103 protein-coding genes, 1 tRNA gene and 13 pseudogenes (2 of these 117 only partly in view) are annotated in these 111,594 nt (G+C 63.4%); 68 read left to right on the top strand and 49 right to left on the bottom strand.

Annotated features, from left to right (window positions below; genetic code table 11):
* Positions 1 to 1,966, bottom strand: partial view of a PAS domain-containing sensor histidine kinase gene (locus ACVDG8_RS07040; RefSeq protein ID WP_447254066.1) — the 5' portion only. Its footprint begins 356 nt before the window's first position; 1,966 of the gene's 2,322 nt are visible here — the first part of the coding sequence; its start codon is at positions 1,964 to 1,966; its stop codon lies beyond the left edge, outside the window.
* Positions 1,967 to 2,316: 350 nt separating this feature from the next.
* Here ACVDG8_RS07040 and ACVDG8_RS07035 point away from each other — a divergent pair, with 350 nt between their 5' ends.
* Complete coding sequence (locus ACVDG8_RS07035; protein ID WP_447251155.1) at positions 2,317 to 3,513, top strand: IS256 family transposase; 1,197 nt, start codon at positions 2,317 to 2,319, stop codon at positions 3,511 to 3,513.
* Between the two features lie 185 nt (positions 3,514 to 3,698).
* Here the strand turns inward: ACVDG8_RS07035 and pepN are convergent, their stop codons facing one another.
* On the bottom strand, positions 3,699 to 6,344 hold the full coding sequence (pepN, locus tag ACVDG8_RS07030) for an aminopeptidase N (RefSeq protein WP_447254065.1): 2,646 nt from the start codon (positions 6,342 to 6,344) through the stop codon (positions 3,699 to 3,701).
* A 215-nt stretch (positions 6,345 to 6,559) separates the two neighbouring features.
* Here pepN and ACVDG8_RS07025 point away from each other — a divergent pair, with 215 nt between their 5' ends.
* Positions 6,560 to 7,507: a DMT family transporter gene (locus tag ACVDG8_RS07025; RefSeq protein ID WP_447254064.1), complete on the top strand. Its 948-nt coding sequence runs from the start codon at positions 6,560 to 6,562 to the stop codon at positions 7,505 to 7,507.
* A 2-nt stretch (positions 7,508 to 7,509) separates the two neighbouring features.
* On the opposite strand, the pseudogene ACVDG8_RS07020 reads toward ACVDG8_RS07025, so the two are convergent.
* The 3 genes and pseudogenes from ACVDG8_RS07020 to ACVDG8_RS07010 all read right to left on the bottom strand — a co-directional run bounded on the left by ACVDG8_RS07020 (position 7,510) and on the right by ACVDG8_RS07010 (position 10,117).
* Positions 7,510 to 8,321 (bottom strand): annotated as a pseudogene (locus ACVDG8_RS07020) (helix-turn-helix domain-containing protein).
* A gap of 241 nt (positions 8,322 to 8,562) precedes the next feature.
* Positions 8,563 to 9,480, bottom strand: coding sequence for a uracil-DNA glycosylase family protein (locus ACVDG8_RS07015; RefSeq protein WP_447254062.1), 918 nt, complete (start codon positions 9,478 to 9,480; stop codon positions 8,563 to 8,565).
* Between the two features lie 46 nt (positions 9,481 to 9,526).
* Positions 9,527 to 10,117, bottom strand: a complete 591-nt coding sequence (locus tag ACVDG8_RS07010) for a hypothetical protein (protein ID WP_447257255.1) — start codon at positions 10,115 to 10,117, stop codon at positions 9,527 to 9,529.
* Between ACVDG8_RS07010 and ACVDG8_RS07005 the strand changes: the two genes are divergently transcribed.
* The 4 genes and pseudogenes from ACVDG8_RS07005 (at position 10,032) to ACVDG8_RS06990 (ending at position 13,243) form a co-directional block, all read left to right on the top strand.
* Positions 10,032 to 10,247 (top strand): hypothetical protein, encoded by a 216-nt coding sequence (locus ACVDG8_RS07005; RefSeq protein WP_447257442.1) that lies wholly within the window; start codon positions 10,032 to 10,034, stop codon positions 10,245 to 10,247. The two genes, ACVDG8_RS07010 and ACVDG8_RS07005, sit on opposite strands and share 86 nt — an antisense overlap.
* Before the next feature lie 176 nt (positions 10,248 to 10,423).
* Positions 10,424 to 12,127 carry an electron transfer flavoprotein-ubiquinone oxidoreductase gene (locus ACVDG8_RS07000; RefSeq protein WP_447254061.1) on the top strand — a complete coding sequence of 568 codons (1,704 nt, stop codon included), beginning with the start codon at positions 10,424 to 10,426 and terminating at the stop codon, positions 12,125 to 12,127.
* Between the two features lie 145 nt (positions 12,128 to 12,272).
* Positions 12,273 to 12,755 (top strand): annotated as a pseudogene (locus ACVDG8_RS06995) (DUF922 domain-containing protein); the annotation flags it as partial.
* A 206-nt stretch (positions 12,756 to 12,961) separates the two neighbouring features.
* Positions 12,962 to 13,243, top strand: a complete 282-nt coding sequence (locus ACVDG8_RS06990) for a hypothetical protein (protein ID WP_447254060.1) — start codon at positions 12,962 to 12,964, stop codon at positions 13,241 to 13,243.
* A 135-nt stretch (positions 13,244 to 13,378) separates the two neighbouring features.
* Here ACVDG8_RS06990 and ACVDG8_RS06985 read toward each other — a convergent pair whose 3' ends face one another.
* The 5 genes and pseudogenes from ACVDG8_RS06985 to ACVDG8_RS06965 form a co-directional block, all read right to left on the bottom strand.
* A complete protein-coding gene (locus ACVDG8_RS06985; RefSeq protein WP_447257254.1) occupies positions 13,379 to 14,377 on the bottom strand; it encodes an endonuclease/exonuclease/phosphatase family protein in 999 nt (332 codons plus the stop codon).
* 232 nt (positions 14,378 to 14,609) lie between these two features.
* Positions 14,610 to 16,068: pseudogene (locus ACVDG8_RS06980) on the bottom strand (AMP nucleosidase).
* A 171-nt stretch (positions 16,069 to 16,239) separates the two neighbouring features.
* Complete coding sequence (locus tag ACVDG8_RS06975) at positions 16,240 to 16,443, bottom strand: hypothetical protein (protein WP_447254059.1); 204 nt, start codon at positions 16,441 to 16,443, stop codon at positions 16,240 to 16,242.
* Positions 16,444 to 16,490: 47 nt separating this feature from the next.
* Positions 16,491 to 16,643, bottom strand: coding sequence for a hypothetical protein (locus ACVDG8_RS06970; protein WP_447254058.1), 153 nt, complete (start codon positions 16,641 to 16,643; stop codon positions 16,491 to 16,493).
* Between the two features lie 196 nt (positions 16,644 to 16,839).
* The gene (locus tag ACVDG8_RS06965) at positions 16,840 to 17,181 is read right to left on the bottom strand and encodes a DUF2147 domain-containing protein (RefSeq protein ID WP_447254057.1); all 342 of its coding nucleotides are present in this window, start codon (positions 17,179 to 17,181) and stop codon (positions 16,840 to 16,842) included.
* On the opposite strand from ACVDG8_RS06965, the gene ACVDG8_RS06960 reads away from it, so the two are divergent.
* The 6 genes from ACVDG8_RS06960 (at position 17,180) to ACVDG8_RS06935 (ending at position 22,416) form a co-directional block, all read left to right on the top strand.
* A complete protein-coding gene (locus ACVDG8_RS06960; RefSeq protein ID WP_447254056.1) occupies positions 17,180 to 17,494 on the top strand; it encodes a hypothetical protein in 315 nt (104 codons plus the stop codon). The two genes, ACVDG8_RS06965 and ACVDG8_RS06960, sit on opposite strands and share 2 nt — an antisense overlap.
* Positions 17,495 to 17,619: 125 nt before the next feature.
* Positions 17,620 to 17,886, top strand: a complete 267-nt coding sequence (locus ACVDG8_RS06955) for a sel1 repeat family protein (RefSeq protein WP_447254055.1) — start codon at positions 17,620 to 17,622, stop codon at positions 17,884 to 17,886.
* Positions 17,868 to 18,044, top strand: coding sequence for a hypothetical protein (locus tag ACVDG8_RS06950; RefSeq protein WP_447254054.1), 177 nt, complete (start codon positions 17,868 to 17,870; stop codon positions 18,042 to 18,044). Before ACVDG8_RS06955 ends, ACVDG8_RS06950 begins: the two co-directional genes overlap by 19 nt.
* A gap of 373 nt (positions 18,045 to 18,417) precedes the next feature.
* Positions 18,418 to 19,539, top strand: a complete 1,122-nt coding sequence (locus ACVDG8_RS06945; protein ID WP_447254053.1) for an ABC transporter substrate-binding protein — start codon at positions 18,418 to 18,420, stop codon at positions 19,537 to 19,539.
* A gap of 304 nt (positions 19,540 to 19,843) precedes the next feature.
* A complete protein-coding gene (locus ACVDG8_RS06940; protein ID WP_447254052.1) occupies positions 19,844 to 21,196 on the top strand; it encodes a glycosyltransferase family 39 protein in 1,353 nt (450 codons plus the stop codon).
* Positions 21,197 to 21,246: 50 nt separating this feature from the next.
* A complete protein-coding gene (locus ACVDG8_RS06935; RefSeq protein WP_447254051.1) occupies positions 21,247 to 22,416 on the top strand; it encodes a glycosyltransferase in 1,170 nt (389 codons plus the stop codon).
* A gap of 109 nt (positions 22,417 to 22,525) precedes the next feature.
* Here ACVDG8_RS06935 and ACVDG8_RS06930 read toward each other — a convergent pair.
* From ACVDG8_RS06930 to ACVDG8_RS06905, 6 genes and pseudogenes are all read right to left on the bottom strand, one after another.
* Positions 22,526 to 24,489, bottom strand: a pseudogene (locus ACVDG8_RS06930) (acetyl/propionyl/methylcrotonyl-CoA carboxylase subunit alpha).
* A gap of 292 nt (positions 24,490 to 24,781) precedes the next feature.
* The gene (locus tag ACVDG8_RS06925) at positions 24,782 to 25,162 is read right to left on the bottom strand and encodes a hypothetical protein (protein ID WP_447254049.1); all 381 of its coding nucleotides are present in this window, start codon (positions 25,160 to 25,162) and stop codon (positions 24,782 to 24,784) included.
* Between the two features lie 21 nt (positions 25,163 to 25,183).
* Complete coding sequence (locus ACVDG8_RS06920; protein WP_447254048.1) at positions 25,184 to 25,561, bottom strand: hypothetical protein; 378 nt, start codon at positions 25,559 to 25,561, stop codon at positions 25,184 to 25,186.
* Between the two features lie 39 nt (positions 25,562 to 25,600).
* Positions 25,601 to 25,912, bottom strand: a complete 312-nt coding sequence (locus tag ACVDG8_RS06915; RefSeq protein ID WP_447254047.1) for a hypothetical protein — start codon at positions 25,910 to 25,912, stop codon at positions 25,601 to 25,603.
* A 179-nt stretch (positions 25,913 to 26,091) separates the two neighbouring features.
* On the bottom strand, positions 26,092 to 26,619 hold the full coding sequence (locus tag ACVDG8_RS06910; RefSeq protein ID WP_447254046.1) for an O-acetyl-ADP-ribose deacetylase: 528 nt from the start codon (positions 26,617 to 26,619) through the stop codon (positions 26,092 to 26,094).
* A 2-nt stretch (positions 26,620 to 26,621) separates the two neighbouring features.
* Complete coding sequence (locus tag ACVDG8_RS06905; RefSeq protein WP_447254045.1) at positions 26,622 to 28,229, bottom strand: carboxyl transferase domain-containing protein; 1,608 nt, start codon at positions 28,227 to 28,229, stop codon at positions 26,622 to 26,624.
* A gap of 113 nt (positions 28,230 to 28,342) precedes the next feature.
* On the opposite strand from ACVDG8_RS06905, the gene ACVDG8_RS06900 reads away from it, so the two are divergent.
* Positions 28,343 to 28,597 carry a type II toxin-antitoxin system HicA family toxin gene (locus ACVDG8_RS06900; RefSeq protein WP_447254044.1) on the top strand — a complete coding sequence of 85 codons (255 nt, stop codon included), beginning with the start codon at positions 28,343 to 28,345 and terminating at the stop codon, positions 28,595 to 28,597.
* Positions 28,594 to 28,962: a type II toxin-antitoxin system HicB family antitoxin gene (locus ACVDG8_RS06895; protein WP_447254043.1), complete on the top strand. Its 369-nt coding sequence runs from the start codon at positions 28,594 to 28,596 to the stop codon at positions 28,960 to 28,962. Before ACVDG8_RS06900 ends, ACVDG8_RS06895 begins: the two co-directional genes overlap by 4 nt.
* On the opposite strand, the gene ACVDG8_RS06890 is transcribed toward ACVDG8_RS06895, so the two are convergent.
* The 4 genes from ACVDG8_RS06890 to ACVDG8_RS06875 form a co-directional block, all read right to left on the bottom strand.
* The gene (locus tag ACVDG8_RS06890) at positions 28,959 to 30,122 is read right to left on the bottom strand and encodes an isovaleryl-CoA dehydrogenase (RefSeq protein ID WP_447254042.1); all 1,164 of its coding nucleotides are present in this window, start codon (positions 30,120 to 30,122) and stop codon (positions 28,959 to 28,961) included. The genes ACVDG8_RS06895 and ACVDG8_RS06890 overlap by 4 nt on opposite strands.
* Positions 30,123 to 30,190: 68 nt before the next feature.
* Entirely contained in the window at positions 30,191 to 30,841 is a 651-nt protein-coding gene (locus ACVDG8_RS06885; protein ID WP_447254041.1) for a TetR/AcrR family transcriptional regulator, read from the bottom strand.
* A 100-nt stretch (positions 30,842 to 30,941) separates the two neighbouring features.
* The gene (locus ACVDG8_RS06880; protein ID WP_447254040.1) at positions 30,942 to 31,223 is read right to left on the bottom strand and encodes an acylphosphatase; all 282 of its coding nucleotides are present in this window, start codon (positions 31,221 to 31,223) and stop codon (positions 30,942 to 30,944) included.
* 429 nt (positions 31,224 to 31,652) lie between these two features.
* Positions 31,653 to 32,765: a pyridoxal phosphate-dependent aminotransferase gene (locus ACVDG8_RS06875; RefSeq protein ID WP_447254039.1), complete on the bottom strand. Its 1,113-nt coding sequence runs from the start codon at positions 32,763 to 32,765 to the stop codon at positions 31,653 to 31,655.
* 120 nt (positions 32,766 to 32,885) lie between these two features.
* Between ACVDG8_RS06875 and ACVDG8_RS06870 the strand changes: the two genes are divergently transcribed.
* A complete protein-coding gene (locus ACVDG8_RS06870; RefSeq protein WP_447254038.1) occupies positions 32,886 to 34,553 on the top strand; it encodes a tetratricopeptide repeat-containing sulfotransferase family protein in 1,668 nt (555 codons plus the stop codon).
* Positions 34,554 to 34,716: 163 nt separating this feature from the next.
* On the opposite strand, the gene ACVDG8_RS06865 is transcribed toward ACVDG8_RS06870, so the two are convergent.
* Positions 34,717 to 35,907, bottom strand: coding sequence for a porin (locus tag ACVDG8_RS06865; RefSeq protein ID WP_447254037.1), 1,191 nt, complete (start codon positions 35,905 to 35,907; stop codon positions 34,717 to 34,719).
* A gap of 335 nt (positions 35,908 to 36,242) precedes the next feature.
* Between ACVDG8_RS06865 and ACVDG8_RS06860 the strand changes: the two genes are divergently transcribed.
* From ACVDG8_RS06860 to ACVDG8_RS06850, 3 genes and pseudogenes are all read left to right on the top strand, one after another.
* Positions 36,243 to 36,333: transfer RNA gene (locus ACVDG8_RS06860), tRNA-Ser, on the top strand.
* 390 nt (positions 36,334 to 36,723) lie between these two features.
* Positions 36,724 to 37,859 (top strand): annotated as a pseudogene (locus ACVDG8_RS06855) (porin).
* A gap of 244 nt (positions 37,860 to 38,103) precedes the next feature.
* The gene (locus tag ACVDG8_RS06850; RefSeq protein WP_455707600.1) at positions 38,104 to 39,177 is read left to right on the top strand and encodes a tyrosine-type recombinase/integrase; all 1,074 of its coding nucleotides are present in this window, start codon (positions 38,104 to 38,106) and stop codon (positions 39,175 to 39,177) included.
* A gap of 86 nt (positions 39,178 to 39,263) precedes the next feature.
* Here ACVDG8_RS06850 and ACVDG8_RS06845 read toward each other — a convergent pair whose 3' ends face one another.
* Both ACVDG8_RS06845 and ACVDG8_RS06840 read right to left on the bottom strand, forming a co-directional pair.
* Positions 39,264 to 40,151, bottom strand: a complete 888-nt coding sequence (locus ACVDG8_RS06845; RefSeq protein ID WP_447254034.1) for an alpha/beta fold hydrolase — start codon at positions 40,149 to 40,151, stop codon at positions 39,264 to 39,266.
* 112 nt (positions 40,152 to 40,263) lie between these two features.
* A pseudogene (locus tag ACVDG8_RS06840) lies at positions 40,264 to 42,304 on the bottom strand (lytic transglycosylase domain-containing protein).
* 368 nt (positions 42,305 to 42,672) lie between these two features.
* On the opposite strand from ACVDG8_RS06840, the gene dapA reads away from it, so the two are divergent.
* The 3 genes from dapA (at position 42,673) to ACVDG8_RS06825 (ending at position 44,882) form a co-directional block, all read left to right on the top strand.
* Entirely contained in the window at positions 42,673 to 43,554 is an 882-nt protein-coding gene (gene dapA / locus ACVDG8_RS06835; RefSeq protein ID WP_447254032.1) for a 4-hydroxy-tetrahydrodipicolinate synthase, read from the top strand.
* A 25-nt stretch (positions 43,555 to 43,579) separates the two neighbouring features.
* Positions 43,580 to 44,059, top strand: coding sequence for an SsrA-binding protein SmpB (gene smpB / locus ACVDG8_RS06830; RefSeq protein ID WP_447254031.1), 480 nt, complete (start codon positions 43,580 to 43,582; stop codon positions 44,057 to 44,059).
* Positions 44,060 to 44,135: 76 nt separating this feature from the next.
* Positions 44,136 to 44,882, top strand: coding sequence for a glycoside hydrolase family 25 protein (locus ACVDG8_RS06825; RefSeq protein ID WP_447254030.1), 747 nt, complete (start codon positions 44,136 to 44,138; stop codon positions 44,880 to 44,882).
* A 43-nt stretch (positions 44,883 to 44,925) separates the two neighbouring features.
* Here the strand turns inward: ACVDG8_RS06825 and ACVDG8_RS06820 are convergent, their stop codons facing one another.
* Positions 44,926 to 45,825, bottom strand: coding sequence for a DMT family transporter (locus ACVDG8_RS06820; protein ID WP_447254029.1), 900 nt, complete (start codon positions 45,823 to 45,825; stop codon positions 44,926 to 44,928).
* Between the two features lie 114 nt (positions 45,826 to 45,939).
* On the opposite strand from ACVDG8_RS06820, the gene ACVDG8_RS06815 reads away from it, so the two are divergent.
* Positions 45,940 to 46,413 (top strand): Lrp/AsnC family transcriptional regulator, encoded by a 474-nt coding sequence (locus ACVDG8_RS06815; protein WP_447254028.1) that lies wholly within the window; start codon positions 45,940 to 45,942, stop codon positions 46,411 to 46,413.
* Between the two features lie 18 nt (positions 46,414 to 46,431).
* Here ACVDG8_RS06815 and ACVDG8_RS06810 read toward each other — a convergent pair whose 3' ends face one another.
* Together ACVDG8_RS06810 and ACVDG8_RS06805 are read right to left on the bottom strand one after the other, a co-directional pair.
* A complete protein-coding gene (locus tag ACVDG8_RS06810; RefSeq protein ID WP_447254027.1) occupies positions 46,432 to 47,088 on the bottom strand; it encodes a uracil-DNA glycosylase in 657 nt (218 codons plus the stop codon).
* A gap of 12 nt (positions 47,089 to 47,100) precedes the next feature.
* On the bottom strand, positions 47,101 to 47,682 hold the full coding sequence (locus tag ACVDG8_RS06805) for a LabA-like NYN domain-containing protein (protein WP_371012605.1): 582 nt from the start codon (positions 47,680 to 47,682) through the stop codon (positions 47,101 to 47,103).
* A gap of 305 nt (positions 47,683 to 47,987) precedes the next feature.
* Here ACVDG8_RS06805 and rpoZ point away from each other — a divergent pair, with 305 nt between their 5' ends.
* The 4 genes and pseudogenes from rpoZ (at position 47,988) to ACVDG8_RS06785 (ending at position 52,021) form a co-directional block, all read left to right on the top strand.
* Entirely contained in the window at positions 47,988 to 48,389 is a 402-nt protein-coding gene (rpoZ, locus tag ACVDG8_RS06800; protein ID WP_447254026.1) for a DNA-directed RNA polymerase subunit omega, read from the top strand.
* 324 nt (positions 48,390 to 48,713) lie between these two features.
* Complete coding sequence (locus ACVDG8_RS06795) at positions 48,714 to 50,945, top strand: RelA/SpoT family protein (RefSeq protein WP_447254025.1); 2,232 nt, start codon at positions 48,714 to 48,716, stop codon at positions 50,943 to 50,945.
* A 108-nt stretch (positions 50,946 to 51,053) separates the two neighbouring features.
* A pseudogene (pyrE, locus tag ACVDG8_RS06790) lies at positions 51,054 to 51,631 on the top strand (orotate phosphoribosyltransferase).
* Positions 51,632 to 51,640: 9 nt separating this feature from the next.
* On the top strand, positions 51,641 to 52,021 hold the full coding sequence (locus ACVDG8_RS06785; protein ID WP_447254023.1) for a VOC family protein: 381 nt from the start codon (positions 51,641 to 51,643) through the stop codon (positions 52,019 to 52,021).
* Between the two features lie 12 nt (positions 52,022 to 52,033).
* Here ACVDG8_RS06785 and ACVDG8_RS06780 read toward each other — a convergent pair whose 3' ends face one another.
* Complete coding sequence (locus ACVDG8_RS06780; RefSeq protein ID WP_447254022.1) at positions 52,034 to 52,507, bottom strand: GNAT family N-acetyltransferase; 474 nt, start codon at positions 52,505 to 52,507, stop codon at positions 52,034 to 52,036.
* 257 nt (positions 52,508 to 52,764) lie between these two features.
* On the opposite strand from ACVDG8_RS06780, the gene ACVDG8_RS06775 reads away from it, so the two are divergent.
* The 6 genes and pseudogenes from ACVDG8_RS06775 to ACVDG8_RS06750 all read left to right on the top strand — a co-directional run bounded on the left by ACVDG8_RS06775 (position 52,765) and on the right by ACVDG8_RS06750 (position 57,166).
* A complete protein-coding gene (locus ACVDG8_RS06775) occupies positions 52,765 to 53,349 on the top strand; it encodes a DUF2062 domain-containing protein (RefSeq protein WP_447254021.1) in 585 nt (194 codons plus the stop codon).
* Positions 53,346 to 53,759: a holo-ACP synthase gene (acpS, locus tag ACVDG8_RS06770; protein ID WP_447254020.1), complete on the top strand. Its 414-nt coding sequence runs from the start codon at positions 53,346 to 53,348 to the stop codon at positions 53,757 to 53,759. The genes ACVDG8_RS06775 and acpS overlap by 4 nt, the downstream gene beginning before the upstream one ends.
* A 78-nt stretch (positions 53,760 to 53,837) precedes the next feature.
* Complete coding sequence (lepB, locus tag ACVDG8_RS06765) at positions 53,838 to 54,587, top strand: signal peptidase I (protein WP_447254019.1); 750 nt, start codon at positions 53,838 to 53,840, stop codon at positions 54,585 to 54,587.
* A pseudogene (gene rnc / locus ACVDG8_RS06760) lies at positions 54,574 to 55,306 on the top strand (ribonuclease III). Before lepB ends, rnc begins: the two are co-directional and overlap by 14 nt.
* Positions 55,291 to 56,231 (top strand): annotated as a pseudogene (gene era / locus ACVDG8_RS06755) (GTPase Era). The pseudogenes rnc and era overlap by 16 nt, the downstream one beginning before the upstream one ends.
* Positions 56,232 to 56,272: 41 nt before the next feature.
* Complete coding sequence (locus tag ACVDG8_RS06750; RefSeq protein ID WP_447254017.1) at positions 56,273 to 57,166, top strand: aminoglycoside phosphotransferase family protein; 894 nt, start codon at positions 56,273 to 56,275, stop codon at positions 57,164 to 57,166.
* Positions 57,167 to 57,234: 68 nt separating this feature from the next.
* On the opposite strand, the gene ACVDG8_RS06745 is transcribed toward ACVDG8_RS06750, so the two are convergent.
* Positions 57,235 to 57,561 (bottom strand): type II toxin -antitoxin system TacA 1-like antitoxin, encoded by a 327-nt coding sequence (locus ACVDG8_RS06745; RefSeq protein WP_447254016.1) that lies wholly within the window; start codon positions 57,559 to 57,561, stop codon positions 57,235 to 57,237.
* On the opposite strand from ACVDG8_RS06745, the gene recO reads away from it, so the two are divergent.
* Together recO and ACVDG8_RS06735 are read left to right on the top strand one after the other, a co-directional pair.
* Complete coding sequence (gene recO, locus ACVDG8_RS06740; RefSeq protein WP_447254015.1) at positions 57,560 to 58,333, top strand: DNA repair protein RecO; 774 nt, start codon at positions 57,560 to 57,562, stop codon at positions 58,331 to 58,333. The two genes, ACVDG8_RS06745 and recO, sit on opposite strands and share 2 nt — an antisense overlap.
* Before the next feature lie 5 nt (positions 58,334 to 58,338).
* Positions 58,339 to 58,845, top strand: coding sequence for a PaaI family thioesterase (locus ACVDG8_RS06735; RefSeq protein WP_447254014.1), 507 nt, complete (start codon positions 58,339 to 58,341; stop codon positions 58,843 to 58,845).
* Positions 58,846 to 58,858: 13 nt separating this feature from the next.
* Here the strand turns inward: ACVDG8_RS06735 and ACVDG8_RS06730 are convergent, their stop codons facing one another.
* Complete coding sequence (locus ACVDG8_RS06730; RefSeq protein ID WP_447254013.1) at positions 58,859 to 59,326, bottom strand: NUDIX domain-containing protein; 468 nt, start codon at positions 59,324 to 59,326, stop codon at positions 58,859 to 58,861.
* A gap of 258 nt (positions 59,327 to 59,584) precedes the next feature.
* Between ACVDG8_RS06730 and ACVDG8_RS06725 the strand changes: the two genes are divergently transcribed.
* The 8 genes from ACVDG8_RS06725 to ACVDG8_RS06690 all read left to right on the top strand — a co-directional run bounded on the left by ACVDG8_RS06725 (position 59,585) and on the right by ACVDG8_RS06690 (position 67,668).
* A complete protein-coding gene (locus ACVDG8_RS06725) occupies positions 59,585 to 62,308 on the top strand; it encodes a DUF2339 domain-containing protein (RefSeq protein ID WP_447254012.1) in 2,724 nt (907 codons plus the stop codon).
* 64 nt (positions 62,309 to 62,372) lie between these two features.
* Entirely contained in the window at positions 62,373 to 62,615 is a 243-nt protein-coding gene (locus ACVDG8_RS06720) for a type II toxin-antitoxin system VapB family antitoxin (RefSeq protein WP_447254011.1), read from the top strand.
* Positions 62,615 to 63,028, top strand: coding sequence for a type II toxin-antitoxin system VapC family toxin (locus ACVDG8_RS06715; RefSeq protein WP_447254010.1), 414 nt, complete (start codon positions 62,615 to 62,617; stop codon positions 63,026 to 63,028). Before ACVDG8_RS06720 ends, ACVDG8_RS06715 begins: the two co-directional genes overlap by 1 nt.
* Before the next feature lie 161 nt (positions 63,029 to 63,189).
* Positions 63,190 to 63,708, top strand: coding sequence for a sigma-70 family RNA polymerase sigma factor (locus tag ACVDG8_RS06710; protein WP_371012627.1), 519 nt, complete (start codon positions 63,190 to 63,192; stop codon positions 63,706 to 63,708).
* The gene (locus ACVDG8_RS06705) at positions 63,705 to 64,496 is read left to right on the top strand and encodes an anti-sigma factor family protein (RefSeq protein WP_447254009.1); all 792 of its coding nucleotides are present in this window, start codon (positions 63,705 to 63,707) and stop codon (positions 64,494 to 64,496) included. The genes ACVDG8_RS06710 and ACVDG8_RS06705 overlap by 4 nt, the downstream gene beginning before the upstream one ends.
* 218 nt (positions 64,497 to 64,714) lie before the next feature.
* The gene (locus ACVDG8_RS06700) at positions 64,715 to 65,812 is read left to right on the top strand and encodes a peptidase C39 family protein (protein WP_447254008.1); all 1,098 of its coding nucleotides are present in this window, start codon (positions 64,715 to 64,717) and stop codon (positions 65,810 to 65,812) included.
* A 4-nt stretch (positions 65,813 to 65,816) separates the two neighbouring features.
* Entirely contained in the window at positions 65,817 to 67,280 is a 1,464-nt protein-coding gene (locus ACVDG8_RS06695; protein WP_447254007.1) for a RimK family protein, read from the top strand.
* A gap of 103 nt (positions 67,281 to 67,383) precedes the next feature.
* A complete protein-coding gene (locus ACVDG8_RS06690) occupies positions 67,384 to 67,668 on the top strand; it encodes a DUF3303 domain-containing protein (protein ID WP_447257251.1) in 285 nt (94 codons plus the stop codon).
* An 8-nt stretch (positions 67,669 to 67,676) separates the two neighbouring features.
* Here ACVDG8_RS06690 and ACVDG8_RS06685 read toward each other — a convergent pair whose 3' ends face one another.
* Entirely contained in the window at positions 67,677 to 68,591 is a 915-nt protein-coding gene (locus ACVDG8_RS06685) for a LysR substrate-binding domain-containing protein (protein ID WP_447254006.1), read from the bottom strand.
* Between the two features lie 85 nt (positions 68,592 to 68,676).
* On the opposite strand from ACVDG8_RS06685, the gene ACVDG8_RS06680 reads away from it, so the two are divergent.
* Positions 68,677 to 69,594 carry a fatty acid desaturase family protein gene (locus ACVDG8_RS06680; RefSeq protein ID WP_447254005.1) on the top strand — a complete coding sequence of 306 codons (918 nt, stop codon included), beginning with the start codon at positions 68,677 to 68,679 and terminating at the stop codon, positions 69,592 to 69,594.
* Between the two features lie 6 nt (positions 69,595 to 69,600).
* Here ACVDG8_RS06680 and ACVDG8_RS06675 read toward each other — a convergent pair whose 3' ends face one another.
* Both ACVDG8_RS06675 and ACVDG8_RS06670 read right to left on the bottom strand, forming a co-directional pair.
* Positions 69,601 to 69,849: a hypothetical protein gene (locus tag ACVDG8_RS06675; RefSeq protein WP_447257250.1), complete on the bottom strand. Its 249-nt coding sequence runs from the start codon at positions 69,847 to 69,849 to the stop codon at positions 69,601 to 69,603.
* A 53-nt stretch (positions 69,850 to 69,902) separates the two neighbouring features.
* Positions 69,903 to 70,775 (bottom strand): annotated as a pseudogene (locus ACVDG8_RS06670) (amidohydrolase); the annotation flags it as partial.
* An 89-nt stretch (positions 70,776 to 70,864) separates the two neighbouring features.
* Between ACVDG8_RS06670 and ACVDG8_RS06665 the strand changes: the two are divergent.
* Positions 70,865 to 71,701 (top strand): AraC family transcriptional regulator, encoded by an 837-nt coding sequence (locus ACVDG8_RS06665; RefSeq protein WP_447254004.1) that lies wholly within the window; start codon positions 70,865 to 70,867, stop codon positions 71,699 to 71,701.
* On the opposite strand, the gene ACVDG8_RS06660 is transcribed toward ACVDG8_RS06665, so the two are convergent.
* The 3 genes from ACVDG8_RS06660 to ygfZ all read right to left on the bottom strand — a co-directional run bounded on the left by ACVDG8_RS06660 (position 71,654) and on the right by ygfZ (position 75,434).
* Positions 71,654 to 73,789 carry a putative bifunctional diguanylate cyclase/phosphodiesterase gene (locus tag ACVDG8_RS06660; RefSeq protein WP_447254003.1) on the bottom strand — a complete coding sequence of 712 codons (2,136 nt, stop codon included), beginning with the start codon at positions 73,787 to 73,789 and terminating at the stop codon, positions 71,654 to 71,656. The two genes, ACVDG8_RS06665 and ACVDG8_RS06660, sit on opposite strands and share 48 nt — an antisense overlap.
* A 140-nt stretch (positions 73,790 to 73,929) precedes the next feature.
* On the bottom strand, positions 73,930 to 74,571 hold the full coding sequence (locus tag ACVDG8_RS06655) for a hydrolase (protein WP_447254002.1): 642 nt from the start codon (positions 74,569 to 74,571) through the stop codon (positions 73,930 to 73,932).
* Positions 74,571 to 75,434, bottom strand: coding sequence for a CAF17-like 4Fe-4S cluster assembly/insertion protein YgfZ (ygfZ, locus tag ACVDG8_RS06650; RefSeq protein WP_447254001.1), 864 nt, complete (start codon positions 75,432 to 75,434; stop codon positions 74,571 to 74,573). Before ygfZ ends, ACVDG8_RS06655 begins: the two co-directional genes overlap by 1 nt.
* A gap of 83 nt (positions 75,435 to 75,517) precedes the next feature.
* On the opposite strand from ygfZ, the gene ACVDG8_RS06645 reads away from it, so the two are divergent.
* Positions 75,518 to 76,849: a dihydroorotase gene (locus tag ACVDG8_RS06645; protein WP_447254000.1), complete on the top strand. Its 1,332-nt coding sequence runs from the start codon at positions 75,518 to 75,520 to the stop codon at positions 76,847 to 76,849.
* Here the strand turns inward: ACVDG8_RS06645 and ACVDG8_RS06640 are convergent.
* The 4 genes from ACVDG8_RS06640 to ACVDG8_RS06625 all read right to left on the bottom strand — a co-directional run bounded on the left by ACVDG8_RS06640 (position 76,846) and on the right by ACVDG8_RS06625 (position 79,359).
* Positions 76,846 to 77,631, bottom strand: coding sequence for a hypothetical protein (locus ACVDG8_RS06640; RefSeq protein WP_447253999.1), 786 nt, complete (start codon positions 77,629 to 77,631; stop codon positions 76,846 to 76,848). The genes ACVDG8_RS06645 and ACVDG8_RS06640 overlap by 4 nt on opposite strands.
* A 277-nt stretch (positions 77,632 to 77,908) precedes the next feature.
* Positions 77,909 to 78,166: a hypothetical protein gene (locus ACVDG8_RS06635; RefSeq protein ID WP_027164925.1), complete on the bottom strand. Its 258-nt coding sequence runs from the start codon at positions 78,164 to 78,166 to the stop codon at positions 77,909 to 77,911.
* Between the two features lie 347 nt (positions 78,167 to 78,513).
* The gene (locus ACVDG8_RS06630) at positions 78,514 to 78,891 is read right to left on the bottom strand and encodes a TIGR02301 family protein (RefSeq protein ID WP_447253998.1); all 378 of its coding nucleotides are present in this window, start codon (positions 78,889 to 78,891) and stop codon (positions 78,514 to 78,516) included.
* Between the two features lie 36 nt (positions 78,892 to 78,927).
* Entirely contained in the window at positions 78,928 to 79,359 is a 432-nt protein-coding gene (locus ACVDG8_RS06625; RefSeq protein ID WP_447253997.1) for an NUDIX hydrolase, read from the bottom strand.
* Between the two features lie 122 nt (positions 79,360 to 79,481).
* On the opposite strand from ACVDG8_RS06625, the pseudogene ACVDG8_RS06620 reads away from it, so the two are divergent.
* Positions 79,482 to 79,724: pseudogene (locus tag ACVDG8_RS06620) on the top strand (SOS response-associated peptidase family protein); the annotation flags it as partial.
* A gap of 14 nt (positions 79,725 to 79,738) precedes the next feature.
* Entirely contained in the window at positions 79,739 to 80,242 is a 504-nt protein-coding gene (locus tag ACVDG8_RS06615) for an SOS response-associated peptidase (RefSeq protein ID WP_455707599.1), read from the top strand.
* Positions 80,243 to 80,406: 164 nt separating this feature from the next.
* Here ACVDG8_RS06615 and ACVDG8_RS06610 read toward each other — a convergent pair whose 3' ends face one another.
* On the bottom strand, positions 80,407 to 80,562 hold the full coding sequence (locus ACVDG8_RS06610; protein WP_447253995.1) for a hypothetical protein: 156 nt from the start codon (positions 80,560 to 80,562) through the stop codon (positions 80,407 to 80,409).
* 392 nt (positions 80,563 to 80,954) lie between these two features.
* On the opposite strand from ACVDG8_RS06610, the gene cysS reads away from it, so the two are divergent.
* The 7 genes from cysS (at position 80,955) to cimA (ending at position 87,009) form a co-directional block, all read left to right on the top strand.
* Entirely contained in the window at positions 80,955 to 82,403 is a 1,449-nt protein-coding gene (cysS, locus tag ACVDG8_RS06605; protein WP_447253994.1) for a cysteine--tRNA ligase, read from the top strand.
* Positions 82,404 to 82,656: 253 nt separating this feature from the next.
* Positions 82,657 to 83,013, top strand: a complete 357-nt coding sequence (locus ACVDG8_RS06600; RefSeq protein ID WP_447253993.1) for an endonuclease domain-containing protein — start codon at positions 82,657 to 82,659, stop codon at positions 83,011 to 83,013.
* Positions 83,010 to 83,420 carry a VOC family protein gene (locus ACVDG8_RS06595; RefSeq protein WP_455707598.1) on the top strand — a complete coding sequence of 137 codons (411 nt, stop codon included), beginning with the start codon at positions 83,010 to 83,012 and terminating at the stop codon, positions 83,418 to 83,420. Before ACVDG8_RS06600 ends, ACVDG8_RS06595 begins: the two co-directional genes overlap by 4 nt.
* A complete protein-coding gene (locus tag ACVDG8_RS06590) occupies positions 83,417 to 83,908 on the top strand; it encodes a GFA family protein (protein ID WP_447253991.1) in 492 nt (163 codons plus the stop codon). Before ACVDG8_RS06595 ends, ACVDG8_RS06590 begins: the two co-directional genes overlap by 4 nt.
* Positions 83,905 to 84,381 carry a GFA family protein gene (locus ACVDG8_RS06585; protein ID WP_447253990.1) on the top strand — a complete coding sequence of 159 codons (477 nt, stop codon included), beginning with the start codon at positions 83,905 to 83,907 and terminating at the stop codon, positions 84,379 to 84,381. The genes ACVDG8_RS06590 and ACVDG8_RS06585 overlap by 4 nt, the downstream gene beginning before the upstream one ends.
* Positions 84,378 to 85,346, top strand: a complete 969-nt coding sequence (pip, locus tag ACVDG8_RS06580) for a prolyl aminopeptidase (protein WP_447253989.1) — start codon at positions 84,378 to 84,380, stop codon at positions 85,344 to 85,346. The genes ACVDG8_RS06585 and pip overlap by 4 nt, the downstream gene beginning before the upstream one ends.
* 46 nt (positions 85,347 to 85,392) lie before the next feature.
* Positions 85,393 to 87,009 (top strand): citramalate synthase, encoded by a 1,617-nt coding sequence (gene cimA, locus ACVDG8_RS06575; protein ID WP_447253988.1) that lies wholly within the window; start codon positions 85,393 to 85,395, stop codon positions 87,007 to 87,009.
* Positions 87,010 to 87,036: 27 nt separating this feature from the next.
* On the opposite strand, the gene ACVDG8_RS06570 is transcribed toward cimA, so the two are convergent.
* On the bottom strand, positions 87,037 to 87,906 hold the full coding sequence (locus tag ACVDG8_RS06570; RefSeq protein ID WP_447253987.1) for a sulfotransferase family 2 domain-containing protein: 870 nt from the start codon (positions 87,904 to 87,906) through the stop codon (positions 87,037 to 87,039).
* A 238-nt stretch (positions 87,907 to 88,144) separates the two neighbouring features.
* On the opposite strand from ACVDG8_RS06570, the pseudogene rarD reads away from it, so the two are divergent.
* Positions 88,145 to 89,074 (top strand): annotated as a pseudogene (gene rarD, locus ACVDG8_RS06565) (EamA family transporter RarD).
* Positions 89,075 to 89,097: 23 nt separating this feature from the next.
* Positions 89,098 to 89,784 carry a glutathione S-transferase family protein gene (locus ACVDG8_RS06560; protein WP_455707597.1) on the top strand — a complete coding sequence of 229 codons (687 nt, stop codon included), beginning with the start codon at positions 89,098 to 89,100 and terminating at the stop codon, positions 89,782 to 89,784.
* An 83-nt stretch (positions 89,785 to 89,867) separates the two neighbouring features.
* Here ACVDG8_RS06560 and ACVDG8_RS06555 read toward each other — a convergent pair whose 3' ends face one another.
* Together ACVDG8_RS06555 and ACVDG8_RS06550 are read right to left on the bottom strand one after the other, a co-directional pair.
* The gene (locus ACVDG8_RS06555) at positions 89,868 to 91,727 is read right to left on the bottom strand and encodes a hypothetical protein (RefSeq protein ID WP_447253985.1); all 1,860 of its coding nucleotides are present in this window, start codon (positions 91,725 to 91,727) and stop codon (positions 89,868 to 89,870) included.
* Between the two features lie 299 nt (positions 91,728 to 92,026).
* On the bottom strand, positions 92,027 to 93,022 hold the full coding sequence (locus ACVDG8_RS06550) for a transporter (RefSeq protein ID WP_447253984.1): 996 nt from the start codon (positions 93,020 to 93,022) through the stop codon (positions 92,027 to 92,029).
* A gap of 247 nt (positions 93,023 to 93,269) precedes the next feature.
* Between ACVDG8_RS06550 and ACVDG8_RS06545 the strand changes: the two genes are divergently transcribed.
* The 4 genes from ACVDG8_RS06545 to ACVDG8_RS06530 all read left to right on the top strand — a co-directional run bounded on the left by ACVDG8_RS06545 (position 93,270) and on the right by ACVDG8_RS06530 (position 96,171).
* A complete protein-coding gene (locus ACVDG8_RS06545) occupies positions 93,270 to 93,482 on the top strand; it encodes a DUF680 domain-containing protein (RefSeq protein ID WP_447253983.1) in 213 nt (70 codons plus the stop codon).
* Positions 93,483 to 93,830: 348 nt separating this feature from the next.
* Positions 93,831 to 94,802 carry an MBL fold metallo-hydrolase gene (locus ACVDG8_RS06540; RefSeq protein WP_447253982.1) on the top strand — a complete coding sequence of 324 codons (972 nt, stop codon included), beginning with the start codon at positions 93,831 to 93,833 and terminating at the stop codon, positions 94,800 to 94,802.
* Between the two features lie 37 nt (positions 94,803 to 94,839).
* Complete coding sequence (locus tag ACVDG8_RS06535; RefSeq protein WP_447253981.1) at positions 94,840 to 95,301, top strand: tetratricopeptide repeat protein; 462 nt, start codon at positions 94,840 to 94,842, stop codon at positions 95,299 to 95,301.
* 366 nt (positions 95,302 to 95,667) lie between these two features.
* On the top strand, positions 95,668 to 96,171 hold the full coding sequence (locus ACVDG8_RS06530; protein ID WP_447253980.1) for a DoxX family protein: 504 nt from the start codon (positions 95,668 to 95,670) through the stop codon (positions 96,169 to 96,171).
* Between the two features lie 15 nt (positions 96,172 to 96,186).
* Here ACVDG8_RS06530 and ACVDG8_RS06525 read toward each other — a convergent pair whose 3' ends face one another.
* Together ACVDG8_RS06525 and ACVDG8_RS06520 are read right to left on the bottom strand one after the other, a co-directional pair.
* Positions 96,187 to 96,969: a glucose 1-dehydrogenase gene (locus tag ACVDG8_RS06525; protein WP_447253979.1), complete on the bottom strand. Its 783-nt coding sequence runs from the start codon at positions 96,967 to 96,969 to the stop codon at positions 96,187 to 96,189.
* Complete coding sequence (locus ACVDG8_RS06520) at positions 96,956 to 97,987, bottom strand: L-idonate 5-dehydrogenase (protein WP_447257249.1); 1,032 nt, start codon at positions 97,985 to 97,987, stop codon at positions 96,956 to 96,958. The genes ACVDG8_RS06525 and ACVDG8_RS06520 overlap by 14 nt, the downstream gene beginning before the upstream one ends.
* 239 nt (positions 97,988 to 98,226) lie before the next feature.
* On the opposite strand from ACVDG8_RS06520, the gene ACVDG8_RS06515 reads away from it, so the two are divergent.
* From ACVDG8_RS06515 to ACVDG8_RS06500, 4 genes are all read left to right on the top strand, one after another.
* Complete coding sequence (locus ACVDG8_RS06515; RefSeq protein WP_447253978.1) at positions 98,227 to 98,349, top strand: hypothetical protein; 123 nt, start codon at positions 98,227 to 98,229, stop codon at positions 98,347 to 98,349.
* A 250-nt stretch (positions 98,350 to 98,599) separates the two neighbouring features.
* On the top strand, positions 98,600 to 100,138 hold the full coding sequence (locus tag ACVDG8_RS06510) for an efflux RND transporter periplasmic adaptor subunit (protein WP_447253977.1): 1,539 nt from the start codon (positions 98,600 to 98,602) through the stop codon (positions 100,136 to 100,138).
* Positions 100,139 to 100,167: 29 nt separating this feature from the next.
* On the top strand, positions 100,168 to 103,269 hold the full coding sequence (locus ACVDG8_RS06505; RefSeq protein WP_447257248.1) for a multidrug efflux RND transporter permease subunit: 3,102 nt from the start codon (positions 100,168 to 100,170) through the stop codon (positions 103,267 to 103,269).
* Positions 103,266 to 106,484, top strand: coding sequence for an efflux RND transporter permease subunit (locus ACVDG8_RS06500; protein ID WP_447253976.1), 3,219 nt, complete (start codon positions 103,266 to 103,268; stop codon positions 106,482 to 106,484). Before ACVDG8_RS06505 ends, ACVDG8_RS06500 begins: the two co-directional genes overlap by 4 nt.
* Position 106,485: 1 nt before the next feature.
* Here ACVDG8_RS06500 and ACVDG8_RS06495 read toward each other — a convergent pair whose 3' ends face one another.
* Complete coding sequence (locus tag ACVDG8_RS06495; protein ID WP_447257441.1) at positions 106,486 to 106,848, bottom strand: hypothetical protein; 363 nt, start codon at positions 106,846 to 106,848, stop codon at positions 106,486 to 106,488.
* A gap of 2 nt (positions 106,849 to 106,850) precedes the next feature.
* On the opposite strand from ACVDG8_RS06495, the gene ACVDG8_RS06490 reads away from it, so the two are divergent.
* Positions 106,851 to 106,997 (top strand): hypothetical protein, encoded by a 147-nt coding sequence (locus tag ACVDG8_RS06490; protein WP_447257440.1) that lies wholly within the window; start codon positions 106,851 to 106,853, stop codon positions 106,995 to 106,997.
* A gap of 38 nt (positions 106,998 to 107,035) precedes the next feature.
* On the opposite strand, the pseudogene ACVDG8_RS06485 reads toward ACVDG8_RS06490, so the two are convergent.
* A pseudogene (locus ACVDG8_RS06485) lies at positions 107,036 to 107,257 on the bottom strand (NAD(P)-binding domain-containing protein); the annotation flags it as partial.
* 390 nt (positions 107,258 to 107,647) lie between these two features.
* Here ACVDG8_RS06485 and ACVDG8_RS06480 point away from each other — a divergent pair.
* The gene (locus ACVDG8_RS06480; protein WP_447253975.1) at positions 107,648 to 107,989 is read left to right on the top strand and encodes a hypothetical protein; all 342 of its coding nucleotides are present in this window, start codon (positions 107,648 to 107,650) and stop codon (positions 107,987 to 107,989) included.
* Between the two features lie 41 nt (positions 107,990 to 108,030).
* Here the strand turns inward: ACVDG8_RS06480 and ACVDG8_RS06475 are convergent, their stop codons facing one another.
* Positions 108,031 to 108,321, bottom strand: a complete 291-nt coding sequence (locus ACVDG8_RS06475) for a muconolactone Delta-isomerase family protein (protein ID WP_447253974.1) — start codon at positions 108,319 to 108,321, stop codon at positions 108,031 to 108,033.
* Between the two features lie 117 nt (positions 108,322 to 108,438).
* Between ACVDG8_RS06475 and ACVDG8_RS06470 the strand changes: the two genes are divergently transcribed.
* Positions 108,439 to 109,329, top strand: coding sequence for a LysR substrate-binding domain-containing protein (locus ACVDG8_RS06470; protein WP_447253973.1), 891 nt, complete (start codon positions 108,439 to 108,441; stop codon positions 109,327 to 109,329).
* A gap of 120 nt (positions 109,330 to 109,449) precedes the next feature.
* On the opposite strand, the gene ACVDG8_RS06465 is transcribed toward ACVDG8_RS06470, so the two are convergent.
* Positions 109,450 to 110,061, bottom strand: coding sequence for an LOG family protein (locus ACVDG8_RS06465; protein ID WP_447253972.1), 612 nt, complete (start codon positions 110,059 to 110,061; stop codon positions 109,450 to 109,452).
* 220 nt (positions 110,062 to 110,281) lie between these two features.
* On the opposite strand from ACVDG8_RS06465, the gene ACVDG8_RS06460 reads away from it, so the two are divergent.
* Positions 110,282 to 111,594: the 5' portion of a LysM peptidoglycan-binding domain-containing protein gene (locus ACVDG8_RS06460; protein ID WP_447253971.1), read on the top strand. The gene runs 190 nt beyond the window's last position; the window shows 1,313 of its 1,503 coding nt (coding positions 1-1,313); its start codon is at positions 110,282 to 110,284; its stop codon lies beyond the right edge, outside the window.

Genomic DNA, 111,594 nt, shown 5'->3' with positions numbered 1-111,594 from the left:
CGCGGCGATCGGCGAAAAGCCGCATCGAATCGGCGATACGTGTGTCCACCATGATCGACTTTTCGGCGGCCTGCAGCGAGATCACGCGCACCGTTTCCTTGATCAGCGGGCAGAGGTCGATCTCCTCGCGGTCGAGCGAGAACTGGCCGGCTTCGATCTTCGACATGTCGAGGATATCGTTGATGACGCCGAGCAGGTACTTGCCGCTGCCGTTGATGTCGGTTGCGTATTCCTCGTAACGCTCGGAGCCAAGCGGTCCGAACAGGCCCTGTTCCATCAGTTCGGAGAAGCCGATGATGGCGTTGAGCGGCGTGCGCAGCTCATGCGACATGTTGGCGAGGAATTCGGACTTGGCCCGGTTGGCGGCCTCAGCGCGCTCCGTTTCCTTCATGTATTTGCGGTTGAGCTCGACCAGTTCGCTGGCGCGTTCTTCCTCGGCGCGGCGCGCAAGGCTGAGGTCGTGGATCGTCGCCATCAGCCGGCGCTCGCTGTCGACCAGTTTCTCCTGATGCAGCTTGATCTGGGTAATGTCGGAGCCGACCGAGACGATGCCGCCGTCGCGGGTCGTCAATTCGTTGACCTGCAGCCAGCGGCCGTCGGCCAATTGCCGCTCGAAGCTGACGCCGCCTTGCGGCCCGTTGGCGTTGGCCAGCCTGCGCTCCGAGGCGAAGGCCAGCATGCGCTCCTCGAGGAAGTCGCGTGTGGCGCCCGGCACCACGTCGCGGTCGGAGAGCCCGTTGTCCTTCTGGAATTTGGAATTGCACATGATGAGCCGGTCGGCCGCGTCCCACAGCACGAAGGACTCGTTGATGTTCTCGATCGCCGTCCTCAGCCGCATGTCGGCCGCTTCCGAGCGCAGCGCCAGGTGTCGCTGCTCGGTGACGTCGACGGCGATGCCGATCAGCTGGATCTCCGGCGCCTCCGGATCGATCACCTGGGCGCGGGCGCGCATCCACACCCACTGCCCGTCGGCGTGGCGCATGCGGAACACCTGGTCGATATGGTCGATCTCGCGTTCGATGATGCGGTTGGCGAGCTCAAACAGGTCGTCGTCTTCGGGATGGATGATCTCGTCGACCTCGCCGAAGGAGAGCATGGCCTCGCAGGGCTCGTAGCCCAGCATGTCGTACATCGAGCGCGACCAATACATCTTGCCGCGCACCATGTCCCAGTCCCACAACCCGCAGCGGCCGCGTACCAGCGCCATGTCGATGCGCTGGTGCGCTTCCAGGTAGATGCGGTCGGCGGCCTGGGCGCGCGCCGCCTGGCCGAAATAGGCGTAGAGGATGACGATCAGCACGCCGGCCGTCAGCACGAACAGCGTGACATTGAGCGACATCGACTTGCGCCAACTGTCGAACACCGCTGCCTGGGGCACCAAAACGGCGGCGGCGTTCTTGCGGTTGCCTGAAAGGCTCACCGCCGCATACCAGTCCTGTCCGGCGATGGTGACGTCCATGACGCCGGCGCGGTCGCCGAACATGAACAGCGGCTGGCCGCCAAGCACGAGGCTGTCCAGCGTCCGGCCCTGCCAGCCCGTCGACAGCGGCGAGACGGCGACGACCTTGAAGGCGGCGTCGGTTATGGCGAGCACATGGGCGCGGCCCATGGCGCCCTGGCGGCTGGTGTTCTCCAAAAGGTCGATGGCGTTGATGCCGGCCGTGCTGGGGTCGGCGGTGATCGCCTGCGCCATCTGGCCGGCGGCGAGCGCCAGCACGGCCTTGGAATCGCGCTCGATCTCGTCATGCTCGTTCATCAGCGACAGGAAGCGCAGCGCTGCAATGACGATGAGGAAAATGATGATCAGCGCCGGGATCGACCGGCGCAGCAGCGGTTCGGCGGCTAAAAGCCGCTGATAGGCAGGTTCGGCGATCAGGCGCGTGTTGCCGGCAAGTCCATCGTTCCTTGCCTTGCGACGCGCAAAAGCCTTCCCTCCGGGCGCGCCCCACGCGTCCGCCTTGGCCATAAATGGCACTCCCCGATTTGCCGCATTTACAGAAATGATCCGGCTACGCCGCACGCCCGAATCGTCAGTAAAGAATCAAAGGTGATTCGCCTTGTCCAGAGGCGCGGCCAAAAAACATTAAAAATTGATTGAAATTCGTTGAAACAGCTGATCTCCCCCCTCGTGGGCAGGGAGTTTTTACGAAGAGGACCCCCACCTTAATCCCTCCCCACAAGGGAGGGAGACTTGGTAGGCGCCGATCTCCGCAAATCGCGGTAGTGTGCTGAGAGTTCTGCAAATTCGCTGAGAGGGGGCGGTCATGGCAGGCTGGTGATTGTTCACGTCACCGATTCCCGCGAAGGAACGCCACCATGACCAAGATTGAAAGTAAGACCGCCAGCGCTGCCGTCAAAGACATTCTGCTTTCGAACCCGGATGGACTGCACGAAGTGATCCGCGCGGTGATGCAGGAGGTGCTCGAGGCCGAGATGGACGAGGCGCTTGGTGCTTCGAAAAGCGAACGCACGCCGGAGCGGCTGGGCTACCGCTCGGGCTACTATGGCCGCACCCTTGTCACGCGTGTCGGCAAGCTTGAGCTGCGGGTTCCGCAGGACCGCTCGGGGCGCTTCTCGACCGAATTGTTCGAGCGCTACCAGCGTTCGGAGCGAGCCTTGGTGGCGACGCTGGCCGAGATGTATGTGCAGGGTGTGTCGACCAGGAAGGTGAAGGCGATCACCGAGGAGCTGTGCGGTCATGCGTTTTCGGCCTCGTCGATCTCGGCCATCAACAAGCGGCTGGACGAGAGCCTCGCTGCCTTTGCCAGGCGCCCCCTTCAAGAGCCGTTCCCTTACCTCATCCTCGACGCGCGCTATGAGAAGGTGCGTGAAGCCGGCGTCGTCATGAGCCAGGCGGTGCTGATCGCTGTCGGCATCGACTGGGACGGAAGGCGCCAGATCCTGGCTGTGGAGATGGCCAATCGCGAGAGCCGTTCGGCCTGGAAAGACTTTCTCGTCTCGCTGAAGGCGCGCGGCCTCAAGGGTGTCGAGCTGGTCGTCTCCGACGACCATGCCGGCCTCGTGGCGGCGATCGGTGAGGTGATCCCGGAAGCGGCATGGCAACGCTGCTACGTCCACTTCCTCAGGAACGCGCTCGATCACCTGCCGAGGAAGCATGGCGACGATTGTCTGCAGGAGCTCAGATGGCTCTACGACCGGCGCGATCTCGCCGAGGCAAGGGCCGATCTCGCCGCATGGCTGTCCAAATGGTCCGCCCGCTACCCGCGGCTGACCAGCTGGGCGGAAGAAGCCATAGAACAGACGCTGACCTTCTTCCGGCTGCCGCGCCAGCACCACAAGCACCTGAAGTCCACCAACATGCTCGAACGGCTCAACGAGGAGATCAGGCGCCGCACCTATGTCGTGCGCATCTTCCCCAATGCCGAAAGCTGCCTGCGCCTGGTCAGGGCATTGGCCGTCGAAACCAACGAAAACTGGATGGAGGCCAACCGCTACATCAACATGGACGACCTGCGCGAGCACAAGAAGCTCGCGCTGCGCCAAGCCGCATGACCAGCATCGTGGCCGCCCCAATTTTGCAGAACTTGACGCACACAACCCAAATCGCCTAGGTTCGACGCCAAAAAAGGGTGGCGTGCGGTAGCGTTCCCTCCCCCTTGTGGGGAGGGTTAGGGGGTGGGGGTCCTCTTCGTAAAACTCATATGCGATTGCCCTGCCCTCGTGGGGGAGATCGCCAATCACGCCAGCGTGCGTTCCACGATATCGCGCAGATCCGCCGACAGGTTCTCCGCCTTCGCCATCTGGAGCAGCGCGTCCCTGGCCTTGGCCTGACGTCCGGGTTCCAGCGAGCGCCACGACCGCAGCGCTGTCGCCAGTCTGGCCGCGACCTGCGGGTTGCGTTTCTCGACCTCCAACACCGTCACGGCGAACAGGCGGTAACCTTCGCCGTCGGCGCGGTGGAAGCCGGTCTGGTTGGCGCTGGAGAAGGTGCCGATCAATGAGCGCATGCGGTTTGGGTTGGCGATCGAGAAGGCTTCGTGCTGCATAAGCTCGCGCACCTTGTCGACGGTTTGCGCACCGGGCACGCTGGCCTGGATCTGGAACCATTTGTCGAGCACCAGGGCGTCGCCGCGATAGCGCGCCTCGAACGCGGCCAGCGCCGCCTCGGCTTGGCGCGAACCGGCATGGCGGTGCGCCAGCACGGTGAGTGCCGCGGCGCGATCGGTCATGTTGGTGGCGGTGTTGAAGTGCCGCGCGGCAAGCGCAGCACCCTCCGGCAGCAGCGAAAGATAGTCCAGCAAGGTGTTGCGCAGCGCGCGTCGCCCGGCGCTCGCCGCGTCCGGCGTGTACGGGCCGTCGTCGCCGAGGCTATCATAGAGCGCCGAGAAGCCCTCGCGGTTTGCCGCAGCGATCGCCCGCGCCAGCGCTTCGCGCGCGGTGAAGATGGCGTCGGGATCGATGCCCTTGCCGATGTCACGGGCGATATCGGCCTCGCCCGGCAGCGTCAGCGCCAGCGCCCGGTAGGCCGGCTCCAGCGTCTCATCTCCGGCGATCTTGCCGGCAAGTGCGGCGAGCTTTGCCGTAAAGGCCGGCTCCTTGCCGCCCAGCACCTGGCGGAAGGCCGCGATCAGCGCGTCGGTGAGCAGCGTGTTGAACGCTTGCCAGCGCGCGAAGGCGTCGCTGTCATGGGCGGCGAGGAAGAACTGGTCGTCGGCCTTCTGCTGCACCGAAAGCGTGATCGGCGCCGAGAAGCCGCGGTTGAGCGATACGGCGGGGCGCTCAGCTATGCCGGAGAAGCGGACCGTGTGCCGTCGCTTGCGGATGTGGATGACGCCATCCTCCACGACAGCGCCCTCGACGGCGGCCCACGTGACGGGCTTGCCGCCGGCGCCGACCAGGCCGAAGGCCAGCGGGATGTGCATCAGCCGCTTGCGGCTTTCCGACGGCGTCGGCGGCACCGACTGCTCGATCTCCAGCGTGAATTCCTTTGCCGCCGCGTTGTGCGCGGAACTGACCGTCAGGTTCGGCGTGCCGGCCTGGTGGTACCAGAGCGCGAATTGCGCCAGGTCGCGGCCGGACACATCCTCGAACACTTTGACGAAATCTTCGATCGTCGCGGCTTCGCCGTCATGCCGCTCGAAATAGAGATCCATGCCGGCCCGGAAGGTTTCGGGTCCGAGAATGGTGCGGATCATGCGCACCACTTCCGAGCCCTTTTCGTAGACGGTCGCCGTGTAGAAGTTGTTGATCTCGCGGTAGCGGCGCGGCCTGACCGGATGCGCCAGCGGGCCCTGGTCTTCCGGGAACTGGTGCGAACGCAGCGTCCGCACCTCGGCAATGCGCTTGACCGCCCGCGAACGCTGGTCGGCGGAGAATTCGTGGTCGCGATAGACCGTCAGCCCCTCCTTCAGGCAGAGCTGGAACCAGTCGCGGCAGGTGATCCTGTTGCCGGTCCAATTGTGGAAATACTCATGCGCTATGATCGCCTCGATATTGGCGAAGTCGGCATCCGTCGCGGTTTCCTCGTCGGCCAGCACATATTTGTCGTTGAAGACGTTGAGGCCCTTGTTCTCCATCGCGCCCATGTTGAAGTCGGACACGGCAACGATGTTGAAGACGTCGAGATCGTATTCGCGGCCGAAGGCTTCCTCGTCCCATTTCATCGAGCGCTTCAGCGCGTCCATCGCATAGCCGGCGAGCCGCTCCTTGCCGGGCTCGACATAGATGCCGAGCTCGACAGCGCGGCCGGACGTCGTGGTGAAGCTGTCCGCCACCTTGCCGAGCGCGCCTGCGACTAGCGCGAAAAGATAGGACGGCTTGGGGAAGGGGTCGTGCCAGACAGCGTAGTGCCAGCCACCGTCCAGCGCGCCGCTTTCGACAGGGTTGCCGTTGGAAAGCAGCAGCGGCGCCTCATTGTGCGGCGCCTCGATACGCACCGTGTAGACCGACAGGATGTCGGGCCGGTCGAGGAAATAGGTGATGCGGCGAAAGCCTTCGGCCTCGCACTGCGTGCAATAGACATTGCTGGAGCGATAGAGACCCATCAGCGCCTCGTTGCCGTCCGGCGCGATCTCGGTTTCGAGGCTGAGTTCGAAATGCTGTGCAGCCGGAGGGGTCGGGATCGTCAACTGGTCCGGCGTCGCCTGATAGTCGGCAGACGGCAGCGTCTTGCCGTCAATGGCAACGCTGAGCAGCGTCAGTCCGTCGCCGTCGAGCACCAGTGGCGCCGAGGCGGCCACACCTTCGCGCCGCGCGATGGTCAGCACGGCAGTGACGCGGGTCGCATCCGGCGACAGTCGAAAGTCGAGGCTGGTTTTCGGGATCAGATAATCGCTGGGGCGATAGTCTTCGAGCCTGAAGACATGGCCGGTATCGGTGCGCATTCCCTTGGTTTTCCTGTCGATTTCGGTCGGACAGCGAACAATGCTGATCCAAGAATTTTGAGGTGCGCGCTCTTTACACGAAACGGTCACTCGACAAAACTGCTCTATCCCTTTGTCTTTTTGCAATTCCGGACGGAAAACCGCTACACACTTTTCCTGGAATTGCTCTTGGCCTATTTCGCGGCTTCGTTTTCCGCCCATTTTCACGAGGCAAGATGACCGTCGATCACGCCGTCGGCCACAATACGCTGCGCGGCATCGCGTTGAAGATCGTCTCGGTGGCGGTCTTTGTCGGCATGCAGACCTGCATCAAGTCGGCGGGCGACGTGCCGGCCGGGCAGATCGTCTTCTTCCGCTCCTTCTTCGCCATCTTCCCGATCATCGCCTTCCTGGCCTTCAAGCGACAGCTGGGCACGGCATTCGTCACCAAGCGGCCATTCAACCACATCGCGCGCGGCGTCGTCGGCGTCGGCGCCATGGGGCTCGGCTTCTTCGCGCTGACCAGGCTGCCGCTTCCGGAGGCGATCACGCTGAACTATGCGCAGCCGCTCCTGGTGGTGGTGTTCTCTTCGGTCTTCCTCGGCGAATCGATCCGCGTCTATCGCTGGAGCGCGGTCGCGGTCGGCCTGGTCGGCGTGCTGATCATCTCCTGGCCGGAACTGACGCTCTTGAATTCCGACCAGGGGCTGGACGACCAGGAAGTGCTGGGCGTCGTGGCGGTTCTCATCGCGGCGGCGATCTCGGCGGTCGCCATGCTTCTGGTGCGCAATCTCGTACAGACCGAGAAGACGGCGACCATCGTGCTGTGGTTCTCCTCGACGGCAACGGTGCTGTCGCTCTTCACGCTGCCTTTCGGCTGGCAGGCGCTGACGCCGGCGCAGGCAGCGCTGCTTGTCGCCGCCGGCTTTTGCGGCGGGCTCGGCCAGATCCTGATGACAGCCGCATACCGCCACGCCGAGGCCTCGGTCGTGGCGCCTTTCGAATATACTTCGATGATCCTCGGCCTCGTCGTCGGCTATCTGGTCTTCGGCGACGTGACATCGCTCAACACGCTGGTCGGCGGCATGATCGTGGTCGCCGCCGGCATCTTCATCATCTGGCGCGAACGGCAGCTCGGCCTGGAGCGCACGCGCACCAGAAAGGCCGCGCCGCCGCAGGGGTGAGGCTACGACGACTGCGCCCGCTCCTTTGCCAGCCGCACCAGCACCGTCCGCGTCTGCTCGTCGGCCGGAAAGAAGGATTCGATCGCCAGTTCCGACAGCGTGACATCGAGCGGCGTGCCGAACACGGTGATCGTGCTGATGAAGGACAGCACCTGGTCGCCATGCGCCAGCCGCATCGGATGCACGATGCCGCTCGGCTCGAGCGGCGCCGGGCGGCCGCTCTTCAGGCCGGATGGATAGGCGCGCAGCTCGCGCTCCAGCTCGATCAGCACCGGATCGCCGGTCGCGTCGTTCTGGTGCTTCAGCCGTTCGAGGAGATGCGCGCGCCATTCCGCCAGGTTGACGATGCGCGGCGCGACACCGGCCGGATGCAGGCTGAGCCGCAGCACATTGACCGGCGGCTGAAGCAGGGACGGCTCGGAAATATCGGCAAGGAACGGCGCGATCGCGGCATTGGCCAGGACGAGATTCCAATGCCGGTCCACCGCCAGCGCCGGGAACGGTTCGTGACCGTTGAGCACGGTCTCGACGGCGGCCATGGCCGGGGCCAGCGTCTTATCGGTCAGCGATTTTTCGCTGAAGCTCGGCGCGAAGCCCGCGGCAAGCAACAGCTGGTTGCGCTGCCTGAGCGGGATCGACAGCTGCTCGGCCAGATGCAGCACCATGTCGCGCGACGGCCGGGCGCGGCCGCTTTCGACGAAGGAGAGTGCCGCTGCGAGATATCGGCTTCCATGGCGAGATCGAGCTGGCTCATGCGCCGCCGCGTGCGCCATTCGCGAATGAGGTTGCCGGCGGAAATATCGGATGTGATCATGGGGATAGGACTAGGCCGGGGAGGGGCGTATTTCAATTACCCGGGAGGTTATTGGTGAAGGCGCCTGTGCCGGCTGATCTCCCCCTTGTGGGGGAGATGTCCGGCAGGACAGAGGGGGGCGCGAAGGATCGCTAGCCTTTGAAATCCTGATTATTTCTCAGCTGGTGTAACATACAAGCTGACAGGTTGGCGGGACAGCGCCTCCTCTGCCTTGCCAGCCATCTCCCCCACAAGGGGGAGATTAGCTAGTCGCCAGCCCCTTCAGCTTCGCCTTCACTTCGAGGAAATCGCGCCATGCGAGCTTCTTATGCGCCGGCGTCCTCAGGAGATACGCCGGGTGCAGCGTCGGCATCGCCGGAATGGCGGTGCCCGAGGCTGTCGTGTGCACCCGCCAGTTGCCGCGCAGGCGCAGGATGCCCTCGGTCGTGTTGAGCAGCGTCTTGGCCGACGGCCCGCCGAGATTGACCAGCACTTTGGGATTGACCAGCTCGATCTGTCTTTCGATGAACGGGCGGCAGATCTCGGTCTCGTGCGGCGTCGGCGTGCGGTTGCCGGGCGGCCGCCAGGGAATGACATTGGCGATATAGGCCGCGTTGCGGTCAAGCCCGATCGCGGCGAGCATGCGGTCGAGCAGCCGGCCGGAGCGGCCGACGAAGGGCAGCCCTTCGAGGTCCTCGTCGCGGCCCGGCGCTTCGCCGACCAGCATCAGGTCGGCATTCGGGTTGCCGTCTGCGAAGACCAGGTTCTTGGCGGTGAATTTGAGGTTGCAGCCGTCGAAGCCGGCCATGTGCTGGCGCAGTTCCTCGAGCGTCGAGGCGCTTGCGGCAAGCTGGCGCGCAAGCAGCGCCTGCGCCTCATCGGGGACGGCGGCCGTGGCCATGCGGACGGGCGCGTCCGGAATGTTGCGGGCATCCAGGCCGGGTGCTGGTTGCTCCCGTGGCGGCGCTGCTTCAAAGCGGGGCTGGGCCGCCGGCTGTTCGCGGGGCCTGCTTTCAGCGATGGGCGCGGCTGGCGGGCGAAGGCGCTCTGCCGGTTTCGGCTTGGGCTCCGCGAAGCGGTTGATCGGCGCGTCTTCAAGCGCATCGTCGACGCCGGCGCTGGCGTAGAAGGCGAGCAGTTCGGCGATCTCGGCTGACGTGTTGGGGGAGGCGGCAGTCATGGCGCCACCATTGTCCGCGCGGCGCCAATTTGCAAGTTTGGTGATATCAACCGGTGGGAATGCGCGGATCCTGCACGATATAAAACGTCCAGCGCGGCGTGTAGTCGGTGACCAGGAAATCGAAAGTCGCCGTCTTCAGCGGATCGACCTTGCCGTTCTTGAACAACAGCTGGTCATAAGGTTCGAACCGGCGGTCGAAATCGGCGAAATTGCTCGACCAGATGTTGTCGGGGATCTTGTTGCGCTGGTCGAAGGACAGGCCGTCGCCGAACACGCTCGGCTGGTCGAGGATCTCCTGCAGCTCGAACTGGAACTCCACCCAGGGCAGGGCGCTGTTGTTGAGCACGTCGATGCGCATATACATCACGCCGTTGGCGACCTCGCCGGCCTTGCCGAACGGCTCGATCGGCTTGGTGGCGCGGATGGTCAGCGTCACCGGCGTCGCCGTGTTCAGCTCCTCCTTGATGACCAGCGGGTCTTCCTTGGTGCCGATGCCGGAAGCGCCGGTGATGCGGAAGCCGCCAAGCTCGTCGGAGAAAGAATAGGCGCCGGTGGTCCAGACCTTCACCGGATCGGCCAGCGCCGGCACGGATAAAACAAAAGCCGGCACGGATAAAACAAGCGCAGGAACGGTCAAAAACAAGAGCGGAAGAACCGCGCGCCAGGCGGTGCCGGGCGTTAAGAGCAAGCGCTTCAAGGGAAAGCCTGACGGCTCAAGCATGCGCATGCGCCAAGTATTGCCGATAACCAAGCCGTCGAACAATTAAAAAGATGCGGGCAGCCGGCTGGTCTTGCAACCCGGTTGGTCCTGGCCTTGGCCAAAGCTGCACCCACTTCGTAGGAAAACCGCGACTTTTTGTCGAAATCGGCGTTGTCACGTCAGCGCCGGTTTCGCGTCGCGAATTGATGCGCTATGCAGCGCATGAGCCAGCACAATGCGAGAATGCGGCAAGCCAACGAGGGGTCGATGAGCGATATCGAACGCGAAAGCATGGAATTCGACGTGGTGATCGTCGGAGCGGGTCCTGCCGGTCTTGCCGCCGCAATCCGTCTGAAGCAGCTCAATCCCGATCTTTCGGTCGTCGTCCTGGAAAAGGGCGGCGAGGTCGGCGCGCACATCCTCTCCGGCGCGGTCGTCGATCCGATCGGCATCGACCGCCTGCTGCCCGGCTGGCGCGAGGAGGAGGGTCACCCGTTCAAGACGCCGGTCACCGCCGACCATTTCCTGGTGCTCGGGCCGGCCGGCTCGTTCCGCCTGCCCAACATCCTGATGCCGCCGCTGATGAACAATCACGGCAATTACATCGTCTCGCTCGGCAATGTCTGCCGCTGGCTGGCGACCAAGGCCGAGGCGCTCGGCGTCGAAATCTATCCGGGCTTTGCCGCGGTCAGCCTCGTCTACAACGAGGCCGGCGCCGTCAGCGGCGTCATCACCGGCGACATGGGCCTCGAGAAGGACGGCACGCACGGGCCGGCTTACGCGCCCGGCATGGCGCTGATGGGCAAATACGTGCTGATCGGCGAGGGCGCGCGCGGCTCCTTGGCCAAGCAGCTGATCGTCAAATACAAGCTTTCCGACGGCCGCGAGCCAGGCAAATACGGCATCGGCCTCAAGGAGCTCTGGCAGGTCAAGCCGGAAAACCACCGGCCGGGCCTGGTGCAGCACACCTTCGGCTGGCCGCTCGACCTGAAGACCGGCGGCGGCTCGTTCCTCTATCATCTCGAGGACAACCAGGTGGCGGTCGGCTTCGTGCTCCATCTCAATTACAAAAACCCCTATCTGTCGCCCTTCGAGGAGTTCCAGCGCTTCAAGACGCATCCGGCGATCGCCGGCACCTTCGAGGGCGCCAAGCGCATCGGCTATGGCGCGCGCGCCATCACCGAGGGCGGCTGGCAGTCGGTGCCGAAACTGTCCTTCCCGGGCGGCGTGCTGATGGGTTGCTCGGCCGGCTTCGTCAACGTGCCGCGCATCAAGGGTTCGCACAATGCGGTGCTGTCCGGCATGCTGGCGGCCGAGTATGTGGCCGAGGCGATCACCGCCGGCCGCGCCAATGACGAGCTTGCTTCCTATGAGGAAGCCTGGCGCGGCAGCGACATCGGCAAGGACCTTAAGAAGGTGCGCAACGTCAAGCCGCTGTGGTCGCGCTTCGGCACCGTCGTCGGCGTCGGCCTCGGCGGCCTCGACATGTGGCTGAACACGCTGTTCGGGTTTTCGCCCTTCGGCACGCTGAAGCATGGCAAGGCCGACTATGCGACGCTCGAACCGGCGGCCAAGCATCAGAAGATCGCCTATCCGAAGCCGGATGGCGTGCTGACCTTCGACCGGCTCTCCTCGGTGTTTTTGTCGAACACCAACCATGAAGAGAACGAGCCGACCCACCTGATCGTCGGCGACATGGCGCTGCAGCAGCGCTCCGAGCACGACGTCTTCGCAGGCCCCTCGACCCGCTATTGCCCGGCCGGTGTCTATGAGTGGGTGGACAAGGACGGCAACGCCGCCGCTGACCCGTCGGCCAAGGATGTGCGCTTCGTCATCAACGCGCAGAACTGCGTGCACTGCAAGACCTGCGACATCAAGGACCCGAACCAGAACATCAACTGGGTGCCGCCACAAGGCGGCGAAGGCCCGGTTTATCAGGGCATGTGAGCTCCGCGGCCGGCCGGGCTGTCTCGACCGCCGCCCAGGAAAAAGCCGGCGAGGTGCCGGTCTACCAGGGCATGTGAGCGACCAAGGGCCGTTGAAGCCGCGCGCCGAGTGTGGTCTGCTCCGCTTCCGAACAAGGAGGCGGGACATGCGGCCGACCAAGCTGGCGATAGCGGCGATTGCCTGCCTCCTCTCTTGTGGCATCGCTTGCGCCGATACCAAAATTACCGAGCGTGTACGCATGTATGACGTCGCCGGCGCCACTGGCGCGGAGCTGATCGAGGCCATGGATGGTCTCGGCCCGAGGCATGGTCACGCCACACGCGCAATCGCCGAAACCGGCTACACCGTGCACTGGAAACTCGACGTGACGCGTGACGATGGCATCTGCCGGCTTCGTCAGGCAACCGGCACGATGGACGTAACCTACACCTTTCCACGCCGGCTCTCGCCGGCAGGCCCGGTGTTCAACAGGCGTTGGGATCGCTTCATGGCTGGCGTGCGTCAACACGAGCATACGCACGGCCGCATCGCAAAACAGATGATGCGAAAGACCGACGCCGCGCTTGGCGGACTCGAGCGGCCTGACAATTGGTTTTGCACGAACCTTCACAAGGAAGCTCGGCGCCGGATCGACACGATCTATGCCGAGTATGAAGCGAGACAGAACGCCTTCGACGCGCGCGAGCATCGCCCGGGCGGGCACGTCGACCGGCTGGTCCACCGCTTGATCGGGAAGACGAAGTTGCGCGGCCGCGACCGCGTCGGGTGGGCCTTCACCTTCGCGGCCGCCGCCTACAATCTGGTGCGGCTGCCCAAACTCAAAGCGGACTCGAGATGACGGTCAAACAAGACAAGCAATGGCGGATCGACAACGCCAACCACCTCAAAGGGCTTCGATTGCAACGTCGCCGCTACGCCCGCTGGAGCGAAAAGTGGGATCACGACCACTGCGCCGCTTGCTGGGCTAAATTCGCTGAATTCGAAGGTCCGGACATCGAGCACGAAGGCTACGCAACTGGCGACGACTACTCGAAGGGTGCCTGCTATGAATGGGTCTGCATGACATGCTTCGATGATTTGAAAAATGACATGGAGTGGTCAGCCGACAGCAAGTGATCGCTTGCAGTCCGGCCACTTCTTCAACACCCTGCTAGAGCAATTCCAGGAAAAGTGTGAGCGGTTTTCCGTCCGGAATGCTTCAAAAACAAGGAGCTAGGGCGCTTCGCCGTTTCCGTGAAACGGTGAAACGCTCTAGCCGCGCGGCTTCGGCGCATCGTTCGCCGCCAGCGCCGATTCATCCTCGGGTTGCTTGTCGCTGGACCGCAGGGTGAATTCGACCAGCACCGGCAGATGGTCGGAGCCGGTATCCTCCAGCCGGCTCGACGACAGGATCGTCACGCCGCCCTTGCTGAACACCTGGTCGATCGGCAGGCCGGCATAGCGGCGCAGGAAATCGGGCAGCGTCCGGTGGATCCAGGTCGGGCCGGCCGACGGCATCAGCGTCAGTCCGCCGAGCCGCGCCACCCGCCGCGCGGCGGCGCTCCACGGCACGGCGTTGCAGTCACCGGCCATGATCGCGGTCTCGCCGAGCGCTGCCAGCGGCTGCGCGAGCTCGCCGATCTGCCAGTTTTGCTCCTTCGGCCACGGCCAGCTCAGATGGATAGCGGCGACATCGGCCGGGATGCCGCCGAAATCGATCGTGGCGATCGCCATCGCTCCGCGCGGTTCGCAATGCGGCGCGGTGCCGGCGGCAAACGGCCGGCGCGACAAGAGCGCGACGCCGAACACGCCATTGGGGTAGTCGCACAGGATGCGGTAGGGGTAGGCGCTGGCGATATAGCCGAGCTCGGTCGCCCACATTCCCGACACTTCGTCGAGGGTGATCACGTCGGGATTGGTGCGGCCGATCAGCGACAGCACCTTCTTCGGCGTCGGATTGTTGAAGCGCAGGTTCATCTGCAGCAGGCTGTAGACCATTCGGTCCGTCGGCTTGGCCACTGCCTGGGGCGACAATCCGGGCAACGCGCCGGTCGTCGTGGCGAAGCAGGCGACGGCAAAGACAAGTGCGGCGACCGCCTGCAGCCGATAGGAGCTGGCAAGCATCGGCAACGCCAGCAGCGCCGTCAGCAGGCCCAGATGCATGCGGAAATGCGAGAAAGAATCGAAGGCCGGATGCAGCGCGCCGAAGAACCCAGCCAGCAGTGCTGCCGAGAACGCCGTCATCGCCAGGAATGTCAGCTGAGCCATCATGCTCAAGCGCGCACCGCCTGTTGTCATATCGCTCCGACCGTTGTTCCAAGGCATTTCACCGTTTCACAGAAACGGCGAAATGCCCTGTCTCTTGTTCTTACGCAATTTCGGACGGAAAACCGCATCGCACTTTTCCTGAAATTGCTCCAGGCCATCCATCCGGATCGCTTATCTGCCAAATTGCGGCTCAAGCAAGATGACCGATTGCCTCGCCACGTTCGACGATGATCGCTTATTGGAAGGCCGTTTCGGAAAAACTTCTGAGTTTGCGCGAATGCAGCCGCTCCATCGGCATTTCGGCGAGCTTCTCCATCGCCCGGATGCCGATGGTGAGGTGCTGCGCCACCTGCCGCTTGTAGAACTCGGTCGCCATGCCGGGCAGCTTCAATTCGCCATGCAGCGGCTTGTCGGAAACGCACAGCAGCGTGCCGTAGGGGACGCGGAAGCGGAAGCCGTTGGCGGCGATCGTGGCCGATTCCATGTCGAGCGCGATGGCGCGCGATTGCGACAGCCGCTGCACCGGCCCGCGCTGGTCGCGCAGCTCCCAGTTGCGGTTGTCGATGGTGGCGACGGTGCCGGTGCGCATGATGCGCTTGAGGTCGTAACCGGACAGGCCGGTTACCTCGGCCACCGCCTCCTGCAGCGCCACCTGGATTTCGGCCAGCGGCGGGATCGGCACCCAGACCGGCAGGTCGTCGTCCAGCACGTGGTCCTCGCGCACATAGGCATGCGCCAGCACATAATCGCCGAGCGCCTGCGTGTTGCGCAGGCCGGCGCAGTGGCCGAGCATCAGCCAGGCATGCGGCCTGAGCACCGCGATGTGGTCGGTGATGGTTTTGGCGTTGGACGGACCGACGCCGATATTGACCATGGTGATGCCGCCATGGCCGGGCTTCTTCAAGTGATAGGCCGGCATCTGCGGCAGGCGCGGCGGCGGCGAGCCTTCGCTCGGCGTACTGGCCCCGGCCTTTGTGACGACATTGCCCGGCTCGACGAATTCGCTGTAACCGTCGCCGCCCTTTTCCATCAGGTCGCGGGCACGCGCGACGAACTCGTCGATATAGAACTGGTAGTTGGTGAACAGCACGAAATTCTGGAAATGCTGCGGGCTGGTCGCCGTGTAATGCGTCATGCGGTGCAGCGAATAGTCGATGCGCTGCGCGGTGAACGGCGCCAGCGGCCTCGGCTCGCCGAACGCCACCTCGAAGGTGCCGTTGGCGATCTGGTCGTCGGTGCCGTCAAGGTCGGGCACGTCGAACAGGTCGCGGATCGGCCGCTTGATGCGCTCGGCGGCGGCGCCGTCGACATAGGTGCCTTCGAGGAAGGCGAAATGCAGCGGGATGGGAGTCGTCGATTCCGACACCGTCACTGACACGCCGTGATTGCGCATGATCAGCTTCAACTGCTCGTTCAGGTAATTCTCGAACAGCAGCGGCTGGGTGATCGTGGTGGAGAAATTCCCGGGCGTCGGCATATGGCCGTAGGCCTGGCGGGAGTCGACCTGGCTGAATGAGGTCGTGGTGACGGCGATCTGCGGATAGAAGGCCCGATAGCGCTTGCTTTCGTCGCCGCCGGCGGCAAGTGCTGCAAAGGTCACGCAGGAATTTGGTGTTGCGGTCGTAAAGCGCCTGTAGCGCCGCGACGGCCTTTTTGGCCTCGGTGAAGCTTCGCTTGCCGAAGGGCTCCGGCATGACGACCGATTCGATGGCTTGGGGATAGATTCGCTTTTCCATGGCTCAATATAGAGACTCAGGATGACGGTTGGGAGGGGAGACGAGGCTGAGAGAGGTCTGAAGCTGAGTTTTTTCTTGCGTTGTGCCTAAGGCGCGTCGGGATTGAAGTCGGCGGGCGTTACCTGAAGGCTATGAATTTTGCCCGCGCTGCAGGGTGACCAGCAGCACGAAGCCGACGCTCCGGTTCTTGTGCGCCGGCGCCTCGATCCTGTGACCCGTGTCTGCGCGCATCATCGGCATCGCCAGCACCGGAACGGCGAGCAGCATCAGGAAGAGCGTCGCCCGCGGCAGCAGCCGGAGGCTCTTCGTGGCAAGGGTGGTGAAGCGGTTCATGGTCGTGGTGTCCCAGTTCTCAGTCAGCTTGTTTCAGCTTGGTCGTTTCAGCGGTTGAATTGGTTCATGCAATTCGGCTGGCAGCTGCCGGCCATTTCCCAGGAGCGGGCCGGATGGCCGGCCTCGGCCACCAGAATGGCGAAGGCCATGCCGAACAGGCTCATCAGCAGGCAGACGATGGTGAAGCGACGGGCAAGCATGTCTCTCTCCTTCAATGCGGGAGAGAATGCCAAAATGCCTCTGAACCGGTTCTGAGACCGGCATTCATCTGCGGTTCAAATTGGTTGACGAGGGCTTGAGCGCCGGCGCGGGGCCGGGAGACGGCGCTCAGAAGCGCTGTCACTCAAAGAAAACGGGGCCGCTTGGCCCCGTTTCGGATGGTCCGCTGTCAGGCGGTCAGAGCTTGTGCCAGGTCTGGCTCTTGCAGATCAGGCCGCCCAGCACGCAGCCGCTCATCTTCAGCGAGGTGCCGGCAAGCGTCGCCTTGCCGGAATAGGTCTTGTCGTTCGCCGGATCGGTGATGTTGCCCGTGTACTTGTTCTCGCCGGCCGCTTTCAGCGAGCCGATGGTCTTGCCGGCATATTTGCCGGATTTCAGCGTGATGGAAAACGAACCGCCGCCGGAAATCAACGCCGTGTCGCCGGCCTGCGTCTTCCAATTGCCCTCGATCGGGTCGGCCCATGCGGCGCCCGCCATAATCAAGGTGGCCGCCAGGGCCAAGCTTACTTTTCGAAACATGTCTGTCCTCCCTGTAGGTTACCGGCGGGGCTACGATCCGCCCGTCTGCCCCTTACGCAAAGGTAAAGCTAATCCAGCTCCCGCCAAAACAAAAGCGGTGCCGCCGCGGAAGGTTGCAAGGATTTTGGCAGTCCGCATCGCCGAAAATGAACGGGTGACGAAAAAGGCTTCGGTTTCCGTGGTTAGCGAAGTCTTGATTCCGGCTCGCGGCATTTTCATCGAATTTGATGCAAAACGGCGCAATCGCTGGATTCCCATGCTTAACGAACTTCCACGTTTACCTCTTGTTTTAGCTTTGTTTTCTTCAAATTAAGCACGCCATTTAACGACGGATTCAAGGCCAGGCGTCATCCTCGAAAGCATCGAAAGAGCGGCCCACCCCAAGCGAACACCGGGGACAGAAGGAGGCAGCTCTCGGGAGCCAGACAGGGGATTGAAATGGCACGTTTTGAAATGCTTGAAGCCGGTGTCGGCGCCATGGGGGCAACTGCCCAGGCCGACATTCTTTTCGAACTGGGCATGATGTATGCGACCGGCCGCGATTGCGAGACCGACGTCGTCGCCGCCCACAAATGGTTCAACATCGCCGCCATCAAGGGCTCGACCCGCGCCGCCGAATTGCGCTCGGAGCTGTCTGCCACGATGTCGAAGACCGATATCGCCAGGGCGCTGCGCGAAGCGCGCGAATGGATGACGATGCACTGATCCGGCGAGCCGAACGCTCGAAGGTTTATGGGGACAAGGCCGCGGCAAGACGGCTGACTAAAAAGACCAAGAACGTGGCAGGTCAACAAGCCAGAAGCCGCGCCGACCATGATCCCGAAAAGTGGAATCCGGTTTTCGGATACGATCACGGTCCATAAGAAGAAACAGGGAAGCGAGCGGGTTTCAGGCGCGGGGGCGTCCAGGGAGCTCGACTGCAAAAGCCGCGACCGACCGGTATAAGGTTGGCGCGGCTTTTTGCATTACGCCGATGCATGTTGCGCAAAAGTGGCTTCGGTTTTGCGACGACGACATGCGTCAAGCAGCGACCTAAAGCGCGTCGCATGAAATCCGCTTCGACGCGACGCGCTTTAGGTAATAACGCGGATGCGTGGCCCAAGAAATCCTCTCTTGAATGAACCAAAACCTCTCGTTTTGTCCTCTCGACAGTTTCTGCGAAGGATGAAATTGTCCCGGCTCTGTGGAACAAGCGCGGCCATGCCGCCGCGCATAAGTGGAGGAGTTCTTATAGCCATGAAAAAATTGGGTATTTTGAGCGCGGCCGCATTTGGCTTGATGATGAGCGCCCCGGTTGCTTTCGCCGACGACATCACCATTTCGGTGGTCGGCCCGATGACCGGCCAGCTCGCCACCATCGGTGATCAGTTCAAGCAGGGCGCCCAGGCCGCCGCCGCCGCGATCAACGCGGCGGGCGGCGTCAACGGCTCCCAGATCAAGCTCGACATCGAGGACGACCAGTGCGATCCGAAGCAGGCGGTCTCGGTCGCCAACCGCATCGTCGCCAACGGCGTCAAGTTCGTCGACGGCCACGCCTGCTCGGGCTCGAGCATTCCGGCCTCGGCCGTCTATGCCGAAGCCGGCACGCTGATGATGAGCCCGGCCTCGTCGAACCCGGTGCTGACCGACGCCGCAGCCAAGTCCGGCTGGCCGACGATCATGCGCCTCTATACGCGTGACGACGCGCAGGGCGCCTTCATCGGCCCGTGGATCGCCAAGAAATATGCCGGCAAGAATGTCGTCGTCCTGCACGACAAGAGCGCTTACGGCCAGGGCGTCGCCGACGCCGTCAAGGCGACGATGAACGCTGGTGGCCTCAAGGAAGTCGACTATGAAGGCATCAACGCCGGTGAAAAGGACTATTCGGCCCTCGTCACCAAGCTGAAGGAACTCAAGGCCGACGTCGTCTATTTCGGCGGCTACCACCCGGAGGCCGGCCTGATCCTGCGCCAGGCTGCCGAGCAGAACGTCAAGTTCCAGCTGATCATGCCCGACTCGATCGCCTCGCCGGAATTCTGGCAGGTTGCCGGCCCGGCCGGTGAAGGCACCCTGTTCGTGTTCCCGTCCGACCCGCAGGCAAAGCCGGAAGCCAAGGACGCGGTCGCCAAGATCAAGGCCGGCGGCTTCACCCCGGAAGGCTTCACGCTGTTCTCCTACGCCGTCGTCCAGGCAGTGGCCGAAGGCGTCAAGCGTGCCGGCACCGACGATCCGGCCAAGGTCGCCGCGGCGCTGAAGGACGGCAAGCCGATCAGCACCGTCGTCGGCGACGTCATCTTCGACGAGAAGGGCGACCTCAAGAACGCCAGCTACGACATCAACCAGTGGCATGACGGCAAATACGCGCCGATCAAGCCGTAATTTCTGACACGCCTTCGGCGATCAGAAAGCAAGAAATGGCCGGATTCATCCCGGCCATTTCTTTTTTGAAACATTGTATTTTACGTCTCTGTATTTCGCCTTCGGAGGAAATAACGTGCCGCTGAGTAATTTCATTGCAAGCGAGAGACTTTTAAAGTAACGAAATGAACATTATGGTTCTATTGCCTCTTTCCTTCCCTAGCTTTAACACATGCCGACCTGTTCGCCAGGCGTGATGGTGGCGGAGGATGCATTACCCCATTCGCAAAATCAGATTCGAACCTGGTGCTAAATGACTTCAACCATGAACCAGGCCAGCGGGAATTTCTTGAGCCGCCGCGTGTCGATCATGATTGGCTGTCTCTCCCTGCTAACCGCCTTGGCGGCCTCGTGGCCGGTCTATCGGGCATTTCTAAATATCGAGATCGATACCAATGAGGGATGGAACGCCTATTATGCCGACGCGGCGATGGGGCGGATGCCGCTCTATCCCGCTGCCCATCAGTTGATCGCCAATAATTATCCCCCGCTTTCCTTTTATATCGTCGGCGGTCTGGGACGATTGATGGGTGACCCCGTTCTGGCCGGGCGATTGCTGTCGCTCGCAGCCGTGCTGGTGATCGCTTGGGGTGTTTTCCGCGCGGCCCGCCTGCTGGGTGGCGACGCGACCTCCGCAGGCATCGGCGCGCTGTTTTTTGTCGCCACCATGTGCCGCTTTTTTACCGGTTATGTCGGGATGGACGACCCTCATTTGTTGGCGCAGGCGGTCATGACAATTGGCTTTGTTGCCTTCCTGCAGGCTAGATCGCAGGATCGCGGCTATGCCTTGCCCATCCTCTTGATGGTGGGCGCTGGGTTCATCAAACACAACATCGTGGTGATGCCGCTGACGGCGATGATCTGGTTGGGCATCAACCGGCCGCGACAGATGGTTAAATCGGCCCTCCTGGCAGCGTTCGCCATCGTCCTGGGATTTATCCTTTGTTATCTCGCCTTCGGTCCCGACTTCTTCAGCAATTTGAGGTCGCCGCGCGCTTATATGTTAAAACATGCCGTCGGTGCCATCGGGCATCTACAATGGATTGCCGTTGGCCTGGCCGCCTGGATTTACGTCGGTATTACGCGCAGGGCCGATCCCAATATCCGCTTCTGCAATCTATTGAACATGCTTGGCCTCCTGATGTTCTTTGTCCAGAAAACAGGTGATGGCGTGGCCTACAACGCGCAATTCGAACTGGTCTTCGGCGTCTCTATTGCCACCGGCCTCGCTTTCGCATACGCGCCAGTTTTGCCGCTCGCCCGGCGCTGGTCGCCGGAGAAGCTGCAATTTGTTCTTCTGCTCGCCATTTGTCTCCGCCTGGTGGCATCCGCGCGCCTGGAGCCTGTCAAATTGTTGGTGGATCCCGACTTTCACACGGAAATAACCGCGCGCGAGGCCGCCATGTCCGCCACGGTCGCCCGCCTCAAAAACACTCCTGGCGATGCGACTTGTTTCTGTACGCTCGCCAGTTACCGTTCGGGAAAACCCTTCGTCGTTGATCCCTTCTACACCAACCAACAAATTCTCACCGGTCATCTTCCTCCCGACGCCATCGCCAAACTCATCGCCGCTGGAAAGTTGACGATTGTGGAAGCGGACCCGCTTCTACATTGGTAAGTTTCGTTCCATCGTAGTACGCTACGAAGCTCAAATAACCCGGGGGGACTTTGAATATCGATGTCAGAGAAGGTCAAAATGCCAAGTCGCATTTTGCCCCATTGGTTTCAGTGATCATTCCGACATTCAATGAATTTGCGAATGTTTCCAGGATCGCCGCCGCCGTTGGGGCTGTGCTCAAGGGCAGAGACCATGAGATCGTTTTTGTCGACGACGATTCCTTTGACGGAACGAGAACTGAAGTTGCAAAGTTGGCCACCATTGTTCCCGGAATTCGCCTCATTCACCGCATTGGCCGGCGTGGGCTGTCGACTGCCGTTACCGAAGGAATGCTTAGTACGACAGCCCCGTTCATAGTTGTAATCGATGCGGATCTCCAACATGACGAGAATATCATACCGGAAATGCTTTCAATTCTGGAGAATAACGCCGCTGATCTTGTGGTTGGTTCAAGGTATATCGAGGGTGGCGGGGTGGGTTCCTGGGACAAGCGCCGGGCGCAAATTAGTGCGTTTGCAACATGGCTCGCCAAGATTGTGACCAAAAGCGATCTCAGCGACCCAATGAGCGGATTTTTCGCTATTACGAGATCGGCTTTCGATAATTCGGTAAGAGATCTATCGGGTCAAGGCTATAAAATCCTATTGGATATCTGCGCCTCCTCGAAGTATCCGTTGAAAATTCGAGAGGTCGCCTACCAGTTTCGAACAAGGCAGGCCGGCGAGAGCAAATTAGATGCATTGGTTACATGGGAATATCTGATGTTGCTGGTCGACAAACTGGTCGGTCACGTCCTTCCAGCGCGCTTCATATCTTTTTCCCTGATAGGCGGCCTTGGCGTCTTCGTTCATATGGTCGTGTTGTCGGTGCTTCTCGCTACCGGCCTTGTCGATTTTATAGCCGCTCAAGGCGTCGCAACGTTCACCGCGATGGTCTTCAATTTCTTTGTGAACAACACGCTAACCTATCGCGATAGACGACTACGGGGCGTCAAGAAGGTGATTTTTGGCTTGTTCAGTTTCATGCTCGTATGCTCCGTGGGTGCCTTCGCGAATGTCGGCATTGCAAATTACCTATTCGCGAACGATCACTATAGGTGGTGGTCGGCGGGTCTGGCCGGTATCCTGCTTGGCGCGGTTTGGAATTATGCGGCCACGTCGGTCTTTACCTGGAGAGTAAGAAAACGCCCGAGCGATGCGACAAAGGCGCTCAGCGTGTAGACCAGCGATGGCTGCCGACGTCATATTCGACGAGAAGGGCGACCTCAAGAACGCCAGTTACGACATCAACCAGTGGCACGACGGCAAAAAAGGCGCCGATCCAGCCGCCTCACCCCTGGCCATCCTCCGTGAACCGCACCAGCACGGTGCCGTCGCTGACCTGCGCGCCCTCCGCCGCGATTTCGGCGATGACGCCGTCATGCGGCGCAGCGATGGTGTGTTCCATCTTCATCGCCTCGAGGATCAGCAGCGGCTGGCCTTTGCTGACGGTATCGCCCATCGCGACGCGCACCAGTTTGACCAGGCCGGGCATCGGCGCGCGCAGGCTGCCTGACGCGGCCCCTGCCTCGTCCGCCTTGGCCAGCGGATCGGGAACGGTGAAAATATGGCCGACCGCGCCCTCGAACACGGTGACGTGGCCGGGCCAGCGCACGCTGCGCGGCAGATTTCTCAGATCATGCGAATTGATCGCGTCGTGCGGCGCCTCCAGCGCCACCTGGAAGCGGCCGTCCGACCGCGCAGAGATCCGGGCCAGGATGGTTTCCTCGCCGTAGCGCAGCCGGGTGCGCCGCGAGGCGTGTGGAAATGCGCATAGCCCGCCAGTGAAGACCACGGATCGCCGGCCGCGCCCGGCGCGCCGGCATCGGTTGCCGCCAGCGCCGCCGCGGCGATCGCCTCGTCGCTCGGCGCGGGCGGGGTGGTGAGCGCCTCCTGATGCCGGCCGATCAGGCCGGTATCGACATTGCCAGCAGCGAAATCGGCGTCGGCGGCCAAGGCCGCGAGGAAGGCGGTGTTGACGGTCGAGCCGACCACCTCGGTTCGCGCCAAGGTGGAGCCTAACGCGGCAAGGGCCGCGTCTCTGTCCTTGCCGTGCACCACCAGCTTGGCGATCATCGGATCGTAGAAGGGCGAGATCGCGTCGCCGGCCCGCACACCGGTCTCGATGCGCATTTCAGCACCTTGCGGCGCTGTGTCCGGGAATTTGAGATGGTGCAGCGTTCCCGTCGCCGGCAAAAACCCTTTCGCGGCGTCCTCGGCATAGACGCGCGCCTCGAAGGCGTGGCCGGCAAGCGCTATCTCATCCTGCGCCTTCGGCAGTTTTTCGCCGCTAGCGACGCGCAACTGCCACTCGACCAGGTCGACGCCGGTGACCATCTCAGTCACCGGATGCTCGACCTGCAGCCGCGTGTTCATTTCCATGAACCAGAAACGGTCGGGTTTGAGCCCTTGCGAAGCATCGACGATGAACTCGATGGTGCCGGCGCCCGAATAGCTGATCGCCTGGGCGGCCTTCACGGCAGCCTCGGTCATCGCCTCGCGCAGCTCAGGCGTCATGCCGGGGGCGGGCGCTTCCTCGATCACCTTCTGGTGGCGGCGCTGCGCCGAGCAGTCGCGTTCGAAAAGATGCACGGCATTGCCGAAATTGTCGCCGAAAACCTGCACTTCGATATGGCGCGGCTTGTCGACATATTTCTCGACCAGCACGCGGTCGTCGCTGAAGGCGGCCTTGGCCTCGCGCCGCGCGCTGGACAGCGCTTCGGAGAAATCGTCGGGATGGTCGACGCGGCGCATGCCCTTGCCGCCGCCGCCGGCGCGCGCCTTGATCAGCACCGGGTAGCCGATCTCGCGCGCCTTGGACGCAAGCAGCACGATCTCCTGCGCCTCGCCATGGTAGCCCGGCACCACCGGCACGCCGGCCTTTTCCATCAGCCGCTTGGCGGCGTCCTTCAGCCCCATGGCGCGGATCGAGGCGGCCGACGGGCCGATGAAGACGAGCCCCGCCGCCGTAACCTGGTCGACGAAATCGGGGTTCTCCGACAGGAAGCCGTAGCCGGGATGAATGGCCTCGGCGCCGGTGGCAAGCGCTGCCGCGATGATCTTGTCGCCGCGCAGATAGCTTTCACCAACAGGCGAGGCGCCGATATGCACCGCCTCGTCCGCCATCTCGACATGCAGCGCGCGCGCATCCGCATCCGAATAGATGGCGACGGTGCGCACGCCGAGCTTACGGGCGGTGCGGATGACGCGACAGGCAATCTCGCTGCGATTGGCGATCAGGATCTTGCCGAACATGGGACCTCCGCGGTGGATGTGTGCTTGGGGAAAGGCAAGCGTTCCTTCGCGCCCCCCTCCGTCCTGCCGGACATCTCCCCCACAAGGGGAGATCAGCAGCTGCGGCGCCGCCGCGCCTGTTTTAACGGTGACAATTGGCGAAAGCCGTGACGACAGCCAATCTCCCCCAAGTGGGGGAGATGTCCGGCAGGACAGAGGGGGGCGCTGGCCTGCCAACCTATCCAAGCGAGCATACGCGTAGTGTCGACCTCTCCCTTACCAAGGGAGTGCTCTACAACTGGCGGGAAGTCGCCTATTTCGAAACGGCGATCGCGCAGCCGCCGCTTGCGGTCTTGACCTTCCAGCGGCTGAAGCCGCTCTGACAGGCCCGCAAGGCGATATCTTCTGCCGCCTTCTGCGAAGGCGCGTTCAGCTTGACGCTGCAGAAAATGTGAAGATCGACGACACGCGAATAAAATGTCGTGGCGTAGGCAGAGTGGCCGCTCGCGGCGATATAGGCGAGATAGGATTTGTAGCAGGCTTCCTTGGGATCGAGTGACAAGGTCGGAGAAAACCGCTTGTCGCCCATCTTGCCTGCAAGAGATTCCGCCGTCGCCGCGCCTACGGTTGCCACGACGAGTGCTCCGGCAAGCAGGGATGCGGCCACCAATTTCAGATTCGCGTTGCCCCACATGGAAAAATTCCGATCTGCCATCTATTTCGACGCCGCGAGGTAGCAGCCGCCGCTCGCCGTATTGAGCCGCCACTTCTTCAGGCCGCCCTGGCAGTTGCGCATCGCGGCGTTCTCGGCGGCCTGCTGGGACGGAGCGTTGAGCGCTTTGCCGCAGACGACGTAGAGGTCTCTCACGCGCGTGTACAAAGTCGTTGCGTAGGCCGAATGGCCGCCTGCGGCGACATAGGCATTGTAGGCCATTCTGCATTGGTCCTTGGGGTTCATCGCCAAAGGCGGCGGGAAGCGCTTGTCGCCCACACTGCCTGCCAGCGACGCGGCCATGCCAATCCCGGGAGCTGTAACAATCAGCAATCCCGCCAGCACCGATGCCGCCATCTGTTTGAAAACCGCGAACCTCATTCTGTCCCTCCCAGAAAGAAAAACCGTGTTGTGTGTCGTCTATTTGGACGCGGCGACGCCGCAAGCTCCGCTGGTCTGGAACTTGTATCTCTTCAAGCCGCCCTGGCAGTTGCGCAGCGCGAGATCTTCCGCGGCTTGCTGGCTCTTGGCATTCACGGATATGCCGCAGATGAAGAATTCCGTCATCCGGGCGATCGGGGTGGAAGCGTAGGCCGAATGGCCGCCCGCCGCGATATAAGCGTCGTAAGCCTTGCCGCAGTTTCCCTTCGTGCCAGGCGGGAAGTATACCGGATAGTGGACGTGACCCTTGCTGCCGGCCAGCGATCCCGCGGCCTCGGCGGCCGGAGCCATGAATATTAGAGATCCTGCAAGTATCGACACAGTCGACTTGCGGCAGTATTTCGAAATCATGTCCAGCCCGCCCAAATTCCCCAATGCAGCTTGAGCAATAGCGAATATTTTTGACCTGCGCCAGTTGGCGCCTGGAAATTCGCATCCGCCTGTATTGGGAAATCTGTCGGTCCATAAGTTTAGCCTTCCCCAAAGCCAGCAACGGCCCGCCGATAAAAGTCGGCCGTCTGGTCGTCGAAGCAGCAGAAAGTAACGACCTCCGGCACAGCGTTTTGCCGCAGGAAGTCGCTTGACGTGGCGATGGCGATGCTGGCCGCCTGGTCCTTGGGATAGCGGTAGATGCCGGTCGAGATCGCCGGAAAGGCGATCGTGCGGCAATCATGGTCGCGGGCGATTTCAAGCGAGCGCCGGTAGCAGGAGGCAAGCAGTTCGGCTTCGCCCTTGCCGCCGCCTTGCCAGACCGGCCCGACGGCGTGGATGATATAGCGCGCCGGCAGCCGATAGCCCTTGGTCAGCTTGGCGTCGCCGGTCTTGCAGCCGTTGAGCATGCGGCATTCGGACTCCAGCTCCGGGCCCGCCGCGCGATGGATGGCGCCGTCGACGCCGCCGCCGCCAAGCAGCGAGGAATTGGCCGCATTGACGATGGCGTCGACCGCCAGCCTGGTGATGTCGCCGGTGTGGATGCGGATCCTGTCGCGGACGCTCATCGTCACATCCTGAACACGCCGAACCTGGTCTCCTCGATGCCGGCATTGAGCGCCGCCGAGAGGCTGAGCGCCAGCACGTCGCGCGTCCTGGCCGGATCGATGATGCCGTCGTCCCAGAGCCGCGCCGAGGAATAGAGCGGGTGGCCCTCATGCTCGTATTTCATCAGGATCGGCTTCCTGAATTTCGCTTCCTCATCGGCGCTCCATTGCCCGCCCTTGCGTTCGATGCCTTCGCGCTTGACCATGGCAAGCACGGTCGCCGCCTGCTCGCCGCCCATGACCGAGATGCGCGCGTTCGGCCACATCCACAGGAAACGAGGTGAATAGGCGCGGCCGCACATGCCGTAATTGCCGGCGCCGAACGAGCCGCCGATGATCACCGTGACTTTTGGCACACGCGCCGTGGCGACCGCCATCACGAGCTTGGCGCCGTCCTTGGCGATGCCGCCGGCCTCGTATTTTCGTCCCACCATGAAGCCGGTGATGTTCTGCAGGAAGATCAGCGGGATGCCGCGCTGGCAGCAGAGCTCGATGAAATGCGCGCCCTTCAGTGCGCTTTCGGAAAACAACACGCCATTGTTGCTGATGATGCCGACCGGCATGCCGTGCAGATGCGCAAAGCCGGTCACCAGCGTCGTGCCGTAGTTCTGCTTGAACTCGTCGAACTCGGAACCGTCGACCAGGCGGGCGATCACTTCGCGCACGTCGTAAGGCTGGCGCAGGTCGGTCGGCACGATGCCGTAAAGTTCGCTCGGGTCATGAAGCGGTGGAGCAGGCGTGCGCAGGTCGAGGCCCACGGCCTTGTTGCGGTTGAGGTTCCTGATGATGCGCCGGCAAATCGCCAGAGCGTGCTCGTCGTCCATCGCATAATGGTCGGCGACGCCGGAAAGCCTGGTGTGCACATCGGCGCCGCCGAGCTCCTCGGCGCTGACATCCTCGCCGGTGGCGGCCTTCACCAGCGGCGGCCCGCCAAGAAAGATGGTCGCCTGGTTGCGCACCATGATCGTCTCGTCCGACATTGCCGGCACATAGGCGCCGCCCGCGGTGCAGGAACCCATGACGCAGGCGATCTGCGGAATGCCGGCCGCCGACATGTTGGCCTGGTTGTAGAAGATACGGCCGAAATGCTCGCGGTCGGGAAACACCTCGTCCTGGTTGGGCAAATTGGCGCCCCCACTGTCGACCAGATAGACGCAAGGCAAATTGTTCTGCAGCGCGATTTCTTGCGCGCGCAGGTGCTTCTTCACCGTCAGCGGATAGTAAGTGCCGCCCTTCACCGTGGCATCGTTGACGACGACCATCACCTCTCGGCCCTCGACACGGCCGATGCCGGTGATGATGCCGGCCGACGGGATGTCCTCGCCATACATCGACCAGGCCGCGAACTGGCCGATTTCGAGGAAGGGCGAACCGGTGTCGAGCAGTTGCGCCAGCCGCTCGCGCGGCAGCAATTTGCCACGTGAAACGTGCCGCTCGCGCGCTTCGTCCGAGCCGCCGCGCTCGACGCTTGCCGCTTTCTCCGCGATATCCGCGACCAGCGCGCGCATACGTTCGGCGTTGGCGCGGAAAGCGTCGGAGGAGGGGGATATCTGGGAGGCGAGGGCGGGCATTGACGAACCTCAGATGATATCATATTTTAGTATCAATACTCGTCGCGCAGGACGTGCGACCACCAACGGCGACCCCAACACTTCTTGCCGGGTCATTATCCATGGAGGTCAGCATGCGTGGCAAACATAGGCAAACACTGGAAGCCATTTTCACGAACCCAGTCAGCGGTTCGATCAAATGGCGGGAAATCGAAGCTCTTTTGATAACTCTTGGAGCGAGGCTTTCCGAAGGAAATGGTTCACGTGTGCTTGTCGAGATCGGAAGAAATCGCGCCGTCTTCCATCGACCGCATCCAAGTCCGGATACAGATAAGGGCGCGGTGAAGGCAGTCAGACGTTTTTTGACTGAAGCGGGTATCAGGCCATGAAGCCATATAAAGGATATGTCGCGGAAATTTGGTACGAGGAGGATGATGCCGCCTTCCATGGAATTGTGCATGGAATACGTGACACGGTTCATTTCGAAGCTCATTCGGCGGAAGATTTGGCCCAGGCTTTCCACGACAGCGTCGACGACTATCTGGCCTTTTGCAAGGAGCGTGGCGTGGAACCGCAGAAGCCTTATTCCGGCAAGCTCGCTCTGCGCACCACGCCGGAAATCCATGCCTTGCTGGGTAAGGCCGCCGCCAGCGATGGCAAATCGATCAATCAATGGGTGTCGGACACTCTGGCAGAGGTTGCCCGCAAGCGTATTGATGAAGGTTCGACGAAGATCAGAACTCGCACGCATTAAACCCCCTCCGCCATGATCTCGCGGCCGATCAGCCAGCGGCGGATTTCGCTGGTGCCGGCGCCGATCTCGTAGAGCTTGGCGTCGCGTAGCAGGCGGCCGGTCGGATAGTCGTTGATATAGCCGTTGCCGCCGAGCAGCTGGATGGCGTCGAGCGCCATCTGTGTCGCCTTTTCGGCGGCGAACAGCACGCAGCCGGCAGCGTCCTTGCGGGTCGTCTCGCCGCGGTCGCAGGCGGCGGCCACCGCATAGACATAGGCGCGCGCCGCATTCAGCGTCGTGTACATGTCGGCAAGCTTGCCCTGCACCAACTGGAACTCGCCGATCGGCCGGCCGAATTGCTTGCGTTCGTGCACATAGGGGATCGCCACATCGAGACACGCCGCCATCAGCCCGAGCGGCCCGCCCGAGAGCACGGTGCGCTCATAGTCGAGGCCCGACATCAGCACCTCGACGCCGCGCCCTTCCTCATGCAGCACATTGTCGTAAGGCACCTCGACATCCTCGAACACCAGCTCGCCGGTGTTGGAGCCGCGCATGCCGAGCTTGTCGAGCTTCTGCGCCACTGAAAACCCGGCAAAAGTCTTTTCGACGATGAAGGCGGTGATGCCACGCGATTTGCGTTCCGGATCGGTCTTGGCGTAGACCACCAGCGTCTCGGCGTCGGGGCCGTTGGTGATCCACATTTTTGAACCGTTGAGCACATAGCGGTCGTTGCGCTTTTCGGCGCGCAGCCTGAGCGACACCACGTCCGAGCCTGAACCCGATTCCGACATGGCGAGCGCGCCGACATGGTCGCCTGAGCAGAGCGCAGGCAGGTATTTCTCCTTCTGCGCCGGCGTTGCCCAGCGGTTGATCTGGTTGACGCACAGGTTCGAATGGGCGCCGTAGGAGAGGCCGACCGAGGCGGACGCGCGCGAAATCTCTTCCATCGCCACGACATGCGCGAGGTAGCCCATGCCGGTGCCGCCGAAATCCGGATCGGCGGTGATGCCGAGCAGGCCAAGCGCGCCCAACTCGGCCCATAGATGCGCCGGAAACTCATTCGAGCGGTCGATCTCGGCCGCGATCGGCGCGATCCTGTCCTGGGCAAAGCGCCTTACCGTGTCGCGCAGCGCCTCGATGTCGCTATCATGCCCGAAGCTCAGCGTATTGGTGTACATGGGCTTCCTCCCTTGCGCATGACCCCGAAAATCGACTTCGATTTTCGGAAAGGATCATGCGCTAAAATTCAAACTGCCACAGCGTCCTTTGTGCGTCCGAAAGGACGCGCGGCGCTGTAGGTATCGGTCTTCGCGCCGACGAGCCGCATTGTCATGGAAAGATATGTCGCGGTGACTTCGGCGACCGACAGCCGCTCGCCCGGCCGGAACCAGACGATGACGCCGGTCATCATCTGGATCAGCGCCATGGCGGTCAGGCCGACATCGTCGATCTGGAAACGACCCACTTCGGCGCCGTCGCGCAGGATCGCGCGCAGCTCCTTCTCGTAGGCGGTTCGCATCTTGAGGATCCGCGTCAGTCGCTCATGCGACAGGCTGCGCAGCTCCATGTTGGAGACATGCGTGGCGTGGCGCCGCTCGATGTGGAAGACGATGTGGTTCTCGACAAAGGCGGCAAGCCGGACAACCGCATCGTCGCCGGCCGGACGCGCCGCGTCCCAGGCTTTCAGCAAGCCTTCCATATGCTCGCGCATGAGCGTGAACAGAAGGTCTTGCTTGGTTGGAAAATAACGGTAGAGCGCGGCCGCCTGCACGCCGACTTCCGCCGCCAGCTGGCGCATCGACATCGCCTCGTAGCCGAGGCGCGCGATCAGGCTGACCGCCGCCTCGCGGACGGCCGCTTCGGTCTTTTCCCCGTCGGAGCCTGTGGTGCGCGCCATGCCTTCCTCGATGTTGCATCATTAATAAAACGAACGTTCAATTAATTCAAGCGCGCAAGGTACGTTATTCCTCTCCACTGCCGTGGGGCGAGGAATGGCGCTAAGCGATGATCCTGAAGTCCACGGGCGTGTCATCCGTCGCTTCCTCGACCTCGACCTTCGAGACCAGCGCGCCTCGCGGCCCTTGCCACAAGCGTTCGGTCATCGCGGTGACCGCGGCATCGGCGCCGGCAATCAGCGCGGTGACAGAGCCGTCGCGCTCGTTGCGCACCCAACCCGTCAGCCCGAGACGCATGGCTTCGCCGCGCGTCCAGACGCGGTAGCTCACGCCTTGCACGGTGCCGCTTATGCGCGTCCTGACGGTTCGTTTCGGGTCAGCCATCGCCTTCACCGTCCTTCAAGGCGAATCTGGCGCAGGAGCGGGCAAATGCAACATTGGCTATTGGCGAAAGCACTCGCGACGGCCAATCTCCCCCCGAGGGGCTACGGCATGCACACATTTCCAGGCGGCTGGTCTTTGGCGATAGCGTGCATGGCAGCTTGGCGCATGCTTTGTCTAATGCTGCGCTAGTCGACCCCCACTCCGTCTCGGCTTCGCCGAGCCACCTCTCCCCGATCGACGGGGTAGAGGAAAGGCGCCAAGCTTTTTTGCTGTCAACGCTCGTCCAGCAAAGCTCCCTTCCTTTCCCTCCGGAGGGGGAAGGTGGCGCTGCGAAGCAGCGACGGATTGGGGGAACCACGTGGCAATCAAGCCGCGGAGATTGGCCGCCACCTCGGCCTTCGCAAATCTCCAGGATGCCGCCGGCCCGCCCTAATTCCCCCGAGCCGCTGCCAGCGCGCCCGGCAGTTCCTCGGCGAAAATGTCGAGTTCATGGTCGAGCCCGACGCTGACCCTGATGCAGCGCTCGAGCACCGGCACCATCGGTTTGCGGATGAAGACGTCGCGCGACAGAAGGTTCTGCATCACCTTCAGCGCGAAGGCGCCGTCCCTGCCGCAATCGATGGTGACGAAGTTGGTGGCCGAAGGCAGCGGCTTCAGGCTGTTCTGCTCGGCGATTGCCGCGATGCGCCGCCGTCCCGCGGCGACACGCTCCACCACCGACTGCAGATAATCCTGGTCGGCCAGCGCCTCGAGGCCGGCGATCTGCGCCATGCGGCTGACGCCGTAGTGGTTGCGGATCTTTTCGAAGTCGCGGATCACCTCGGCTTCCGCCACCGCGTAGCCGCAGCGTATGCCGGCGAGCCCATAGGCCTTGGAGAAGGTGCGCATGCGGATGACGTTCGGCCTTGCCACATCGATCGGCGGCAGCGCCGAGGCCGGCCCCAATTCGCCATAGGCCTCGTCCAGCACCAGCATGGTGGTTTGCGGCAACGCCTCGATGAAGCGGGTGACGTCGGGCGCCTCCCACCAGCTGCCCATCGGATTGTCGGGGTTGGAGAGATAGGTGAGCGGCGCCTTTTCGCTCACGACCTTGGCCAGAAGCCCGTCCAGGTCTTCTTTGTCATTGGCATAGGGCACCGTCGCCAGGCGGCCGCCGACGCCGGCGATGTGGAAATTGAAAGTGGGATAGGCGCCGAGCGAGGTGACGACGGCGTCGCCCGGAGCGACATACATGCGCGCCACCAGGCCGAGCAGCCCGTCGATGCCCTCGCCGACGACCACGTTTTCGACGGCCACACCATGATGCGCGGCCACCGCCACCTTCAGTTCGTAATTGTCCGGGTCGCAATACATCCACTGGTCGCGCGCGACGCTCTCCATGCGGGCGATGACGCGCGGCGAGGGCCCGAAACTGCTCTCATTGGCGCCGATGCGGGCCCGGAACGGCCGCCCGCGCTCGCGCTCCTGCGCTTCAGGACCGACGAACGGCACCGTGGTGGGAAGCGCGCCGACGATCGGCGTAAGGGGAGGACGCTGGCGCATGGCAAGGGCTCGCTTGAAAGGAGGCTCCTTGCTAGCGTGAGCGGTTGAAGGGTGCAAGGCGTCGGTCGTGGATCGTGGCCCGGGCTGGATTCTGCGGGCTCTTTTTGCTAGCGAGGCGCCATGAACAATCGTTTGCCGCCAGCCTGGTCCAAGCATCTGAAAGCTTCCTCCGGACCGAAAATCCCGCAGGCGAAAACCGCACAGCCCAAGACGAAACCGCAATTGAGCGCGCACGCCGATGACGCCTTGCTCAGGCAAGCGCTTGGCCTTTATCAGGCAGGCCGCCTGCTGGAAGCCGAGGACCTGTGCCAGCGCGTCTTGGCTCACTCGCCCCGACATCCTCTTGCTCTCTATCTGCTGGGGACCTTCGCGCGCGGCGTCGACGACGAAATGGCCATCCGGTGCTTTGAGCGAGCGGTGAAGGAAGCGCCTCAAAACCCGCAATATCATTTCACCTTGGGGGAGACGTACCTGAAGGTCGGCGAGCATTACGACGCGATCAGGTATCTTGAATTGGCCAGCAAACTGAAAGCGGACTGGGTCGAGGCGCTTTGCACATTGGGTAGGGCCTACACGGAATTCGGCAAAGCCGATGTCGCGCTGCCCCTTTATGAGAAGGCACTCAAGATCGACGATCGCCATCCCGCCGTCCGGATGGGGCTCGCTAACGCGCTTGTCAGTCTGGGCCGTATGGATGAGGCGGCCCGCTACATGAAGGAAGCGATCGGCCGTCGCCAGGATATTGGCACTGCCTATAATGGCCTGGTCAGCATTCGAAAATTCTCTGAAGAGCCGGCCGAACTTCAAGCCATTCTAGCCGAAACTGCAAACCCCATGCTTGATAGGAAAAGCATCCAGCGGCTTCACTATGCTGCGGCCAAGGTGCTCAATGATCTTCGGCGTTACGAAGAAGCGATGGATCATCTGCGCGAAGCCAAGGAGCTTTTTCCGACGCGCTTCGATATCGATGAATATCGCCGCAGCATCGATTTCATGATCGACCTGTTCAGTCCGCGAATGCTGGCGGCCAGGTCGGGGTATGGCAGCGCTTCGGAGGTGCCCGTCTTTGTGCTCGGTATGCCGCGTTCGGGCACTACCTTGACCGAGCAGATCTGCGCCAGCCATCCCCAAGTTCACGGGGCCGGCGAATTGACGAAGCTCCGGCGCATCACGAACAGGCTCGCGCCCAGGACGCGCTCTCCCGAGGAATTGCGCAAATCGATCCTGGAAATGACCGCCGATCAGTCAAAGTCGCTGGCCGATGAATATCTCGGCCACATCCGGCAACACGCGCCTGATGCTCTGAGGATCGTCGACAAGCTCCCGCATAATTTCGAGCTCATCGGTCTGATCAGGCTGCTGTTTCCCAGGGCCAACATCATTCATTGCAGACGCGATGCCATCGACAATTGCATCTCGTGCTATTTTCTGAACTTCAACGACGACAACATCTACAACGCCGACCTGCGATCGCTCGGGCTGTATTATCGCGAATACGATAGGCTGATGCGTCATTGGGACAGCGTTTTCCCGGGGCAGATACTGCAAAATCGCTACGAGGATCTGGTCTCCGATCAGGAGCGCCAATCGCACCGCTTGATCGATCACCTCGGTCTGCCGTGGGACGACGCCTGCTTGCGGTTTTTTGACAAGGGCGGCTCGGTCAACACCTTCAGCCGCTGGCAGGTCCGGCAGCCGATCTACAGCTCATCGATGAACCGTTGGAAGAATTACGGAAGCACGATTCGTCCGCTGATCGAGGCCTTGGGCGATCTGGCCGGATCATAACGGCAGTCCGAAGACGACCGCGGGAGCGAGCGGGGGCCGTCGCAACATGTGCAGGCGCCTGATCGATTACATGCTCTGCGCCAGAGGCGCAGCACTTGCCTGAAACGCAATGAAAAACCCGGCGGTTGCCCGCCGGGTTTCGATTTTCGCTAAGGCGACTTTTTTAGAAGTCGCGCTGGAAGCGGAGCAGGCCGCCGACGTTGTTCTTCTTGGTCGCGGCAACCCACACCGAGTTGTGGTCGATAGCGCCCTGGCCAACACGCTGCCAGTCGGCTTCCGCCGTGATCGTGAAGCCGGGAACGATCGTGTAGGCAACGTTTGCCGCGAGACCGATGTCCTTCCAGTCGTCATAAGAGGCCTGGAGGTTGAACGAGGTCTTCTCGTTGAACTTGTAGGTGCCGCCGGCCCACAGAGCCCAGCTGCCGCCCCACACCTTGTAGAAGCCACGACCGCGAGCGTCAATGTTGTTGGTCGTATCGTCGAGGTGGTTCGTCGAACCGTAGCCAACCATGCCGAACAGCGACAGAGCGTCATTGACGGTCACGTCCAAACGGACCTTGCCGGCAACCGATTCATAGTTGCTGTCGTAAGCAACGACACCGGTGATGGCGCCCCAGCCCTGGGTCCACTTCAAGCCGCCGACGACATGCGGAACATAGCTGTCGATCGTGCCGACCGTGCCGGAGCCTTCTTCCAACGAAGCCACGGCCGAGATGCCGTTGCCTGCGTCGAAATAGTACTGGATGACGTTGGTCTGGAAGCTGCCGTAAGGCACGATCGTATCGTTGATGACGTTGCCGGCGTAGCCGATGAACGTATCGAAGGCCGATTCGTCGGCACCAACGCGCAGGCCGCCGAGCTGGATGTAGGCGAATTCGAGCGCGCTGCTCTTGTTGCCCGCGACCCAGCCGCTGCCGAAGCGATTGGGATTCGAGGTGCCGCCAGGCCCGAAGTCGGAGCCGAAGTCGCCATAGTTGTTGCCGAAGTTGATGCGGTACTCGGTGTAGGTCTTCAAGGTGCCGAGTTCGGTTTCCTGGCCGGTCCAGGTCTTCAGCGTGAAGCGGGTGTTCTTCCAGTAGGTCGAGTGGTCGCCGCCGTTCATGTGGTCCGGAACATGGTTGACGCCATCGAACGATCCGGCGTCGCCCACGCCGATGTCCTCACGGACATAGCCGCCGATGCGCAGGCAGGTCTCGGTGCCCGGGATGTAGAAGTAGCCGGCGCCGTAGACGTCGCAGATCTTGACGTATTCGGCCGGTTCCGGCTCGGCGACGGTCACCGCGTCGGCGGCGCGAGCACCGGAAACTGCGACGAGGGCCGCAGCTGAGCCGAGAAGAAGGCTCTTGATGTTCATTTTCTGACCTCCAGTCAGAATCGAACGCAAGCGATGCCGGCCCTCGACTAAAATCATAGGCAATGCCTTGTTATTGCGCTATTTTTCGTCCCGGGCAGCGGAGCGAAGGACGTATGCCGGTGGCTGCGTGTCCGGTTTCCGGTCTGCGATGGCGCTCCAATGAAGACGCCTCTGCCTGGCTCGAAACGGACCCACAAGTCAGGATTCGCCATGTCTGGTTCGATGCGATGCCGATGCCGCACCGCCTTCCGAAGCTGCCGGCCAAATGATTTTTCGGCGATTATGTCGCCGGCTTGTTGATTGTGCCCACGCTTTTCTTTATCCAGCGGCGCAACGGAGAGGTGGCCGAGTGGTCGAAGGCGCTCCCCTGCTAAGGGAGTAGAGGTCAAAAGCTTCTCGTGGGTTCGAATCCCATCCTCTCCGCCATCTTTCCCCCGCGCTGGGCGCTACAGGCCTTCCCTCGCAAGGCGATTCTGCGGCAACGGCCTGGCCGGCGACTCGCACGGGCGCCGCAATTCCGTCGGCTCATTGCCGGATTCGCCGGGATTCAACCGTTGCTCAGGCCCCAATGGTTAACGAGAGCTTTCTGAGTGAGGCCAAATCGTGTCATTTGTGCAACAACGCTCGGGGATAGCGTCCGGATGGGGCTCGCGCCGGTACGATCGTGGTTGAACGCCGCCGGCTCATGGGTAATGTCAGCTTCGAAGGAGCGGCGCGGTGCGCATCTTTTTCGGTAGTGGGGATGGGGCAGGGAACGCTGTCCTTCAGCAAAAAATACCCAGACCCGTTTTTTAACTTTTGACTGGAGGTCAGAAAATGAACATCAAGAGCCTTCTTCTCGGCTCAGCTGCGGCCCTCGTCGCAGTTTCCGGTGCTCGCGCCGCCGACGCGGTGACCGTCGCCGAGCCGGAACCGGCCGAATACGTCAAGATCTGCGACGTCTACGGCGCCGGCTACTTCTACATCCCGGGCACCGAGACCTGCCTGCGCATCGGCGGCTATCTGCGCTATGACATCGGCGTGGGCGACGCCAGCTCGTTCGACGGCGTGAACCACGTCGCGGACAAGATGGGCGACGGCACCCACTCGACCTACTACAAGCAGGCCCGTTTCTCGTTCAAGACCTGGACCGGCCAGGAAACCGAGCTCGGCACCTTGAAGACCTACACCGAGCTGCGCTTCAACTTCGGTAACAGCTACGGCGACGCTAACGGCAATCCGTTTGCCACCTTCCCTAACGCTGGTGGTCACTCGTCGGTGAACTTCGCCTGGATCCAGCTCGGCGGTCTGCGCGTCGGTAAGGACGAGATCGGCTTTCGATACGTTCATCGGCTATGCCGGCAACGTCATCAACGACACGCCTCGTTCCTTACGGTGGCTTTGATACCAACGTCGTTCAGTACTACTTCGACGCCGGCAACGGCTTCTCGGCCGTGGCTTCGTTGGAAGAAGGCTCGGGCTCCTCGACGATCGACAGCTATGTTCCGCATATCGTTGGTGGTTTGAAGTGGACTCAGGGTTGGGGTGCGGTCACCGGCGTTATCGCCTATGACAGCAACTACGAGTCCGTCTCCGGCAAGGTCCGCTTGGACGTGAACGTCAATGACGCCTTCTCGCTGTGGGCAATGGTTGGCTACGGTTCGACGAACCACCTCGATGACTTCTCGAACGGTCGCGGCTTCTACAAGCCGTGGGGCGGCAGCTGGGCAGTGTGGGGCGGTGGTACCTACAAGTTCAACGAGAAGACTTCGTTCAACCTCCAGGCTTCGTATGACGACTGGAAGAACCTCGGTATCGCGGCGAACGTTGCTTACACGGCTGTTCCTGGCTTCACGATCACGGCGGAAGTTGATTACAACCACGCTGGCGACATCAACCGCGCCTTCCCGATCAATCCGGCGCCGAAGAAGAACGCTGTCGGCGGTATCCTCCGCTTCCAGCGCGACTTCTAAGGGCTGGTTCGATAGACTTGAAATCCGGCCCGAGCGTCAACACGCTCGGGCCGTTTTTTGTTTTCGCGATTGGTCAACGCAAACGAAAGGATGGGGGTAAAACGGTAAGCTGAGGATCCCGTAGGACGGTTCGTGGGATTCGCCTCTCGGTGGATGGAATCACGACTGCGTGATCGAAAACTCTTGAAAGGACACCTCCAAAGGGTTAGGGCTGGTCCCATAACCACAGGGGGTGTGGCTAAAAATGTCGAACGAAGCGGTTCAAGAGGCCGAGGCCTCCGGTCAATTTGCGTTCTTTTCTTCTCAGAATTCGAAGTTCAACTACACGTTCAACAAGATCAGAGAAGTAAGATCATATCGGATCGGGGAGCTTTTTGCAGCTTATCGAGATATACTCTGGGATGACGGCCGGCATAAATACAATGTCAGCTCTTTCATCGGTGAAATAGACGAGCTCCTTCTGGGAGAGCGTTTCAGTACCTTTGACCAGAACACCCTTGACACTCTTATCGGTACATTGCGCCAGCGCGGCAACAGCAACGCAACCATCAATCGCAAGATGGCTGCCCTCAGTAAATTGCTGCGCAAGGCTCATAAGATGGGAGATATCCACAGCCTGCCCGAGTTCCGCCGCCAGAAGGAGCGGGCGGGACGGATCTGTTTCCTCGAAAGGGACGAAGAGGCAAGGCTGTTCGCGGCGATCAGGAGCCGTAGCGAGGACGCTTATAGGTTGTCCGTCTTCCTGGTCGACAGCGGCTGCCGCCTCGGCGAGGCGCTTGGCCTGATCTGGAACGACATCCAGGAGCACCGCGTCTCCTTCTGGATCACCAAATCCGGCCGCAGCCGCACCATTCCGATGACCGAACGCGTCAAGGAAGTCATCAAGCTGCCGCCAAACACCGAAGGACGCCGGCCGAAGGGCCCGTTCACCAAGCTCAGCCAGGCGCAGTTCCGCACGATCTGGAACGAGGCGAAGACCGAAGTCGGCCTCGGCGCCGACGAACAGGTGGTGCCGCACATCCTGCGCCACACTTGCGCCTCGCGCCTCGTCCAGGGCGGCATCGACATCCGCCGCGTGCAGATGTGGCTCGGCCATCAGACGCTGTCGATGACCATGCGTTACGCGCATCTTGCCACCAATGATCTCGATGGCTGTGTCGTCGTTCTCGAGAAGCCACGCGCTGACGCGCCGTCGCATTCGGCTGAAAGCTCCGTATTTGCGTCGCCTCTGACCACGTTGTCGCCGGCCCCGGTAGCGAAAAAGAAGCGTGGGTCGGAGCCTGCGAAAGCGCCCCGTAAGCGCTCGAAGGGCGAATAGGTCAGGCGAGGGCGCCTCGCCGACGAAGGCAAATTTATATTGCCATGATAGGCCCGGGGCTAATCTAGTCTCGGGCTTTACTTTTCTTAGACTTGTCTTTCGGCTCGATCGAGGAAGGCCGCGATCCTTTGCGGCAGATCGCCGGTCTCCAGGAAGGGCGCATGGCCCTGGCCTTCGACGATGATCGCTTGCATGGCGGGATGCCGATTCTGCATCTCGTGAAGCGTAGCTGTGGAAAACAATTTCGAGTTGGCGCCGCGGATGGCAAGCAGCGGCACGGCGGCGAGCGCCTCGAACTGCGGCCACAGATCCGGCAGCGGTTTTGAGGAATCGACGCCGGCCAGCGTATCGACCAGCGCGGGATCGAAGTCCGGCGCCCACCCGGTACCGGTGTCGCGGCAGATCGCGCCGACCATGCGCGCCCAATCGGCCTCGCCCAGCGCCGGAAAGTCCGCGCCATGGGTTCGCCGCTGGGCATCCACCACCTCGGCGAAGGTCTTCGGCTTCGGCGCGCGGTCGAGATAGGCGCGGATGTGGGCGAGGCCTTGCGCCTCGATCACCGGGCCGATGTCGTTGAGGACGATGGCTTTCAGCACGGCCGGCTTCAGCGCGCCGAGCACATGGACGATCAACCCGCCGCGCGAGGTGCCGATGAAAGCGGCGCCCTCGATGCCAAGCGCCGCCAGACCGGCCAGCACGTCGCCAGCTTCGACGCCGATAGTATAATGGCCGATATCGGGGTCATGGTCTGACTGCCCGCGTCCGCGATAATCGAAGGCGACCACCTTGCGCGGCGTTTCCGCTTTCGTCGATAGGTAAAGCGCCAGCTCATGGAAGTCGCGGGCGTTGCGGGTGAGGCCGGGTAGGCAGGCCACAGGCCAATGGCTGCCGTTCTGCTCGCCATAGATTCTGGCGTGAAGCTTCAGGCCGTCAGGCGCCGTGTAGAAGAAATCGGAGAACTGGCCGTTGGCCATCGGGAAGCCGCTCCTCGCTGAGGTGACCGACAGCTACAGGCGAGGGCGGAAATCGTCAAACGGGAAGCGCGGTTTCTCGTTCCCTCAAAAGGGCGAGAAGGAAAGAAGCGCCTCAGCTCCGCCCGTTCACGAGATCGCCCACAATGTCGTACTTCCCTGAAATACGCATCTTGTAGACCTCGTAATTCTCCATCACGCGCTGCACGTAGCTTCTTGTTTCCGTGTAGGGAATCCGTTCGATCCAGTCGACGACGGCGTCGATGTCCTTGCCGCGCGGGTCGCCGTATTTGGCCACCCACTGCGTAGCGCGGTTGGGCCCGGCATTGTAGCCGGCGAAGGTCAGCACGTAGGAGCCGGCGAAACGGTCCAGCTGTTCGCCGAGGAAGGCGGAGCCCAGTGTCGCATTGTACCCGGCATCGGTCGTCAGCCGTGCCTGCGAGAAGGCCATGCCGGCCTTCTTGGCCAATTGCTTGGCGGTGCCAGGCATCAATTGCAGCAGGCCGCGCGCGCCGGCGCTGGAAATCGCGCCGACATTGAACTCGCTTTCCTGCCGCGCAATGGCATAGGCCAGCGCCTTGCCGGAGCCGGAAATGTTGGCCGAGATCGGGGATGACGCCGAGCGGGTGCGACAGCGCGCCGACATCGATGCCGCGCTGGGCGGCGATCTTGCCGACCTTCAGCGCCATGAAGTGATTGTCCTGCTTCTCCGCCAGCACCGCGAGCAGCGCCAGTTCGCCAGGGCTGGTCAGCTGTCCGGCGAGATCGCGATAGAGCGTCTCGGCATAGCGGTCATAGCCCGCCTCCTGCAGCCGCTTGATCGCGCTCACCGCCTCGCGGCCGTCAAAGCTCTGGCGGTCGGCCGCACTTGGGCGTGGATAGACGATGTTGAGGGTGCGCATGCCGACGCGCTCGCCGGCTAGCTGGCCGTAGAAGGTCGTGCCGTAAGCAGCGGCGCGGGTGAAATAGTCCTTGGCGTTGCCCGGACCACCAACTTCGGCGGCGCGGCCGAGCCAGTAATAGGCGCGCGACAGCGACACCGGTCCCTGGGCGAGCTCGGTGATACGGGAAAAATGCCTGGCCGCGGTCGCTGGATCGTTGAGGCCGCGCAGCGCGTACCAGCCGGCATGGAATTCGGCCTCGGCGGCGTTGGCCGGGCTTTCGGCCGCATGCATGGAAACGATCTTGTAGGCGGTCTTCATGTCGCCCTGGTCGACCAGTTCGCGCGACAGCACGCGACGCTCGACCCACCAGGCATCGGGATCGACAAGCGAGATCGCTATTCGTCGGCGCCTTCATGACGATCGCCGCCGCCTCGGCGAATTTCTCCTGCTTGCGCAGATATTCCGCCTCGGCGAAGGCATAGCCGGCCGAGCGTTGCGCCGCCGGGACCGCCTTCAGAAGCTTGGCCGCGTTCTTGTCGCCCTTGTCGGCGGCCGCCCAGGCGTCCGCCAGCGGCTGAGCGCCGGCAAGGCCGGCGACACGCAATGCCGAGGATGGCCGGTCGGCATAAAACATCCGCTCCATGCGGTAGCGATGGTCGGCGGCCGGGATCAGCGTGCCGAACTCCTTGATGATTGTCGTCTCGTCCTTGGCCTCGAGCTTCTCGGTGCGCCAGAACGGCGCCAGCAGCGCGCGCCCGCCGCCATATTGCCGAGCGCCACTTGCGAGCGGGCAAGGATGATCACGCCCTCCGGCGTCAGCGGCTGGCTGCGGCCAAAGGCCTGCACCACCATTTGCGGCGGTGGGTTCTCGCGATAGAGCGCGCGCTCGCTGTTCTTGCGCAACGCGATGGTGCCCGGCCACCCCGGCAGCATCTTGGCTGCGTCGGCGATCTCGCCGCTCGGCACCTTGTCGCCGCCGTAAAGCGCGATCGCCCAGGCCAGGATGTGCCGGTCGAGCGAGGTGGCGGGCAGCGTGTCGCGCGCATTGCGCGCACCGACGATGTTGTTGGCGGCCAGCGCGTCGAGCCCGCTCTTCAGTTGGGTGATGTCAGGAGACGGAGCGGGCTGTGCCTGTCCAGGCGCTTGCGGCGTATCGGGCGCCGGGATGGAGGCCGTCACGCGCAGGTCGGCGCTGCCGCCGATCGCCATCGTTGGCGTCAGCGCGACGATCGCGCCCAAAAGCGCGAACAGATGAGGCCGCCTCGTCGGCATTGTTCAATCCTAGCACATCGTCAGCAGGCGCGGGCACTCAAGAACCCGATGCAAAGCCTAAACTTAGGTCGTGAAGGGCTCGTAAACAAAAGGTTATCGAGGCCGTTCGAATTGCGCTTGCTGGCTCTATGGCGATCCTTGCCGCCGAACCATGTCGAGACTATGGTGCGCGGCTTCGCTTTCGGTTAGAAGGCGCGCAAACAAACCCTATTGACGAAACACCGATGCATGTCGCCCAGAAGTGGGTACCGGTTCTGGGACGACGACATACATCAAACCAACGAAAATGCATGTCGCCCAGAAGTGGGAACCGGTTTTGGGATAGTGACATGCATCCAACCAACAGAATTCCAAGGAGTTTGGACGATATGCTGAGAGGCTCGCTGACCGCGCTCGTTACACCGTTCGAAAAGAGCGGGCGCTTCGACGAGAAAGCCTTTCGCGCTTTCGTCGAATGGCAGCTCGCCGAAGGCACCATGGGCCTCGTCCCTGTCGGCACCACGGGTGAATCGCCGACGCTCTCGCATGACGAGCACCGCCATGTCGTGAAGGTCTGCATCGAAGTGGCGAAGGGCAGGGTGCCGGTCGTGGCCGGCGCCGGCTCCAACAACACCGAGGAAGCGGTTGGGCTGGTGAAGTATGCCGAGCAGGTCGGCGCGGATGCCGCGCTCGTTGTCACGCCCTATTACAACAAGCCGACCCAGCGCGGGCTCTACGAGCATTTCGCCGCTGTTGCCCGGGCGACCAAGCTGCCGATCATCATCTACAATATCCCGCCGCGTTCGGTGATCGATATGACGCCCGAGACGATGGGCCGGCTGCGCCACGACTTCAAGAACATCGTCGGCGTCAAGGACGCGACCGGCAAGGTCGAACGCGTGTCGGAACAGCGCATGACCTGCGGCAAGGATTTCATCCAGCTCTCCGGCGAGGATGCCTCCGCGCTCGGCTTCAACGCCCATGGCGGCGTTGGCGCCATCTCGGTGACGTCGAACGTCGCGCCGCGGCTCTGCGCCGAATTCCAGGAAGCCACGCTCTCCGGCGACAGCGCCAAGGCGCTGGAACTGCAGGATCGTCTGTTGCCGCTGCACAAGGCGATCTTCATCGAGCCCGGCGTCTCCGGCGCCAAATACGCGCTGGCGAAGCTCGGCAAGATCGAGAATGTGCTGCGCTCGCCTTTGGTGACGGTCGAGGCTTCGACCGCCGAGAAGATCGATGCGGCCATGAAGCACGCCGGCTTGATAAATTAGGGATGAGGCGCCACCTCTCCACATCATGAATCAAGTCAAAAAAGCCGATCCCAACAACAAGACCGTTGCGGAGAACCGCAAGGCGCGGTTTTCCTATGAGGTGCTCGACACGATCGAGGCCGGCCTGGTGCTGACCGGCACCGAGGTCAAATCGCTGCGCCAGGGCCAGGCCAATATCCAGGACAGCTATGCTTCGGTGGAGGGTGGTGAGATCTGGCTGATCAATTCCTATCTGCCGGAATATCTGCAGGCCAACCGCTTCAACCATGAGCCCAGGCGGCGCCGCAAATTGCTGCTCAACAAGCGCGAGATGGCAAAACTCTCGCAGAGCATCGAGCGCGAAGGCATGACGCTGGTGCCGCTGAAAATCTATTTCAACGACCAGGGCCGCGCCAAGCTGCTGCTCGCCGTCGGCCGCGGCAAGAAGCTGCACGACAAGCGCGAGACCGAGAAGCAGCGCGACTGGTCGCGCGAGAAGGGCCGCCTGCTCAAGGAGCGCGGCTAGGCGCCCGGCATCCGGCCGCCTGAAAAAAGCCACCGGTGGGTCTTCCGGTTCGTGACAAACATTAGGTCCGACGGGGATGGTCTTGGGGAAGCGGATTGTTTTCTGGGGCCTTGCTGTCGCGGTTGTCACCTGTGTAATTCTCGCGGGCGCGTTCTTCTGGTTTCGTGGCTTTTCGCCTGACCGCACAGAGTTCCCTATCCGGGGCATCGACGTTTCCCATCACCAGGGGAAGATCGACTGGCGGCGTGTCGCGGCCGACGACGTTGCCTTCGCCATCATCAAGGCGACCGAAGGCGGCAGCCATGTCGACACTGCCTTTGCCGCTAATTTGCACGAAGCCCGCGCGGCCGGCCTGGCGGTCGGCGCCTATCATTTCTTCACCTTCTGCCGCCCAGGCGCCGACCAGGCAAGGAACTTCATCGCGGTGGTGCCGCGCGGCGAGCCGCTCTTGCCGCCGGTGGTCGACATCGAATTCGGCGGCAACTGCCCGCAGCGCCCGTCTCCGGAGCAGTTGAACACCGAGCTTGCCGCTTTCCTCGGCCCGGTCGAGACGGCGTTCGGCAAGCAGGCGATTTTCTATCTGACCGATGAGGCGGCCGACGCCTATTCCAGCAGCATCATCACGCGCCAGCGCTGGCTGCGGTCTCTGGCAAAGAGGCCGAGCGAGAATGACTGGATCTATTGGCAGTATCACAATAGGGGCCGGGTCGACGGCATCAAAGGCGATGTCGACCTCAACGTGCTGAAAGGCAACCGTGAGAAGCTGGCCGAGCTGTTCGCTGCGCCTGAATCAGCCTCTGCGCAAACGCCGCCATCTCCCTGAACGGGCAGGCCATTTCATTTGCCGGCTTCGTATGATCGCGCCGTCAGGCGGCGTCCGCGATCGGTCTGGCCAGCGCTGACAGCGCCATACCCGCCGCCATGATCATGATGGCGGCGAACTGGGCGACCGTCGGCATTTCTCCAAGCACGCCGATGCCGATCATGACGGTGACGATCGGCACGCAAGGCATGAACAAGGATGCCGTCTGCGAACCGAGTTGCCGCACGACGTAGGTGTAAAGGAACATGGCGGCTGCCCCGGCCAGGAAGCCTTGGATGACGATCTGGCCGACGATCTCGGTGGCTGCCGCGGCATGAAGGCCGCTTGGCGCAAAGACATACAAAAGCGGCAGCGGCAGGCATGACAGCAGCACGACCGCGGATGTCGCCGCAACCGGAGCCACGCGCCATCGCCGTATCAGCGCCGCATAGGCGGCAAACATCGCGCCCGACCCGACGAACAGAAGATCGCCGAACAACACATCCTTCATGTCGCTGCTGGGTTGAGCGGGCGAGATGAACAACACCAACCCTGCAACGACGGCGGCAACGCCGATGCCGCGTTGTCGAGAGGGTTTGTCGGAAGCGGTGACTTGCGCCAGCAGGAACGAGAAGAAGACGATCGAAGCCGGGCAAAGCGCCGCGCCATGGGCAGCCGGCGCATAAGTCAGCCCCCAATTGATGATGATCGGATAGGGCAACCCGGCCAATGCCGCCAGCGCCAGGGCTTGCGGCCAGGCCAAGGTCTTCACGACGGCCATGCCGCCTCGCCAGACGAAGGGCAGCAGCGCCACACCGGCGCCGCCAAAGCGCAGAACCGTGAGGTCGCTCGCCGTAAGATGCTCCCTGAGGCTGAAACGGGCGGCGACAAACTGCACGGCGTAGATGCCGACCATCGCCAGCCCCGCGACAATTGCCGCCTTTGCGCTTCGGTCTTCCGTCATGCTCGTTGTGCCTGCCACTTTGGTCGATCGCAGGCTATTGTTGAAAAACCGGCGATGAAATACGCTATTTTGCGATCCGTTAAGTGAAATTCACCAGGAAGAGGCAAGCCAAGCGTGAATCCTGAAGCAAGCGATCTCGACACAATCGACCGCAGCCTTCTCCAGTTGCTGCAGGAGGACGGGCGCCGCACCACGCTTGATCTCGCCACCCGTGTCGGGCTGTCGCCGACCGGCGCCAGCCAGCGGGTGAAGCGCTTGTTTCGGGAAGGGTTCATCACCGCGGTCAGGGCTGTGCTCGACCCGGCAAAGATCGGCAGGGGCACGCTGGTCTTCATCGAGGTCAGGCTTGATCAGACGGCTCCACATGTTTTCGACCGCTTCGCCGAGGCGGTGGCCAAGGCCCCGGAAGTGCTGGAGTGCCACATGGTTGTCGGCGGCTTCGACTATCTGGTCAAAGCGCGCATTTCGGAAATGGCCGCCTATCAGGATTTTCTCAAGCGCGTGATCCTGCCGCTTCCAGGCGTTCGGGAGACCCACACCTATGCGTCGATCGCCGACGTGAAGCCCGACGCGCTGCTGCCCGTATGAGACTGGCGGCTCGCCATGTCAGTGTTGCAGGAAAGCGGCGATTTCCTTGAAGATGCTGACGAACATCGCTTCCGTCAGCACGCCCGTATTGGTGTTGTAGCGCGAGCAGTGATAGCTGGAAAACAGCGCGATGCCGCCAGCCTGTTGCCACCCGCCATGCCGGAACGGAATGGCGGCGACGCGCTCGCCCAGCGCCCGCACCGTCGACTGATGCGCGATCGAGCCCAGCGCCAGGATGGCGCGCAGATTGGGAAAGCGCGCAATGGTGGGCTTCAGGAACGTCCGGCATGTGGTGATTTCGGCGCCGACAGGCTTGTTCTCCGGCGGCACGCAGCGCACCGCGTTGGTAATCGCCGTGCCGACAAGCTGAAGTCCGTCATCGGGCCGCGCCTTGAATTGACCGCGCGCAAAACCATGCGCGATCATCGTGCCGTAGAGCAGGTCGCCGGCATAGTCGCCGGTGAATGGGCGCCCGGTGCGGTTGGCGCCGCGCAGGCCGGGCGCCAGCCCGACGATCAGCAGCCGGACCGACGCTTCACCCTCCGGCGGCAGGAAGCTCGGCACCGGCGCATTGAACCAGCTTGGTTCGCGTTGGCGCCAGCTGGCGATGAAATCGTGCAGCCGCGGGCAAAGCGGGCAGTTGCGGTCGGGTTCGGGGGAGGGCGCGGCGGTCAAGGCCGCCGCCCGTCAATAATCGTCCTCGTCGACCTCGGCGGGTTCGGGCCGGCGCACCGGCCGTTCCGACGGATCGCGGCCGATATCGCTCTTCAGCGTCATCAGGTCGATGAAATGGTCGGCCTGGCGGCGCAGATCGTCCGAAATCATCGGCGGCTGCGAGGCCATGGTCGAGATGATCGACACTTTGCGGCCGCGCCGCTGCAGCGCTTCGACCAGGGTGCGGAAGTCGCCGTCGCCGGAGAAGATGACGTAGTGGTCGACGACATCGGCGAGCTCCAGCGCATCGACGGTGAGCTCGATGTCCATATTGCCCTTGATCTTGCGGCGTCCGGTGGAGTCGGTGAACTCCTTGGCCGGCTTGGTCACCACCTTGAAGCCGTTATAGTCCAGCCAGTCGATCAGCGGTCGGATCGAGGAATATTCCTGATCCTCGACCAGCGCGGTGTAGTAATAGGCGCGCAGAAGATAGCCGCGCTTCTGGAAGCTTGACAAAAGCTTGCGGTAATCGATGTCGAAGCCCAGCGCTCGCGAGGTGGCGTAAAGATTGGCGCCGTCGATGAAAAGAGCGATCTTTTCACGGGGATCGAACATGCAAAAATATCCCTTTCAAAAATGTCTGTCGTCTAAAAGCGCTTGACGAATAGGTCCGACAAATGGGCCCGGGTACCACCCTATTCGAAATAACGCGAGATTCATGGATATCCAAGGGCGCGGTCGCTGATTGCAAGCAATTGTGATCGCGCCTATGTGAACGGGGTCATAGCGCGGCGCGCGATATTGGGCCTGGCAGGCTTCGCGAGGGGAAGGCCGGCGCCATAAAGCTTGTATTTCAGTGGCGTCCGCGTTATGGAGCGCGCCAGCTTTCCATCAAATCCATCGCATGAAAGGGGCAGTCCATGGCCCGCGTAACCGTTGAAGATTGCATCGACAAGGTCGATAACCGTTTCGAGCTCGTGCTGCTCGCCGGCCACCGCGCCCGCCAGATCAGCCAGGGCGCCCAGATCACCGTCCCGCGCGACAATGACAAGAACCCGGTCATTGCGCTGCGCGAGATCGCCGACGAGACGCTGTCGCCTGACGACCTCAAGGAAGACCTGATCCACTCGCTGCAGAAGCATGTCGAGGTCGACGAGCCGGAAGCCGAAGGCGAGGCGATCGCCGATCAGACCGGCGTCCCCGTGGCTGCCGCCGATACCGACGACGCCGAGGAGAACATCACCTTCGACCGCATGACCGAGGAAGACCTCCTCGCCGGCATCGAAGGTCTGGTGCCGCCGGAAAAGAGCGACGACTACTAAGAGCTTTTGATTATTCTACTCAGCCGGCCGCCTGGCGCGGTTTTCTGCGCTTCCGGCCTTCGCCGGCCGAAGCACTCATAAATAGGGTGGCAGTTAAGGCTACGGTCGGCGTAGGCCGGTGCTCACGGACCTGATGTCCGCTCCGCTCCGGTTCTCGAAAACCACACCATGCAACTCGGCTGAGCGAATTCTGAAAAGCTCTTTGCGGAACGTGCCTGGATCAAGCATCCGGCACTTCCGTCTGGTAGGTTTCGTGGCTATCTATGGGATGCGTCGCACGCTTGTGCGGCGCATCAATCATTTCAGCACCGCGAGATCCCGCCCATGATGCGTCAGTATGAGCTTGTCGAGCGCGTGCAGCGCTACAAGCCTGACGTCAACGAGGCGCTGCTCAACAAGGCTTATGTCTACGCCATGCAGAAGCATGGCCACCAGAAGCGCGCGTCCGGCGATCCCTATTTCTCGCATCCGCTCGAAGTCGCCGCCATCCTCACCGACATGCACATGGATGAGGCCACGATCGCCGTTGCCCTGCTGCATGACACGATCGAGGACACGACCGCGACCAGGGCCGAGATCGACGAACTGTTCGGCCCCGAAATGGGCAAGCTGGTCGAAGGCCTGACCAAGCTGAAGAAGCTCGACCTCGTCTCCAAGAAGGCCGAGCAGGCGGAAAACCTGCGCAAGCTGTTGCTGGCGATCTCGGAAGATGTGCGCGTGCTTCTGGTCAAGCTCGCCGACCGCCTGCACAACATGCGCACCCTCGACCATATGCCGGAGGCCAAGCGCCTGCGCATCGCCGAGGAGACGATGGACATCTACGCGCCTTTGGCCGGGCGCATGGGCATGCAAGGCATGCGCGAGGAGCTGGAAGAGATCGCCTTCCGCTACATCAACCCGGAAGCCTATCGCGCCGTCACCGCTCGCCTTGCCGAGATCTTCGAGCGCAACAAGGGCGTGCTGCAGGAGATCGAGACGGCGCTGTCGGGCCTGTTTGAAAAACACGCCATCAAAGCAAGCGTGAAAAGCCGCCAAAAGAAGCCATGGTCGGTGTTCCGCAAGATGGAGGCCAAGGCGCTCTCTTTCGAGCAGCTTTCCGACATTTTCGGCTTTCGCGTCGTCGTCGACACCGTCGAGGACTGTTATCGCGCGCTTGGCGCGATCCATACGGCCTGGTCCATGGTGCCCGGCCGCTTCAAGGACTACATCTCGACGCCGAAGCAGAACGACTATCGCTCCATCCACACCACGATCGTCGGCCCGTCGCGCCAGCGCGTCGAACTGCAGATCCGCACCAAGGAGATGAACAAAATAGCCGAATACGGCGTCGCCGCGCATTCGATCTACAAGGACACCGGCGGCAAGACGAATGGCGCAGCGCATTCGATTTCCAAGGAAACCAACGCCTATGCCTGGCTGCGGCGCACCATCGAGCAACTGGCCGAGGGCGACAACCCGGAGGATTTCCTCGAAAACACCAAGCTGGAGCTGTTCCAGGACCAGGTGTTCTGCTTCACGCCCAAGGGTATGCTGATCGCGCTGCCGCGCGGCGCGACCCCGATCGACTTCGCCTATGCCGTGCACACGGATGTCGGCGACACGTGCGTCGGCGCCAAGGTCAACGGCCGCATCATGCCGCTGATGACGGAACTGAAGAACGGCGACGAGGTCGAGATCATACGCTCCAAGGCGCAGGTGCCGCCCGCCGCCTGGGAATCGGTGGTCGTCACCGGCAAGGCGCGCGCCGCCATCCGCCGCGCCACCAAGAACGCCATCCGCAAGCAATATTCAGGTCTTGGCGCCCGCATCCTGGAGCGCGCCTTCGAGCGCGCCGGCAAGACCTTCACCAAGGAAAGCCTGAAGCCGGTGCTGCACCGGCTGGCGCGCAAGGACATCGAGGATGTGCTGGCCTCGGTCGGGCGCGGCGAACTCGCCTCGAGCGACGTCATGAAGGCGGTCTTCCCCGACTACAAGGACGAGCGCGTCACCGTCAGCGCCCCCAAGCAGCGCGAGGAGGGCTGGTCTAAGATCCGCAACGCCGCCGGCATGCTGTTCCAGATGCCCGGCACGCGGGCCGCGCGCAAGGGCAAGGACCAGCCACGCGATGGCGCGGTGCCGATCCGCGGCGTACGCGGCGACCTGCCGGTGCGTTTCGCGCCGGAGGGGGCTGTGCCCGGCGACCGCATCGTCGGCATCGTCCAGCCGGGCACCGGCATCACCATCTATCCCATCCAGTCGCCGGCGCTGCAGGCCTTCGACGACCAGCCGGAGCGTTGGATCGACGTGCGCTGGGATATCGACGAGCAGACCAAGGAGCGGTTTCCGGCGCGCATTTCGGTCACCGCCATCAATGCGCCGGGTTCGTTGGCCGACATCGCCCAGGTCGTAGCGTCCAACGATGCCAACATCCACATGCTGTCGATGGTGCGGACCGCGCCCGATTTCACCGAGATGCTGATCGACCTCGAAGTGTGGGACCTGAAACATCTCAACCGGCTGCTGTCGCAGTTGAAGGACAATTCGAGCGTCAGCGATGCGCGGCGCGTGAATGGATAGTGAATAGTGAATAGTGAATAGTGAATAGTGAATAGTGAATAGTAGAAGAAGATGCTCTCACCATTCACCATTCACCATTCACCATTCACCATGGACATGGAGCGAACAATGAACACCGATGAAGTGCTGGGCATTTTCCGCGAAGCCGGCGCCGTGCTCGAAGGGCATTTCATTCTGACGTCGGGCCTGCGCAGCCCGGTCTTCCTGCAGAAGGCCCGCGTCTTCATGCATGCCGACAAGACCGAGCGGCTGTGCAAGGCGCTGGCTGAAAGAATCCGCAAGTCGGTGCCGGGCAGGATCGACTATGTCGTCGGCCCGGCGATCGGTGGCCTGATCCCGGCCTACGAGACCTCGCGCCATCTTGGCGTACCGGCGATCTGGGTCGAACGGGAAGGGGCGAGTTCCGGCTGCGCCGTTTCGAGATCGCCGAAGGGTCGCGCGTCGTCATCGTCGAGGACATCGTCACCACGGGTCTGTCGATCCGCGAGACCATCGACTGCCTGCGCGAGCTCGGCGCCGAGGTGGTGGCCGCCGCCTGCATCATCGACCGCTCGGCCGGCAAGACCGATGTCGGCGTGCCGCTGATCGCGCTGGCCGAATATGAAGTGCCGGCCTATCCCGCCGACCGCCTGCCGCCGGAACTCGCCGCCATTCCCGCCGTTAAGCCGGGAAGTCGAAACATTTGAGGCCCCAAAATGATCGCTGGCATCGATCATTTCGTGCTGACGGTTCGCTCGGTCGAGGACAGCTGCGACTTCTACCGACGTGTGCTTGGCATGCGGCGGTTGGATGAGCCGAACCGGCCGACGGCGCTGCTGTTCGGCGCCCAGAAGATCAATTTGCACGAAGTCGGCCGTACGTTCGACCCGAAAGCCAGGACGCCGACGCCGGGCTCCGGCGATTTTTGCCTGGTTGCCGCGGTGCCGCTTGCCGAAGTTATCGCCAGCCTCGAAGAAAATGGCGTGGCGATCGAAGTCGGTCCAGTCGAGCGCATCGGCGCGCTGGGCAGGATGATATCGGTTTATTTCCGCGATCCAGACGATAATCTGGTCGAGGTCAGCGAATATCTGAGGTAGCTGCCCGGATGGTCACCTGAGCGCGAGCCGCATGGCGCAGCGCCGCTCCGCTGGCAGGCCGCGCGCCGCTTCGTCGCGCAGCAGTCCAGCCAGCCGCGTGTCGAGTTCTGTGGCTTCCAGGACGCGAAATCCGCAGGTCTCATAAAACGGCGCGTTCCAGGCAATTTCGCGAAACGTGGTCAGTGTGAGCGCCACGAGCCCGCGCTGCCTGGCGTCCTCGATTGCTTTGTTGACCAGAGCGCGGCCGATGCCCGAGCCTTGTCGGTCGAGGCGCACGTCAACCTCCCAGATATGCAGCGCAGCGCCCTCGATCGCCGCGTTCAGGAACCCTATTGGCCGGTCCCGGTCATCGACTGCGACCCAGCACGCGCCTTCGTCTATCAGCGCGCGGTGCTGCTGAGGGCTGGCATTGTCGCCGTCGGCAAGCCAGGCCAGTTCAGGGATGGCGCGAAAGGCGAGCCCTGCGGACTGCTCGATGGCGGGCAATGAATCGGCATCGTCGGATCGTGCCAGTCGAATGGTAATCATAAATGTCGCATCCCGCCTTTTCCTCAGTTTCGCCAGAATGACGGTCTTGTTACAGGCTGCGGCAGACCATCGCGGCGACGTTTCGTTGTTGCGCGACCTGGGCGTCGCTATATCAAGGTAGTTATTGCCTTTGTGCGCTCTCGAAGCGCAAGATATATATCCATGGCCGGCCCGGGTGGCAGGCTGGCGGGTGTTGGACCGGGAACTGGAATAGAGTGCTTTTTCGACGCCGAAAGCCTGACGGCTTGATTGAGCGGGTGCGTACTTATCTTTGGCCGCGCCGCTCGTTCTCGCGTTCCGTGCAATATTTCTCCAAGCGCATCCTGCGGCTGAAGGCGACGCCGCATTCCGTCGCCGCCGGCGTCGCCGCGGGTGTCTTTGCCTCTTTCTTTCCGCTCGGCTTCCATTTCGTGGTTGCCGCGGTGCTTTGCTGGATCATTGCCGGCAATCTGGTGGCCGCGGCACTTGGCGCGGTGTTCTTCGGCAACCCGCTGACCTTCCCGCTGCTGTGGGGCGCGTCGTGGGAAACCGGCAAGCTGATTCTGCATGACCATCTGCCCAAACACGGACCGCCCGAGCATCTCGGCGAAATGATGCACAAGCTCTCCTTCGCCAAATTGTGGCATCCGGTGCTGGAACCGATGCTGATCGGCGCGGTGCCGCTCGGCCTGGTCTTCGGACTTGTCTTTTATGGCATCACGCGCTGGGGCATGACCGTGTTTCGCGAACGGCGCAAGCAACGCATGGCCGAACGGGCCGAGAAAGCCAGGCATGGCGGGCGCGAAGTGCCTGCGCAATGATCCTCGGCATCGGCAGCGACCTCATCGACATCAGACGCATCGAAAAGTCGCTGGAACGGCACGGCCAGCGCTTTGTCCAACGCATCTATACCGAGGTCGAACAGGCGAAGTCCGAGAAGCGCGCGGCCCGCGCGGCGTCCTATGCCAAGCGCTTCGCCGCCAAGGAGGCCTGCGCCAAGGCGCTTGGCACCGGCATGGCCGAGGGCGTGTTCTGGCGCGACATGGGCGTGATCAACCTGGCGAGCGGCGCGCCGACCATGGCGCTGACCGGCGGCGCCGCCGTCCGGCTGGAAAAAATCCTGCCCAAGGGCCATCGCGCGCTCATCCACCTCACCATCACCGATGATTTCCCGCTTGCTCAAGCCTTTGTGATCATCGAGGCGGTGCCGGTCGAACAAGCGCCACATTGATTCCATCTGACCACGACGGCATGACGTTGCCCAGCGCGCGCCGAGACTCTATAGAACGAACGCACAATCGAGGACGACATGAGCGTGGCTGAAAAATCAGAGAAGAAATCCGGCGGGCTTGGCGAGACCTTCTCCGTCATCATCCAGGCGCTGCTGCTCGCGCTCGTCATCCGCACGCTGCTCTTTCAGCCTTTCTCCATTCCGTCCGGGTCGATGCGGCCGACGCTGCTCGAAGGCGATTATCTCTTCGTCACCAAATGGGCTTACGGCTATTCGCGTTACTCGCTGCCATTCGGCCCGAACCTGTTCTCCGGCCGCATCTGGGGTTCGGAACCCAAGCGCGGCGATGTCGTCGTGTTCAAGTTCCCGCCGGACCCGTCGGTCGACTACATCAAGCGCGTCGTCGGCCTACCCGGCGACAAGATCCAGATGAAGAACGGCGAGCTCTTCATCAACGGCGTCGGCGTGCCGCGTGTGAAAACCGGCCAGATCGACAACCCCGATGTCACCGAGGTCGACCGTCCCGTCGATGTCTACCGCGAGACGCTGCCCAATGGCGTCAGCTATGACACGCTCGACCTGACGCCGAATTCGATTGGCGACGATACGCGCGAGTTCGACGTGCCGCCCGGCCACTATTTCATGATGGGCGACAACCGCGACAATTCCTCCGACAGCCGCTTCACCGTCGGCTTCGTGCCCGCCGAGAACCTCGTCGGCCGCGCCAATCTCATCTTCTTCTCGATCGCCGGTGGCGCCAGCCCGCTCGAAGTCTGGAAGTGGCCGTCGGAGATGCGCGCCGGGCGCCTGTTCAATTTCGTTCACTAAGGCCATGGCGCCCAACAAGCGTCTGACCGCCGATGCCCTTGCCGAAGCGCTTGTGGAGCGCACCGGCCATGCCTTCACCGACCGCCAGCGCCTGCAACGGGCGCTGACCCATGCCAGCGCGCGCTCGACCCATGCCGGCGTCGACTATGAGCGCTTCGAGTTCCTGGGCGACCGTGTTCTCGGCCTTGTCGTGGCCGATATGCTGCTTGCCGCCTTTCCAGATGCCGCCGAGGGCGAGCTGTCGCTGCGCCTCAACGCCCTGGTCAATGCCGAGGCGCTGTCCGAGATTGCCGAGGAGATCGGCCTGCCGGATCTGGTCCGCGCCGGCTCGGACGTGCGCAACCTCGAAGGCCGCAAGCGCACCAACCTGCGCGCCGACGCGCTGGAATCGCTGATTGCCGTGCTTTATCTGGATGGTGGCCTCGAAGCTGCCCGCGCGTTCATCCACCGCTACTGGCAACCGCGTTCGCAGGCGGTCGGTGCCGCGCGCCGCGATCCAAAGACCGAATTGCAGGAATGGGCGCACCAGGCGGCTGCCGGCGCTGTTCCCGCCTACCGGATCGACGGCCGCGAAGGGCCGGACCACGATCCGCTGTTCACCGTTAGCGTCAAGGTTGGCGCCTTCGCCCCGGCCATCGGCAGCGGCCGCTCCAAGCGCGAGGCGGAACAAGCGGCAGCCGCTGCCCTTGTTGCGCGAAGGCGTATGGAACGCGGCATGACAGAAATAGAATCTACCGAACCCCCGAAACCCCTCAAACGCACTCCGGCTTCGTCGCGCTGATCGGCGCGCCCAATGCCGGCAAGTCGACGCTGGTCAACCGGCTCGTCGGCGCCAAGGTGTCGATCGTCACGCACAAGGTGCAGACCACCCGCGCCATCGTGCGCGGCATCGCCACGCATGAGAACGCGCAGATCGTCTTCGTCGACACGCCAGGCATCTTCAAGCCGAAGCGCCGGCTCGACACCGCGATGGTGACCACCGCCTGGGGCGGCGCCAAGGACGCCGATATCGTGCTGCTCCTGATCGACGCCGAGCGCGGCATCAAGGGCGACGCCGACGCCATTCTCGAGCGGCTGAAAGATGTCCGCCAGCCAATGGTGCTGATTCTCAACAAGGTCGACCGGGTCAAGCCCGAGGCGCTGCTGGCGCTCGCCGCGACCGCGAATGAGCGCGTGCCGTTCAAGCGCACCTTCATGGTCTCGGCGCTGACCGGCTCCGGCTGCAAGGATCTGCTCGACTATCTGGCCGAAACATTGCCGGCCGGTCCTTGGTATTATCCCGAGGACCAGATCTCCGACCTGCCGATGCGCCAGCTCGCGGCCGAGATCACCCGCGAAAAGCTTTATCTGAGGCTGCATCAGGAGCTTCCCTATTCCTCGCATATCGAGACCGAGAAATGGGAAGAGAAGAAGGACGGCTCGGTGCGCATCGAGCAGGTCATCTATGTCGAGCGCGACAGCCAGAAGAAGATCGTGCTCGGCCACAAGGGCGAGACGATCCGTGCCATCGGCCAGGCGGCGCGGATGGAGATTGCAGGCATTCTCGAGCAGAAGGTGCACCTCTTCCTGTTCGTCAAGGTGCGCGAGAACTGGGGCGACGACCCCGAGCGCTACCGCGAGATGGGGCTGGAGTTTCCTCATTGATGCATGTCGCTTAAAACTGCCCGGCAATCCTGGGCAGCGACATGCATGAGCCAAAAGTAGCCATCGATACGGACCTCGTGCGCCGCCTGGTCGATGCGCAGTTTCCGCAGTGGCGGCATCTGCCGGTGACCCCGGTGGCCTTCGGTGGCTGGGACAACCGCACCTTCCATCTCGGCGACGAGATGACCGTGCGCTTGCCGAGCGCCGCGCCATATTCGTTGCAAGTCGAGAAGGAACATCGCTGGCTGCCCAGGCTCGCGCCGCGTCTGCCATTGCCAATACCGACACCATTGGCGATGGGTGAGCCGGCGGAAGACTACCCTTGGCATTGGTCTGTCTACCGCTGGATCGAGGGCGAGACGGCAAAGACAGCGCACATCACGGATCTTCGGGCGTTCGCGGTCGCATTGGCCGATTTCTTGATTGCGCTGAGGCGTATCGATCCAACGGACGGGCCTGCGCCGGGCCAGCATAATTTCTACCGAGGCGGCCCTCTGACCGTCTATGACGGTGAGGCGCGGCAAGCCATCGCCGCGCTCGAAGGCAGGATCGACACGCAAGCCGCCACGGACGTCTGGGAAGCAGCGCTTGCCGCCAACTGGCACCGTTCGCCCGTCTGGTTCCACGGCGACGTCGTCTGGGGCAACCTCCTGGTCGCGGATGGTAGCTTGAGCGCCATCATCGATTTCGGCACATCCGGCGTCAGCGACCCATCCTGCGACCTCGCCATCGCCTGGACCTTCTTCGAAGGCGCCAGCCGGGAAGCTTTTCGCGAGCGCATCGCCGTCGACAAGGCGACCTGGGCGCGCGGCCGCGGCTGGACGCTATGGAAGGCGCTGATCACGGTCGCCGGACACGACGCCAACCAGGCCGAGGCCACAAGGCAGCGCCGCGTGATCGACGAAGTGCTCGCCGATCATAGGAAGTTTGCGTGATTGAAGGCTAAAGCAAGCCTTTGGCTCAAAGGTCGGCTGGTGACGTGAATAGCTTAATCCTGACGGCATCAAATCGTATCGGGAAGAGCCGCAATTGCAGCTCGCAATTTTGCGTTAGGTCGAGGACTACGTTCGAGCAATTCGAGAATTCGGTTGAAATCGCGCTCGGACAACTTGATCGTTTCGGCCACCTTGGCTGCCTCGTCTGCTTCGGCCGTGGCGTTGAATTGATCGGTTTTGGCGCTGGGTCGCCTAGGCATGATCGTTCCTTTGGCCCGATGTACAACCAATTCATATAACCGAAAGTGGCTGCTTGTGCAGCGGCGCGCCTGAAGAGTCCCCGCTGAGTGCCAAAACTTGATTTCGCCACGCAAGAAGTGAAAAGCTTCGGTCATGGAATGGCGCGACGAGGGAATCATTCTCGGCACCCGCAAGCATGGCGAGACCAGCGCCATCCTCGAGGTGATGACGCGCGCCCATGGCCGCCATCTCGGCCTGGTGCGCGGCGGCCGTTCGCGCAAGCAGCAGCCGGTGCTGCAGCCCGGCAACCGCGTCGAGCTTCTGTGGCGGGCGCGGCTGGACGAGCATCTCGGCACGTTTCAGGCCGAGGCCATCGAGATGAACGCCGCCCGTTTGATGGACAGCGCGGTCGCGGTCTACGGCCTGCAGACCATGGCCGCGCATCTCAGGCTTCTGCCCGAGCGCGACGCCCATGGCGGGCTTTACGAGGCGCTCGCCGTGATGATTTCGCATCTCGACGATGCCGACGCCGCCGGCGAACTGGTGGCGCGCTTCGAGCTGCTGATCCTCGACGAACTCGGCTTCGGCCTCGACCTCACCCAATGCGTGGCGACTGGCTCCAGGCAGGACCTCGCCTATGTCTCGCCGAAATCAGGACGCGCCGTCTCGCGCGCGGCGGGCGAGCCCTGGCATGACAAGATGCTGGCGTTGCCGGCCTTCCTGCAGCGCGGCGCCGGCCTGCGTGCCGATGCGGCGGCGCTTGAGGACGCTTTCCGGCTGACCGGCTTCTTCTTCACCCGCCACGTCTACGAGCCGCGCGGCCTCGAGCCGCCGGATCACCGCGCCGGCTTCCTTGGCGCGCTGCGCCGCCATCATGCGTCGGCAAGCGCGCTTCCCGTGCAAGGCAACGGAGAGACCGCACGGTAAGCGACATGGAAATCTATCCCGGCCGGGTCTCGCCGCTCGGCGTCGGCACCATTCCGCATGAGGATATCGAGAAATACTCAGGATTGGAGCTGCTGCAGCGCATCATCGACGGCAAATACCCGGTGCCGCCGATCTCGTTTCAGCTGAACTTCACCCTCACCGAAGTCTCGGAAGGCCGCGCGGTGTTTCGCGGCATGCCGAGCGAGCGGCATCTCAACCCGCTGGGCACGGTGCATGGCGGCTGGGCGGCGACGCTGCTCGATTCGTCCCTTGCCTGCGCCGTGCAGACCCTGCTTGCCAAGGGCGAGGCTTATACGACGGCGGAATTCAAGGTGAACCTGACGCGGCCGATCACGCCCAAGACCGGCGAGGTGATCTGCGAGGGCAAGGTCATCCACAAGGGCCGCACGCTCGCCGTTTCGGAAGCGACGCTGAAGGATCTGAACGGCAAGCTGCTCGCCTTCGGCACCGAGACCTGCTCGATCTTTCCGGCCGGCAATCTGGCGCGCTGAGCCAGGCGGTACTTTAATCGGCGTTCCGCCGCCGCTCCAGGAAATCATCGAGGATGGCAAGCTGGCCTTTGAGGATCTTGAGGCCGGCCTCGGGCAGTGTAAACCAGCCGGCTTTGTCCACTTCGGGAAATTCCTTGATGGTCCCCGATTTCGGCGGCCATTCCATGGTGAAAAAATTGCTCTTGACGGCATTGATGTCGACATCGGCCTCGACGCTGAAGGCAATCACGATCTTGCCGCCCGGCTGCTTGTAGCTGCCGACGGGCTGGAAATCGCCGTCGATGCTGACGCCGAGCTCTTCTTGCGCCTCGCGCCGGGCGGCGTCGAGTTCATCTTCCCCGTCTTCGATGAGCCCCTTCGGGATCGACCATGCGCCCTCATCCTTGCGCGCCCAGAACGGGCCGCCGGGATGGACCAGCAGGAATTCGAAGACACCGGCGGTGCGCCGGTAGATCAGCAGGCCAGCGCTTCGCCGCGGCATCGGCAGTCCTCATCGCGGTTTCCGGACGTTTCGAGAATAGCACGAGTATTTCGCGGCGGATGGTGGGCAATTTCATTGGAAAAGCGCGGCCCCGTCGGCGCATTGGCATTGGATAAGGCCGGCGGTTGCTGGCAACCGGCATCGAAACATGCTCGATCTTGCTGGCCGGCAAGGCGCTGATTTGGATAGCCGTCTCATTGCCGTATTTGTCGGCCTTATTTGCCGGCGACCGCTGGTCCGGTTTGAGGGGAAACCGCCATGTTTTTCAGCCTGATCGCGATTGCCGCCGTCATTGCCTTGTTCGTCATCGTTTCGCGTCTCCAGAAGCGCATTGCCCTGGTCGAACGCGAGCTCACCACGCTGCAAGGCCTTGTTGCCGCAGGGACTGCGCTCCCTGCGTCCAAGTCGACTGAAGCTGCGCAGGAAGCCGCGCCCGAACAAGCCAAGCTGGCCTCGGCAGCCGCCGCCGCTCTGCCCGAAGACGAGAACGTGGCCAAGCCGGGGTTCGCCGAGGACAAGCCTGTAGCTGGACTTGGGACGAAGGGCGAGGCGGGTTCGGAAGGTTCCACCGAACCAGCCAAACCGGAAGAGCCTGCCACACCTGTCGAGGCAGCACAGGCCGCGAGAAAAACCGATGTCGAGACGGCGCTCGGCACTCGCTGGGCGGTCTGGGTCGGCGGCATCGCGCTGGCGCTGGGCGGCCTGTTCCTGATCCGCTACACGATTGAGGCCGGCATTTTCGGTCCTGGCGTGCGCCTCATCATGGCCGGCATCCTCGGGCTGGTGCTGGTTGCCGGCGCCGAATTCATCCGCCGCACCGGCTTCAAGGTACCGGTGCAAGGTGCGGCCGGCGCCTACATTCCGGCGATCCTGACCGGGGCGGGGGCCTTCATCCTGTTCGGCACGGTCTATGCCGCGCACGGTATCTACGGCTTCATCGGTCCGGCGCTGGCCTTCGCGCTGCTCGGCGCCATTGGTATCGCGGCCATTGCCGCTTCGCTTATGCATGGCCTGGCGCTCGCCGGCATCGGCCTTGTCGGCGCCATGGTCACGCCTGCGCTGGTTTCCTCGCAAGCACCCAATCCCTGGGCGCTGTTCGTTTATCTGGCGATCGTGCTCACCGCGACCGCGGCCGTCGCGCGCATTCGCAACTGGAGGGCGCTGGTCGCCACGGCCTTCGCCGGCAGCGGCATCTGGACCATCCTCTACATGAGCGATGCGCCGGATGCGAACCTCGCCTCGATCCTGTTCATCAGCCTGGCCACGCTTGCCGTGCTTGCCCTCGTCTGGCTGGCCGCGCGGGACGATACCGAGCGTGGCTTCGACTGGCCGTCGATCGTGCCTGGATTCTTCATTGCGTTGAGTGCGCTCGGCCTGTCCGTCGATCCGGCCTTTGCCCCTGCGGGCGATGCCTTGCATGGCGCGATACTGCTGGCAGCCCTGGTCGGCGTGGCGTTCTACCGGCCGCGCGCGATGCCGCTTGTCTTCACCGCCGGGCTGGCCACGGTGATGATCTATCTCGGCATCATTCCGCCGACCACTGTCGGCGCCGATGCGCTCGATGTCGGGCTCGGCGCCCAGCCTTTGGCGGCGCCCGGCACGCTGACGTTCCGTATCGGCATTGTGCTTGCCCTGATTTTCCTGACCGCCGGCTTCTGGGCGGCACGCCGCTTCGTCGTCACGGCTCGCATGCGCGCGGCTTGCTGGGCGGCGTGGGGCGTCATTGTCCCGTTGGTCGTGTTGATGGCGCTGTGGTTCACCTTCGGTGATATCGACCGCGACCTTGGCTACGCGCTGCCGGCGCTGCTCCTGGTGCTTGCCTTCGCCGCCGGTGGCGAATGGATCGCGCGGGCGGAAGAACCGCGATTTGCCGGCGGCCTGGCCGTGTCCTTCGCACTGGCCGGCGCCGGTCTTGCCGGCCTCTTGATGCTGCACATGGCCTTCGGCTCCGGCTGGACCACCGTGCTGCTCGGCGCCGCGGCCATCGTGCCGGCGCTGGCGACGCGCTGGCGCTCTTATCCCGTATTGGGCTGGATCGCGGTGGGTGCCGCGGTCGCCGTGCTCGGCCGCATCGCCTTCGACCCGACCATCGTCGGCGCGGCGGCGTTGTCGAGAACGCCCGTCTTCAACTGGCTGCTCTTGGGTTACGGCGTGCCGGCGCTCGCCTTCGGCTTTGCCGCCTGGCAGCTCGCCCGTACCACCAATGGCCGGCCGCGCCTCGCCATGGAGGCGGCCTCGGCGCTGTTTGCGCTGTTGACCATTGCGATGCTGGTGCGCCACGCCATGCATGGCGGCGTCATCGACACCGGCACCGTGACCCTTGCCGAACAGGCGATCTACACGCTGATTGCGCTCGGCGCCGGCGCCATACTCGTCGCCATCGACATGCGCTCGCCGAGCTCGGTGCTGCGCTATGGCTCGATGGCCGTCGGCGTGGTCTCGGCCGGCCTGATCGCCGTCCAGCATTTCATTGTGTTGAACCCGCTGCTGACGGATGAGTCGACCGGCACAATCCCGGTCTTCAACCTGTTGTTCATCGCCTATCTGCTGCCGGCGGTGGCGGCCGGAGCGCTGGCGTTTTATGTCCGCGACAAGCGCCCGAAATGGTACGCCGCGATGCTGGCGCTGGTCGCGGCGCTGCTTGCCTTCGCCTATGCCACGCTTTCGGTGCGGCGCGTCTTCAAGGGCGAATTCATCGCCCTGTGGAGCGGCCTCAGCCAGCTCGAGACCTACACCTATTCCGCGCTCTGGCTGGTCATTGGCGTGGCGCTGCTCACCGCCGGCGTCTGGCTGAAGTCGCAGGTGTTGCGCATCGCTTCCGCCGCGCTGATTGCGGTCGCCGTGGTGAAGGTGTTCCTGTTTGATATGTCGGAGCTCGAAGGCGTGCTGCGCGCTCTCTCCTTCATCGGTCTCGGCGCCGTGCTGATCGGCATCGGGTTGTTCTATCAGCGGCTGTTGACCAAGGCGGCGAAAGAGGAGTGATGCCCTCTCGGCTTGTTTGAATATCCAAAATGGAATATATGAATATTCGCCGGGAGATATTCATATGCCGCTCTACATTCGCGACGACGAGGTCGATGCGCTGGCGACAAAGTTGCAGCGCGAGACCAATGCTTCGAGCAAAACCGAAGCCGTGCGGACAGCCCTACTGCACGAGCTTGAACGCCATCGCGCCAAAGTGCCGCTGCGCGACCGGATCGCTAAGCTGCAGGCGGAGGCGAAGAAGCTCGGTCTGCCCAATCCCGACTTCGACATGAAGAAATTCACCGATGAACTGTGGGAAGACTGATGTTCGTCGACGCTTCGGTGATCGTCGCCATTCTCAACCAGGAACCGGGCTGGGAGGAATTGTCCAAACAGCTCTCCGAACCGGTCGACTTCTACGTGTCCGCCATGGTTCGTTTTGAAGCGACGCAGGCTCTGGCGCGTGCCGGCGCCGGTTCCCGCAAGCCGACCTCTGAAGCCCTGCTGACGGCGCGCGATCTGGTGGATCGGCTGATCGTGGAAATTGGCGGAGAAAATGTATCGATCGGCGAGGAGATCGGTTCGCGCGCTATCGATGCCAGCGCTCGCTATGGCAAGGCCGTCGGCCATCAAGCCGATCTCAATTTCGGCGACTGCTTTGCCTATGCGTGTGCGAAGGCGCTCGCCATTCCGCTGCTCTACAAGGGCAATGATTTCATGCTTACGGATTTGAGATAATTCGGCTTTCTCGTTGATTGACGGGAATAAACCGCCACCCGCTGGCGTTATTCCTTTGCTTGGGTAAACCGGAGCGGGTGGTCCGTTTCGTGCTGACTGCTTGCGCCGCGCCGACAAGGCGCGTTTTATCGGGACGAAAGCGACCTCGAAAACAAGTGGTCATGGACGACAAGAAGGCAGCAATCCTGAGCGAGATACCACGGCTGCGGCGCTACGCGCGCTCGCTGCTGCGCGACCGCGATTCCGCCGACGATCTCGTCCAGGACTGCCTGGAACGGGCACTCGTGCGGCTCGACAACTGGCAGACTGGAGAAAGCCCCCGGAGGTGGCTGTTTACGATCATGCATCACTTGTTCATCGACCAGATGCGCAAGGTCAACCGGCGCGGCGAGGCGGCGATCCTGCCTCTCGAAGCCGGCGAAGCCCAGTCCGCGCCCGCCGATCAGGTCGAAACCATTGCCTCGCGCGAGATCATGGATGCCTTGCAGGCGATCAGCCCCGATCGCCGCGCCGCACTGGTCATGGTCGCCATCGAAGGCTTTTCCTACGCCGAGGCAGCCAACATCCTCGGCGTGCCGGCTGGCACGCTGATGTCTCGCATCGCGCGCGGCCGCGAGGAACTGCGTGGGCTGCTCGACGATACGGCGCGCCGCCGCTCGATAAGGGTGGTCGAGAAATGACCCGCCGCGATTTCTCCGAACGCGATATCCACATGGCCCTCGATGGCGAGCTGCCGGGCGAGGAGCGCATGGCCTATGACGCCTGGCTTGAAGCCAACCCCGAGATGAAGGCGAGGGCCACGCGCTACATCGCCGATCGTGCGGCACTTCGCTCGGCCTTTGCCGGCGTGATGGACGAGCCGGTGCCGGCCAGGCTGCGTCAGGCGGTATTCGGTGAAGCGACAGCGAGAACGCCTGCCTGGCGCTCGCGCTGGTGGCTTTCAGCGGCTGCCGCCGTGGTGCTCGCGGTTGGCGGGCTTGGCGGCTATGTCGCCGGCATCGATGGCATCGGCAAGACGGACGAAAGCGACGACCTGCTCGCCGAGCAGGCGATCGCCGCTCATGTCATCTACGCCGCCGAGAAGCGCCACGCGGTCGAAGTTCCGGCAAGCGACAAGGACCATTTGCAGACCTGGCTCTCCGACCGCATCGGGCTGAAGCTGGTGGCGCCTGATCTGGCCAGCGAGGGTTTCGAACTGGTCGGCGGCCGGCTGCTGCCGGCAGGCCAGGGCAAGGCCGCCATGCTGCTCTATGAAGATGCCAAGGGCGAGCGCATCTCGCTGTTCGTCACCGCCGAATCGTCGGCGACGACCAGGGGCACCTACACAGCCGAGGCCGATGGCCCGGAGGCTGTCTATTGGCTCGACAAGGGCTATGGCTGCGCCGTCGTCGGCTCGCTGCCGCCCGAGCGCCTGTCGGCGGTGGCCAAGAGCGCCTATGGCCAGCTTGTGGCCGGCATTTCAAGCTGAACCGGCTGCCTCGGCGCGAGACGCTTCAGGCAGCCGGCGGTCTTTCAAAACAAGGATGCTGTTCAAAGATTCCGCCCTTCCTTGCCGATGCGGAAACTGTCACAATTCGGCCCTAATCAAGGAGCGATAGCGCTTGATGGATGCTGGCATTTCCGGCTGGCGTCCGTTTTTTGCCGGGGCCGTTTCCACAAACTCAATCGAGGTTCTCCCAAGCCCTTATGCCTGCCGAGATCCGCAAGGCCCGCGCATCAGACGTCGATGACCTCGCCGCCATCGAAAAGGCGGTGTTCTTGAGCGATCGCTTGTCGCGTCGCTCCTTCCGCCAGTTGATCGAACGCGAGACGGCCAAGATGCTGGTGGCTGAAAACGAGGGACGCGTCGCCGGCTATGCGGTGGTGCTGTTTCGCAAGGGCAGCGGCGTGGCGCGCCTCTATTCCATCGCGGTCAGCCCCTTCTTCGGCCGGCTCGGCATCGGCCGCCAGCTTCTGGCGGCGGCGGAGGATGCGGCCTTTGAGCACGACCGCCTGTTGCTGCGCCTCGAAGTGCGCGAGGACAATGACCGCGCCATCCGCGTCTACGAGCAGGCCGGCTATCGCAAATTAGGCCGTGAGCCCGACTATTACGAGGATGGTGCGACTGCGCTGCGCTATGAAAAGACGCTGCGTGGCGACACCCCGATCGCCACCAAGGTGCCGTTCTACCAGCAGACCTGCGAATTCACCTGCGGCCCGTGCTGCCTGATGATGGCGATGGCTAATTTCGACAGCGGCTTCGTGCCCGACCCGGTGATGGAAATCCGTCTGTGGCGAGAGGCCACCACTGTCTTCATGATGTCGGGTCCAGGCGGTTGCGAGCCTTTCGGCCTGGCGGTCTCCGGCTATGAAAGCGGGCTGGCGGCGGAGATCTTCGTTTCCTTCTACGGCGCGCTGTTTTTGCAGTCGGTGCGAAGCGAGGACAAGCGCCGCGTGATGGAGCTCGCCCAGGTCGATTTCCGCCGCCGCGCGGAACTTTACGGCATCCCGGTCAATTACCGTCCGTTCGGCATCGACGACATCCGCGCAGCCTTGGCCGAGGGCAAGCTGGTGGTGGTGCTGGTCAGCGGCTTCCTGATGTTCGGCAAGAAGGTGCCGCATTGGGTGCTGGCCATCGGCGATGACAGCGACCATATCCTGATCCACGACCCCTGGGTCGAGGACGAAAGGCAGGAAACCATTCTCGACGCCGCCAACATTCCAGTGCCTTACGACATCTTCATGAACATGGCGCAGTTCGGCCGCGACGGCTTGCGGGCCGCCATCACTCTGGGAAAACGCTAAGACAATGACCTGGGTCATCCTCACAGGCAGGCAGAACGACATCGATCAGGTGGCCACGCCCCACAAGATCATCACCAACCGCGACTACCTCGCCCATCCCGCGCTGTTCCGCGGTCAGCGGCCAAAGGTGATCAACCTGTCGAACAATTACGGCTACCAGAGCCGCGGCTATTATGCCTCGTTGCTCGCCGGGTCGCGCGGCCACAGGGTGATCCCGACGGTCGAGACCATGATCGACCTGTCCGAGCGCAAGCTCTACGAGCATGCGCTGCCGGAACTGGAGCTCGCTTTGAACAAATGCCGCAAGGATCTCGGCGGCGTCTTTCCAACCAAGGTCGCGATCTTCTTCGGCATCGGCCCGTCCAAGGTATGGGACCGTTTCGCCAAGTTGCTGTTCGACTGGTTTCGCGCGCCGGCGCTGGAGGTCCACATCAAGGACAGCGCCGAATGGGCCTCGATCCGTAAGATCGGCTTCCTGCCGCTCGCTCGCATGAGCGACGAGGAGGAAGGTTTCTTCCTGCAGTGCTTGGACACCTATACCAACCGCGAATGGCGCGACACCAAGGGCCGCACGCCGGCGCGCTACACTTTCGCCACGCTGGTCGACCCGCATGAGGAATTGCCGCCGTCGGAAATCTCCTCGCTGCGCTATTGGGCAAGGATCGCCGAAAAGATGGGCGTCGAAGTCGAGCCGATCACCAGGAAGGACCTGGCCAAGCTTGCCAATTACGACGCGTTGTTCATCCGCGAGACCACCTCGATCTCCAACCATACCTATCGTTTCGCGCGCCGCGCGCAGCAGGAAGGCATGCCGGTGATCGACGATCCGCTGTCGATGATCCGCTGCACCAACAAGGTCTATCTCAACGAGCTGATGACCTACAACAAGGTGCCGGTGCCGCCGACGGTGATGATCGCCGGCACGTCCGATTTCGAAGTCGCGGCGCAGACGCTGGGCTTCCCGCTTGTGCTGAAGATCCCGGACTCCTCCTTCTCGCGCGGCGTCAAGAAATGCGAGAACATGGCCGAGCTGACCACGCTCGCCACCGAATGGCTGGACGATTCCGACCTGTTGATCGCGCAGAAATTCATCCCGACCGAATATGATTGGCGCGTCGGCGTGCTCGGCGGCCAGCCGCTGTTTGCCGTGCACTATCTGATGGCGAAAAAGCACTGGCAGATCGTCAACCACAAGGCCAACGGCAAGCCGGACCAGGGCGGCATCAAAACCTTCACGCTGAAGCAGACGCCGCAGCATGTCGTCGACACCGCGGTCAAAGCGGCAAAATGCATCGGCGATGGCCTCTACGGCGTCGACCTCAAGGAGACCAAGGACGGCGTGTTCGTCATCGAGGTCAACGACAACCCCAATCTCGACCATGGCTGGGAGGATTCCGGTGAGAAGGACGAGCTGTGGGTGCGGCTGACGCAGTGGTTCCTGGAACGCCTTGAGCGGCCGGACAAGTAGCAGCCGGACAGGTGGAACTGGGGAATTGGGGAATTGAGGAACTGGGGAATTGAAGAACTGATGAATGAGGGAGTAAGGACGGAATGCCTCTGTTGTTGGATTCATTCTTCAATTCTCCAGTTCCTCAGTTCCTCAAGTTCCTCGTGGCTGCGATCGGAAGGAGATCTATCGCCGCTTTAACGACAAGGGGCGACTGAAGCCCGACGAACTTGTCGTCCATCACAGCTGGATCGCCGGCGACATGAGCCGCTGCTTCCTGCTGGTCGAGACCGACGACGTGACGATCCTGCAGCGCTGGGCCATCGAGTGGAACGACCTGGTCGAGTTCGAGATTATTCCGGTGGCAACCAACAAGGACATGGTCGCGGCCCTGGCAGCTCACCTCTAGGCGTTTCGCTACCGGTCAATCAGCGCCGGCGATTTGACCGCGCGCACGCATTCCCCGATCAGCCACTGCCGGAACGCCACCACGACGTCGCGTCTTGCGCTGCGTTCCGGGATCGTCAGGCAATAGGGCTGGCGCAACTCCAGTGATTGCGTGGCGGGCCGAACCAGCCTGCCGTCTTGCAGCGCCTGGGCACAATAGATGCCTTGAGCCAGCGCCACGCCCAGTCCCGATATGGCAAGGTCGAGGGCCGCCCGCGACGAATTGGCCGACAGGCCGCGCTGCGCGGACCGGGCGGGCTCGATGCCCGCCACCTCGAACCAGTTGCGCCAGGACGGGAAGGATGCGCCGGTCGGTCCCCAGTCGGTGTGGATCAGCGGCATGCCGGCGAGGGCCGGGGATCTGATCCCGTCGGCAAGCTCCGGCGCGCAGACGGGATAGACCGCGTCCTTGACGATCTCCTGAGTCGGATGCTCGCGATAGTGCGGCCCGTAGGAGAGCCGGATGTCGATCAGCTCGCGGTCGAACGGCACCGGATCATCGTCGCCTCTGAGCGAAATGTCGGCGGCGCCATGACTGAGGACGAAGCCGGCGAGACGCTCGGAAAGCCAGCCCATCGCCATCGACGGTGGCACCGAGATCACCAGCTTCGGCCGGAAGGCGTCGCCAACATCACGCGCGACGCTGCCGAGCTCCTGGAAGGCCAAGGTGAGCCGGGGCAGCATCTCGACGCCGGCTTCGGTCAGCACGACGCGCCGGTTGACGCGATGGAACAGTTTTCGGCCCAACTGCTCCTCGACGATGCGGATGAGCTGGCTTACGGCGGCTGCTGAAACCGAGAGCTCGTCGGCCGCCGCCGCAAAACTGCCGGTGCGTGCGGCGGCCTCGAAAGCCTGCAGTCCGCGTAGCGAGGGAAGTGCGACCATGGCCATCGCTTAGATAAGTTCAGCTTATCTATTTTGCAGAAATCCTCGTTTTTCGAAAGGTTTCTTTTTGGAGTACAGCTTTTCCATGAGCACGATCGATCACCACGAAACCGTCGACCACCGTCAAATCATCGCCTCGCTGACCAATGAGCAGCGCAGCCGATTGACCGGCAAGTCGGATGGGCCGGGCGTCATCCAGTTCGGCCTGCATTTCGGCGCGATTATTGTTCTTGGCGGGCTGATCGCGGCCAAGGTGTCGTATTGGCCGGTGCTGATGCTGCCGCAAGGCATCCTGATCGTCTTCCTGTTCACAGTGCTGCACGAGACGGTGCACAGGACAGCCTTTGAAACCCAGTGGCTCAACGATGCCGTGTCGCGGCTCTGCAGCCTGGCGATCGCGCTGCCCGCCGACTGGTTCCGCTACTTCCACTTCGCCCACCACCGCTTCACCCAGGATCCCGAGAACGATCCGGAGCTCGCCTTCCCGAAGCCAGAGACGATGCGGCAATACATCATCCACGTCTCCGGCCTGCCGGTGTGGCGGGGCCATTTGATGACGCTCTACACCAATGCGACAGGCGGCTGCCGCGATGGCTATGTGCCGCCCAAGGGGCTGCCCAAGGTCAAGGCCGAAGCGCGGGCGATGATCGCCTTCTATGTCGTCCTGCTGGCGCTTGCCGTCTGGTTCAAGGCTTCTGTGCTGCTCTATGTCTGGATCGTGCCGGCACTGCTCGGCCAGCCCTTCCTACGGCTCTATCTGCTTGCCGAGCACGGCCGCTGCCCCTTCGTCGCCAACATGCTGGAAAACACCAGGACGACGCTGACCAACTGGCTGGTGCGCAAGCTGGCCTGGAACATGCCCTATCACGCCGAGCACCACGCCTATCCCGGCGTGCCGTTCCACCAATTGCCGGCCTTCCACCAGTTGATCGAACGGCACCTCAAGGTGGTCGAGCCCGGCTATGTCAGCTTCCACGAAAAATACATCGAGACGCTGCGCTGACGGCCTTCAGTCTGTCCTCGCCAGCGTCTGCTCGGCGAGCGTGACGAAATAGCGGAGCACGGTCGGAACGATGGCGTCGTTGAAGACATAGCGATCGCCGTGCAGCCCTTCGCCTGGCCCGACGGCGCCGGCGCCGACCCAGGCATAACAACCACCCGCTTCGCGAACCATGTAGGCAAAGTCCTCGCAGCCGAGGCTTGGGTTGAACGCCGTCTCGACCTGCTCGCGGCCGACGACGGCGGCCGCGGCTTGCATAGCCTGCTCTGTCGCGGCCGCTGTGTTGACCAGCGGCGGATAGCCTTTTTGTAAGCAAGCTTGCAGGCCAGGCCATGTGCCGAGGCAATGCCGTTCGCGATGTCGCCGATCAGCCTTTCGCAATGGTCCGAAAGAGCCGGCTCGAAGAAACGGCAGGTCCCCTGCAGCCAGACCTTGCCGGGCACGATGTTGCCGACATTGCCGCCATGGATCTGCGTGATCGAGACGACCAGCGCCGTCTGCGGATCGACCGAGCGGCTGACGACACGCTGCACGGCCTGGATGAAAGCGCCGGCGGCAAGGATAGGGTCGTCGCCAAGCTGCGGCATGGCGGCATGCGCGCCGGTTCCCTCAAAACTGAGCTCGAAATTGTCGACAGCCGCCATCATCGCGCCGGCGCGGGCCGCGATCGTGCCAAACGGCAGTCCAGGCCAGTTGTGGACGGCAAAGACGGCCTCCATCGGGAAGCGCTCGAAGAGCCCGTCCTCGATCATGCGCATGCTGCCGCCTTCATTCTCCTCGGCCGGCTGGAAGATGAAGTAGACGGTGCCGTCGAAGGCTCTGGCGTCGGCCAGCAGCTTGGCTGCGCCGAGCAGCATCGCGGTGTGGCCGTCATGGCCGCAGGCATGCATCACGCCGTCCTTTTTCGACGCGTATGGCAGTCCCGTCTTCTCCAGGACAGGCAAGGCGTCGAGCTCGGCCCTGAGCCCAATGGCGCGTGTGCCCGGCCGGCCCTTGAGCACACCGACGACGCCGGTGCCGCCGATGCCTTCATGGACTTCATCGAGCCCGAAGGCGTTGAGCTTGTCGGCAACGAAGCGTGCGGTCTCGTGTTCGGAGAAACCGAGCTCGGGATTGGCGTGGATATGATGCCGCCATGCCACCACCTGCGGGGTGAGGGCGGCTATGGGGTCGTTGTGCAGCATTGCGAACTCCTTGCCGGCCGTCGTAAATTGGCCTTTGTCGGGGCCAAATCTAGGGACTTGCGTCGGCAGCGTCTTGAACAGGATTGACCGTGTCGGGAGTTCAACAGCCACAGGAGACGACGCAGTTCTGGCGCCACCCGCGCTTTCGCGATCTTGGCATGCTGAAGGCGCGCTTCACGCGGCATCGTTACGACCTGCACACACATCCGACCTATGTCGTCGCGCTGATCACGCAGGGCTGCGAGCGTGTGCGCATCGCCAACGAAAGCGTCGTCGCGCCGTCGGGCAAGGTCCTCCTCGTCAATCCGGACGTGTGGCATGACGGCGAAGCCGGCGCCGACCAGGGTTGGGCCTATCGTACCTTCTATCCTTCGGCAGCCCTTATGGGTTCAATCGCGGAAGAACTCGGGCAGGATCGCGCGCCGCTGTTTTCCCAGGCGATCGTCGACGATGCCGATATCGTCCAGGCGGTCGCCGCCGCGCACCATGGCTCGGCGTCCGCGGATGCGACAAGCGCTGAAACGTCGATGCTGATCGCCTTGCGCAAGCTCATCCTGCGCCATGGCGATTGGGGCGGCCGGCGGCGCGAGGCGGTCGAGACCTTCGGCTCGCAGGGCAGGCTCTCGATCTACGAACAGGTTATCGAGGACAATCTGAGCCTCGATCTCGACTTGCGGCGGCTCGGCCAGGCCGCCGGCGTGACGCGCTTCCAGGTGATCCGGGATTTCAAGCAGGTGCTCGGCCTGACGCCCGCCGCCTTCATCCGCGACCGCAGGCAGCGCCGCGCCAGCCTGTTGATCCAGCAAGGCGCAAGTCTCGCGGACGCCGCCTTTGCCGCTGGCTTCTCGGACCAGAGCCATCTTTCACGCATTTTCCGCTCAACGCACGGGATGACTCCGGGCATGTTCCGGCGCGCCGGCGCCTGACGGCACTAGTCTAGCGCCGCACTCCCCTGACCGGCGCCGTGCCGCGGTCGCGTTCAATAGACGGTTGATCTCGGCCGCTCCCGCCGGTTCGCCGACCAGATAGCCTTGCGCTTCGCCACAGCCGGCCTTGCGCAGCATATCGAGCTGCGCTTCGCTCTCGACGCCTTCAGCGGTGACGGTGATGCCGAGCTCGGCGCCGAGCCCGATCACCGTGCGCACGATCGCAGCCGTATCGCGCCTGTCGAGGTCATGGATGAAGGAGCGGTCGATCTTGATCTTGTCGACCGGGAAGCGCCTGAGATAGCCGAGCGAGGAATAGCCGGTGCCGAAATCGTCGAGCGCGATACGCACGCCGAGCCCGCGCAACTGGCCGAGCGTTTTCAGCACCGTATCGCTTTCGTCCATCATCACCGTTTCGGTGATTTCCAGCTCCAGCCGGCCGGCCGCCAGGCCGGAATGGGCAAGCGCCGAGATCACGCTGCGCGCAAAGCCGCCGCTCTTGACCTGCGCTGGCGAGACGTTGACGGCGATGCGGACGTCGTGGGGCCAGCTCGCGGCCACGCTGCAGGCCTTGCGCAAGGCCCAATCGCCGAGCTGCACGATCAGCCCCGTCTCCTCTGCCGCGGCGATGAAATCCTGTGGCGGCACCAGGCCGCGTGATAGCGAGCGCCAGCGCATCAAGGCCTCGGCGCCGACGATGCCGCCGGAGGCGATGCCAAGGATCGGCTGGAAGTCGAGCTCGAACTCGCGCCGCGACAAGGCTGCCTCGAGGTCGGTTTCGAGCGCGCGGCGCTCGCGCACCATGGCGTCCATGTCCGGTTCGAAGAAGCGATAGACATTGCGCCCCTCGCTCTTGCCCCGGTAGAGCGCAAGGTCGGCATTGGTCAGCAGCGTGTCGGCATCCGCGCCGTCGCCGGGATAGAGCGCGATGCCGAGGCTGACGCCGACATGCATTTCGCGGCCTTTGTCGCGATAGGGCTTGCCGACGACGTCGATGACGCGCTTGGCCAGCTTTTCGGCATCGGTCATGCTTTTGATGTCGAACTGGACGATGGCGAATTCGTCGCCGCCGAAACGCGCCACCATGTCCTTTTCGCCGTGCAGGCAACGCTGCAGCCGCTCGGCCACGCATTTCAGCAGCCAGTCTCCGGCCGGGTGCCCGAACGTGTCGTTGACGGCTTTGAAGCGATCGAGATCGACCGAGAAGATCGCCATCGGCGCGACGCTGGTTTCACCCAGAGCCTGGTCGAGCCGGTCACGGAACATCGAGCGATTGGGCAGGTTCGTCAGCGTGTCGTGATGCGCAAGATGCGTCATGCGCTCTTCGGTGCGCCGGCGCTCGGTGACGTCCTCGAAGGTCGCCACCCAGCCGCCGCCGGTAAGCGGCTGGCGCGAAACGAACAGCGTGCGGCCATCGACCAGGTCGCGATAGCTCGAACGGGATTGGCCGGCTTCAAGAAGCGCCTTTGTCCTTGCCACCTCGGCATCGATGTCGATGGCCACGAAGATGCCGCGGCGGACGAGCTTTTCCAGCATCTGGCGATGTGTCATGCCGAGCGCGAAATCGGCGGCTTTTGCCTTGCACAGATCCAGAAAGCGCTGGTTGCGCACGATCAGCCGCCCTTCCGCGCCATACATCAGCAGGCCTTGCGACATGTTGGCCAGAGCTGCGTCGAAAAGCCGGTGCTGCTCCTTCAGCTCCGCCTCGGCGCGCCGCTGCGCGGTCTCGTCCTCATAGATCGAAACCCAGCCGCCGGAAGCCAGCGGCCGGTGCGAGATGACGATGATGCGCCCGTCCGACAGGGTTTCTTCGTAGGTCGAGGCCTTCGCACCGTCGATATAGGGCTTGCGGATGGCGTAGAGTTCCTCGGCGCTCTGCGAGGCGATGCCGATATCGGCGCTGTGCCGCAGGATGTCGAAGAAGGCGATGCCCGGCTTCACCACTTTGGCATCAAGGCAAAAGGTGTCGATGTAATTGCGGTTGCAGATGATCATCCGCTCATTGGCGTCGAACATGCACAGCCCGTGCGACATGTTCTCGACAGCGGCGGAAAAGCGCTCGTTCTGGGCGCGCAGTTCGTCAGCCATCCGTCGCGCCGGGCCAACGCTGGCCGCTCTCCGCCTCCTTGCGGTCGAAGCAGCCTTCATATGAGCGACGGGCATGGGCGCGCCTGCGAACCGTGACTGAACACGGTACTGTCGTGCTCGCGGGTTAATTTAGCGTTCTTTCAATCAGCCGATTGCACCGGAAGCGCGAGACGCTGCCGCGACGTCTCCAGCGTCTTGAAACGCTTCAGGAAAGCCGCCTGCGCCCAGGTCACCGAACGCGGCGTGAAATCGAAACGGTCGGCGGAAAAGCCGCGCGGCCGGCCGAAGAACTCCGTCGCCTCCGCCGTCGAGAAGCCGGCAAGCAGCGTCGCCTCGTAATAGGCGGCGATCTGGTCGGCACGCTTGATGTCCCGGCGCAAGCTAGCGTCGAGCTCGGACGGCAGCGAGAAACGCAGATGGATGGCGCGCTGCAAGCGCAGTTCGCAGTCCTTGTAGGAGCCGCCCATCACCGATTTGAACGGCGAGATCATGTCGCCGATGACATATTCCGGCGCGTCGTGCAGCAGGGCGGCCAGCCGCGCCTCGGCTCCAGCGGCGGGTACCAATTCGCTATAGAGCGCTTCGACCAGCAGCGAATGCTGCGCGACCGAAAAAGCATGATCACCGCTGGTCTGGCCGTTCCAGCGGGCGACGCGGGCAAGGCCGTGGGCGATGTCGGCAATCTCGATATCGAGCGGCGAGGGGTCGAGCAGGTCGAGCCGCCGGCCCGACAGCATACGCTGCCAGGCGCGCGGCGGCGCGCCGACCCGGTCGGCGGCCATCAGGCCTCCTCCGCGCTGACCGCGTCCTGCGGGAATGAGAACTTCGCCCAGGCGGGGATAGCGAGCGTGATCGGGACCTCGCCGGCCATGATCGTCTCGCCGGCATCGACGGCGGCCTTGACGCGATCGATACGGACAATCGCAAGACCTGTCTTGCCGCTGACCGAGCCGAGCGCACCGACCGGCCGGCCGGCAACGGTCAGTTCGGTGCCGAAGGCAGGCAGGGGACTGCCGGCGGCGGCGATCAGCACGCGACGTCGCGCGGTGCCGCGGTGCTGCATGCGTGAGACCACTTCCTGGCCGATATAGCAGCCCTTCTTGAAGCCGACGCCACCGGTCTCGTCGAGCAGCACGTCATGCGGAAAGGCGTCGCCGAGCTGGTAGTCAAAATCGCTTTCCGCAATGCCGTGGCCGATGCGCAGCGCCTGCCAGGCATCGAGGTCACCGCCGTCCCGCGCGATGCCGCCATAAAACCGTTTGACCGCGACATCGCGGAAGCGCGTGTCGGCGAGTGCACTTGAATCAGAAAGTGAGGCGGTTGACCCATCCTCCCACGAGACCGTGACAAGCGCCTGTTCCTGCTTGGCAATGTCGGCCTTGGCCCTTAGCCGGTAAAGCATCAGCCGGCGCACGAAATCGTCGGCGATATCGCCCCGGCATTCCAACCGGAAACCGTTATCGCCGGCACGCGAGATCAGGAAATCGAACAGGATCTTGCCTTGTGGCGCCAAGAGCGCGCCGGGCTTAGCCTCGCCGGGTTTCAGTATATCGAGGTCGGTGGTGAGGATGTTCTGCAAAAAATGCTCGGCATCCGGGCCGGAAACGGAAATGAGCGAGCGGTTGTCGGGCTGGGCAAAGGGCATGAGCGGATTGGGCCTGATCTTGCAAAACGGTCGCTCATTACGTAAGCCGGCCACACTCCCCCCGCAAGAGATTGGACCTGCCCATGGCAACCACCTTCGACCTCATCCTGACAGGCGGCACGGTGGTCAACCATGACGGCGAGGGAAAACGGGACGTCGGCGTCAAGGGCGGCCGCATCGCGGTCATCGGCGATCTCGGCCAGGCTTCTGCCGGCGAGATCATCGACTGCACCGGCCTGCATATCCTGCCCGGCGTCGTCGACAGCCAGGTGCATTTCCGCGAGCCGGGGCTGGAGCACAAGGAAGACCTGGAGACGGGGTCGCGCGCGGCGGTGCTGGGCGGCGTCACCGCCGTCTTCGAGATGCCCAACACCAATCCGCTGACCACCAGTGAGGCGGCTCTTGCCGACAAGGTGCGCCGCGCCACGGGCCGCATGCATTGCGACTTCGCCTTCTGGGTTGGCGGCACGCGCGACAATGCCGGCGATGTCGGCGAACTGGAGCGCCTGCCGGGTGCCGCTGGCATCAAAGTGTTCATGGGCTCATCCACCGGCGACCTTCTGGTCGAGGACGACGAAGGCGTCGCCTCGATCCTGCGCAACACGCGCCGCCGCTCGGCGTTCCATTCGGAGGACGAGTTCCGGCTGCGCGAACGTCTCGGCCTGCGTGTCGAGGGCGATCCGTCGTCCCATCCGGTCTGGCGCGACGAGATCGCGGCACTGCGCTGTACGGAGCGGCTGGTGCGCATTGCCAGACAAACCCGTGCGCGCATCCATGTGCTGCACATCTCGACCGCGGAAGAAATCGTCTTCCTCGAACAGCACAAGGATGTCGCGACCTGCGAGGCGACGCCGCATCACCTGACGCTGACGGCCGACGATTATGCGCGCCTCGGCACGCTGATCCAGATGAACCCGCCGGTGCGGGCATCGCGCCACCGCGACGGCGTCTGGCACGGCATTTCGCAAGGCATCGTCGATGTGCTGGGCTCCGACCATGCGCCGCACACGCTGGCCGAGAAGGCGAAACCCTATCCTGCCTCGCCGTCGGGCATGACCGGCGCGCAGACCCTGGTGCCGATCATGCTCGATCACGTCAATGCCGGCCGGCTCACTTTGCAGCGCTTTGTCGACCTTTCCAGCCACGGCCCGCAGCGTATTTTCGGCATGGCCAGGAAAGGCCGCATCGCCGCCGGCTATGACGCCGACTTCACCGTTGTCGACATGAAGCGCCGCGAGACCATCACCAACGCGCAGGCCGGCTCCAAAGCCGGCTGGACGCCCTATGACGGCAAGGAAATTACCGGCTGGCCGGTCGGCACCATCGTGCGCGGCACACGCGTGATGTGGGAAGGCGAGATCGCCACGCCGGGCCAAGGCAGGGCGGTGGAGTTTTCCGAGACGCTGCCGGCTTAATCCCCAGCCACGAAAAACAACCACTGGCCACTCGGTGTGATGCCGACGCGATAGAAGATATAGGCGCCGAACTGCTTCATGTCGTCATAGTCGCTGGCGGTGACCAGCTTGAACAATTCGACGCGCTGTCTGGCGTCGAGCTTGTCGAGCGGCAGCGCGAAGAAATATGGCCAAACATAAAGCTCCTGCGGCGTGCCGGTGTCGAGATGGACGTAGCCGGCCGAAAGCACTTCTTCCAGGATGGCGAGGATTTCCTGGCCGTCGCTGTCACCGGACAGGCCCTTGAGGAAAGTGATCGGATCGCCGTCGATGTCGCCCAGCGACAATTGCGTCATGGATTCGCCCTTGCCGATCAGCGGCCTGAGCTTTTCGATGTCGCCGCTCTTGCAGGCTTCGATGATCAGGCCGTGCATACGCTTGACCGGCTCGGGAAGCGTGCTGAGGTCGTAGACGACCGGCGGCGGCGGCGCGTCCGGATCGGCACGCGGGCTGGTGATGCCGCCATTGGCCGGCGCTTCGGGCTCGGTCTTATCGGTGCCGGCCGGCTGGTCCGAGGGCTTGGCGCCGGGTGCCTGCGGCATCGGCACGGCGGCTCCGGGCGCGGCGGTGCCGCTGTTGGCCGGCGGCGTGGCCGGGGAAGGCAGGTCCTCGCGCTGGATTTCGCTCAGCGCATAGGAAGGCGTGCTGGCAAGGCATAGAGCAAGCGGAAACGCCAGGCAGCACGCGGTGGTCAAGATGCGGAGGGCCAGCTTGCGCGGCCGGCCTGACATCGAAAATCTCACCGCATGCCTCTCCATGGTTCCCTGGCTCGCCAGAGCAATTCCAGGAAGTCTGCAACGGCTTTCCGTCCGGAATTGCGTAAACAATGGCTAGAGCAATTCGGCGATTCTACCAAATGTTGAATTGCCCTGGTTCAGCCGGCGCCCTGAATTGTTCCGAGCGCATGGTCATGATGCCCAAACGGCGCGTCGCCGTCAAAAGCCGCTGCCAAAAACAGTCAGCCGGAGCAGTTCCAGGGAAAGCGTGAAAGGGGTTTTCCGTAATTGCGTCGAAAGAGCGCTAGTGCCTCAGCCGCTCCGGCTCGAAAGCGCCGGCGATCACCTTTTCGCGCATCCGGTCGAGCAAAGCGAGCGCCGAGGTCTCGCCATTGGCGCGCAGCATTTCGCCGAAGGCGGTTTCCAGCGCTGCTTCGGCGATGATTTCCGGCTCGATGCCCGCCGACAGGCCCTCGGCCCAGGCTTCGCTGTGGCTCTCCACGGCGGTCAGGCGCTTTTCTTCCCGGACCAACGCGTCGATGTCGCTGACACCATGTTCCATGCGATTACCACCTTTTGTCAGCGGCGATCCGGCGAGGATGGATCGGGCTTGACCTGTAAGTTCGTCCGCAGTCTCGATTAAGTCTTTGTAAATACGACATTTTTAGGGTCGAAGCAACGAGACTGCTCTCAATCGAGATCGAGCTTAGCCGATTAGGCCGGCCTGCGGGGTTAAAACCTTCAGTTTGAGTTAATTCCGCAATTGGGCGCTAACGTTTCATTAACGCTGTTGCACAAGTGCAACACATGATTGCACCAGAGCGGCACAGGAAACAATAAGGCACGTCACTTAGGCGCCAATTATCACAAGAAACTGCATGGAACGCTCGGATTTCGGCAGTCCCGGCGTCAATTGCCGTAACGCGAAGCGATATCGCGCGACAACGTCTCGCCTTCCTTCATGTAGCGGCCAATGGCCTCGGTCGCAGAAGGCGTGCACCGCGTATAGGTGCCGCTGAAGGAGCGGTAGCCGCGATTGAAGGAAGCGATGAAGCGGGCGCGCCGCTCAGGATCGGGGTTTTCCGACTCGAGCAGCTTTTCCATCTCGCCGCGCCACTGGTCCCCCTTTTCGCCGCAGAGATTGCGCAGGAAATGCAGCGAGCCCAGCACTTCGGCGAGCCGCATCAGCCCGGGCTCGAACGGCGCCTCGGCGGCCCGCGCCGGACGCGCCGCGACAGCGATGCTGACAGCAAGGCATGCGGCGAGAAGAGGCGAGGCGCGGTTCATAGACTTATGTGACCAAACAATTCGCCGCCCACAAGGCTATTTTCGACCGTGTCCCAGTGCCTCAGGCCCGAGCAAGTCCTCGGCCACCGAAAACACGTCGCCCGCGAGCGGCATGGTCGCCATTTCCGACAGCGTGTAGAAAGCGGCCGTCTCGGCATCGTCGCTGGCCACGGGCTCGCCGCCGGCATAGGCAGCGCCGAATACCGTCAGCAGATAGTCGACAGCATGGTTTTCGCCGCTGCCGTCGATATGGATATCGCGCAGCGGTCGGTAGTTTGTGGCCTCGAGCCCGGTTTCCTCAAGCAATTCCCGCGCCGCCGCCACGGCAAGTGTTTCGCCTGCTTCGACCTTGCCGCCGGGATAGGCGTAGAGGCCCTGCGATGGCGCCCGCGCGCGCTTGACCAGAAGCACCGTCTCGCCGCGCACGACGGCGACCGAAACGGCGGGGATGATTTTGCGTGGTTCCATGGATTTGCCGGATGTTTCCTGCAGCCTGTTGTGGACCGATCGGCCCGATCAAGCTTTAGCCGTTGCGATGCGGCGGTTCTATCGCCACTTTCCTCGAGACATCAATCGACGAGCCCGATCCCATGTGCGGACGATTTGCCCTGACCGCGACGCCGGACCAGACCGCCGCCTTTCTTGGCCTGGCGGAGTTGGAGGAATTTCCGGCCCGCTACAACATCGCGCCGACGCAGCCGGTGCTGATGGCGCTTGCCGGGCCGCAGCGCGAGCCGGGCTCCAACCTGCCGGACCGCCAGGCGATGCTGGTGCGCTGGGGCCTGATCCCGTCCTGGGTCAAGGACACCAGGAATTTCCGCTGCTCATCAACGCCCGCTCCGAAGGCGTGCTGGAAAAGGCCTCGTTCAAGACCGCGATGCGCCATCGCCGCGCCTTGGTGCCGGCCTCCGGCTTCTACGAATGGCAGCAGTCGGGTGGCGGCAAGGGCCAGCCTTATTGGATCCGGCCGCGGCGCGGCGGCGTGGTTGCCTTCGCCGGCCTGATCGAAACCTATGCTGAGCCAGGCGGTTCCGAGATGGACACCGGTGCGATCATCACCACGCAGGCCAATGCCGGCATCGCTCATATCCACGACCGCATGCCGGTGGTCATCGACGAGCGCGATTTCGCCCGCTGGCTGGATTGCCGTACGCAGGAGCCGCGCGACGTGCTCGACCTGCTGAAGCCCGTGGAGCCCGATTTCTTCGAGGCGATTGCGGTTTGCGACCTCGTCAACAAGGTCGCCAACACCGGGCCTGAGGTTCAGGAGCCGGGCATGGTTTCGCCGCAGGCCGAAAAGGCCAGGCGCCAGAAGCCTGGCGCGGACGAAAACCAGATGAGCTTGTTCTAAGCAATTCCAGGAAAAGTGTGGAACGGTTTTCCGCCCGGAATTGCGTCAAACCATTTAGCGAGGGCTGCTTGCCTCGAGAGGCAGTATTGGGGCCTTCATCTCCAGGGCGCTTGTGCGGCGCCCTCATCGCCGGCACCTCCGTTGTCGAAAGCTGTGGCGCCGTTTCAGGCGGCGCGCGGCGAGACGATCTTCTGCGCCGGCTTCTTCTTCTTGGCGGTGTGAAGAAGGGCAGCGACAATCGCGGCCGGGCCGATCGCGCGGTAGTGGTTGGCCAGTGCGGGCTGCGCTTGTCGGTTCTGTTCCTGCTTGCCGCGTGTCATTGTTCTCTTCCCTGATAACGTTTCCGCGTTGAGCGTTTGCTGGTCGATTCGGACCAAATCGTGACTTGGTGACGGTCTAGCCGGCGAATGTTTCATCACTGTGCCGACATGTTTAATAAAATGTTTCGGCCTGTTTTTACCTGTGATCCAACGACATTTTTCCCAAGTGGAGCGACTTGACGGCAACACCTGCGGGCGCGATAAAGCCGGCCATGAAAACGTCTTTCGCCATTTGTGGCATTTGCATTATTGGCTAGCCTCGCGCTGGTCCGGACGTTTTCGCCTCATCTTTCCCCAGATTGGACAAACGCCCCGGCCAGCAGGCTGGAGCCAGATTTGTGCCTTCGGCGCAAAGCTGGTTCCAGTGAACCCAAATCAAGGACCGGGACCGCATGTCTGACGCATCGAAGGGCCTCAATCTCTACAACACGCTGACGCGGACGAAGGAGCGCTTCGTTCCGATCGATCAGCAAAACGTGCGCATGTATGTCTGCGGCCCGACCGTCTACGACTTTGCCCATATCGGCAACGCGCGGCCGGCGATCGTCTTCGACGTGCTGTTCCGTCTGTTGCGCCATCTCTACGGCGAAACGCGTGTCACGTATGTGCGCAACATCACGGACGTCGACGACAAGATAAACGCTCGCGCCCTGCGCGATTTCGGCGACGACATCGCGGCCGGAAAGCTGTCGCTCAACGACGCCATCCGCAAGGTCACTGAAAAGACCGCCGACCAGTATCACCGGGATGTCGCCGCGCTCGGCTGCCTGCAGCCGACCTACGAGCCGCGCGCCACCGAATTCGTCGCGCCCCGCGCCGACGGCAAGGCCGACATGCTGTCGCTGATTTCGCAGTTGATCGCGCGCGGCCACGCCTATGTCGCTGGCGGCGAGGTGCTGTTCGACACCGCCTCGATGCCGGATTACGGCGAATTGTCGAAGCGCAATCTCGACGAGCAGCAGGCCGGCGCCCGCGTCGCCGTCGACGCGCACAAGAAGAGCCCAGGCGACTTCGTGCTGTGGAAGCTGTCGAGCCCGGAAGAGCCCGGCTGGGAAAGCCCATGGGGCAGGGGCCGTCCGGGCTGGCACATCGAATGCTCGGCGATGTCGGCCGCCTACCTGGGCGAGGTCTTCGACATCCACGGCGGTGGCCTCGATTTGATCTTCCCGCACCACGAGAATGAGATCGCCCAATCGCGCTGCGCCCACGGCACTAAGGTCATGGCCAATGTCTGGATGCACAACGGCTTCCTGCAAGTCGAGGGCCAGAAGATGTCGAAGAGCCTCGGCAATTTTTTCTCCATCCACGAGCTCTTGGAGACCGAGACCTTCGGCGGCCGCGCCTGGCCGGGCGAGGTGCTGCGGCTGGCAATGCTGATGACGCATTACCGCGAGCCGATCGATTTTTCCGTGCGCAAGCTGGAGGAAGCGGAAAACACGCTGCGCAAATGGAAACGCGCCGCGGATCTCGCACCTGCGCCGGCCAATGAGCTCCCGGCCGAGGTGGTCGAGGCGCTGTCGGACGACCTTGCCACCTACACCGCCTTCCAGCGGCTGACGCAGCTTGCCGGCGATGCCGGTGATATCAGCTCAGGCGAGAACGCCGCCGCGGCGTCGCTGAAGGCAGCGCTGGCCTTCCTGGGCTTCGACGTCGGCGCCGCCCAGGTGGACGAGGCAGCGATCGCCAGGGCCATCGCCAAGCGCCTGGCGCTGATCGCGGCCAAGAACTGGGCGGAGGCGGATCGGGTTCGCGACGAACTCCTGGCGCAAGGCGTGCAGCTGAAGGACGGCAAGGACCCGGTTACCGGCGAACGCGTGACGAGTTGGGAGATCAAGAGGTGAGGGTTGCTGCTCGGACCGCAGGATTGGAGAGGATGGAGCGAGGCGCCCCCTCTGTCCTGCCGGACATCTCCCCCTCAAGGGGGAGATTGGCTGTCCCTGCCGCCTTCGCTGACCACCAAGGCCGATGATTGGGCGCCGTCATCGAAGCTGCTGATCTCCCCCCTTGAGGGGGAGATGCCCGGCAGGGCAGAGAGGAGGCCTCGCGATGACCCAACATCGGGTATCTCCCACCAACCGCGGCAATACGCGCAACATGCGCAAGCAAATGACGGATGCAGAGCTGAAGCTTTGGAATGAGATACGCGCGCATAGGCTGATGGGCATGTCGTTCCGGCGCCAGATGCCGATCGCGGGCTACATCGTTGATTTTGCGTGCCCCAACAAGAAGCTGATCGTCGAGTTGGATGGCTCCCAGCATGCTTCACCGGAGGTATCGGCGTCGGACACCGCGCGAACTACCAAGCTCGAAGCATTAGGCTGGACCATCCTGCGCTTCTGGAACGACGACGTCATCCGCGATATCGACAATGTCTGCCAGCACATCGTCATCGCGGCCGGGCTGGCTGCGGCCGAGGTGCCCGCTCCACCAACGGAGGAGTTCGTCCGATGATCGACCATCTCGGCATCAACGTCGCTGATTTCGACGCCTCGAAAGCTTTCTACGACAAGGCGATGGCGCCGCTTGGTGCTGCGCTGCTCTATATGGTGCCGCTGGAATACACCGGCGGCGCCAAGGTTGGCGGCTATGGCCGCGACCGGCCGGTGTTCTGGCTGCAGGCCAGCACGGACGAGCCCAGGACCCAGCAGCACGTCGCCTTCACCGCGCGCAGCCGCGCCGAGGTTGATGCCTTTCATGCCGCCGCACTTGCCGCCGGCGGCAAGGACAATGGCGGTCCAGGCCTGCGCCCGCACTATCATGCCAACTATTACGGCGCCTTCGTCTTCGACCCCGACGGCAACAATGTCGAGGCGGTCTGCCATGCCCTGAGTGAGCCGATGAACCGGAGTAAGTCATGAGCCTCGACAACCGGCCGATCTATACCGGCGGCTGCCAGTGCGGCGCCGTGCGCTTCCGCGTCGAGGGCGCGCTTGGCGATGCATCCGTCTGCCATTGCCGCATGTGCCAGAAGGCGAGCGGCAATTTCTATCTGCCGCTGGTCTCGGTGCGCGGCGCCAGGCTCGACTGGACGCGCGGCGAGCCCAAGCGCTTCCGCTCCTCCAACGCCGCCTTGCGCGGTTTCTGCGCCGAATGCGGCACGCCGCTCACCTTCGAAGCGCCCGATGGCGTGGCACTTGCGATCGCCGCCTTTGACGACCCAACCGGTATTACGCCGACCATCCAATGGGGCGTCGAGGCAAAACTTCCCTATGTCGACGGCATCCCGAAATTGCCGGCCGAGGACACGATGGGCGACGTCTCATCCGCGCCCTATCTCGCCGAACTCGTCTCGTACCAGCATCCCGACCACGACACCGAACAATGGCCGCCGGAGGAAAGACCATGACCGATCAAGTTCGAACGGGCGGCTGCCAGTGCGGCGCCGTGCGCTTCCGCGTCAAAGGCAAGCTCGGCCGCCCGTCCATCTGCCATTGCCGCATGTGCCAGAAACAGTTCGGCTCCTTCTTCGGCGCGCTGGTGACGGTGCCGAAGGACAGCGTCGAGTGGACGCATGAGGAGCCGAGCTATTTCCAGTCCTCGGTCAACATCGATCGAGGCTTCTGCGCCCGCTGCGGCACGCCGCTGACCTACCGCCAGCCCGGCGCGCTGGAGATCGCCATCGGCGCCTTCGACGATCGCTCCGATCTCGCGCCGCAGATACAGGTCAATTACGCGGTACGGCTGCCCTGGGTGGAAAAGATCTTCGAGGCGCCGGTCCATGACGACCCCGACTTCTATCGACGGCAGGAGCAGATCATCTCCTTCCAGCATCCCGACCACGAGACGGCCAACTGGCCGCAGCAGGGCCTGAAACTATGACTGTTCACAGCACTTCCTTGCGCGCGCTCTACCCCGAGATCGAGCCTTTCGAGACCGGCATGCTCGATGTCGGCGACGGCCACACCATCTATTGGGAACGCTCCGGCACCAGGGGCGCCAAGCCGGCGGTGTTCCTGCATGGCGGCCCGGGCGGCACGATCTCGCCAAAACACCGGCGCCTGTTCGATCCGAAGCTTTACGATGTCATTTTGTTCGACCAGCGCGGCTGCGGGAAATCGACGCCCAATGCCTCGCTGGAAGCCAACACCACCTGGCATCTCGTCGCCGATATCGAGCGCCTGCGCGAGATGGCTGGCTTCGACACATGGCTGGTCTTCGGCGGCTCCTGGGGTTCGACCCTGGCGCTCGCTTACGCCGAGACGCATCCCGACCGCGTCAGCGAGCTCGTCGTGCGCGGCATCTACACGCTGACCCGCGCCGAGCTCGAATGGTATTATCAGTTCGGCGTCTCCGAAATGTTCCCCGACAAATGGGAGCGCTTTCTGGCGCCGATCCCGCAAGCCGAGCGCGGCGACATGATGGCTGCCTACCGCAAGCGGCTGGTCGGTTCCGATCGCAAGGCGCAGATCGAAGCTGCCCGTGCCTGGAGCCTTTGGGAAGGTGAGACGATCACGCTGCTGCCTGAGCCGGAAACCAGCGGTCCCTTCGGCGAGGACGATTATGCCATCGCCTTCGCCCGCATCGAGAACCACTATTTCGTCCATGCCGGCTGGCTGGAGGAAGGGCAGTTGCTGCGCGACGCCTGGAAGCTGAAAGACATCCCCGGCACCATCGTCCACGGTCGCTACGACATGCCGTGCCCGGCGCACTACGCCTGGGCGCTGCACAAGGCCTGGCCGAAAGCGGATTTCCATCTGATCGAAGGCGCCGGCCATGCCTATTCGGAGCCGGGCATTCTCGACCAACTGATCCGGGCGACGGACAGGTTCGCGGGAAAGAAATGACACCGGCCTGCGGGCCAGAGGAGGGTGCGCAGGCACCCGCGCAGCCATGACAAAGCAACGCCTCTATCTCTTCGACACCACGCTTCGCGACGGCCAGCAGACGCCGGGCATCGACTTTTCCGTCGAGGACAAGATCGCGATTGCAAAACTGCTCGACGCGTTCGGTATGGATTATGTCGAGGGCGGCTATCCCGGCGCCAACCCGACAGACACCGCCTTCTTCCAGAAAAAGCGCACGGCAAACGCAAAATTCGTCGCCTTCGGCATGACCAAGCGTGCCGGCGTTTCCGCCTCGAACGATCCAGGCCTCGCGGCGCTGGCGCAGTCGAAGTCCGACGCCATCTGCTTCGTCGCCAAGAGCTGGGACTATCATGTGCGCGTGGCGCTAGGCTGCACCAACGAGGAAAACCTGGAGTCGATCAGGACTTCGGTCGAGACCGCCGTCGCTTCGGCCAAGGAAGCGATGGTCGACTGCGAGCATTTCTTCGATGGCTTCAAGGCCAATCCGGACTATGCGCTGGCCTGCGCGAAGACGGCGTATGATGCCGGCGCGCGCTGGGTGGTGCTGTGCGACACCAATGGCGGCACGCAGCCTTCGGAAGTGCGCGCCATCGTCGGCAAGGTGATCGCGCACAGCATCCCTGGCGATCACCTCGGCATCCACGCTCACGACGACACTGGACAGGCCGTCGCCAATTCGCTCGCCGCCGTCGAGGCCGGCGTGCGTCAGATCCAGGGCACGCTGAACGGCATCGGCGAGCGCTGCGGCAACGCCAATCTGATCTCGATCATCCCGACGCTTTCGCTGAAGCCGGCCTTCGCTGACCGCTTTGAAACCGGCATCTCGGCTGAGGCGCTGACCGGAATATCCAGGCTCTCCCGCGCCTTCGACGAATTGCTTAACCGCGCGCCCGAAGCCCAGGCGCCCTATGTCGGTTCCTCCGCCTTCGCCACCAAGGCCGGCATCCATGCTTCCGCTTTGGCCAAGGAGCCGGCGACCTACGAGCATGTGCCGCCGGAAGCGGTCGGCAACCGTCGCCGCGTCATGGTCTCCGATCAGGGCGGCAAGGCCAACTTCCTCGCCGAGCTGAAGCGGCGCGGCATCGACGTGCCGAAGGACGATCACCGTCTCGATGCGCTGATTTCGGTCGTCAAGGAGCGCGAGGCCGAGGGCTATGCCTATGAGGGCGCCGACGCCTCCTTCGAGCTGCTGGCGCGCAAGATGCTGCACGGCCTGCCGGAATTCTTCAACGTCACCTCGTTCCGCTGCATGGTCGAGCGCCGCTTCGATGCCAATGGCAATCTGAAGACCGTGTCCGAGGCAATCGTGAAGGTCGAGGTCGACGGCGACGAGAAGATGTCGGTGGCCGAGGGCCACGGCCCGGTCAACGCGCTCGACATCGCGCTGCGCAAGGACCTCGGCAAGTACCAGAGCGAGATCGTCGATCTCGAGCTCGCCGACTTCAAGGTGCGTATCCTCAATGGCGGCACCGAGGCCATCACCCGCGTGCTGATCGAATCGCATGACGGCACCGGTGCCCGCTGGTGGACGGTTGGTGTGTCGGAAAACATCATCGACGCCTCCTTCCAGGCGCTGATGGATTCGATCGTCTACAAGCTGATGAAGAACCGCGAGATGGCCGGGCTGGTGGCGGCGGAATAGAGGATTGTCCTCATTGGACAAGCGTTGTCATTCAAATCGCTTCGGGAAAATTGCCTCGGATCGCCAGCCGGCTCGATAATTGGCGTCGTAATCGAACCGCCTGAAGTCTTCCGCATAGGCTCGCGCGACCGCGTCGGTCAGCGGCTGCGTCCACGCAACTTCTGGCCTCGGCACAGACTGGTTGAGCGGCTTTGCCAATGAGCTTCGAATTTCCTCCGAAGCGTCCAGGCGGTCGAGGACAGGTTCCAGGCCTTCAGCCAGGGATTCGAGTTTGACGACCTTGATCTCTAAGTCACTCGAGTCCGGGATTATTGCCGACATCAGGGCCCAATGGCCGTCCTTGCCGAGAGCCGCCGTCGCGCATGCGCCTTTGACGAAACTGTCGAAAGACAGTTGGTCGCGGTCGATGTCGGAAGCGGGCAACGATTTCACGTCGCCCATCAACTGGTTGATCAGCCCGGCGTTTTCAGGGTCGGATACTTTGAGATCGTGGAACTTGTTGAGATAGCAGGACCGCAGTCGCGAGAATGGATTTCTCACCACGGAAAAGATCAGCGTCTCCGGGTCGCGCAGCAGCGATTCAAAGAGTTTTACCCCAACGTCGCTCGGGGCGAGCAGTCCGGAGTGTTGACGGGAATGATATGCCTCAGGATTGTCGTCGTGATTGATGCCGTAAGCGCAAATCGACAGCAGTCGCTTGACTGTCGTACAGCCCGCTTTGGGAACTTCCACATAGATCAGCTTCCGCTCGGGGAAGACGTGGAAGAGGTGGTTGATGTTGGTCGTCGCGCGCAAAGTGCGGTAGGCAACAGAGTCCCCCAGGCGACGCCTGATGCCGAGTTGCGCTTGAAAGAATGTGTTCTTCCTATTTTTTAAGGCATTCGACAGGCGCGACATGGGGCCCTTGCATCAGTTCATCCTAAACTGCCTTAAACGCCAAAGGGATGGTATGGTTCCCACCAGCTGCCAACGATGCCGAATTCATAATTGATGGCGGATCGTCGGGAGCGAATTTGTGCCGGGGCGTACGGGCAAGGGAAGCCGTCCCGGCCGCTTGAACCATCACGAAAAGTCCGTTGATCCATCATAATTTTGTGATGGTCATGGCTGGCCGGCTGGGCCATAGCGTTGGATCATGGTCATCGAAACTGTGCAGTCCGATCAAGACGCCAAGGCCCGCCGCGGCTTCCTCCTGGCGCTCGGCGCCTATTTCCTATGGGGGCTCTTGCCTTTCTACATGAAGGCGGTGGCGCATCTGCCGCTTGCCGAGGTGATCTCGCACCGCATCCTCTGGTCGGTGCCGATCGCGGCGGCCGTGCTCGTCTGGGCCGGCCGCACGGCCGATTTCAAGGCGGCGATCCGCTCGCCCCGGAGTCTTGCCATGGCCGCGCTGACGGCGGTGCTGATCTCGATCAACTGGGGCATCTATGTCTGGGCGATCTCGGTCGACCGCACCGTCGAGACCGCGCTCGGCTACTACATCAACCCGCTGGTGGTGGTTGTCGTCGGCGCCGTGCTGCTCGGCGAGAAACTCGACCGGTTGCAGATCGCCGCAGTAGCGCTGGCCGCGATCGCGGTTGCGGTGCTCACCATCGAAGCCGGCAAGCTGCCCTGGGTGTCGCTGGCGCTCGCCTTATCCTTCGCCGCCTACGGTTTCTTCCGCAAGACGCTGCCGATCGGCCCGAGCTAGGGTTTCCTGCTCGAAGTGCTGCTGCTGTCGATACCGGCGCTCTGCTACATCGTCTACCTGATTGCCACCGGACAGGATCATTTCGTCTCCAGCACGGCGGGCGACACCGCGCTGCTGCTCGGCTGCGGCCCGGTGACGGCGATCCCGCTTCTGTTCTTTGCCTTCGGCGCCAAACTGCTGCGCCTGTCGACCATCGGCATCATGCAATACATCGCACCGACCATGGTGTTCCTGATCGCCGTGCTCATCTTCGACGAGCCCTTCGGCACGACCGAGGCCGTCGCCTTCGTGCTGATCTGGGCGGCGCTCGCAATGTACAGCTGGTCGATGTTCAAGGGCCGCGAGATCCGCCAGCCGGCGCCGGCAACGCGGTAAATTCAGGAGGGGCAGGAGGCGCAATGTATACGCTTCACATCGCCAACAAGAACTATTCCTCCTGGTCACTGCGGCCATGGCTGTTTATGCGTGTCCTCGGCATTCCTTTCGAGGAGCGGCTGACGCCGTTTCCGGGTGGCCCGAGTTTTGATTTCTACAGGTCGTTCTCGCCCAATGGCCGCGTGCCTTGCCTGGTCGACGATCATTGGGCGGTCTGGGATTCGCTCGGCATCGTCGAATATCTGGCCGAGCGGCATCAGGGCGTGTGGCCGGCGGACGCCAGGGCGCGCGCCTGGGCGCGTTCGGCCGCGGCCGAGATGCATTCGAGTTTCACGGCGCTGCGCAATGACTGCCCGATGAGCTGCGGCGTGCGCGTCGCGCTTTCGCCTCTATCCGGCGCGCTGAAGCACGACATTTTTCGTATGGGCGACTTGTGGAGTGACGGCCTGGCGCGTTTCGGCGGCCCGTTCCTGGCCGGCGACCGCTTCACCGCCGTCGATGCCTTTTTCGCCCCGGTCGCCTTCAGGGCGCAGTCCTACGGCTTGGTGTTCGAGGGCGCGGCCGGCGCCTATCTGCAGCGGCTGCTCGACTTGCCGCAAATGCGCGAATGGTACGCGGCCGGCCTCGCCGAGACATGGCGGGAGGCCGGCCATGAGGCGGAGGTGAATGCCGCCGGCACCATCGTTGAGGATTTGCGGGCAACCGCCTGAACAATTGCAGGAAATCGCGGCCGCAGGCCGGCCTTGTATCGGTGCAGGGTAGCGCGGGCGGTTTTGCCGCCCGCGCCATCTGCCTACTGGATCACGGCGGTAGCCGTGGGCGCCAGCGTCTTGGCGTGGATTTTCGCCGCTCCGGCCTTGCCGATGACCGCCACGTCGAGGACGCAGGCATCGAGCAACGGACCTTTCTCGACACCGGCCCTGGCGCAGATCGCCTGGGCCAGCTTGGTCTGTTCCCGGTTGAGATCCTTGGCATAGAAGGGCTTGTCCGGGATTCCGGTCTTGACCTCCCTGCCGCACACCGAAAGCAGCGACGCATTGGGATCGACGCGCCAGCTCTCGGCATAGGGGTGATAGATCTCCTCGAAGGCGAAGGGTGTTTTCAGGATCCGGCCTTCCCGTGTCGCCAGCAGGCTGACATCGTTCTTCGGGTTGGCAAGCAGGCCTTCGACCTTCTCCGGCCATTGGCCGAGGCCGACCGTGACGTCGATGTAGTTCGGCGAATTCAGCGTCGCGACGACGGAATCGCCGCGCCCGTTCCTGATGATGTAGGTGTTTCCAGCCCACGTCACCTGGGCGCCGTCGGCGAGCGCCAGTCCGCGGCCGCGCGGCTTGACGGTCCTGCCGTCGACGACAAGCCTCTTCGGCCTGGCGCAGATGGCGACCGTGGTCTTGCCCAGTTGCGCGGCCACCGCGCTGTTCACGGCGGCGTTCGGCCATGTCGGCGCGCCGGAAACCTGGCGGCTCTGGACGACGAACTCCGGTCCGGCATCGGCCAGCACGAAGTCGCCTGAAGCCTGGAAGTCGTAGAGCAGGCCGCTGAACGTCGTCAGATGGGTGTCGCCGACGCCGGTCGCCGCACCGCAGTTCGACGGCGCGCCGCCGGCGCTGCTCGCGTTGAATATCAGCGCCGGCCCCGGCGCCGACGTTGCGGGAGCACCCGGCCCGAAGCTGAGATTGTTGGTCTCGGCGGTAAAACCCTGCGCGCTGCAGGTCGGCGCGGCGGTGCCGCCATTGATCACGCGGATGCGCGTGACCGCCGTTGTGCCGGCGCCGAAATTGGCTTGGCTCGAACAACAATCGCCGAAGATGTTGAACTCAGCCGTCGTCCACTGCGCCGCGAGGCTGACCACGCTGTCCGCCGCGGTTGCCGTGGCGGTGCCGCCAGGCGACGTCAGCACGACCGTGTCGGTGGTGTTCGACGCCGTGCCCTTCAGCGTCGTGCCTTGCAACTGCTTGGCGGTCACCGCGGCAGCGGACGTGCTTGCGGAGTTGAACCAGCAGCTGTTGCCGGACTGGTTCCATGTCGCCGACGGGCATGTCGGCCCGTAGTTGATCAGCCAATACTCCATGAAGACGCAGGGGCCGCTGCACTGGTTCTGCGAATAGATGAACTGCTCCCAGCCGATGCATCCGGCGTGGCTGTTGCAGGCCGGGGTCGAAAAGAACTGGCTGTTGATCTGCAGCGTAAAGGCATTCGCCTTGTTCGCGTTGCCGCCCCATGGTCCGGTCTCGGTGACGGTGGCCGGGGTGACGCTGTCGAAGCTGCCGATCGCCTGCGAGATCTTCGCGCCGGAGACAACGGCGGAAATGTCGTTGCCATTGCCGACGACGTTGGGCTTGAGCCCGCTGGCCGGCGGGTTCTGGAATTTCGACGGCTGGCCGCACGGCACTTCCTGCCATTCGAGACTGGGGTAGGTCGATTTGAAGCATCCCTTTTTCGGCACCGGGACCTGCGACATCGCATTTTGCCACTCGGTCCGCTTGCGCTGTTCCTCGAGGCTCAACACCGGCTCGGTTGACTTGGACGCCGCCTGCCCGGTCGGCTTCTTCGATTCAGCGCCGATGGCTGCACTGGAAAGCGGCGCGCTGAGCATGGCTGCCAGTGACAGCATGAGCAGCACGCCGTTCTTGAAGATCGAATGAGGTTTCATGGATCGCTCCTGGCGTTTGCTGGCGTCCTTCGACAGGCGCTCAGACAACTGGGCGTCAAAAGAAGCCACGCCAGAAAAATGACCTGGTAAGGACCTCCGCCGCCCAGATTTGACGCTAAGCTCAATTAGCTGTGATGAATGTAATATTCTTCACGTGTCGGAAGTACTGGCATCAACACTGCGTGCCGCGGCCGAAACCTCAAGAACTGATTGATTGTTCTGGATGAACCAGCGCCTCCAGAGCAATTCCAGGAAAAGTGTGAAACGGTTTTCCGTCCGGAATTGCGCAAAACAAGGCTCTAAACGCGCCCGATCCGCCGTACGATCATATAGACGATGCCCGCGATAATGACGGAGATTGCCGTCACCACCCAGAAGCCAAGCGGCGTGTCGACCAGCGGCAGCCCGCCGACATTCATGCCGAACAGGCCGGAGATGATGGTCATCGGCAGCAGCACCGCCGTCATGACCGAGAGGATGTAGAGCAACTGGTTCGAGCGCTCGGTCAGCTTGGCCATCAGCTCGTCCTGCAGCAGCCGCGTGCGCGCCTGCAACTGTTCGCCATCGTGATGCAGCGTTTGGGCCCGGTGCGACAGACGCGTGGCCATGTCGTTGATCGGGTCGGGCAGCTCGTCGCGATGCGCATGGTCGAGATGGCGGAAGAGGTTGGTCAGCGTCGCCATCTGCCGATGGATGATCACCAATTGCCGGCGTGCATCGACCAGCGCCTGCCGCTCGCTGTGCCAAGCGTCGACGACGATGCGATCCTCGATGCCGTCGAGCGTGTCGCCCATCTTGTTGAGCTCGGCCGCCATGCCGTCGAGCGACTGGCCCATCACCGCCTCGATCAGCTCGGCCGGCGTGCGGAATTTTCGCGTGCCGCTTTCGACCAGCTTGCGGATCTTGTCGACCGATTCCAGCGGCTGCTTGCGCGCGCCGACCAGCACCGTCTCGTTGAAGGCGAAGCGGAAATGGGTGAGCCCGCGCGCCTCGGCGAAATCATGCCTCAGGTCCGGCAGGTCGCCGTAGAGAAAATCATCCTCGAAGTCGATCTGGCAGCCATGGCTGGGCGATAGCAGCGCCTCGCGCACGGGTCCCGGCAGGGCCTGCTCGGCGCCGATTTCCTGGCGGGCGCGCATGTCGGTGATCTGGTAGCTGCGCCAGGTCCAATGCGCCTCGGCGGGATCCTTGGTGCGCGAACCGTCAGCCTTGAAATGATAGATGAAGAACAGCCCATGCTCGTCGGGCAGATAGGGCGACAGGTCTGTGCCTTCGGCGGGGAGGGCGACGTTCATGGGTCGTTTCGCCGGTCTCTGATGTGCCTTCGGTTTCTAGCACGAGCACCCCGCCTTGGTGTGACAGTTCCATGACCTCGCGCGTCCTGGATGGCAGGCCCCGGTGTCATCGCCCGTCATCGCCAATTTTGAGCATTTCAAAAATTCTTTCGAACCCCCGGGAATAAAGCCCGGGCCTTCCAGGTCTTGCTGTGTAGTGAGGCCATCCTCCCAAGGCACGCATCACCAACCCGGAAGGAATATTCACATGAACAAGATCATCTTCACCGCTCTCGCCGTCCTGGTTGCCACCGGCAGCGCCTTTGCCGGCAGCGACAACTTCTCGGCGAATGCCGGCCAGCAGACCGCTGCCGTCGACACCACCACCACTGCTTCCATTGCCGGGCCCGCCGGCCACGACATGCAGCCGGTGGCCAAGATTGCTGCGGATGAGCCCGGCCGGGGCATTTGGGGTCACTAGGCCGGTTGGACCGGCAAGTCCTCACCCAGGAGTCAGCACCATGGCTCCTGATCCCCGGTGGGACCGAAGGTCCTTACCCAGGAGTTCGGAAACCAAAGGTGGTGATCGCGGCGGGGAAGGCACGCCTCGCCGGGTCAAAACCGGAAGTCCCGATCTCCCCGGCGCCGGTCGGTCTTCAGTCGGCCGACCGGCTTCGGTTCCTCAGCCGGCGGAGGGTCGCACCGGGCCCTCCGCCATTCCCTGCATGTCGCCCAAAAGTGCGAAGCGGTTTTGGGGAAACGACATGCGGCAACCAACGAACCACAGCCTGAATCCGCAGCCACACGAAGCCACAAGAGGAGATTTCTGATGTTCAACATGACACGCCGCATGGTGCTTGGATCCGCCGCCGCCGCTGCTGCCTTCGGCATCGCCGGCAAGCTCGAATTCGCGCCGGCGGCTCATGCCGAAACGCCGGTCGAGCCGCTGGTCGGCTTCTACAAATACAAGGTCGGCGCGCTCGAGGTCACCGCCGTCTACGACGGTATCTGGCGCAAGCCGCACGACCCGGCCTTCATCAAGGACGTGTCGGTCGACGACACCAAGGCGGCGCTCGCCAAGGCCGGACAGACGACCGAATTCATGCCGATCCCGCTCACCGTCGTGGTGCTTCAGATGAACGGCCGCACCATCATGATGGATGCCGGCTCGGGCGTCGGCCAATGGCAGGCCAACGCCACGCATCTGCCGGCCAACATGAAGGCCGCAGGCATCGACTACAAGGCGATCGACACCATCATGATCTCGCATTTCCACCCCGACCATGTCTGGGGCCTGATGGAGAAGGGCACCAACAATCCGGTGTTCCCGAATGCCGAGTTGATCGTCAACGCCACCGAGTACAATTGGTGGACCGACCCGAGCCGCCTCGCCAAGCTGCCCGAAGGCCGCAAGCCGGCGGGCAAGCGCATCGCCGAAAACTTCCCGAAATGGAAGAACTGGAAGCTGGTCGATGACGGCACGGAAGTGGTGCCCGGCATCCGCATCATGGCCGCGCCCGGCCATACGCCTGGACACTCGGTCTACCATGTCGACGCCGGCTCCGAGCAGTTCCTCGTCTCGGCCGACACCATGTATGTGCCGGCGCTGCTTGCCCCGCATCCCGAATGGCAGGGCAGCTATGACCAGGACGGACCGATGGCGATCACCACGCGCCACAAGATCATCGACCAGGTGATCGCCGACAACGTCCGTATCTGCGGCTCGCACTTCCCGTTCCCCGGCACCGGCAGCTTCGTCAAGGACGGCAGCGCCTATGCCTTCACCCCAACCCAGATCTGAACTGAATCAGGTCTTCAACAGAAAGCGACAAACTCCGATGAAACATGCACTTTACGCGGTGCTTGGCGCCATTGCGGTGCTGACCGCGGCTCCGATCGCCATCGCCGTTCCGGCCTATGCCGTCGACGACGTCGAAGGCGCCGATGCGCCCGACCTGACGGCCGTCAAGGCCAAGCTCGACGCCAAGGACTACAAGGGCGCGCTGGCCGATCTGCGCGACCTGGCGCAGGACAACCAGCAGGCCGACGTCTACAATCTGCTCGGCTTCACGCTGCGCAAGACCGGCGACTTCACCACCGCGCTGACCTACTACAACAAGGCGCTTGAGCTGAAGCCCGACCACAAGGCCGCCCGAGAATATCTGGGCGAGCTCTATGTCGAGACCGGCGACATGGCCAAGGCCAACGAGCAACTGGCCTCGCTGCAGAAGCTGTGCCCGGCGGGCTGCGAGGAGCTGTCCGACCTCAAGGAGGCCATCGACACCAAGGTGACCAAATAGGGCTCTCTCGAGCGCCCTAGAGCAATTCCAGGAAAAGTGTGAAACGGTTTTCCGTCCGGAATTGCGTAGAAACAGGAGTTAGAGCGTTTCGCCGTTTCCGCGAAACGGCGAAACGCTCTAAGCGGAGCCGGCGGTTTCCTTCCCTCGCGCCGGTTCCGCACCCACAACAGGCGGTCGACACCAAGGTGGCGGCGTCAACAATACGGCCCGCATCGGCCGACTTTTGGGCGCCACGGCGGTAGCGCCCGAAAACCGGAGCCGGCGTCCTCTCCCTCGCGCCGGCTCCGACCCTTTCAACATCGAAGGCACGCAGGTGCGCGTCAGGACGCGTGGCGTCTGCCTGTTTCCAGAAACCGGAGCCGACCCATGACACCGATCGAACTCGCCGAAAGACTTCATGCCAGGGATGTGGTGCTGCTTGCCGGCCGCCTGCTCTTGTCGCTGATCTTCGTGCATGAAGGCGTCGAGCTGGCGACCCATTTCGAAGGCGCGCAAAAAGCGATGGCCGCGCTCGGCGTCGGCGCGCCGCTGCTGCTTGCCACCATCGCGCTGCAGCTCGGCGCCGGCCTGTCGGTCGCGCTCGGCGTCCTGGCGCGGCTCGGCGCACTCGGGCTCGGCCTGTTCTGCCTGATGACGGCGAGCCTTTTCCACACCAACTTCGCCAGCCAGAACGAGCTTCTGCATTTCGAGAAGGACCTGGCCATCGCCGGCGGCATGTTCATCCTGATGCTGACCGGCGCGGGTCGGTTCTCGGTGGACAGGGTGCTGATCGCGATGATGAAGAGCAGGGAAGGCGACGCCAAGAACGACAGCACGGCCGCGCCATCCGAGCCGCATCTGTCGACGGGCGTGACCAGCCTGCCGTTGTGACAGCGCCTGGTCGCCTCACAGCACGCTGGTAATCCCGCCATCGACCAGCAGCGTCTGCCCGGTCACGAAGCTCGCGGCGTCCGACGCCAGGAACACGGCGGCGCCGGCAAGTTCCTCCACATCGCCCCAGCGCCGCATCGGCGTGCGGCCCGTGAGCCAGGTCGAGAATGTCTCGTCGGCGACCAGGGCGGAATTCATCACGGTCTTGAAATATCCAGGCGCGATCGCGTTGACGCGCACGCCATACTGACCCCACTCGCCGGCCATCGACTTGGTCAGCATGGTGATGGCGCCCTTGGCCGCGGCGTAAGGCGCGATCGAGGGGCGGGCGAGCACGCTCTGCACTGACGAGACGTTGATGATCGAGCCCTTGCGACGCGCAATCATGCCCTTCACGGCAGCGCGGCTGACCTTGAAGACGCCGTCAAGATTGGTCGCCATCAGCGCGTCCCAGTCGGCGTCGGAAAAAGTTTCGAGCGGCGCGCGGCGCTGGATGCCGGCATTGTTGATCAGGATGTCGATCGGGCCGATGCCGGTTTCCACCGCGGCAATCGCTTGGTCGACCGACTGCGTGTCGGTGACATCGATCAACGATTCCGCGATGTCGTGGCCCTCGGCGCGCAGGCGGTCGCCGGCTTCCTTGAGCTCGTCGGCCTTGCGGCCGCCGATGGTGACGCGCGCGCCGGCGCCGGCGAGCGCTTCGGCGAAGGCAAGTCCCAGCCCGCGGCTGGCGCCGGTGATGAAGGCATGCCTGCCTTCGAGGCCGAACAGGCGGCCGAGATAATCAGTCGAATGCAATTTGCACCTTCATCGATTTCGATTTGTCGCTCGCCAGCTCGAAGGCCTTGCGCGCCTCGGTAAGCGGCAGCGTGTCGCTGAGCAGCGGCGCGACATCGATCCGGCCCGAGCCGATCAGGTCGACGGCAAGAGCGAACTCGGTGTCGAAGCGGAAGCTGCCCTTCAACTGGATTTCCTTGGTGACGATCATCGAAATCGACAGCTCGGCCGTCGCGCCCTGGCCGACGGTCACCAACGTGCCGCGCGGCTTGATGACAGGCAAGGCGCTCGCCACCGTGGCACCTTGTCCAGCGGCTTCGAAGACGACATCGAAATGGCCTTTGTTGCCGGCGAAGTCGTTCATCGCATCGGGATGGGCGCCGACATTGATCGTGCGGTCGGCGCCGGCTTTTGTCGCGTAGGCGAGCGGCTTGTCCTGCACGTCGGTGACGACCACCTCGCGCGCGCCGGCAAAGCGTGCGGCCAGCACCAGCAGCGTGCCGATCGGCCCGGCGCCCATGATCAGCACCCGGCTGCCATAGACCGGCGCCTGGGCCACCGCATGCAGCGTGACGGCCAGCGGCTCGGCAAAGGCGCCGGCGGTTGGGTTGGAGCCGTTGGCCAGGGGCACGGCGTTTTCGGCGCGGCAGACGAGGTGTTCGGCAAAGCCGCCCTGCACATGCGGCGTGCGCATGGCCGAACCGAGGAAGCGCATGTCGAGGCAGTGGATCGGCTGTCCGGTACGGCAGAAGGCGCACACCCCGCACGGGTTGGCCGGGTTGACCGCAACCGCCGTGCCGATAGCTGGGCCGGAAACGCCAGCGCCCAACGCCTCGATGCGGCCGGCGATCTCATGGCCGAGGATCATCGGCTCCTTCATGCGCACGGCGCCGAAGCCGCCATGGCGGAAATAATGCAGGTCCGAGCCGCAGATGCCGCCGCGCGTAATGCGCACCAGCACCTCGCCAGGCCCAGGCGAGGGAACCGCGCGCTCTTCGACATGAAGGTCGAGCGGCTGGCGCAGCACCACCGCGCGCATCGAGGACATGGGCGACAAACCGGCTCTCCGCTGCTCGTCCGTTGCCAAGGGCTAGCAGGAAAGCGGAGCGTGTTTCAACCATTCATCCGACAAATCAGACCACGTGCGTAAGGCGATTGGAGCGCGGGGCTCCTGTCCGGCCTTTCGCCCTCCGTATCGGAGCATCCAGCGACGCTCCGGAGCGAGACGCCCGCGCCTGTTCAAATCTTTGCGAGGATGGATCGGTCACAGGCCGTGCCATGCCAGTTGAATCGCGCCGGGTCGAGATATACCGGGCAGTGGCGCGGCACCTGCCGTCGGCGACGGCCCTGTCGCCTAAGGCATTGTTGGCATTCGTCATCAAGCTCTATGAGCAACGCTGACCTGGCAGAAGATTTCGTTGCCAAACAGGCATCTCGAATTGCTTTATTGCGGCCGAAAGATGGCCTTAACCCATTCAATTTGTTACAGGAATTTAATGTGTCGCAGAATTGCGCGCTAAATTCCGCACGCCTATGCTTCAGGCAGGATCGCGGGTCTTGTGGCTGCCTTTGGCACAGCGCGATCGGTGATGGTTCAGCCACCTTGCGCGACGAACCGTCGTGGATGCGGTTCGAGGAAAGGTTGAGAAAAGTGGACGACGAAGTCGTCAGCCGGCGCAAGCCCCGCGGCGCGCCCGTGCCGCCCACCGAACCCGTGACCGAGGTCCGGCCTGCGGTCGCGCGCCGCTCCCGGCGTGGCTGGATTGTTGCCTTGCTTATCGTCGTGGCGGCGGCCGGCGTCGTGTACTGGCTGCATCCCTTCCACGCTCAGCAGGAAAGCGGGCGCAGGGGCGGCCGTTTCCGTAACGCCGATCAGGCGCAGCCGGTTGCCGTCGCGCCGGTGACGCAAGCCGATATCCCGATCGTCCTCGAAGCGCTCGGCACCGTCACCTCGCTGTCGACCGTCACGGTGCGCACGCAGGTCAGCGGCCAGATCACCGGGATCGGCTTCACCGAGGGCCAGAACGTCAAGAAAGGCGATTTTCTTGCCCAGATCGACGACCGCAGCCTGATGGCGTCGCTGCATCAATTGCAAGGGCAGTTACAGCGCGACCAGGCGCTGCTTGCCGACGCCAAGCTCGATCTCGACCGCGACTTGAAGGTGAGTTCAAACGCCGTCACCCAGCAGGCGGTGGACTTGCAACGCGCCACGGTACAGTCGGACGAGGGCACGGTCGTCTCCGACCAGGCGCAGATCGAGGCCGTTCAGGTCAACATCGCCAACAGCCATATTACGGCGCCGGCCGACGGCCGCATCGGCCTGCGCCTCGTCGACCAGGGCAATTACGTCACGTCGGGCGACGCCACGGGCATTGCGGTGATCACGCAGATGCAGCCGATCTCGGTGCTGTTCTCGCTGCCAGAAGATAGCCTTGCCGCGGTGCTGGAGCAGACGCATGGCAATGCCGCGCTCAAGGCCACATTGTTCGACCGCAACGACAGCAAGCAGATCGCCGACGGCACGCTGCAGACGATCGACAACCAGATCGATCCGACCACCGGCACGGTTAAGCTGCGCGCCGTCTTCGCCAATGCCGACGGTGCGCTCTATCCCAACCAGTTCGTCAACGTGCATCTTCTGGTGCGCACGCTGACCGGCGTCACCGTGCTGCCCAATGCCGCCATCCAGCACGGCGCTCCTGGCACCTTTGTCTATCAGCTGAACGACGACGACACCGTTTCGGTGAAGACCGTTTCGCTCGGACCGGGCAACGCCACCGTCACACAACTGCTCTCCGGCCTGGCGCCGGGCGCCAGGGTCGTCGTCGATGGCGTCGACCGGTTGAAGGATAGCGCCAAGGTCACCGTGCCCGACAATGCTGCGCCAGCTGCCGGGGCCGCGCCGGCCGCCGGCGCAGCTGGCGCCGCGCAGCCGCAGGCGACAGGCACAGGCAACGCTCCGGCGGCCAATCCCGGCGCCACGCCCGCCGCCAATGCCGCCAACCCGCCCGCCGCGAATTCTGGTAATGCTCCAGCGGCATCGGATGGCCAGGGCTCGGCGGGGCAGGGGACGGACGCATCGGGCGACGCCTCCGGCCAGAAGCATCACCGCCATCATCGCCGTGACGGTAACGCGAACGGCAATGCCGGCGGCAGCGGCAATGGCGGCGGCAGCGGCGAAGGCCAATGAACGCGCCGAGCGGTCTTGTCTCCGGCTGGCTGAACCCGTCGCGGCCGTTCATCCTGCGGCCGGTGGCGACGACGCTGATCATGGCGACCATCCTGATCGTCGGCATGATCGCCTATCTCTTCCTGCCGCTGTCGGCCCTGCCTGAGGTCGACTACCCGACGATCCAGGTGCAGACCTTCTATCCCGGCGCCAGCCCCGAGGTGATGACCACCTCGGTCACGGCGCCGCTCGAGCGCCAGTTCGGCCAGATGCCCGGGCTGGAGCAGATGTCTTCGGGCAGCTCCGCCGGCGCGTCCGTGATCACGCTGCGCTTCAGCCTTGATCTCAGCCTCGACATCGCCGAGCAGGAGGTGCAGGCGGCGATCAACGCGGCCGGCAACCTGTTGCCCGCCGACCTGCCGGCGCCGCCGATCTACGCCAAGGTCAATCCGGCCGACGCGCCGATCCTGACCTTGGCCATCACCTCAAAAACGCTGCCGCTGACCGATGTCGAGAACTATGCCGAGACACGGCTGGCGCAGAAGATCTCGCAGCTGCCCGGCGTCGGCCTGGTCTCGATCTCCGGCGGCCAGCGCCCCGCCGTGCGTGTGCAGGTCAAGCTCAAGGCGTTGGCCGCCATGGGCCTCAACATCGACGATCTGCGCACCACCATCGGCACGCTCAACGTCAATACGCCGAAGGGCAGCTTCGACGGCCCGGCGCGCTCCTACACCATCAACGCCAACGACCAGATCAGCGACGCCAAGACCTATGCCGATATGGTCATCGCCTATCGCAACGGGGCACCGGTGCGGCTGGGCGAGGTGGCCGATATCATCCAGGGGCCGGAGAATTCGAAGCTGGGCGCCTGGGAAAACCGCACGCCGGCGATCATCCTCAACATCCAGCGCCAGCCGGGCGCCAATGTCATCCGCGTCGTCGATTCCGTGAAGGCGCTGCTGCCGCAGTTGCGGGCCGGCCTGCCGGCGGCGCTCAGCGTCGAGCCGCTGACCGACCGCACCACCACCATCCGCGCCTCGGTCGATGACGTCGAGTTCGAGCTGGCGATGGCGGCACTGCTTGTCGTGCTCGTCACCTTCCTGTTCCTGCGCAACATCCCGGCAACGATCATTCCGAGCCTGTCGGTGCCGCTGTCGCTCGTCGGCACCTTCGCGGTGATGTATCTGTGGGGCTTCAGCCTCGACAATCTGTCCTTGATGGCGCTGACCATCGCTTCCGGCTTCGTCATCGACGACGCCATTGTCATGATCGAGAACATCTCGCGCTTCATCGAGCACGGCGACGATCCGGTCACGGCCGCGCTCGAAGGCTCGGCCCAGATCGGCTTCACCATCATCTCGCTCACCGTCTCGCTGATCGCCGTGCTGATTCCATTGCTCTTCATGGGCGACGTCGTCGGCCGCCTGTTCCACGAATTCGCGATCACGCTGGCGATCGCCATCGTCATCTCGGCGATCGTCTCGCTGACGCTGGTGCCGATGCTGTGCGCCAGGCTGTTGAAGCCGCCGGCGGAGCGCAAGCGGGGCGCGTTGGCCCGGCGCAGCGAGGCTGGCTTCGAGGCGATCGCCAACGGCTATGGCGCGGCACTGCGCTGGGTGCTCGACCGCCAGGCGCTGACGCTGCTGGTCGCGGTCCTGACGCTGGCGCTTACCGTCTATCTCTACATCGCCATCCCGAAGGGCTTCTTCCCGGTGCAGGACACCGGCGCGATCTCGGCGATCACGGAAGCCGCGGGCTCGACCTCCTATGCCGACATGGCCACGCACCAGCAGGCGCTGGCGGATGTGATCCTCAAGGATCCGGACGTTGCCAGCCTGTCGTCCTTCATCGGCGTCGACGGCCAGAACATGACCGCCAACAGCGGCCACATGCTGATCAATCTGAAGCCGCGCGACGAGCGCGCCGACGACGCCAGCACCATCATCCGACGGCTGACGCGGGAAACCGCCCGGGTCACCGGCATAGCGCTGCACATGCAGCCGGTGCAGGATTTGAGCGTCGATTCCACGACAAGCGCCGCGCAATACCAGTATGTGCTGCAGGATTCCGATCCGGTCGAGCTGGCGGCATGGACGACGAAACTCACGGAACGGCTGGCGGCGCTGCCCGGGCTTGCCGATGTCGCGAGCGACGCCGAGCAGAGCGGGCTTGCGGTCGACGTCACCATCGATCGCGCCACCGCGGCGCGCTTCGGCATCACGCCGGCGACGGTCGACAACGCGCTCTACGACGCCTTCGGCCAGCGCATCATCTCCACCATTTTCACCCAGTCGAACGAATACCGCGTCATCCTGGAAGCCGATCCATCGGTCGGCCAGACGCCGGCATCGCTGGGCTCGATCTATTTGCCGTCGTCGAGCGCCGGGCAGGTGCCGCTGTCCTCAATCGCCACGATCACCGTGCGGCAGGCGCCGCTCTTGGTAAACCATCTGGCGCAGTTCCCGGCCGCGACCATCTCCTTCAACCTCGCGCCCGGCGCTTCGCTTGGCGATGCCACCGCGGCGATCACCAAGGCCGAGCAGGATCTTCAGCCTCCGGCCGGCCTGACCACCGGTTTCCAGGGCGCTGCCCTTGCGCTGCAGAGCTCGCTCTCCAACGAGCTGCTTCTGGTGCTGGCGGCGGTCGCCACGGTCTATGTCGTGCTCGGCGTGCTCTATGAGAGCTTCATCCATCCGCTGACCATTCTCTCGACCTTGCCGTCGGCAACCGTCGGCGCGCTGGTCGCGCTGATGCTGGCCGGTCATGATCTCGATATCATCGGCATCATCGGCATCGTGCTCTTGGTCGGCATCGTTAAGAAGAACGCCATCATGATGATCGACTTCGCGCTGCAGGCCGAGCGCTTGCAAGGTCTTTCCCCGCGCGAGGCGATCTACGAGGCGAGCCTGCTCAGACTGCGCCCAATCCTGATGACGACGTTTGCCGCGCTCTTCGGAGCGCTGCCGCTGCTGGTCGGTGGTCTCGCCGGCTCGGAGCTGCACCAGCCGCTCGGCATCACCATCGTCGGCGGGCTGATCGTCAGCCAGGTGCTGACGCTGTTCACCACGCCGGTCATCTACCTGGCTTTCGACCGGCTGACGCGGCGCGATATCGGCGCGTTAGAAGCACGCCCGGGCGGGCAGGTGCCGTGAACCTCTCGGCGCCGTTCATCGCGCGGCCGGTCGCCACCACGCTGCTCGCGATCGGCCTCGCCGCCGCCGGGCTGATCGCCTATTTCAACCTGCCGGTAGCACCTTTGCCCAAGGTCGATTTCCCGACCATCTCGGTGCAGGCCTCGATGGCCGGCGCCAGTCCCGACACGATGGCGACCGATGTCGCTGCACCGCTCGAGCGCCATCTCGGCCAGATCGCCGGCGTCTCCGAAATGACCTCGCGCTCGGGCACCGGCTCGACCAATGTTGTGCTGCAATTCGACCTCGACCGCGACATCAACGGGGCCGCGCGGGACGTTCAAGCCGCCATCAACGCCGCGCGCGCCGACCTGCCGTCGGACCTGCGCAGCAATCCGACCTATCGCAAATACAATCCCGCCGACGCCCCGGTGATGATCCTGGCGCTGACCTCGCGCACGCTGACCCCTGGCCAGCTCTATGATGCCGCCGCGACCGTGCTGCAGCAGCGCCTGTCGCAGGTCGAGGGTGTCGGCAATGTCGATCTCGGCGGCTCCTCGCTGCCGGCGGTGCGCGTCGAGCTCAACCCCGGCGCGCTGTTCCACTACGGCATCGGCCTGGAGGACGTGCGCGCCGCCCTTGCCTCGGCCAATGCGCGCAGCCCGAAAGGTTTTGAGGAAGACGGCGCGCTGCGCTACCAGCTCTACACCAACGATCAGGCTAGCCATGCCGCCGACTTCCGCGACCTTGTCATCGCCTGGCGCAACAACGCGGCGGTGCGTCTAAGCGACGTTGCCGACGTCGAGGATTCCGTCGAGGACGTGCGCAATCTCGGCCTCGCCAATGGCGAGCCGGCGGTGCTGCTGGTCCTCTACCGCGAGCCCAATGCCAACATCATCGACACGGTCGACCGCATACGCTCGCTCGTCCCGACGCTGCAGGCTTCGGTGCCGGCCGATGCGCGGCTGAGCATCGCCACCGACGGCTCGACCACCATCCGCGGCTCGCTGCACGACACCGAGCTGACGCTGGTGCTGGCGGTGCTGCTGGTCATCCTGGTGGTGTTCTGTTTCCTGCGCGACTGGCGCGCCGCACTGATCCCGAGTGTGGCGCTCGTCGTCTCGATCCTCGGCACGTTCGGCGCCATGTATCTGCTCGGCTTCACGCTCGACAATCTGTCGCTGATGGCGCTCACCATCGCCACCGGCTTCGTCGTCGACGATGCGATCGTGGTGCTGGAAAACATCACACGCCACATCGAGGACGGCATGCCGCGCGGCCAGGCGGCGCTAGTCGGGGCCAAGGAAGTCGGCTTCACGGTGCTGTCGATGAGCGCCTCGCTGGTCGCCGTCTTCCTGCCGATCCTCTTGATGGGCGGCATCGTCGGCCGCCTGTTCCAGGAATTCGCCCTGACCTTGTCGCTATCGATCGCGATTTCGCTGGTGCTGTCGCTGACCCTGACGCCGATGATGTGCGCGTATTTCCTGCGCCCCGCCTCCAATCCCTCGGCAAGCCGTTCGTTCCTTGCCCGCTTTGGCGAAGGCGTCTTCGAGCGCGTACGCGCCGGCTACGGGCGCTCGCTCGCCTGGTCGCTCGACAATGGCGGCATCATGCTGGTCGTGCTTCTCGCCGCTGTCGTGCTCAACGTCTATCTCTACACGATCGTGCCCAAAGGCTTCTTCCCGCAGCAGGATACCGGCGAGCTGATCGGCGGCCTGCGCGCCGACCAGGCGATTTCCTTCCAGCTGATGCGGCAGAAATTCGAACAGTTGGAATCGATCCTGAAGAGCGATCCGGCGGTCCAGAATGTGGTCGGCTATATCGGCGGCCGGCAGACCAATTCCGGTTTCGTCCAGGTCGCGCTGAAGCCGAAGGGCGAGCGCGCGCCGCTGCAGGTGGTGCTGACGCGGCTACGCGCGCAGCTCGGGCAACTGCCTGGAGCGCAGCTCTTCCTCAACCCGCGCCAGGAGATCAGGGTCGGCGGCCGCCAGAGCCTGGCGACCTACCAGTACACGCTGCAGGCCGATGCCGTCGCCGATCTCGATGAATGGACGCCGAAGCTCGTCGATCTCCTGAAGAAGGCGCCGGAGCTTGCCGACGTCAATTCCGACCGCGACGAGGCCGGGCTTGAAACCAACATTACCGTCGACCGCGAAAGCGCCTCACGGCTCGGCCTGACACCGGCCAGCATCGACGCCACGCTCTACGACGCCTTCGGCCAGCGCCAGGTGTCGACGATTTTCAACGCCCGCAACCAGTACCATGTCGTCATGGAAGTGGCGCCGCGCTATCTGCAGGACCCGAGCGCCTTGAACGGCATCTATGTCAGCACCTCCGGCGCCAAGGCCAGCGGCACGCAGGCGACGAACGCGCTGGCCGGCAGCCTGAACAACTCGCTGCGGAACCAGGCGACCAATGCCATCGCCGTCACCGGCCATGGCAGCGCCTCGAGCGGTTCGGCCGTCAGCACGTCCACCGAAAAAATGGTGCCTTTGGCCGCCTTCAGCACCTACGGGCCGGCGACCATGCCGCTCTCGGTCAGCCATCAGGGCCATTTCGTCGCCACGACCATTTCCTTCAACCTTGCCGATGGCGCCACGCTCGGCGATGCCTCGGCGGCGATCGACCGCGCCATGGCCGAGCTGAAAATGCCGGTCTCGATCCACGGTGCGCTGGCCGGCACCGCGCTCGCCTTCCGCGCCAATCTGCTCAACGAATTGCTGCTGATCGCCGCCGCCCTTGCCACGATCTATGTCGTGCTCGGCGTGCTCTACGAGAGCTATGTGCACCCGATCACCATCCTGTCGACGCTGCCTTCGGCCGGCATCGGCGCGCTCTTGGCGCTCATCGTCACCGGCATGGAGTTCGACGTGATCTCGCTGATCGGCATCATCCTGTTGATCGGCATCGTCAAGAAGAACGCCATCATGATGATCGACATGGCGCTGCAGGCCGAGAGGCTGGAAGGGCTCTCGTCCCGCGCGGCCATCCATAAGGCAAGCATCCAGCGCTTCCGGCCGATCATGATGACGACTTTTGCGGCACTGCTCGGCGCGCTGCCATTGGCGATCGAAACCGGCACCGGCGCGGAATTGCGCCAGCCGCTCGGCGCCGCGATCGTCGGCGGCCTCATCGTCTCGCAGCTCTTGACGCTCTACACCACGCCGGTCGTCTATCTCTATCTCGACCGCCTGAGCGTCCGGCGGCCATCACTGCGCTTCGCGCCGGCGGAGTGAGTTATTCGCCCACGATGCGTTGGTGCACGCGGCCGAGGCTCTCCGTGAATGCGTCGAACAGGCCGCGCTCGGTCAGCTCGCGCAGCACCTGCTCGTTGATGCCGCCGCGCGTCGCATAATCCTGCGACAGATGCATGAAATCGGCGTCCGGGACCGTATCCGGCGCATTGGCCAGCGCCTTGAAGATGCTGGTGATGTAGTCGCGGCTCTTGTCGCCAGCCACGCCTTGACCCCGCACCCAGGCGTCGATCGTGTCGAGATATTTGAAATAGCTCGCATAGGTCGCGGTGACGACGCTGAGCGCGTCGAACTCGCTTTGGTCCTCGACCTCGATCACCACCGCCCAGCCTGGCGAAGAACGCAACCATGTCCGGGTCCGGCGGGCAGACGAGCGTCGCGCCCTGCAGCCGCGCGATCATCGGCATGGGCAAGGCCTTGGTCACATGCGCTGCCGGCGCCACGAGCGCGGCGATCTCCTCGCGCGACACGGTGGCGATCAGGCTGACGACGTGATGGTCTGGCCGGAACCGCAACTCCCGCAGAACCTCCCGCGCGATCTGCGGCCGCACCGCCAGCATCACGGTGTCGCAGTCGTCGAGCACCGCCTGGTTGTCGCCGGCGACGCGCACATCCGGGTAGCGCGCGGCAAGGTCGGCCGCGAGCTCCTCGTTGCGCAGCGAGACCACCACCGGCGTCGTCTCGCCCAGCAGCGATTTCAGGCCGGTGACAATCGCCGCGCTCAGCGCGCCCGTGCCGACAAAGCCAAGTTTCATAGTGGTTGCGCCCTGGTTTAGATCGCCGCCGACAATAGCGACAGCTCGGTTTTGGGCAAGGGAGGGCAATAGGATATGGCGGTGCCAGCCCCCACTCTGTCTCGGCTTCGCCGATCCGCCTCTCCCCCATGTCCATGGGGTAGAGGAAACCCAAGCTTTCGAAAGCCGCGACCTTGGCGATTGGCATTTCCTCTCCCTCCACGAATGTGGGGAGAGGTGGCTCGGCGAAGCCGAGACGGAGTGGGGGAGCGCCCTATGTGATTGCCCTACCGGCCGGAGGAGCGCCAGCGGCGACACGACTTGCGGCCGGATAGACGCGAAAACTAGTCGCGGCCGTTACGCGCAATTAAGGCGCGGCAGCTACAGTCGATTGTATTCGTTCTGCTCGTCTTGCTGGCGGTGCTGGTCGCGCTGTCGGCAACGCCCTTTCCAGGCGCGATGATCGGCTTTTTCTTCGGCATTGCCGTTGCCTTCTTCGTCGCCGGGCCGGCCATGTTGATCGGCAAGCAGCTTGAGCAAGCCGGCATGCCCGTGAGCGGCACGGCGGCTGTCTGGGCGTTGGCCGGCCTCTATGCATTGTTCCTGCTTGCCGCGGCGTTCCAGATATGGCGTCGGCTACGGCAGCAGAACCCGGATCAGGCGCGATCGGCCGGGCTGCGGCTGGCGCTGATGATCGCGCTGCCCTCGATCGCCTGGCTCTCCGTGAACGCGATGCAGGATGCCTGGCCCTGAGGCTGTCGCAACGCCCGTCACGACAGCCCGTACCGCAAGCTTTAGCGCTTCGGACCGAAGCCGGGGTAGGGGCTGAGGGGAACCACGGAGGCGATGTCCATCATGCCGGCCTCGACCAGCGGCAGCGTGGCAAGATGGCCGCGCACTTCCTTCTCGTCGGCGGCCTCGAACATCATGCCGCTGCCGGGAATGTCGCCCCGGTTCCAGATCTGGCGCACCGCGCCCTGCGCGTAGAGCGTCTTGCGCTGCTCGGACTCCGGCGGCAGCAGCGGGGCGAAATCGGCGTCGCTGAACTTCTGGGTATTGCGGGTAAGCAGGGCAAAGAACTGCATTGCGGTCTCCTGTGTGGTGGGTTGATGCGAGGAGATATCGCGCCGGCTGGCCAGACTGTCCAAGACTGATTAGGCTATAATCGAGACCTATAAGGTCTTGAACTGCCGGAGTGGAAAATGCTCGACCTGCGCCAAATCCGTTATTTCGTCGCCGTCGCCGAGGCCGGCAATGTCGGCCGCGCCGCGCAGCAATTGCACATCTCGCAGTCGCCCTTGAGCCGGCAGATCATGCAACTGGAGGAGCAGCTCGGCGCTGCCTTGTTCGAGCGCGCCAGGCAGCGCGTTCACCTCAATGCCGAGGGCAGGGCCTTCCTCACCGAAGCCCGCGCGCTGCTTGCCAACGCCAGGCGATTGGAGGAGCTCGGCCGCAATCTCGCCAGTGGCGCCACCGGCAGCCTTGCCATCGGCTATGTCGAAGGCGCGGTGCATGCCGGGCTGGTTGCGGCGATGCTGCGCGAGTTCCGCCGCGAGCGGCCGGATTTCCATCTGCAACTGCGGAGCCTGCGCTCGGCCACGCAGTTCGAGCAATTGCGAAGCCGGGAGCTCGATCTCGGCTTCGTCTATGCGCCCGCGCCGGAAGGCGATCCGGACATCGACAGCATGCTGGTCAGGCGCGAGCCGCTGGTGCTGGCGATGCCGCAAAGCGACCCGCTGGCCGATGTCGCTGAGATCCTGCCTGGCCATCTCGACGGCCGTGTCTGGATCACCGTCGTGCGCCAGCCCGACGACACCAACCGCGCGCCGTTCCTCGCTGCCTGCGCCAGAGCCGGTTTCCTGCCCGACATCGCCTATGAAACCGCCGATCCGCTGACCTCGCTCGGCCTGGTCAGCGCCGGCCTCGGCCTTGCGACGGTGCAGCAGAGCCTGCGTTCAGCAGCGCCGCCCGGCATCGTCTTCCGCGACCTGCCCTGGTTCGGCCGCAACGTGTCGATGCATCTGGCATGGCGAAGGCAGGATCGAAGGGCGGTGATTGAGGGGTTGAGGAGGGCAGTGGGAGTAGGGGAGTAGGGGAGTAGGGCAGTAGGGCAGTAGGGCAGTAGGGGCAGTAGGGGCAGTAGGGCAGTAGGGGCAGTAGGGCAGGCTTCCAAGCATTCACATACTGCCTTACTGCCCTACTGCCTTATTCCCCTACATTTTATCGATCACCGCCCGCACCCCTTCCGTCGGCGCGTCGACCGACGAGCCCGCCACCATGATGGCGGCGACGATGGCTTCGGGGTCGTCTACGACCAGCGGCTTCACCCGATGCGCGGTGTGGATGAAGCCTTCGCCCGCCATGTGGTCGAGAAGCGCGGTCATCGGGTCCCAGAAACCCTTGACGTTGGCGAAGACGATCGGCTTGCGGTGATGGCCGAGCTGGCCCCAGGTCATGATCTCGAAGATTTCCTCGGCCGTGCCGATGCCGCCCGGCAGCGCCACAAAGGCGTCCGATTTCTCGAACATCTTGTGCTTGCGCTCGTGCATGTTGTCGGTGATCAGCAACTCGTCGAGCTTGTCGAGCGCGGTTTCGGTCGCTTCCTTGTTGATCAGGAAGCGCGGGATGATGCCGGTTACCTTGCCGCCGGCCTTGAGCGCGCCCTCGGCAACGGCGCCCATGATGCCCTTGGTGCCGCCGCCATAGACGAGCCGCAATCCGGATTTGGCGAGCGAGCGTCCAAGCAGATGGCCGGCCTTGACATAAGCCTCATCACGGCCCGGAGACGAGCCGCAATAGACGCAAACGGATCGAATCGTGTTCATGAGGATCATTGGTGATAGGGGCGGTTGGCCGGGTCAAGTCCGGTCAAGGGCTTTTTCTTGTGAGCGTGGAAAAAACACGTTAGAGCAATTTCAGGAAAAGTGCGTAGCGGTTTTCCGTTGGGAATTGCGCCAAAACAAAGAGTTAGAGCGTTTCACCGTTGCTCTGAAGCGGCAAAACGCTCAAAACCGGGCGTTAGGTGGCTAAGGGGGCATAAAACATATGGCTATCAATCCTTCTAAGGCGTTTTTGTTCGCGGCGGGCGGTGTCGCCGTCGTCGCGGCGGTCGCCTACGGGTCGGGCGCGCTCGATCCCTACATTCACAAGCCGGCGCAGATCGCCGCACTGCCGCAAACCGACACCAAACCGGCTCAGTCCAGCACCACGACCGAGGCGCGCCTGCCGGCGCCCGCCAACACCATGGCGCCCGCGAACAATGCGATGGCGCCGGCCGCGACCGCTCCGGCGGCGTCTTCGTCCGCCGCGCCCGCCGCTCAGGCGCCTGCCGCCGCAGGTCTGGCGCTGCCGAGCTTCGATGTCGTGCGCGTCGAAAGCAATGGTTCGATCGTCGTCGCCGGCAATGCCGCGCCCAACGCCAAGGTGGAGATCCTGAGTGGCGGAACCGCGCTCGGCTCGACCGTATCCGGCCCTGACGGCGCCTTCGCCATCGTGCTCGACGATCCGCTGAAGCCCGGCGACTACACGATCACCTTGCGCCAGACGGTCGGCGGTACCGCCGTCGCCTCGGCGCAGACCGCGGTCGTCTCGGTGCCGCAGAGCTCGACCGGCCAGGTGCTGGCAATGGTCGAGGAGCCGGGCAAGGCATCGCAACTGATCACCGTTCCGCAGGCCGAGACCAAGCCGGCAGCCCCGGCGGCCGCCGACCAGGCGGCTGCTCCGGCGGCACAGGCTCCGGCAACGACCGCGCTGGCCGCGGCCCCCGCGGCAACGGCGCCGGCCGCAACCAGCCAGGCCGCCGCTCCGGCAACGGCTGCGCCTGTCGCGGCCACAGCCGAACCCAAGATCGCCGTCGAGGCGGTCGAGATCGACGGCAGCAAGATCTTCGTCGCCGGCACGGCCGATCCGGGCCGCAAGGTGCGCGCCTATGCCGACGCCATCCTGCTCGGCGATGCACGGACCTCGCCAGACGGCCACTTCCTGATCGAGGCGAAGCGCGACATCCCGGTCGGCAATTACACCATCCATGTCGATGGCCTCGACAATGACGGCGTCAAGGTCATCGCCCGCGCCGCCGTGCCGTTCGAGCGCGAGCCCGGCGAGTCCGTTGCCGCAGTCGCCCCAGGCGCGACGAAGCCGAGCGAGACCAAGGCGGCCGCAACCCAGCCTACGGAAACAAAGACCGCCGAAACCACCGCGACGGCTGAAGCTGTCAAGCCGGCTCCCGCCGCTGAGGCTCCAGCCAAGACAGCGGAAGCCAAGCCCGCGACCGACGTGCCTGAGACAACGGCGCCGAAGCTCGAACATGCCGACAGCGCCGTCATCATCCGCCGCAACGACACGCTCTGGCGCATCTC

The organism is Mesorhizobium sp. ORM8.1 (genome assembly GCF_053005525.2).
The sequence above is the reverse complement of the archived record's forward strand: the minus strand, read 5'-3'. Positions and strand labels throughout refer to the sequence as shown.

Coding starts and splice junctions, on each gene's coding strand:
- ACVDG8_RS07035 (WP_447251155.1), top strand. CDS start 2,317: ATGACCAAGATTGAAAGTAAGACCGCCAGCGCTGCCGTCAAAGACATT.
- pepN (WP_447254065.1), bottom strand. CDS start 6,344: ATGCGCACCGATACCGGCCATGTCTTCAGGCTCGAAGACTATCGCCCC.
- ACVDG8_RS07025 (WP_447254064.1), top strand. CDS start 6,560: ATGACCGTCGATCACGCCGTCGGCCACAATACGCTGCGCGGCATCGCG.
- ACVDG8_RS07015 (WP_447254062.1), bottom strand. CDS start 9,480: ATGACTGCCGCCTCCCCCAACACGTCAGCCGAGATCGCCGAACTGCTC.
- ACVDG8_RS07000 (WP_447254061.1), top strand. CDS start 10,424: ATGCGGCAAGCCAACGAGGGGTCGATGAGCGATATCGAACGCGAAAGC.
- ACVDG8_RS06990 (WP_447254060.1), top strand. CDS start 12,962: ATGACGGTCAAACAAGACAAGCAATGGCGGATCGACAACGCCAACCAC.
- ACVDG8_RS06985 (WP_447257254.1), bottom strand. CDS start 14,377: ATGATGGCTCAGCTGACATTCCTGGCGATGACGGCGTTCTCGGCAGCA.
- ACVDG8_RS06975 (WP_447254059.1), bottom strand. CDS start 16,443: ATGAACCGCTTCACCACCCTTGCCACGAAGAGCCTCCGGCTGCTGCCG.
- ACVDG8_RS06970 (WP_447254058.1), bottom strand. CDS start 16,643: ATGCTTGCCCGTCGCTTCACCATCGTCTGCCTGCTGATGAGCCTGTTC.
- ACVDG8_RS06960 (WP_447254056.1), top strand. CDS start 17,180: ATGTCTGTCCTCCCTGTAGGTTACCGGCGGGGCTACGATCCGCCCGTC.
- ACVDG8_RS06965 (WP_447254057.1), bottom strand. CDS start 17,181: ATGTTTCGAAAAGTAAGCTTGGCCCTGGCGGCCACCTTGATTATGGCG.
- ACVDG8_RS06955 (WP_447254055.1), top strand. CDS start 17,620: ATGGCACGTTTTGAAATGCTTGAAGCCGGTGTCGGCGCCATGGGGGCA.
- ACVDG8_RS06950 (WP_447254054.1), top strand. CDS start 17,868: ATGGATGACGATGCACTGATCCGGCGAGCCGAACGCTCGAAGGTTTAT.
- ACVDG8_RS06945 (WP_447254053.1), top strand. CDS start 18,418: ATGAAAAAATTGGGTATTTTGAGCGCGGCCGCATTTGGCTTGATGATG.
- ACVDG8_RS06940 (WP_447254052.1), top strand. CDS start 19,844: ATGAACCAGGCCAGCGGGAATTTCTTGAGCCGCCGCGTGTCGATCATG.
- ACVDG8_RS06925 (WP_447254049.1), bottom strand. CDS start 25,162: ATGTGGGGCAACGCGAATCTGAAATTGGTGGCCGCATCCCTGCTTGCC.
- ACVDG8_RS06920 (WP_447254048.1), bottom strand. CDS start 25,561: ATGAGGTTCGCGGTTTTCAAACAGATGGCGGCATCGGTGCTGGCGGGA.
- ACVDG8_RS06915 (WP_447254047.1), bottom strand. CDS start 25,912: ATGGCTCCGGCCGCCGAGGCCGCGGGATCGCTGGCCGGCAGCAAGGGT.
- ACVDG8_RS06910 (WP_447254046.1), bottom strand. CDS start 26,619: ATGAGCGTCCGCGACAGGATCCGCATCCACACCGGCGACATCACCAGG.
- ACVDG8_RS06905 (WP_447254045.1), bottom strand. CDS start 28,229: ATGCCCGCCCTCGCCTCCCAGATATCCCCCTCCTCCGACGCTTTCCGC.
- ACVDG8_RS06900 (WP_447254044.1), top strand. CDS start 28,343: ATGCGTGGCAAACATAGGCAAACACTGGAAGCCATTTTCACGAACCCA.
- ACVDG8_RS06895 (WP_447254043.1), top strand. CDS start 28,594: ATGAAGCCATATAAAGGATATGTCGCGGAAATTTGGTACGAGGAGGAT.
- ACVDG8_RS06890 (WP_447254042.1), bottom strand. CDS start 30,122: ATGTACACCAATACGCTGAGCTTCGGGCATGATAGCGACATCGAGGCG.
- ACVDG8_RS06885 (WP_447254041.1), bottom strand. CDS start 30,841: ATGGCGCGCACCACAGGCTCCGACGGGGAAAAGACCGAAGCGGCCGTC.
- ACVDG8_RS06880 (WP_447254040.1), bottom strand. CDS start 31,223: ATGGCTGACCCGAAACGAACCGTCAGGACGCGCATAAGCGGCACCGTG.
- ACVDG8_RS06875 (WP_447254039.1), bottom strand. CDS start 32,765: ATGCGCCAGCGTCCTCCCCTTACGCCGATCGTCGGCGCGCTTCCCACC.
- ACVDG8_RS06870 (WP_447254038.1), top strand. CDS start 32,886: ATGAACAATCGTTTGCCGCCAGCCTGGTCCAAGCATCTGAAAGCTTCC.
- ACVDG8_RS06865 (WP_447254037.1), bottom strand. CDS start 35,907: ATGAACATCAAGAGCCTTCTTCTCGGCTCAGCTGCGGCCCTCGTCGCA.
- ACVDG8_RS06850 (WP_455707600.1), top strand. CDS start 38,104: ATGTCGAACGAAGCGGTTCAAGAGGCCGAGGCCTCCGGTCAATTTGCG.
- ACVDG8_RS06845 (WP_447254034.1), bottom strand. CDS start 40,151: ATGGCCAACGGCCAGTTCTCCGATTTCTTCTACACGGCGCCTGACGGC.
- dapA (WP_447254032.1), top strand. CDS start 42,673: ATGCTGAGAGGCTCGCTGACCGCGCTCGTTACACCGTTCGAAAAGAGC.
- smpB (WP_447254031.1), top strand. CDS start 43,580: ATGAATCAAGTCAAAAAAGCCGATCCCAACAACAAGACCGTTGCGGAG.
- ACVDG8_RS06825 (WP_447254030.1), top strand. CDS start 44,136: ATGGTCTTGGGGAAGCGGATTGTTTTCTGGGGCCTTGCTGTCGCGGTT.
- ACVDG8_RS06820 (WP_447254029.1), bottom strand. CDS start 45,825: ATGACGGAAGACCGAAGCGCAAAGGCGGCAATTGTCGCGGGGCTGGCG.
- ACVDG8_RS06805 (WP_371012605.1), bottom strand. CDS start 47,682: ATGTTCGATCCCCGTGAAAAGATCGCTCTTTTCATCGACGGCGCCAAT.
- rpoZ (WP_447254026.1), top strand. CDS start 47,988: ATGGCCCGCGTAACCGTTGAAGATTGCATCGACAAGGTCGATAACCGT.
- ACVDG8_RS06795 (WP_447254025.1), top strand. CDS start 48,714: ATGATGCGTCAGTATGAGCTTGTCGAGCGCGTGCAGCGCTACAAGCCT.
- ACVDG8_RS06785 (WP_447254023.1), top strand. CDS start 51,641: ATGATCGCTGGCATCGATCATTTCGTGCTGACGGTTCGCTCGGTCGAG.
- acpS (WP_447254020.1), top strand. CDS start 53,346: ATGATCCTCGGCATCGGCAGCGACCTCATCGACATCAGACGCATCGAA.
- lepB (WP_447254019.1), top strand. CDS start 53,838: ATGAGCGTGGCTGAAAAATCAGAGAAGAAATCCGGCGGGCTTGGCGAG.
- ACVDG8_RS06750 (WP_447254017.1), top strand. CDS start 56,273: ATGCATGAGCCAAAAGTAGCCATCGATACGGACCTCGTGCGCCGCCTG.
- recO (WP_447254015.1), top strand. CDS start 57,560: ATGGAATGGCGCGACGAGGGAATCATTCTCGGCACCCGCAAGCATGGC.
- ACVDG8_RS06745 (WP_447254016.1), bottom strand. CDS start 57,561: ATGACCGAAGCTTTTCACTTCTTGCGTGGCGAAATCAAGTTTTGGCAC.
- ACVDG8_RS06735 (WP_447254014.1), top strand. CDS start 58,339: ATGGAAATCTATCCCGGCCGGGTCTCGCCGCTCGGCGTCGGCACCATT.
- ACVDG8_RS06730 (WP_447254013.1), bottom strand. CDS start 59,326: ATGCCGCGGCGAAGCGCTGGCCTGCTGATCTACCGGCGCACCGCCGGT.
- ACVDG8_RS06725 (WP_447254012.1), top strand. CDS start 59,585: ATGTTTTTCAGCCTGATCGCGATTGCCGCCGTCATTGCCTTGTTCGTC.
- ACVDG8_RS06720 (WP_447254011.1), top strand. CDS start 62,373: ATGCCGCTCTACATTCGCGACGACGAGGTCGATGCGCTGGCGACAAAG.
- ACVDG8_RS06715 (WP_447254010.1), top strand. CDS start 62,615: ATGTTCGTCGACGCTTCGGTGATCGTCGCCATTCTCAACCAGGAACCG.
- ACVDG8_RS06710 (WP_371012627.1), top strand. CDS start 63,190: ATGGACGACAAGAAGGCAGCAATCCTGAGCGAGATACCACGGCTGCGG.
- ACVDG8_RS06705 (WP_447254009.1), top strand. CDS start 63,705: ATGACCCGCCGCGATTTCTCCGAACGCGATATCCACATGGCCCTCGAT.
- ACVDG8_RS06700 (WP_447254008.1), top strand. CDS start 64,715: ATGCCTGCCGAGATCCGCAAGGCCCGCGCATCAGACGTCGATGACCTC.
- ACVDG8_RS06695 (WP_447254007.1), top strand. CDS start 65,817: ATGACCTGGGTCATCCTCACAGGCAGGCAGAACGACATCGATCAGGTG.
- ACVDG8_RS06685 (WP_447254006.1), bottom strand. CDS start 68,591: ATGGTCGCACTTCCCTCGCTACGCGGACTGCAGGCTTTCGAGGCCGCC.
- ACVDG8_RS06680 (WP_447254005.1), top strand. CDS start 68,677: ATGAGCACGATCGATCACCACGAAACCGTCGACCACCGTCAAATCATC.
- ACVDG8_RS06675 (WP_447257250.1), bottom strand. CDS start 69,849: ATGCAAGCCGCGGCCGCCGTCGTCGGCCGCGAGCAGGTCGAGACGGCG.
- ACVDG8_RS06660 (WP_447254003.1), bottom strand. CDS start 73,789: ATGGCTGACGAACTGCGCGCCCAGAACGAGCGCTTTTCCGCCGCTGTC.
- ACVDG8_RS06655 (WP_447254002.1), bottom strand. CDS start 74,571: ATGGCCGCCGACCGGGTCGGCGCGCCGCCGCGCGCCTGGCAGCGTATG.
- ygfZ (WP_447254001.1), bottom strand. CDS start 75,434: ATGCCCTTTGCCCAGCCCGACAACCGCTCGCTCATTTCCGTTTCCGGC.
- ACVDG8_RS06645 (WP_447254000.1), top strand. CDS start 75,518: ATGGCAACCACCTTCGACCTCATCCTGACAGGCGGCACGGTGGTCAAC.
- ACVDG8_RS06635 (WP_027164925.1), bottom strand. CDS start 78,166: ATGGAACATGGTGTCAGCGACATCGACGCGTTGGTCCGGGAAGAAAAG.
- ACVDG8_RS06630 (WP_447253998.1), bottom strand. CDS start 78,891: ATGAACCGCGCCTCGCCTCTTCTCGCCGCATGCCTTGCTGTCAGCATC.
- ACVDG8_RS06625 (WP_447253997.1), bottom strand. CDS start 79,359: ATGGAACCACGCAAAATCATCCCCGCCGTTTCGGTCGCCGTCGTGCGC.
- ACVDG8_RS06610 (WP_447253995.1), bottom strand. CDS start 80,562: ATGACACGCGGCAAGCAGGAACAGAACCGACAAGCGCAGCCCGCACTG.
- cysS (WP_447253994.1), top strand. CDS start 80,955: ATGTCTGACGCATCGAAGGGCCTCAATCTCTACAACACGCTGACGCGG.
- ACVDG8_RS06600 (WP_447253993.1), top strand. CDS start 82,657: ATGCGCAAGCAAATGACGGATGCAGAGCTGAAGCTTTGGAATGAGATA.
- ACVDG8_RS06595 (WP_455707598.1), top strand. CDS start 83,010: ATGATCGACCATCTCGGCATCAACGTCGCTGATTTCGACGCCTCGAAA.
- ACVDG8_RS06590 (WP_447253991.1), top strand. CDS start 83,417: ATGAGCCTCGACAACCGGCCGATCTATACCGGCGGCTGCCAGTGCGGC.
- ACVDG8_RS06585 (WP_447253990.1), top strand. CDS start 83,905: ATGACCGATCAAGTTCGAACGGGCGGCTGCCAGTGCGGCGCCGTGCGC.
- pip (WP_447253989.1), top strand. CDS start 84,378: ATGACTGTTCACAGCACTTCCTTGCGCGCGCTCTACCCCGAGATCGAG.
- cimA (WP_447253988.1), top strand. CDS start 85,393: ATGACAAAGCAACGCCTCTATCTCTTCGACACCACGCTTCGCGACGGC.
- ACVDG8_RS06570 (WP_447253987.1), bottom strand. CDS start 87,906: ATGTCGCGCCTGTCGAATGCCTTAAAAAATAGGAAGAACACATTCTTT.
- ACVDG8_RS06560 (WP_455707597.1), top strand. CDS start 89,098: ATGTATACGCTTCACATCGCCAACAAGAACTATTCCTCCTGGTCACTG.
- ACVDG8_RS06555 (WP_447253985.1), bottom strand. CDS start 91,727: ATGAAACCTCATTCGATCTTCAAGAACGGCGTGCTGCTCATGCTGTCA.
- ACVDG8_RS06550 (WP_447253984.1), bottom strand. CDS start 93,022: ATGAACGTCGCCCTCCCCGCCGAAGGCACAGACCTGTCGCCCTATCTG.
- ACVDG8_RS06545 (WP_447253983.1), top strand. CDS start 93,270: ATGAACAAGATCATCTTCACCGCTCTCGCCGTCCTGGTTGCCACCGGC.
- ACVDG8_RS06540 (WP_447253982.1), top strand. CDS start 93,831: ATGTTCAACATGACACGCCGCATGGTGCTTGGATCCGCCGCCGCCGCT.
- ACVDG8_RS06535 (WP_447253981.1), top strand. CDS start 94,840: ATGAAACATGCACTTTACGCGGTGCTTGGCGCCATTGCGGTGCTGACC.
- ACVDG8_RS06530 (WP_447253980.1), top strand. CDS start 95,668: ATGACACCGATCGAACTCGCCGAAAGACTTCATGCCAGGGATGTGGTG.
- ACVDG8_RS06520 (WP_447257249.1), bottom strand. CDS start 97,987: ATGCGCGCGGTGGTGCTGCGCCAGCCGCTCGACCTTCATGTCGAAGAG.
- ACVDG8_RS06515 (WP_447253978.1), top strand. CDS start 98,227: ATGCCAGTTGAATCGCGCCGGGTCGAGATATACCGGGCAGTGGCGCGG.
- ACVDG8_RS06490 (WP_447257440.1), top strand. CDS start 106,851: ATGTCCGGGTCCGGCGGGCAGACGAGCGTCGCGCCCTGCAGCCGCGCG.
- ACVDG8_RS06475 (WP_447253974.1), bottom strand. CDS start 108,321: ATGCAGTTCTTTGCCCTGCTTACCCGCAATACCCAGAAGTTCAGCGAC.
- ACVDG8_RS06470 (WP_447253973.1), top strand. CDS start 108,439: ATGCTCGACCTGCGCCAAATCCGTTATTTCGTCGCCGTCGCCGAGGCC.
- ACVDG8_RS06465 (WP_447253972.1), bottom strand. CDS start 110,061: ATGAACACGATTCGATCCGTTTGCGTCTATTGCGGCTCGTCTCCGGGC.